The organism is Sinomonas sp. ASV322, assembly GCF_030908245.1.
Lineage (GTDB): Bacteria > Actinomycetota > Actinomycetes > Actinomycetales > Micrococcaceae > Sinomonas.
The window spans coordinates 113917-225550 of sequence record NZ_JAVFJJ010000004.1 but is presented as its reverse complement, the minus strand read 5'-3'; the positions used below and the strand labels follow the sequence as shown (position 1 = coordinate 225550).

Here is a 111634-nt window from a genome sequence, read left to right as displayed (position 1 = left end):
CGCGGACCACGCGCTCGACGCCGTAGGCCGTGTTGACGGAGACCTCGGTGGCAATCTCGTGCGGCGTCCCGGCGCGCAGGGCACCGCCGTTGCCCACATAGGGACCCTCGGTCCCCTCGCGCACGACGACGAAGTCGATCTCGCCGGGGGCCGCGAGCGGGCTGCCGACGCCCGCGTAGAGGCGCGAAGGACGCAGGTTGACGCAGTGGTCGAGGGTGAAGCGGAGCTTGAGGAGCAGCTCGCGCTCAATGAGTCCCGACGGGATGCGCGTGTCGCCGGGGGCCGCACCGACCGCGCCGAACAGGATCGCGTCCCGGCCGCGGAGATCCTCGAGGACATCGTCGGGGAGCGTTTCCCCGGTCTCGAGCCAGTGCCGCGCGCCGAGGCTATAGTGCGTCTCCTTGATCTCGACATCCGCGCCGTCGAGCGCCTTGCGGAGAACCTTGAGCGCCTCGGCCGTCACTTCGGGGCCGATGCCGTCGCCGGGGATCACTGCGAGGTCAAGAGTCTGCGTCATGCGATAACCCTAACCACGGCATCCACATACTGGGCACCTAGTCTCGGCATTCGGACAGGCCTCCCGCCGAGATCGGCCCTCCTGACGCCGAGATCGGCCCCCCTGACGTCGAGATCGGGGGGCACCGCGCCGAGATCGGGGGGCACCACGCCGAGATCGGGGGGCACCGCGCCGAGATCGGGCTCGGGGGGCGGCCGTTCGTCCTCCACAGGCTGGCGCCGTGCCGTTGTTATCCACATACCCCCTCCACGGCGAGCGCTTGCACCCGGCAACACGTCAGACTCCAGGTCATGGACCTGAATCTCGACCCACGCGGCAGGCAACGAGTTGCCGCGATGGCCAGCCAGTCGTCGTCGCCCGTTCCGATGCTCACCTACCACGAGCTGCGGGCAGCCGGCCTGGATACTCCGACAATTCGAAACCTCATCGCAGCCGGGGACCTGACCCGCCGCGGGCGCGGCGTCTACCTTCCGTGGCTCTCCGAAAGGTCCGATCCGATGATCGTGCGGATCTTCGAGCACAACACGGCTTCCTCCGGCAGTGCTCACGTGTACACGCACACCTCGGCCGCCCTTATCTGGGGGCTGTCTGTATGGCGAGCCCGTCCGCTCGTCCATGTCGCGCATTCGAGCCGACGGGGGGACGCCGGACCAGCCGGGGACGTTGTGCGGCACAATCAACGGATTCCGGAGACGGAATTGCGCCTTGTCGACGGCCTTCGAGTGACGTCTCTCGAGCGAACGATCATTGATTGCGCACGGCTGCTGCCCTTCGAGCAGGCCGTCGTCATCGCGGACTCGGGACTCGCTCGAGGCGCACGTCCTGACCTATTGCGAGAGCTTGTAGCAGAGGGAAGGGCGACGCGCGGAATCCGCAACGTGCGCACAGCCCTGCAAGCCGCGGACGGGCGCGCGGAATCGCCGGCGGAAACCCGATTTCGGCTCCTATTGGACGAGTGGAATCTTCCCCAGCCCGAATTACAGGTCTGGATCCAGACTGCGGAAGGTCGCTACCGGGTCGACTTCGCTTGGTCCTCGCGGAGGATCGTCATCGAGGTTCACGGATACGCCAAGTACTTCGACTACGGTCCCATCGACACCAAAGTGGCCGAACAGCGGACCAGAGAGGCGGGACTCCTCACCTCGGGATGGCGGGTGCTGAATGTGTACTGGCCGGAGCTCGACAACGTCGGGGTGCTCCGGCGGAAGGTCTCCGACTTCATCAGGACGCCACATGCTGCGCTCGGCGTCTGATGGCCCCAGCTCGCCTTTACGGCCACTGACCCCGGCGTGGCCCGGCCCGACCTCGGCGGCGCCCGGCCCGACCTCGGCCGCAGCAGGCCTGACCTCGGCGTGGCCCGGCCCGACCTCGGCGTGGCCCGACCCGACCTCGGCGGGTCAGGACCCCGCCGGCTCCTCGTACTTCGGGAAGACGGGCGACGGCGCCGGCAGCTGGGTGCCGGGGGCGAGGCGGGCGCTGAGGGCGGCGAAGAGGCGCGCGTCCCCCTCGGCCTGACCGAGCGCGTCGAGCAGCTTCCCAGCCGAGTCAGGCATGACCGGCTGGACGAGAACCGAGACGATGCGCAGCACCTCGAGCGTCACGTACAGGACGGTCGCCATGCGTGCGGGGTCCGTCTTGCGCAGCACCCACGGCGCCTGGTCCGCGAAGTAGGCGTTCGTGTCCCCGAGTAGGCCCCAGATCGCCTCAAGGCCGCGGCTGAACTCCTGCTTCTCGAAGGCCGCCCGCGCGGCATCGAGGAGGCCGTCGGCGGCGTCGAGCAGCGCGATGTCCGCCGGCGCGAGCTCGCCCGGCTCCGGCACGACGCCGTCGAGGTTCTTCGCGACCATCGAAAGCGACCGCTGCGCGAGGTTGCCGAGGTTGTTCGCGAGGTCCGCGTTCATGCGGCCGACGATCGCGTCGTGGTTGTAGCTCCCGTCGGCCCCGAACGGCACCTCGCGGAGCAGGAAGTAGCGCACCTGGTCTAGGCCGTACTGGCTGATGAAGTCGCGGGGCGCCACGACATTCCCGAGCGACTTGGACATTTTGACGCCGTTGTTCTGGAGGAAGCCGTGGATCATGACGCGCTTGGGCAGGTCGAGCCCCGCGCTCATGAGGAACGCGGGCCAGAAGATGGCGTGGAAGCGCGAGATGTCCTTGCCGATGACGTGCACGTCAGCGGGCCAGAACCTGCGGAACGCCGCAGAGTCGACGTCGGGGAAGCCCACACCCGTGAGGTAGTTCGTGAGCGCGTCGACCCACACGTACATGACGTGGCCCGGCGCGTCGGGCACGGGGATGCCCCAGTCGAATGTGGTGCGCGAGATCGAGAGGTCCTCGAGGCCGCGCTTGACGAACGAGATGACCTCGTTGAATCGGTATTGCGGCGCTCCGAACTCCGGCTGCGATTCGTACAGCGCGATGAGCCTGTCCTGGTACGCGGAAAGCCTGAAGAAGTAGCTCTCCTCGGCCGTCCACGTGACCTCGGTGTCGGTCTCCTTCGTGTACCGCACGCCATCGCGGATCACCGTCTCGTCCTCGGTGTAGTACGCCTCGTCGCGCACTGAGTACCAGCCCTCGTACTTGTCGAGGTAGATGTCCCCGTTGGCCTCCATGCGCTTCCAGATGGCCTGCGCGGCGGCGTAGTGGTCGGCGTCGGTCGTGCGGATGAAGCGGTCGTAGCTCACGCCGAGCTCGGCGTGGGTCTGCTTGTAGATCTCGGCATTCCGGTCGACGAACTCCTGGGGAGTCACGCCTGCCTTCTGGGCGGACTGCGCGATCTTGAGGCCGTGCTCGTCCGTGCCGGTCATGAAGAAGACGTCGTAGCCGTCGAGGCGCTTGAAGCGCGCCATCGCGTCCGTCGCGATGTACTCGTACGCGTGGCCGATGTGCGGCTCGCCGTTCGGGTACGTGATGGCGGTCGTGATGTAGTACGGGGTCTTCTCAGCTGCGGACGTCACCCTAAGAAATTACCGGATCGCCGGGCGCGCGGCGAACGCGAGCGGCGCCGGCGCCCAGAAAAAGACGGACGACGGCGGGGCCTCACCGTGCCCGGGTAAACAACCCGTGGTGGGTCCCCGCCGTCGTCCGTCACTTCCGGGAGCGTGGGGTGAGTCGCCTCGGGTCAGTCCTCGAGGTCGATCTCGCGCACGGCCGTCGCGCCGATCTCGCTCTTGACGGTCTCGAGGACCGTGCTCGGGATCTTCGAGTCGACGGTGAGGAGGGCCATTGCCTCGCCTGCCTCCTCGGCGCGCGCGACCTGCATGCCGGCGATGTTGACGCCGTTCATGCCGAGAATGTGGCCGATCGTGCCGATGACGCCCGGCCGGTCCGTGTAGGTCATGACGACGAGGTGCTCGGAGATCGGGATCTCGAGGTCATAGCCGTTGATCCCCACGAGCTTCTGGACCTGCTTGGGGCCCGTGAGCGTGCCCGCAACGGAGACCTGGGAGCCGTCCGAGAGGAGACCGCGAATCGTGAGGACGTTGCGGTAGTCCTCCGCCTCCGACGTCGTGAGGAGGCGCACCGCGACCCCGCGCTGCTCGGCGAGCACGGGCGCGTTCACGTAGGAGACCTTCTCCGAGACGATGTCGGTGAAGACGCCCTTGAGCGCTGCGAGCTCGAGCGATTTGACGTCGAGGGCGGCGATCTCGCCCGCGACCTCGACGTCGATCTGCGTCACGGGCTCGTGGCTCAGGGCCGTGAAGATGCGGCCGAGCTTCTCGATGAGCGGGATGCCCGGGCGCACGTCCGGGGCGATGACGCCGCCGGCCACGTTGACGGCGTCCGGCACGAGCTCGCCCGCGAGGGCGAGGCGCACCGACTTCGCGACCGAGATGCCCGCCTTCTCCTGCGCCTCGTCCGTCGACGCGCCGAGGTGCGGCGTGACGACGACGTTCTGGTTGTCGAAGAACGGGAGGTTGGTGCTCGGCTCCTTCACGAACACGTCGATGCCCGCGCCGGCGATCTTGCCTGCCTCGAGCGCCTTCGTGAGCGCGTCCTCGTCGACGAGGCCGCCACGGGCCACGTTGACCACGTAGGCGGTGCTCTTCATCTTCTCGAAGGCATCCGCTCCGAGCATGCCGACCGTCTCGGGCGTCTTCGGCATGTGGATCGTGATGAAGTCGCTCTGCGCGAGCAGCTCGTCGAGCGTGACGAGCTTGACGCCGAGCTGAGCGGCACGGGCCGACGTGACGTACGGGTCGAACGCGAGGACGTTCATCTCGAACGCCTGCATGCGCGCCGCGACGAGCGCGCCGATCCGGCCGAGGCCGATCACGCCGAGGGTCTTGTCGAGGAGCTCCGTGCCCGCGTACTTCGAGCGCTTCCACTCGCCGCCCTTGAGCGACGCGTTGGCCGCCGGGATGTTGCGTGCGAGGCTCAGGATGTGGCCGCACGTGAGCTCGGCGGCCGACACGATGTTGGAGGTCGGCGCGTTGACGACCATGACGCCGGCCTGAGTCGCGGACTTGATGTCGACGTTGTCGAGGCCGACGCCCGCGCGGGCGATGACCTTGAGCTTCTTCGCCGCGGCGATCGCCTCGGCGTCGACCTTCGTCGCGGAGCGGACGAGGATCGCGTCGACGTCCGCGATCGCGGCCAGGAGCTGTGAGCGATCGGCGCCGTCGGCGTGGCGGATCTCGAAGTCGGGGCCGAGGGCCTCGACGGTGGCGGGGGAAAGTTCCTCGGCGAGGAGGACGACGGGCTTGTCGGTAGACACTGGCGGAGCCTCCGAGGGCTTGGGCGGGCGGGTTAGGCAGGGGTGAGAACAACTGGGTGAGAAAGCTGGTCGGGGCGCGATGTGGGCGGGGTCACATCACGGTCGGTGACAGCCGAAGCGGGGGGGGGGGGGGGCCCCCCCCCCCCGGGGGGGGGGGGGGGGGCGCGCGGGCGGGGGGGGTGGGGGGGGGCGGGCGGGGCCACCCCGCGGGGTGGTCCCCCCCCCCGGGGGGGGGGGGGCCCCCCCCCCCGCTTCGATAGTAGGTCAGCGGGCCGCGCTGCCTTCGGTGTAGTCGGCGTCCTGCTGCTTCCACGAGAAGTGGGAGCGCAGCGCCCGGCCGGTCGCCTCGATCGGGTGGCCGGCCTCCTTCTCGCGGAGCTCGAGGAACTCGACGGCGCCGTTGTCCTGGTCGTCGATGAAGCGCTTCGCGAACGCGCCGGACTGGATGTCCGCGAGGATCTCCTTCATCGACTCCTTGACAACCGGGGTCACGACGCGCGGGCCGGAGACGTAGTCGCCGTACTCCGCCGTGTCCGAGACGCTCCAGCGCTGCTTGGCGATGCCGCCCTCCCACATGAGGTCAACGATGAGCTTGAGCTCGTGGAGCACCTCGAAGTAGGCGATCTCGGGCTGGTAGCCAGCCTCGGTGAGGGTCTCGAAGCCCGCCTGGACGAGGTGCGAGACGCCGCCGCAGAGAACAGCCTGCTCGCCGAAGAGGTCGGTCTCGGTCTCCTCGGTGAACGTCGTCTTGATGACGCCGGCGCGCGTGCCGCCGATGGCCTTTGCGTAGGACTTCGCGAGGTCCCAGGCCTTGCCGGACGCGTCCTGCTCGACGGCGATGATGTCCGGGATTCCGCGGCCTGCGACGTACTCGCGACGCACGGTGTGGCCCGGGGCCTTCGGCGCGACAAGGATGACGTCAACGCCGGCCGGCGGCTGGATGTAGCCGAAGCGGATGTTGAAGCCGTGGCCGAAGACGAGGGCATCGCCTTCGTTGAGGGCCGGCGCGATGTCCTGGGCGTACAGGTGACGCTGGTTCTGGTCCGGCGCGAGGATGACGACGACGTCGGCCTCCTCCGCGGCGGCGCGCGGCGTCAGGACACGGAGGCCCTCCTCCTCGGCCTTCGGGCGGCTCTTCGAACCCTCGAGCAGGCCGACGCGGACGTCGACGCCCGAGTCGCGCAGGTTGAGCGCGTGCGCGTGGCCCTGGCTGCCGTAGCCGATCACGGCGACCTTGCGGCCCTGGATGAGCGAGAGGTCGGCGTCGTCGTCGTAGTAGAGCTCGGTCATTTGTTCTCCCTTGGATTTCTGTTGAGGTGTGGGAGCGGCGCCCCCCCCCCCCGCGGGCGGACGCCGCGGGAATCAGCTGGCTCGGAGCGCCCGGTCGCTCATCGACCGCGAACCGCGACCGATCGCGAGCGTGCCGGACTGGACGATCTCACGGACGCCGAAGGGCTCGAGCACGGTGAGGAGCGCTTCGAGCTTCTCGGTCGTGCCGGTGGCCTCGACGACGACCGCGTCGGTCGAGACGTCGACGATCGACGCGCGGAACAGCTCGACGGCCTGGGTCACCTGGATGCGGGTCGCGGCGTCCGCGCGGACCTTGACGAGGATGTGGTCGCGGCGGACCGAGTTCTCGGGAAGCAGCTCGACGATCTTGATGACGTTGATGAGCTTGTTGAGCTGCTTCGTCACCTGCTCGAGCAGATCCCCCTCAGCGTCGACGACGACCGTGATCCGGGAGATGCCCTCGACCTCGGTCGGACCGACGGCGAGCGAGTGGATGTTGAACGCGCGGCGGGCGAAGAGGCCCGCGACGCGCGTGAGCACGCCGGGCTTGTCTTCGACCAGCACGGACAGGGTGTGGCGGGCCATGCCTCAGTCCTCCTCTTCCCACACAGGCGTGGAATTGCGGGCCACCTGGATCAGATCATTGCTCACGCCGGACGGGACCATGGGCCAGACCATTGCGTTGGGGCTCACGACGAAGTCGATCACGACCGGCCGGTCGTTGATCTCGAGCGCCTTGGCGATGACCTCGTCGATCTCATCCTCGCGCTCCACGCGGAAGGAAGCACACCCGTACGCTTCGCCGAGCTTCACAAAGTCGGGCACGCGCACCGTTTCGGCACCCGTGTGCAGGTCCGTGTTCGAGTAGCGGCCGTCGTAGAAGAGCGTCTGCCACTGCCGCACCATGCCGAGCGACGAGTTGTTGATGACCGCGACCTTGATCGGGATCTTGTTGAGCGTGCACGTGGCAAGCTCCTGGTTCGTCATCTGGAAGCAGCCGTCCCCATCGATCGCCCACACGACGCGGTCGGGGTTGCCGACCTTGGCGCCCATCGCGGCCGGAACGGAGTAGCCCATCGTGCCGAGGCCGGCCGAGTTGAGCCACGCGCGCGGACGCTCATAGTCGATGAACTGCGCGGCCCACATCTGGTGCTGGCCCACGCCCGCGACGTACACGCCCTCGGGGCCCGTCAGTTCGCCGATCCGCTTGATGATCCTCTGCGGCGCGAGGAGACCATCCTCGGGCTCGGTCCACCCGAGCGGGTAGTCGTCCCGGAGCCGGCTGAGGAACGTCCACCACGCGTCGAGGTCCGGGCCGCCTTCCTTCTCCTGCAGCGCGCGGATCGCTTCCGTGAGCTCGGGGATGATCTCTTTGACCGAGCCGACGATCGGCACGTCGGCCGTGCGGTTCTTGGAGATCTCGGCGGGATCGATGTCCGCATGGATGACCTTTGCGGTCGGCGCGAACGAGCTCAGCACGCCCGTGACGCGGTCGTCGAAGCGCGCGCCGAGGGTGATGAGGAGGTCGGCCTGCTGGAGCGCGGTCACCGCCGAGACGGAACCGTGCATGCCGGGCATGCCGACGTGCTGGGGGTGCGAGTCCGGGAACGCACCGCGTGCGGTGAGCGTCGTGACGACGGGCGCGCCCGTCACCTCGGCGAGGGCGAGGAGCTCGGCCGATGCGTCGGCCTTGACCACGCCGCCGCCCACGTACAGCACGGGCTTGGACGAGGCCGCGATGAGCTTGGCCGCCTCACGGACCTGCTTGCTGTGGCCTCGGGTCACGGGGCGGTAGCCGGGAAGGTCGATCTTGGGCGGCCAGCTGAACGTCATCTTGCCCTGCTGCGCGTCCTTCGTCACGTCCACGAGGACGGGGCCGGGGCGGCCGGTCGAGGCGAGGTGGAAGGCCTCGGCAAGGGTGCGCGGGATGTCTTCCGCGCGCGTCACGAGGAACGAGTGCTTCGTGATCGGCATCGTGATGCCGACGATGTCCGCTTCCTGGAACGCGTCGGTGCCGATGACGCTGCTCGCGACCTGGCCGGTGATTGCAACGAGGGGAACGGAGTCCATGTGCGCGTCGGCGATCGCGGTCACCAGGTTGGTGGCGCCCGGACCCGACGTCGCAATGCAGACCCCGACACGTCCCGTGACCATCGCGTACCCTTGGGCAGCGTGGCCGGCGCCCTGCTCGTGGCGCACCAGGACGTGGTTGATCTTCGAAGCCATCAGAGGGTCGTAGGTCGGCAGGATCGCGCCGCCCGGAAGACCAAAGACATCGTCCACGCCAAGTTCCTCGAGCGAGCGGACGATTGCTTCAGATCCAGTCATCTCTGTGGGCTCAACAACACGGTTGGGCCCCAGGACGGCAGAGGCAGAGTCGACGGTGTCGACGGAATCCGCGGCCTTGGCCGCAGACGGCTTCGAAGCCATCAGCGATGGGCTGATCGGCGTTCCTTTGCTCATCAGTCTCTTCCTTAGGATCTTCGTGGCGAAGGAGCTGTGCCCAGCTCAAATAAAAACAACCCCTCAGCCTTTCGGCTCTCCGAGGGGTTGCGCGTGACAGAACGTTGCCAGTCGGGCTTCAGTAAGCCACGCGCTCGGCAAGGACGACGACATTGAGCACCATGTCGATCGAAACGGTCTGCATGCCCACAGTCTTCACAATGGCCCGCGAGAGTGTCAATCCGCCGACTCGTCGTCTCAATATTCGGACAAGCTTCCACCACGTGAGACTGTGCCAGCGGCGGGGCCCTCGGCCCCGCCGCCGGACTCTTCCCGGGCGTCAGCTCAGGACGGCACCCTCACTCGCCGAGTGGACGAGCTTCGCGTACTTGGCCAGGACGCCCTTCGTGAACTGGGCAGGGATCGGCGCCCAGCCCTCGCGGCGCGAGGCGAGCTCGGCGTCGTCGACAAGGAGCTCGAGCGTGCGGTTCGGGATGTCCACGCGGATGCGGTCGCCGTCGCGCACGAAGGCGATGGGGCCGCCGTCGACCGCTTCGGGGGCGACGTGCCCGATGCACAGGCCCGTCGTGCCGCCCGAGAAGCGGCCGTCCGTGAGCAGGAGGACATCCTTGCCAAGGCCCGCACCCTTGATTGCTCCCGTGATGGCGAGCATCTCGCGCATGCCGGGCCCGCCCTTGGGGCCCTCATAGCGGATGACGACGACGTCGCCCGCCTTGATCTTGCCGTTGTCCAGCGCGTCGAGCGCGCCCTGCTCGCGCTCGAACACGCGGGCGCTGCCTTCGAAGACCTCGGCGTCGAAGCCCGCCGTCTTGACGACCGCGCCCTCGGGAGCGAGCGAGCCGTTGAGGATGGAGACGCCGCCCGTCTTGTGGATCGGGTTGTCCAGCGCGCGGACGATCTTGCCGTCGAGGTCCGGCGGCGCGATCTCGGAGAGGTTCTCGGTGACCGTCTTACCGGTCACCGTGAGCGCGTCGCCGTGCAGGAGGCCCGCGTCGAGGAGCGCGCGCATGACGACGGGGACGCCGCCGACGCGGTCGAGGTCGTTCATGACGTAGCGGCCGAACGGCTTGAGGTCGCCGAGGTGCGGGACCTTGTCACCGATGCGGTTGAAGTCCTCGAGCTCGAGCTCGACCTCGGCCTCGCGCGCGATGGCGAGGAGGTGCAGGACGGCGTTCGTCGAGCCGCCGAATGCCATGACGACGGCGATCGCGTTCTCGAACGCCTCGCGCGTCAGGATGTCGCGCGCGGTGATGCCCTGGCGGAGGAGGTTCACCACGGCCTCGCCCGAGCGGTGCGCGAACATGTCGCGGCGGCGGTCCGCCGAGGGCGGGGCGGCGGAGCCGGGGAGGGACATGCCGAGGGCCTCAGCGGCGCTCGCCATCGTGTTGGCGGTGTACATGCCGCCGCACGCACCCTCGCCTGGGCAGATCGCGCGCTCGATGCGATCAAGGTCGCCCTTCGACATCTTTCCGGCCGCACACGCGCCGACCGCCTCGAAGGCGTCGATGAGCGTGACGTCCTTCTCCGTGCCGTCCTCGAGCTTGACCCAGCCCGGCATGATCGAGCCCGCGTAGAGGAACACGCTCGAGACGTCGAGCCGCGCGGCCGCCATGAGCATGCCCGGCAAGGACTTGTCGCAGCCCGCGAGGAGCACCTGGCCGTCGATCCGCTCGGCCTGCATGACCGTCTCGACCGAGTCCGCGATGATCTCGCGCGAGACAAGCGAGAAGTGCATGCCCTGGTGGCCCATCGAGATGCCGTCGGAGACCGAGATCGTGCCGAACTGCATGGGGAAGCCGCCGGCTGCGTGGACGCCTTCCTTGGCGGCCTTCGCGAGACGGTCCAGCGAAAGATTGCACGGAGTGATCTCGTTCCACGAGCTCGCGATGCCGATCTGCGGCTTGGCGAAGTCATCATCGCCGAAGCCGACGGCGCGCAGCATGCCGCGCGCGGGGGCGGCGTGGATGCCATCCGTGACGACTCGGCTTCGCGGCTTGATATCGACGCCCTCGCGGGGCGCGGTGGAGGTCTGGCTCTGCTCGGTCATGGGCAAAGTCTATGACCGCGGTGGGGCCCGCCCCGTCGCCCGACGACGCGTCGGCGCCAAATATCGGCATTGTGTCGCCCACATCACGGACAGATGTCCACATCGCGGACACGTAGACTGAATCCGCGGCGAAAGGAGCAAGCGTGAGCAGCCAGCACCCGCCCCCGGTCAGTGGCCGAAGCACTGGGGCGTCGGACGCAGCCCTCAAAGCGGCGCTGCACCGGCTCTTCGATGGACAGATCCCGAACTACGCGTCGTACAACCTCATCTGCGCTGCCGAAGCAGGCGGCACCGTCGACGCCGAACCCGGATCGATTCCCGGTCCGCCGATTCCGCTCGGCTTGGTGCTGGGGTACCGGCGGCAGCCCGCCGAGCTCGTCATCGCACCGTTCGACCGGCGCACCCTCACCCCGATCGGGCGCCCCTCGACGATCGATCTGACCAACCTCGCGTACGCCGAAGAGGCCACGCTGGGCGCCTTCGACATTGGGACGAACATGGGCCGCATCTTCTGCTTCACCGTGCGGAGCAGCTGCGCGCTCGACCGTCCAGACGTGCCCGCACCGAGGACGATCGAACAGCACGACGACGCCGAAGACTTCGCCGAGTTCATGCGGGGCCTCACGGCGCTCTGAGGTGGCCACCGCCGCGTGGCCACTGGACACGTACGACGCGGGATCCTTCAATGGTCGAAAGGCATCACGCACTACAGGGACGGGGTGCCGCGGACCGAATGGGGGTCGCCATGGACTGGCTTCCGATCGTCATCTCCTCCCTGGCCCTCGCGGCCGTCGCAGCGTGGACCATCTTCCACAAGGACGCATCGCTCGCGGGCACTGGGCGCCACCGTTCGCGGCCGGGCGGAACTGTGTAGCCCATCCCGGAATTCGCAGCACGACAGCGCGGGGCAACGGCCCCTGAGCGCGCGTGCAGGCCGTTGAGTTGACACGTAAAACGGAGTAGTCTCGCGCCACTGTTGGCCGTGACATTGGGGGCCCTTGTGACACTTCGATCGGCATTGCGCACGCTTGCGGCCGCCGCCCTGATTCTTTCTCTATCCGGCTGCGGCGGGACCGCCCTAGCTCCGTCTCCGACGACCTCGGCGGTTCACACTTCGGCGGCACCGGCCCTCGCGAGCCCTTCGCCACCCCGCGCGACGCCGACAGCCACGCCTTCGCCTACAAGCGCAAGTCCCGTCGCTGCACCGAGTTCGGCTCCTGCACCTCCCCCGGCCGTTGTCGCGCCGCCGCCTCAGGCCCCTCCCGCCCAAGCGCCAGCTCAGACATACATCATTCCAGGTGCCTTCTGCCCGGACGCCATGGTCGGTCAGGCCGGAGTCGCCGCGAACGGGCACACCTACGTGTGCGGCCGCAATGGGCCGGATGCAAGTGGCCACTACCACTGGAACAAATAGGTATGGCAGGCAAAACGAAAACACCCCGCCGCCTCTCGGCGACGGGGTGTTTCCCATCGATGTGCGCCCCCCGGGACTCGAACCCGGAACCCATTGGTTAAGGGCCGGCGACTCCGACGACGCCGTCGTCATCCCCTTCCCCGGGCCGCTGGACGCCCCACAGGAGGCCGGAGAGCACGACGGCGAGGTCATCCTCCTCCCCCAGCCCCGCGAGCGCGGCACGAGCCCTCTCGACCATCCGGGCGACGTCGTCGACCTGGACTCGCGGAGGGCCTGAAATGGGAACAATGGCCGAGCGCGCCAACAGACACCGGAGCGCTGCCGAGGCCGAGGAGCACCTGTGCACCCGCGCGCTCCTGCGCGGCGACCTCGAGGGCGCCCGCTGGCACGCCGAGTATGCGGCGTACGAGCTCCACCTCGAGCGCGAGCTCCGGGACACCGCCGACATCGCATTCAGGGCCCTCCTGGACGCCTACGACGAGCGCCGGGCCACCCGGACCAGCACGGAGGAACCGGCGACCACACACGGAGACCTCAATGGCGCGAGAGCTGAAAACACTGACGTCGAGTGATGCCCACCACCGATCGGCCACGGAGATCCGCGGAATCGGGCACGGATACGCACGCAGGCGTGCCTAGGATCCGCAGCATGACATCACGACCGATGCCGGGGGGCTGGTCGACGGCGGTCTCGAGTTGGCTCAGCTGGCTCAGAGCCTCCGGACGACCAGAGAGCACGATCAAACTCCGCACCACACAGCTCCGACGCCTCGCAGAGGCCCACCCAGACCGAGCGCCATACTCGCTATCCGTCGACGATCTCGCCGAATGGCTAGGAGCCCACGCATGGGCGGCGGAAACGCTCCGCTCGCATCGCGCGGCCGTGCGAGGCTTCTACACCTGGGCTCATGCCACCGGCCGAGCGCACGTGAATCCGGCGGCCTTCCTGCCGACCGTGAAGGCCGCGGAGGGGAAGCCCCGGCCCGCGCCAGATCCCGTGATCCGGTCCTCACGCCTGCGCGCCGATCCGAGGGACGAGCGGATGATCCGCCTCGCCTCGGAGGCGGGCCTGCGAAGCTGCGAGATCTGCAAAGTCCACACCGACGACGTCGAGCCCGACATGCTCGGATGGTCGCTCCGTGTGAAGGGCAAGGGCGGGCGTGTCCGGCTCGTTCCCCTCTCCGACGGTCTGGCGAGCATGCTGCGCAACGCGCCGCCCGGGTACGTGTTCCCCGGACGGATAGAGGGGCACCTGAGCGCCGCATATGTCTCCAAGCGCCTCTCCCGCGCGCTCGACGGCGACTACACCGGCCACCAGCTACGGCACCGTTTCGGCTCCGTTGCCTACAGCGCCGAAAGAGACCTCCGAGCCGTGCAAGAGCTCCTCGGACACACCCGGCCGGAGACCACCGCCCGGTACGTCCTCGTCCCCGACGGCGCCAAACGGACGGCCGTCATGGCCGCTGCATCGTAGTCCGGCACCCATGAACCGATGGGATAGGAGAGCTATCCCCTAGAATCCAGTTCGTCACACACCCACATGAGTCCAAGGGGGACCACGATGACACAGATGCCCGAGGCGCCGCTACACGAATTCACCAGCCACACCGCCGGCAAAAACGCCAAAGTGCGGATCTATTCCGACCGACTTGAGTGGGATCTCGCCCGCGGGGTCTCGGCCGGGAAGCTCGCAGCCGGCGTGCTCACAGGAGGCGTTTCCCTCCTCGCCACCGGAGTGAAGAACGGCAAGGCGGGAACACAGATGATCCCGATCCGCTCGATCAGCTCAGTGCTGACAAAACGCGACGGAATGCTTAACAGCATCGTTAGCGTCATCAGCTCAGGGCACGCGATCGACTTCCGCGTCTCGCACTCCGAAGCCGCCCAGGTCCGGGACACCCTGAACAGGCTGATCGCTGCCGGCTGATCCCTCATACGCGACGATGGCCCCGCCCTCCGTCACGCAGGGCGGGGCCATCGTTTCTGGGCGGCAGGACAGTACGGCACCAATTAGTGCCTCAAAACCGCCCCCTCACCGGAGTTACCGCAGGTCAGCGTGCTGCGCCCCCGGCGGAAAGCGACCAAGTGACCAAACTCAGGCCCTAGCACGCCGCCGCTGCGACGTCCTGTTCGCCATGCTCCGCGACCACCCACTCTACGAGCCGCACCCCAGCGGCTTGACGTAAACCATAGAGGCACCCCCAGTTACTGCCGCACGGGGCTGCCTACCAACACGTTCAGGACTGCTCGCCTTAGACACCCGAACCCGGCGAATTCGCTTCCGTCGCAGATCGCAGCTGCGCCCACTCGCCGAGGATAATTCGATTTGCGCGACTTTCGCTCGCGCCCTCCGTCCACTCAGAGCCGGCCGAATAGATGAGGCGAAGAGCGCGAACAGCGATTTCGACTGAATGATCTGCCGCGGCCCGCCGCTTGGTCTCCGAGACCTCAGTTCCGTGCACAACTTTGCTGCGCGCGTCATAGGTTTCTTTCAGCTTCTTTACTAGCTGTGGCCTTTCTCCAATGTTGGTTTCGAGCAGAATCGCCAGTGCCGTCGTGACTCTGTGAAGCGTCTCCGAAGAGGTACCTACAAGGCTCTCCCAGCAGATAACACCGTCAATTAGCCGATCGTCGACATCGTAGCGTTCGCTGATGGCAGAACCAAGTTTTCGAGCCGCGATGTTCAGACTAGGGGTGTGGTTTGCCTCAATGAGCCGTGCCCATCGCTCAATGCCCGCGATTTGGCCCTCTTCAACCGCGAGGACTTCTCGAGGGTGCCCGAACGTCCTCCGGCCCGCTCCGAATCCGCTGGCAAATGGAACAATTCTCGTTGAGAACGTCAGTCCTGGAGCACCATGCCGGCCCCCGTCGATGCCCAGTACAAAGGCGAGAGGGAGGAGGGTTCGAATGTGTTCTTCGAGGCTTTGGAAATCTGGGGACACCATGGCCTCGGGGGCACCATCACGACTAATCCGGACCGGCGAAGGTTTCTTCCCGATCAATACTGCTGAGGTTGGAGCCGCGCCAGATGAGCTGGCGGATGCCCTTGCTTCTTCGGGTATAGGAATGATGATGCCCCAAGGTGTCCTGATGCAAGCATCCTGGGGCAATGAGATTCCGTTTAGTCCATGGACGGTCGTGATTTCAACGGGCTCCCCCCGCATTGCCCGCTTCAACGATGCGAAGTTCCCGAGAACAAGGTCGCAAAATTCACCCTCAGAATTTACAGGCTGAACCTTTGCCATCCGAATTGCAGGGTATAGGAGTGATAGGGCGAGGATCGATTCCCTCGAGCTCCCTCCGGGGTAGGTGATTATCGGATCAAGCTGACCTTCGGCGGAAGCCAGACCCGCAAGATCTCCATCCTGCGCCAACGCCTCTGTTGCATCACTGAACTCCTTCAACTGCATAATCACTGATGTCGCCAACGTGCTAATTTCGAGCATGGGCTCATCGTAGAAACTTTGGCCGTCCTGGGCGGATAACTGGGGGCTTTGCAAGACGGCAAAGCTGACTTTCGCTAGATTCCGGAGGCTCTCTTCCGAATAAGATCCTGCCATCATTGCTATCCCCTTTTCCCGAGAGTGGACGTATCCACGCACCCAAATTTTCGCTTGCTCGCGAAGGGCTGCGGGGTACCGCAGCCCGCTCGCCGCGCAATGCCACCTTGCGGTCCCCTCCCCGCTGGCTCGGCGTTCCGCAAGGCCACTCGACGAAGGTACCCCCACTCGGCGCCAACAGAGCGCGTCATTCAGACCATGCGCTCACCGAGGTCGAGGGAGAGCGATTGCTGCGCGCAATGCTCGTCGTCGGGGCAAGCCACCTCGCGATGGCCGAGAGCCTCGGGCACCCCGAGGGCACGACGGCTGCCGAAGTCAGCCGGCACGAAGAGATCCTGGACTCAATCATGGGGAACTCGAACTACGTCGCGTAAACGCAGGCGCCCGCGGATTCTGGGTGCTCGACGAAGGAGACGACGAGCACCCACCCACGATCGTCTACGCCGACACCCACGGCACCGGGTGCAGCTTCGGCGACACTCTTCTGAACTAGGCTCTGTCCGTGAAGGTCACTCGCACCATGCGTCCCATCGAAACGAAGACCCTTGAGGCCAGCCAGGCGCGCTTCGAGCCGATCCAGAGCGCGGGCCCCGAACGATGGAAGCCGCTCCAGATGAAGCAGGCATAGGTGGAGATTGCGCTTCAACTCATCGTTGCCCTCCTCGGCGGCGGCATCGTTTCTGCAGCCGTGACATGGTGGACTCACAAGTCGGCCGGAAGGCGAGCGCAGGCGGATTGGGCGCGCGATCTGAGGCTGAAGACCTACTCGGAGTTGGTGGCTTCAATGGACGACCATCACACGCACCTTCTCGAGATCCGAATGATGATCATCGACGAGCGGTGGTACGCGTTCGGCACAACTCCGGGTGTGCGGCTCCCGCCGACCGCGAGCGGTCTATTCGGGATCATGGCTTCCGCGGACGTCAAGAAGGCTCAGTTCACTTGGCTGGCGCAGGCATACCAGTTCGGCGTGGCACTCAACGAGACAGGAACCGTTCGCAAGGCGGTCGCCCGCGATCGACTCGACGACATCATCGAGCCGGATGGGTTCGAGTCTATTAAGGACTGGGGAGACATCGAGCTTCTCAGCCGAATGAGCAGCCTCGACCTCGCCCGCGGCCGGGTGCTGGAAGCAATCCGCGCCAGCCTCGGTGTCGGGGACTTCCTCAAGGCTGAGCGCGATCTAGAGCGGCCTGCTGCGCAAGGGCTTGGAGGGCGACAAGGTGACCACTGAGCGCCGCCCTGCCCCCCTTGGTAAGGCTGGCCCATGTCTTCGGGCGCCCACCCAGCCCGACGGGCTTTCGAAGACCGACGTACCCGGCATCGGCCAGCACTTTGAGGTGCTTGGACAGGACAGAGTCGGCGACGTCGAGCTCGTCTCTCAGCTTGGAGAACTCGAGTTCCTTGACAGCGGCGAGCATCACGCACACGCGCAGCCTCAGAGGTGCGTGGATGGTCTCGTCGAATCCTGCGACCGTGTTCATCGGCCAGCGCGGATCCGTCTGGACAACGCACGGTCATAGGGGAGCATTACTGCGGACACCGAGAGCGCGGCGCCCACAGCGACCAGCCAACCGGACCACGAAGGCAGCGGGCCGAACCGGGCCACCAGCGCCGCGATGCTCGCTGCAAGCATCACGGCTCCTACAACTCCGGCCGTCTGAAGATCGATCCATCTGAATCGCTCGACCGCTCCGAGCCGCTTCTTGCCATCCCGCACGATGACCGAGCCCGTAACGGTGAAAAGCGCGCTCACGGCGATTACGGCCAGCGGCGGAAGCCAGACGATCACCACCAAGTAGACGAAGACGTGCGCGCCGAACAGCCAGAAGTATCAGCTAGGGGCTCGGAGCTCCGAGGCGAGCCGATCTCGAGCCTCCTCGGCGTCGGCGAGCGCCTTCTGGAACCCGTAATCACTTTCCATAACAGAAAACTATTCGAGCACCCGCGTACAAGACACGCTCGCCGCCCCGGTCTCATCGGAGTCCGAACGCGGCATTCGGGTCAGCCCGGACTGGCCTCAATGCCTCGGCCAGCACCCAGCGCTCGACGACGACCGGGTCCGGGGCGCCCTGGACCTCGATGCAATACGAGATCCGCGCCGACCACTTATAGCTGTGTCGCCGCCACTCGATCACCAGCACCTGCCGTGGAGGCGCGCCAAGGCTCAGCGCTGTCTTTAAGCCACGCGTGCCGCGTCAACCGCGGTCGCGGCCACAATCGATCACGCCGCGGCTTGCCCACATCTCGAGAGTAGAACAAACGTATTAGGTATCTGCTTAGCTGAAGTTCCCTCCCAGCATTCCCGATTTCCGACCATGCCGGTGAGCTCCGACTGCGCTGTTCGGTTTCGATAGCCAAGGACAGCAGGCCAAGACCGGCGCCGGTTGGATTTCAGACGCCAGGACCGATGACCGATCTTTTTCTCGACGGAGGTGGCTGCGGCATATCAAGCCGAGGTCGAGAGGATGACCGCTGACACGGGGGAGCAACTCGTACGCCCAAATGGCGATGGCTGAGCGCAGCCCGGCTCCAGCGCAGTCTCGCAAGGCACTCGACGCAGGCCTCCAAGACCCGCGCATGCCAAATCTGCTGTCTCGACCCTGCCCGCGCTAGAGCTCCACCTGTCGCTCGGCGTGCTCTTGCCTCCCGTGCCGCTAGGCCTCAGAATTGGCAACTCACCTGTAGCAGACGGTCAGCACAAACTCGCAACTCGCGAGAGGTCATTGGACGTAGGAGAGCACATGCAGCCAGATGAGAGGTTGCTCGACGGAGTGGCGGAGATCCTCGAACCAAATGCCATGTACTTCAACTCCGGCAAGGATGACAGTACTCGCTATTTCGCCGATGCGAGCGTCCTGCAGTTCCTAGGGCTCCTGCTTACGACCGTAGTCCTGCCAACCCTCAGCAACGTACTGAGCGACGACCTTAAGGAGAGACTCAAGAAATGGCGAGCGAAGCGACAAGCAGCGCCAGCCGATGAACTTGAGGAGGGATTGATGCAAGCCTCAGCAAGCCCTGCCCCTTCTCCCGAAGCGAGCGCGGCAGCGGTAGCCGCAGCGGCAGCCGTGCTGGAACACTATGGATGGCCGGCTGCTGCGGCCGCTAAGGACGCGAGCAAGGTCGTCACCCACATCTCTGTAACAATTTGGACCGAAAAGCAGTGAAGTACGTCGACCGGTCCTTGATTCGCCGACTCCAGGACGCGGAGCTTATCTCTTTGCTAGCATTTTCAGCTGAGGAACTGGCCGAAATTGAAGACGGTACACGCGTTGACACGTCACAACTGCAGGAAATGGCGAAAAACATCCGTTCGGCTACATCCCAACCTTCGGCTCACGAGGTGGTTCGTCAACCCTACCTGTCACCGGAGGGAGGCACTTCAGCTTCCCCCTACAAGTTGAGAAACGAGGGAACATTCGGTGGCTACTGGGAGGCCTGGAAGCGCTTCACCTCACATTGGTTTTCAGCTGCGGAATCCCGGCGTGTCCCGGACTATCCCTTCAATCTCGTTTTCCGGGGCATCCTGGCTCTCGGCGACCTAAATTTCCAGGAGGCGCGCAGCCTGCTGGATCAACTCTGGAACGATCGATGGATCCTGGAATCACTGGAAGCAGGGCGACTGATCGGCGCCCTTGAAACCTCCTTCAATATCCCACAGGACGCTACGCGCCTTTCTCGCCTCACCGAGCAAGTGATGACTCAGGTGAGGGAGTTGAAAGACAATGTCAGTTCCCTGGCCGCATGGTTTCAGGGGGTCCGAGATGTGGCGCCAGACGTCGCGTATGGCTTCCACTTATCTCGTCAACTTAACGACAACAAGGCCAACCGGCTCTTTGACGAGATGCTTGCAGATTTAGGTGGCATTGTGCTGCAGGGCGGTTTGCTCGACGCGCTCACTGGCGCCGTACCCTTCATAGAACACTTAGATGGTAACTCAGCGAGGGATCTGCGCTACAAATTTAATGCTCGCATCATCTACCCTCGGTTCTGGTATGAACGCGCCCTGACCGTACTGGGCTCGAACGTGGATAACCTCCCGCCAGAGATGATTCAATATGACCGATCGGAAGCTGTGGCCTGCGCGGCGGCCGAGTCGATAGACAACAGTCTCTTCAATCTAGGCTGGAGTCTACCAAGATTGGAAGATTAGCAGGCTCAAATCTGGAAGGCCCATGACTCATACCCAAAGGAGGTCGGTATCGGCCCATTCCGCACCTCATTCTGAGTCCACACCCGCCCCGGCTCCGCGGTGACAAATCGACAATGCACCCAGAGCCCACTTCAGCTAAGCAGATACCTAATACAAACGTTCGAATCCCTTGGGCTACGAATGTCGGCGCGGAGAACGGATCAAAAGGCGCGCCCGGGGGTCGCTGTGGGGGACAGCTCCGCTCCGGGCGCGCACCAGGAGGCTACACGACGAATGCGCCCCCACCCGGTGTGGGTGGGGGCGCGTTGCGTGTCAGGTGTGGGGTCCGAGGGCTGTGGTGAGGGCTTCGCCGAGGACCTTGTGGCCGAGGGCGTTGGGGTGTGTGCCGTCGCCTCCGATGGGACCCTTGTCGACGCGCCATTTCCCGGGCTCGGCCGGGTCCTCGACCGCCTGGGCGACCTCGACCACGGCGTGGAGCGGGTGGCCCGACTGCCCCGCCCTGACGGCAGCCGGGTCGGCGGTTCCCACGGCAGCTGGGGTCCCGGAGGCCAGGGGCGCGCCGTCGCGGAGCCACGCGTTCCAGGCCTGCCGGGTCAGGGTGGACGCCACGGGTGTCTGCCCGGCCAGGGTGGTGAACCCGTCCGTGGAGGCCGCCTGCGGCAGGGTGGTGGTCTGCAGCACCCGGGCGGCGCCCGCGGCCTTGCACTGGTTCCAGAACTTGACCGCGGTGGCCTGGAGCGTGGTCAGGCCGGTGCCCATGTCGTTGATCGCGTACTCGGACAGGACCGTGTCGGCGTACTGCAGGGCGGTGGCCATCCTGTGGTCCCAGGCGCCGGGTAGTGGTAGAACCCTTCGCCGCCCATCGCGGCGAGCACGCTGGCGAAGCCGTGGTTCCGTGCCGCCTGCACGAGGTAGCTGTTGGCCTCGGCCGCGATCGAGTCCCCGCACAGCACCCACGACGCCCTGTCGGAGGGCGCCCAGAGCCCGGACGGCCGCAGCGCCCCCGTCCCCGGATGCGCGGGGACCGCGGCGGCGGCCTGCTCCCATGTGCCGGCCGCGCCGCCGGGGTCGTAGCCAGGCACGGGCGGGGTGTTGGAGGAGACGAGGTTCCCGTCCGTGTCGGCGTCCACCCATGTCAGGATGTCGATCGCGTCCCCGGCGCGCAGCCGCACCGGGACCGGGTCACAGGAGACCTGTCCGCCGTCGGCCGGGATGCCCGCGACCGGGTTCCCGGCGAAGGCCACGTCGACTGGGGTGGTGAGGGACCCGCCGCTGATCCTCGCCCGGAACACCCCGGTGCCGGTGGGCGGGCCGCCGAGCCGCTGCCGGCGCACCACCCACGTGAACACCGGGTCCTGGACGTCCACGAGGACCCGGTGCCGGGTGGTCCCGGCCTTGCCCGGGTCCGCGGCCCTGATCTGCCACTGCGCGCTCGCCTGCTCGGCAAGGCTCAGCACGTTCCGCACCGGACCCGTGGGCACGGCGAACGGCGGCTCGGCCGGGGAGGGGCCCGTGCCGGTGCCGGTGAGGAGCAGGAGCGACGCGCCGCCCATCAGGCGGCCCCCGCTGCCTGGGCGAGCTCGAGGATCTGCGCCGCACTCAGGGCGGAGCGGTGGACCGTCGGGGAGTCCACGAGCCCGGTCATCCGCAGGCTCGTTGAGCCCGGCGACCAGCCGCCGACCATCGGCCCCGGGACCGAGCCGTTGACCGCCCCGGAGAGCGCGACGCTGGCGACCTGGGTCCCGTTGACGTACAGGCGGGCCGTCGCCCCGTCGTAGGCCAGAGCCACATGGTAGAGCGTGCCCGGGGCCCACGCCCCGCCGAGGAGCTCCTTGTTCCCGCCCGCGGCGGCCACGACGCCCTGGAACTTGCCGGTCGCCCCGTGGAGTGCGATCCACGAGTTCCCGGCGAAGATCACCTGATGCGTCCCGGCCGCGGCCGTGGAGCGGACCAGGGCCATCATCGTGAACGCCCCGGCCCCGGCGTCCATGGCCGACGCCGTGGCGCCGGTGGCCGTGATCGGCCCGGCCGCGTTGGCGAAGTCGGCTGAGCCGGTGCCGCCGTCCAGTCCCGTCCCCCACGCGAGCCCGGCGGGCGCCGCCCAAGCCAGGGATCGGTCGGAGCCGGCATTGGCGGTGTCGCCGTCGAGCCTGAGCCACGTCGCCGGGTTCGTCGCAGCGAGGGCCTGCTGGTACGTCTGGGCCGCCTGCGTCGAGGCAGTCACGGACGCGGCGGAGCCGCGGTTCCCGGCCGCGTCGAAGGCCCGAACCTCGATCGTGTACGAGGTGTTCGCCGTCAGCCCGGTGACGGTGAACGCCGTCCCCGTCGACCCGGTGGAGACCCATGCCCCGGCGTTGGCCCGGTACTCGTACCCGGCGACCCCCGTGTTGTCCGTCGCGGCGGTCCACGACAGCGGGATCGTGGTCTTCGTCGGCGTCCCCGCGGCGAGGCTTCCCGGTGCTGTCGGCGCAACGCTGTCGACGCCCTCGAACCAGGCGGCGCGGGTGCCGAGCCAGCCCCCGGCCGGGTTCTGGACGAAGGTGAACAGGTCGACCGCGCCCGTCCCGGTGTGGAGGGCCGGCACCGCACCGCCGTCCCACTTGATCCCGGCCGGCCACGCCGCGGTCCCGCCCCCGCCAGGGCCTTGCGCGAGGGCGAGGCCAACCACCGCCCCGGACGGGACCGCGACCGGCTGGTCCGCGGCCGTGAGCACGACGAAGACCACCCCGGCCCCGCCCCCGGTGCCGCCCGCGCCGGGGACGAACCTCCCTGCCTTCGCGTCATACACGGGCACCTGCCCGTCGGTGATCCCGGCCGGGATCCCGACGAACCGCTGCGCGAGGGCGACAGCGGTCTGCGAGCCCACAGTGGCGACGGCCTGGGCGACCTGCGCGTCGGTCGCCCCCGAGGCGGCGAGCGCCGCGGCCAGCGCGGCGGCGACGTTCTCCAGCATCCCCTTGTACGAGGACGCGGTGACGGTCAGCCCGCCGCCGACGAGCTTGACCTGAGGCACCCCCGCGACGAACGGGGGCAGGAACGCGTCCTTGCTAGAGGCCAGCGGGTTCGGCAGGGGAAGCCCGTTGAGGTCCTTCAGCGCCAGCGGGGATGCGTTGGCGGTGTCGGCGACGTCGTACACGGTGACGCTCGCGTTCGCGGCGCGGGCGAAGGTGACGGGGTCGGCGACGAGGGTCGAGTCGAACGGGTAGTCGGTCATGCTCTGTGTCCTTTCGAGGGCGTGAGGTATCCGGCGGCGAGCGCGACGAGGACCGCGGCGGCGCCCGCGACCTCGTCCGGGACCTCGACGCCGAAGAAGACCCGGAGGGCCCAGACGAGGACGGTCACGGCCGCGACGCTGCCGGAGGTGGCGAGGGTGACGGGCCCGATGCCCCGGCCGGTGGGCGGCGCGGTGTGCTCAGCCACGGGAAGCTCCTTCCAGAGCGCGGGTGTAGAGGGTTACGGCGGCGTCGGCGATGAGCGCGAGCACCGCCACGGCAGCCGCAGCGAGGAGGACGGCGGCCGCGGCGACTCCGGCGGCGACGAGCGGCCGGGTCACCTCTGCCGCCCGAGGAACAGGGCGAGCAGCCAGTCGAAGAACCGCCGCAGGACGGTGGCCTCCACCTCGGGCGTCACCCGATCCTGGACCGGTGCGGGTTCGGGCGGGTAGGCGACGTCGTACCGGGCGAGGTCGATCGCGGCCCCGCAGTCCGTGGAGCAGCCGGGCACGTCGCGGTGGCGGATCAGGCCCAGCTTCCGCCCGTACTTCCCGTCGACGGCGAGCAGGAGGGCGCGTGCCGTCAGGACCGTCTCGGGGTCCTGGGCCGGGTCGGTCTCCACCCCGAACCAGCCGTTCCCGGTCGGCCCGGCGTGGTAGGCGCGGTCGGCGAGGGAAACGTGCTGGCGGATCCGCCGGCCGGAGACGGAGAAGTACGCCGAGACGGACGTGCCCGGGGTCTTGAACTGGCTGTCCGTGGAGTCGAACGTGTCCACCCCGGGCGTGCCGAACTGGTGGATCACGGCCTTGTCCGGGCTGGCGCTCCCGGCGCCCTCCTGGAGGTTGCCGCCGTCCGCCGGGGACTTCTCCACCGTCACCACCACTCCGTCCTCGCGCGTCAGGGCGACGAAGTCGAGCGCGAAGTAATACGGGGCCGCGGACGGGGCCGGGGAAGGCGCGGGCGCCGGAGCTGGCACGGGCGTCGGGGACGGGGCGGAGAGGTCGCCGAGGTAGTCCAGGCCGGCGAGGTCGTTCCCTGCCGCGTTGGCCCAGACGAAGAAGCCGCTCACCGTCTTGTACCACGCGTCGTCGGGCGGGGCCTCTCCGTACGGGTTCTCGCCCTTGACGTAGCCGACGACCGCGATCGTCGCGCCGTTGGCGATCCCCTCCGGGTAGCCAGGTGCCGGGGCAGCGTCGGCGGAGGGCGCGACTCGCGCCCACGCGACGTCGTTCGTCACCGTGCGGGTGATCGGCCCCGCGGGAGGCGACGGCGGGTCGGCGGGCGTCGGCTCGGTCCAGTAGCCCGAGCAGACCTGCCGCGGGTCCGTACGGCCGAGCGTGGGCGAGGCCAGGACGTAGCCGGGCAGGAGCGCCTCGAAGTGCAGGTGGGGGCCCGAGGAGTACCCCGTGTTGCCGGTGTAGCCGATGATGTCCCCGCGGCGGACCCGCTCGCCGATGTTCCGGTCCGTGCGGTCGAGGTGGCCGAACACGAACGTCGGCTCCGCGTCGCCGCAGTTCAGCACCACCGAGATGCCCCCGCGCAGCCACAGCAGGTTGTCCTGCCACGTGCCGTCGACCCAGTCGGCCCACTCGATCACCCCGTCGCCCGGGGCGCGCACAGGGGTGCCGATCGGGGCCGCGAAGTCGCGGCCTGTGTGCCCGCCGGCCGGATTGACGCCGTTGCCCGGGTTGGACCCGAACTCCTGCGTCACCGGGTATTCAGGCCCAACGGGCCAGTCGTAGCTCATCGCAGGTTCCTCTCATGGGGCATGGGTGAGGGCCCCAGCCTGTGGCGGGGGCCCTCGGGGCGGGGGTTGGGTCAGTCGGTGAAGGGCTGTTCCTCGCGGAGCGAGGGCGGGGCCGGGGGCGGCGGGGGCTTCTGCTCCCAGATGTGTTGCTGCAGCATGTCGATGTACTTCCGGTCGATGTCCCGGGAAGCCTGAAGGCCCGCGATCGTGCCATGGTCCTTGAGCTGGGCGGTCCGCAGGTCGCGTATCTCGGTCTGCCAGTACTCCATCAGCGCGTTCCAGCCCGCGTTCTCGGCGGTCACCGTCGCCGCGTCCGCGGTGGTCTGGGCCGCCCTCGCGGTAGCGAGCTCCACCCGCGCTTTCCTGTGCGCCCCGTACAGGGCAAGCAGCCCGCCGCCGAAGACGAAGTTCAGCACCAGCGACAGGAGATCAGTCCAGGCCAGGATCCCGTCGTCCACGCGCTCACCATCCGATCGCGAGCCAGTTGATGCGGTGCCACTGGTTGCCCCACAGCCTGATCCCGCCGCCGGGGTTCATAGTCATGAGGCCGTAGACGAAGTCGTTCCTGTCGCCGACGGGCGCCCACCCGCCCGCGATGCCGTAGCTCATCGGGGCGTTCCACCACGCCCGGTCGGTGCTGGTGTCACCGGGGGTGATCTGCACTGTGAGAACCCCGTTCGGGAAGGGGGTCGGATAGGTGAGGCGGGCGTACCCGTTGGGGTCGCTCTGCTGCGCGACCGTTCCCGCCTGCACGAGGAAGTCGGTGCCCTGCGGCGGGACCCCGCCCACGAGGGTGCTGCCCGCCCCGAGCAGGGGGATCCTTCCGAGTCTGGTGCTCTTCGTCCAAGCCATGGTGTCGTTGGCGCCGAGCGTGCACTGCCACACGTCGCCCTCGATCGTCACGGTCGACCCCACGCGGTCGAGGTACGTCAGGACGAGGTCTGACTTGGCGACCATGCCGCCGTTGGCTCCCCAGAGGCGCAGGTCGACGACCGCGGTCGGCTGGGACTGGCCGCCCGTCCACTGCACAAGCGCGAGCGGCTGGTCCTCGACGATCCCGGGGAAGACCTGCCGCTGGGTGTTCGAAAGCGGGGTCGGCGCGACGGCCTTCCCCGGCAGGCCCTTCGCCGAGGTGCCCTTCACCGCGACGAATCGAGACTGGCCGCCGGCCGGCTGCCAGTTGCGGCGCATCGCGATGAGGTCCCATCGAGTCTGGCCGAGGCTGATCGGGTCGCATTGGATGGTCTCGATCGCATTCGAGGTGTCGATCACACCCGGACCCCATCCGACGCCCGGGGCGATGTTCAATGCCTGGGCCGTTGACGGGTGCGGCGTGACTGCCCAGTCGCCCGCCCCGATTACGCCCCACTGCATGCCCCCGCTGTTGGGCAGGAGGGAGGCCAAGCCGGGCTCTGTGATCGGCCCGTCGTAGCCGATGCTCGTGATGGCCATCTATCTGCTCCTCATGTCTCTCAGGGCTGAGGCGGTCCGGCGGACGGCTTTGGCCAGCACTTCGTCGTCGCTGTCGGCGATCTCGCCTATCTTGGGCGTGACCTCGAGTCCGCTTTCGGCCTTCCACGTCAGCTCCGCGGAGCGGAGGATGTCGGTGACGACGAGGTCGGGGCCAACCCGCAGCGACACCCGATCGCCGACGTGGACGCCGTCGCGGCCGTAGCGGAAGTTCTCGGTCTCGGAGAGCCTGATCTTGAGCCCGGTCTTCTCGGCCGTCTCGGCGAACGTTTCGACGGCGCGCTGGGCAAAGACGTCCCCCGCGTTGGTGTCGCGAGCGTCGCGGAACACCTCGATGACGTCGCCCCATTCCGCGGCCCGGGCGGCGTTCTGGAAGAGGGCGAACTGGCGGGCTGTCCCTTCCCCCTGGCCTCCGACGACGATGTCTGTCGCCTCGGGTGCCTCGCTCGCCCATTCCCATTCGGCCACGACGCCCGACTCGTCGTTCAGTTCGCGGGCGTGCACAGTCGGCTCGTAGACGTCGACCATGAGTCCGGACCCGGATTGGCGGACCGTCACGCCGATCCCGGCTGTGTCGAGCGCCGAGAGGAGGATGTCGGCGAGGGGGTGGAAGCGTGCCGAGACGGTGATGTTCGCCCCTCGGCGCCGGTCTGGGGCCACGGTGACGGGCAGGCCTCGACGGTTCACGGCGTTGCGCGTGAGGAGTGTCTTCAGGACGGTCTCCGCAGGCCCGGACACGACGTCGTACTCCGCCGCCCCCTGACCGGTGATCTGCGCCGAGGGCACCGGCCAGCCGAGGACCCGCTGCAGAAGCCGCCAATCGTCCTCGACGGTGAACGTCATGGTGCCCGCCCGCCCGGGTCCTTTCCCGCTGCGGCTCCGGACGGGACCGCTGATCAGGTGCTCGCCGCGATACTGGGCGACGATCCGCGATCCCGGTTCGAGGAGGATCGGGGCCTTCTCGCTGAGGGAAGAGACCGTCACAGTGAGCCCTTGGGGGCCGTTATGGGCTGGCGTGGCGGTCACCTCGATCGGGTCGCCGAGCCATCCCTGCCTTGCGAAGGACTTGTCGTACAGGGTCAGACGGAACGGACTCTCCATCACCAGGCCTTCCTGTGAAGCGGGGTGATCTCTGCGGTCACGCTGCCGCCCCCCGTAATGGCGATGCTCAGCGGGAGGTTCTGGCCCGCAGGGACCGGCGCGAAGTCCGCCGCACCGAGCTCCCTGGTCCTGTCGACGGCGTTCGACAGCGTCCTCGTGGCCTCGTCCCAATCGCCGTACTTCGCCGTCTGGGCGCGCGGGTCGGTGTCGACGACGACGGCCTTGCCGTGCGGGACGGGGAAGGGGATCTCCACGACGCTGCCGCCGACACCGGCCGACACCGACGTGGAGCCCCCCACGACCGTCCACCGCGGCCAGGCCGGGACATCACCCGGATTGGTGATCGACGCGGCGCCAAGCAGCGAGCCGGACGTCACCCAGTACGGCTCCCCCGGCGCGGACGGAAGGAAGGCTCTGGAGGCCGACGCACCCCACGCCTGGCTGATCGGGTCGGAAGCCCAGTACGGCCCGTCCGCGGCCATCGCGATGCCGTAGACCTCCCAGCCCTTCTGGAACGGGTCATGCGAGAAGGCGTGCCCGCCGTCGTCCTCGAACCGGCACGCGAGATGCCGACGGCTTCCTGCCGGGGTCACGACCGTCCATGTCCCCGTCTGCCCGGGCTCGAGAGTGTCGCCGAGGGATGCCCAGAATGCGGCGTCCCTCACAGCCCACGCGTCGCTCGAGGCATCCGCCCAGATGCACAGCGGCCAGAACACCCGGCGGGCCTTCGCCCGGGACCCGCGGTGCCACTGGCCCGCGAGCGCCGGGGACTCCTGGACGATGTGCTGGTAGGCGGGGAAGCTCAGGCCTTCGACGCCTTCGCGGACGATCCCGAGCCCCTCCTGCGGCGCGGTCAGGTCCCACTCCGGGGCATCCTTGCCCGGCCCCCTCCAGAGCAGCTTGAGGCCGCGCAGGAGGGGTACCGGCGGGGCCGGGGGCACGTAGGGGGTCCCATAGGAGATGCCTGCCATTCACACCCCCGCGGCGACTCGGCGCAGCCCGTTGACCCGGACGGCTCGGGACTTCTGGACGTTGAGCTCGTCGACGATGTCCTCGGGGTCGCCGTACACGTTGCCGTACACGTTGATGTCGCCCGCGGCGGAGCCGGCCCCGGTGTCGGGGGCCGCGGGCCGTCCTGCGAGCGCGGTGCCCAGCGTCGGTGTGGCCCATCCTGCCTGTGCGGCTTCGGCGAGCCGTCGGGTTGCGTCCCGGACTCCCTGCTCCTTGCGGCGGACGCCGATCGCGGGGCCTTCGGCGATGTCCTCGCCGTAGCCGATGAATACGCGGCTGGGCGAGTGTATCCCGAGTGCGGCTTTGAAGGGCTCCCGGATGAAGTCGGGGACGATGTTCAGGAAGAAGTTACCGATGTTCGCCAGCAGCGATCCGGCGCCGTCGAGGAGGCCTTGGATCATGTTGCGTCCGATGTCCCAGAGGGACCGGCCGAGTCCGGAGAGGAATCCGACGATCTTGCCGGGCAGGTCGCCGAAGAAGCCGAGCAGGGTGCCGATGAAGCCCGACACGGCTCGGATCTGGGAGTCCCACGCGTCGGCGAACCACCGGCCGATTGCCCCGAGGGCGCCGAGCACGAACTGTCCCACGGCGGTGAGGCCGTTGAGGACGACCGAGCCGATCGTGTTCAGGACGCCGGTGACCACCGCGACGATGGTGTTCCAGATCCCGCGGAAGATGTTGAGCACGCCGGACCAGACTTGGTCCCAGTTCCCTGTGATGATGCCGGTCGCGACCTCGATCACGCCCTGCACGATCTGCATGACGGCGGTGATGATGCCAGCGATCGCGCCGAAGACGGTGCCGACGATCGGCATGAGCGCCTGGATCACGGGGATCAGGATCCCGGCGATGGTGGTGATCAGGGGGGCGATCGCGGAGACGATCAGGCCGATGATCGCGATGACCGGAGGGAGCACCGAGTTCACCAGCTCCGTGATGATCGGGGCCAGGATCGCGGTCAGGGTCGCCACCAGGGGCACGACGGCGGCCACAAGCGAGGCGATCACGGGAGCGAGGTTCGTGAACGCGTCGCCGAGTGTCTGGACCAGCGCGACCAGAGTGGGCAGGATCGCGACGAAGACCCCCGAGAGGGCTTCGACGAGGACTTGGACGATCTGGGTCACCGGCGGAAGGACCTGGCCGAGGACACTGCCGATGGTCGCGCCGAGCTGGAACAGGAGTCCGACGAGGTCCGGCAGGACCGGGGCGAGGGCGCGGAACATGAGCCCGAGCGGGCTGAACGCGCCCGCGAGGTCAACGACCTGCCCGATGAGCGGTGCGAACACGGGCCCGAGGGAGCCGAACATCGTCGAGAAGGCCTGCCCGAGCGTGGCGAGTCCGTCCACGAAGGCCCGAGCCTTGAACCCGAGCGCCTCGAGTGCGCCGGCGAACCCGGAGCTCGTGATGTCGTTCCCGCCGGCGGCGAAGGCGGCGCCGAACGCGGCTACCCCGCCGACGAGGGTCTGGAGCATCGGCAGGAGGGACCCGCCGAGGAACCCCATCGCGGCGGTCGCGGACGGGAGGAAGAGCTCGCCGATGGACGCGCTGAGGTTCTTCCAGCCGGTCGAGGCGACCTGCTGCTTGTGCGCGAACGTGTCGGTCTCCCGCGCGAAGTTCCCCTGTGCGTCCGCGGTCTGCTCCATGATCAGCGCCAGTGTCGCGGCCTGCTGCGCCTGGGCCTCGAACGATCCCCCGACCTTGGCGAAGCCGAGCTCGGCGGCCTTCGCGTCGATCGCGGCCTGAGTGAGCGAGACGCCGTACCGCTCGATCGGGTCCCGCTCGCCCTTCAGGGCAGAGGAGAGCGCCTCGACGGCTTCCTTCGTCGTGCCGCCGAACATCGAGGACAGGTCGGCGCCGAGCCCGATGAGCTGGTTCGTCTTCGGCCCGAGCTGGTCCATGGCCAGCCCGCCGTTCTTGAGCTGGGTTCCGATCAGCGTGCCGAGCTCGTTGTAGTCGTTCTTCGACAGGCCGACCGCGGCCGACGCGTCCCGTGACCACTGGAGCATCTGGGCCGACGAGCCCTTGAACACGGTCTCGATCGCGCCGACCGACTGCTCGAGGCCGCCCGCCTCGGTGATCGCGGACATGAAGCCCGCGCGGAGGCGGTCCAGCGCCACGACGGCGGCGAGCGCCCCCGCGGCCTTCTTGAACCCGCCCGCGAACGCCCCGCCAGCCTTGCTGCCGGCATCGTCGGCCGCCGCCGCGCCCTGCCGGCCGGCGTCCTCCACCGCATCCCGTGCCGCGGACCCGACCTTCGCTCGGATGCCCTGCCAGGCGCGCGCGAACCGGTTTCCGGACCGCTCCCCCGCGCCCGCGGCTTCCTCGGTCGACTCACGGAGCCGGTCCTGTGCGGTGGCGAGCTGCTGGGACGCGACACTGGTCCTGCCCTGGGCCTGCTCGAGTCGGCGCTGCGCCGAGGCGAGGCGCTCCTCCCCTGCGGCGAGCTGGGACACCGACGCGGTCCCCCGGTCTCGGAGCTCCAGAAGCCGGGCCTCGGCAACGCGGACCTTCCCCGACGCGTCGGCCTCGGACAGGCGCGCCTTGGACAGCGCCTGGGAGGCCGAGGCGACAGCGCTCTGGAGGTTCCGGGACACAGCCTGCGCCGCGCCGTCGGCCGAGGCCGAGAACGCCTTCGAGAACGCGGACCCGGACTCCCGGCCCGACCCGGCGACCTCGGCCGAGACCGCGCGCCGGAAACCGGTGAACTTCGGGAAGATCGCGACATGGCCGGAACCGACCTCTTCGGACACGCCGTGGCCTCCCCTCTCAGTCTGGGATCGCGCTCACGCTCCGCAGGCGCGCCCTCAGCCGCTCCCGCTCCTCGTCCGTGACGTCCGCCTGGCCGCGGCCGAGGTCGGAATCCCACGGCCAGTCGGCTGCCCACGGCTTCTCGGACTGGTCCCGGAGGAAGTTCACGACCCGCTGCGCAAGCAGCGCGGCATTCAGGTCAGGGCGCGGCATCGGGAACGCCCACCCGGCGAGCGCGGCATAGAGGTGCGATCCGGGGTCTTCCCTCAAGGCACTGACCAGCGCCACCGCCTCGCCCCAGGAGCAGGTCTCGCCGACGTCGAAGATCGACAGCCCGAACCGGGCGCGGAAGTCGTAGGCGAGTGCGGTGCGTTGCTCCTCGATCAGCTCGAGGAGCGCCGAGATTCCCCCAACGTCGCGTCGACCTTCTCCTGGTACGCCTTGAAGAATGCCTCGACGATGCCGGCGGTCTCGAGCGAGTCGAGCTCGTCGATCAGCTCGGCCGTCTCCTGGCCCGCAGCGTTGTCGATGACCTCGAAGAAGGCATCAAGCTCGTCCATCTTCCGGATCCTGCGCAGGAGCTTGGTCTTGAACCGCAGCGGGATGACGACTTCGCCTTCGCTGGTCTGGAAATGAAGGCTGTCCTCAACGACCTGCGAGGCGGGTTTCGGGGCTGGCGCCTTCGGCATGGTGGTGCTCCGTTCTCGTGATGGGCAGATGGGCGGAATGTGGTGCTGGGGCCCGCGCCCGCCCATCACGGCGCGGGCCCCAGGTCAGGTGGGTCAGGCGCCCCGGGTGTAGCTGAACGGCGCCGAGGACCCGACGGGGTTGGCTACCACCACGTTCACGGCGCCGGCCGAGCCGGACGGCATGACAGCCGTGATCTGGGTGCTGGAGTTGACCGTGTAGTCCGTCGCGGCGGTTGCGCCGAACTTCACCGAGGCGGTCCCGGTGAAGCCCGTGCCGGTGATCACGACGAGCTCGCCGGCCTTGGCCGGGTCGGGCGAGCCCTCGACGGCGGTGACGGCCGGCACGGCGTCCGCCGCGGCCGTGGCCGGAATGAGCCATTCGCCGATGTGCTCGTTCGCGACGGCGGGATGCCGGTCGATCCGGAACGTCGTCTCGTAGCCGAGCACCTCGCCGCGGGTGTTCTTGGCTTCCTTCACGGACAGCACCGAGGCGTTGGGGGCGACGCGTCGGCGGACGACAGCGTTCTTGAAGATCTCCTCGGTCCAGATCACGTACTTCTTGGACGTACCGCCGGCGTCGATCGTGATGTAGCCGTTCGCGTCGGCGGTCTTGCCGCGGATAATCGACCTGACAGTCTCGTCGGTCTGGGCGAAGATGACCTTGAGCTCGCACTTGGCCGCGCCAGACGGGATCGAGTAGCCCTCCTGCCAGAAGACGATCGGGTCGCCGTCGGGCTCCATGGTCCATTCGAAGCCGCCGTCCTCGGTGAGGAGGCCCGGTCGCCTGAATGCCGCCGGGAGGGTGTAGGCGGGCTGCGCGCCCGCGTTGGGAGTCGGGATCGCCGTGCCCTCGGGGGCGATCGCGATAGCCCCGGTGACCGGGATGCCTACGGCCCCGACGTCGTTGCCTCTGGCGTCTGCTGCCATGCTGCTGTGCTCCTTAACAAGGTGAGCCCCGCCTTCGACGGGGCTCGTAGTCGGTTCTTCTGGGCGGTCTACGGGAGCGGGGTGCCCGCGCAGACCATCTCGTGCGTCATGTACTTCCGGGCTCGCCCTGCCGGGTCCGGGACAGAGTACGGGCCGCGGGACGCCCGCACGGCGGCGACGGGGTTGCCTGGCTGGGTCCCCGCCGCGTCGTCGAAGATCGCGCGGACGACGCGGGCGAGATCGCCGGCCTCCTTGGGTGCGTCCCTCGGGCCGGCGACGACGGTCGTGCCGACGTTCCGGGACTCGGTCACGACGGATTCCCGGGGCCCGCCGTCGTCCCGGACGATGACCATCCGCTCGTGCACGACGTCGCCCTGGTCCGGGCCGGGCTCCCTGTTGGAGACGAACACGCCCCGGCAGAACGGCTCGGGGCGCGCGGCCAGCTCGGCGCGGAGCCAACCGGTGAGCCACAGCTCGAGGTCCGCGAACACGACCCTGGGCACTACAGGCCCTTCTTCGCCTCGCGGAGCGCTCGGACGAGATTGCCCGTCCTGGACTCGACGAGCATCGTCTTCCAGTCCCCGCCGACTACGCGGAATGTGACGAGGCGTGGGGTCTCGCGCCGCACCACCTTGATCGCATCCCGGTAGGCGCCCGACTCCACCGGCGCCGTGCTGCGGGCCGTCTCGGCGACCTGCTCGGCGATCCGCTCGCACGTCCCGGCCAGCTTCGGAGACGCGCTAAGGTCGCGGAAGAACGCGTCGTTGAACTGCATGCTCATCCGCTCACCTTCCTCGCCCTCGCCACCGAGCCCATGGGGTCGCCGCTGAACGGGTTCTTCCAGCGTTGGACCTCGCCGTCGACCTCCCACACCGTGCTCGGATCGTCCGGGAACCGGACCCGGTCCATGGGCAGGATGTCCATCCCGTGGGGGCCGAAGACGTCGCGCAGGCCGGTCACCTGCGAGCGCATCGCGTCTTCGGTCTCGGTGGTGCCCGCGGGGGCCCAGAAGGCACCCGGGATGGGGAGCTCGTCGGGGCTGGACCAGTCCCCGCGGGTCTGCTGCGCGCTGTACGGGTCCTCCACGAGGCGCCGTCGGAGCCGGACGATGGCCTCGCCGCCCGCGGCCGGGATCATGTCCCACATGGTCAGATCCCTTCCTCGGGCCAGATGAAGACATGCTCGTACCGGCCCGAGGGCGGAAAGGCGAAAACTGGCCCGACACGCACATCAGGCCTGCCCTCGAAGACTTCCACCATCCAGTCGGCCAGATCGAACAGCTCCCCACCCGCCTCGAGGGTGACCTGCTGCCCGAAGGGGCCCGTCGTCTGGGACCACGAGCGGGCACCCGGGATGGGCCGGGGACCGATCCTGGGCAAAACGAGCTGCACGACGACGTCCTTGACGCGCCCGCGCTCGATGGTGCCCGCGGCAATGCGCTCGTCGACGTCGCGCCACCGGTCCCGGATACCGCGGGAGACGACGCCGAGGTAGTACTCGGCCCGAGTCCGGTCGACGCCTACGAGGGGACGCCAGGCGCCCTCGATGTCCGCGATCGCGGCGAGATCTTCCATGGCGCCCCCTTCCGGCTATTTCTTCGCGGACGAGGTCGCCGGCTTGGCCGCCTCTGCGGCTGGAGGCCTCCCAATCCCCTGGGGGTCTGGCTCGCCTCCCTTGGAGTCCGGTTCGCCTGCCTCGGATCCCGAAGCGGGCTCGGGCTCATCGGCGAGGTCGGCGACGAGGCCTGCGGCCACGAGGCGCTTCCGTTCGGCGGCGGTGACGCCGGCCGGGAGGACGGCGCCCTTGTCGAAGTACCGTTCGGTGTCGTCGACCTTCGCCACGATCAGGGTCGCAGTCACGATGTGCGCCACGTCAGACCCCCGTGTTCGTGATGCGGATAGCGGCGAGAGGCTCGAGCACGACCGGGACGGTCACGCGGCGGGCGCGGAGGTCGTACTTGTCGCGCCGGTCATCGCGGATGGCCTTAGTCTCCACGCCGACGCCGCCGGCGCTGGTGTAGCCGGGGCCGCCGAGGTCCTCGTCGGCCATGCCGCCGAGCTGGGTGTTGTCGACCATCAGCGGGTCCGCGGTGGGGCTGTGGTTGGTCTTCGTCCACGTCAGCCCGAGTGCCTCCGGCCACGTCCCGCTCACGAGCGGGTTCGCCGACTCACGGGGCAGGAGGCCTGCGGCGTTGAGCCGGGCGATCGCCTTGGCCCACTGGATGTCGCTGAGCACGATCACATTCGGGTCATAGCCCTCGTCCAGGCCGGTGACCTTAGCCTTGGCCAGCAAGGCGCCCTCGACGATCGCGTCGCCAGTCGTCCACGCGCCGGGGGCGCCGGCGCCGGTGACGTCGAAGGTCTGGGTGACCTTCGAGGCGATGACCCCGAGCGCCGCGGAATCGACGAACTTCACGGACTGGTTGACCAACTTCGCGAAGGCACGGTCGACCGGGTTGATGCCAAGGCGCGCGATCGCCTCGTCCGTCACGGGGATGTCCTGGCCCCATTTGGTGGTCTTCGCCGCGGCGAGCTGGCCGGTGTCGGCCTGCGTGCTCGGGTACTCCGCACCGGGTGCGACAGCCTCCGGGGCGTCGTCGGCGAAGATCGGCTCGCCCGTCTCGTAGAGGATCGAGCCTCCGACGGCCTTGAACCGGCCGGTGAGGAGGAAGTCCGCGATGTAGCGCTGCTCGAGGAGCGTCCTCAGCCGCCGCGCGACGAGGGACGGGGTCTTCAAGAGGTGGTGGACGTCGACGGTGTCCCCGCCGACGACGGTGGCCGGCGGGGCCGGGTAGGTGTAGCCCATGCTGTGCTCTCCTTAGCGGTCCAGGGCGATCTCGACGGGCACGTCCGTGCCGCCGGTGAGTGCGATGCCGACGACTGCCCGCGTGTCCGCGACGTCGGCAGGGGTCGGCGTGGTGACGGGGGCGAGCGCGGCGACTTTCCCACCGGCGGCCGCGACCACGAGCGTCCCCGCCGCGACCGTGCCGGAGGCGGTGAGGCGCTGGACTCCGCCGCGTAGGACGGCGACCTTCTCGCCCGCCTTGGCGTCGAACGCCGCAGCGCCGATCCATGCAGCGGACTTCGCCGCGGCCGGGGAGACGCTGCGGTTCCCGGCCACGGCCAGGAGCTGTCCCGCGGCGACGTCGGCGGCGGCCGTGAACGTGACCGTCGCGCCGGGGTCGAAGAGATGGATGTGGGTGCTCACGGTCGGGCCTCCTCAGCCGGGTAGAACTTCGAGTAGAGCGCGTCGTGCGCGTCCTCGTCGGAGGACTCGTCGACGCCGCCGGTGATGCCGCGGGCCTCGAGGGGGATCAGGCCCTTCGCCAGGCCCGCGAGGGTGTCCGCGGCGCCGGGGTCGGCGAGCAGGGCGTCGAGCCAGTGGCTGCGGCGGGCCGGGGGGATTCGGCCGTCGCGGACCGCGGCCTCGACGAGCAGCCTGCGCTGGTCCTCGAGCTGCTGGGCCTGGGCGGCGCGGCCGTCGGCGGCGTCATTCCGGAGTTCCTCGTACTGTGCGGCGTCGAGCACGACCGTGCCGGCGGCCGGCTCGGCGGGGGCCGGTGCGGCGCGCTCGGCGAGCGCCTCGTCGACGGCGGAGAGGATTCCGTCGTCGTCGAGCTCCGTGCCGGCGGGGATGCCGAGCCGGTCGCGGAGCCCCTTGATCAATGCCTCGGGCATGTGATCGCTTCCTTCCTTGTTGGGGGTGGTTCCCACCGGCTCGGCCGGAGGTCTGGTTGCTGCCGCGGCGCGCGCCAGTTGCGGGCGCCGTGGCAGGATGGCGGCCGGGTCGGGGGCGTGCTCCCGGCCTGCGTGGGCGAACATGGACAGGTCGAAGCGGTTGGCCGGGGCTGTGTCGACGGCTGGTTCGTCGACGCGGTCTGCGAGGCCGGCGGCGACGGCTTCCTCGGCGTTCATCCACGTCTCGGCGCGCATGACGTCGCGCCATGCCTCGGTGGTGTCCCCGGCCTTGGCCGCGTAGACGGAGGCGATGTTGTCCGAGATCTTGTCGAGCGTGTCTGCCATGGCGTGCATGTCCCCGGCGTTGCCGACGACGAGGCCCCAGGCGTCGTGGACCATAAGCTGGGAGTTGCGGCCCATGACCAGCTCGTCGGCTCCGGCGGCGATGAACGAGGCCGCCGAGGCTGCGAGGCCGTCGACGTAGGCCACGACCTTTGCCCGGTGCCCGCGGAGCTGGTTCAGGATCGCGATGGCCTCGTGGACCTCCCCGCCCGGGGAGTTGATGTGGAGGCGGATCTCCTCGGTGTCGGGCGGCAGGCTGGCGAGGCTCTGGGCGAACTCCTTCGCCGAGACCCCCCAGTACTCGCCCCACGAGTCGATCGGATCGTAGAGGCGCAGGGTCGCGGCCTGCCCGTCGGTCTCGGGTTCGAGGACCGAGGCGCGGATGCCCGGCGCCGGTGCGATATTCCCGCGGAAGCGGTATCGGCTCTCAGCCATGTGTCCCTCCTTGCTGGTTCGTGTGCCAGGGCGGCCGATGGCCTTCCCCTGCCGGGTCGGCGGATGCCGGAGTGGGTCCGGCCGGGGCCGGTGCTGCCGGGGGCTGGCGGGCCGTTGCCGGATCCGCTGGCGGGAGTCCGTGCGCGGTCCTGAGGTGCTGCTCGAGCTTCTCGTCCGGGGTGATGGCCCCGCAGTCGACGAGCATCTTGACTGCCTCGGCGGTGGCGGGGTGCTTCGAGCCGATCTCGTCGAACACCAGCCGCGGGGCCGGTTCGTCGGGACCCCAGTTGAGGTCGACGAGGTCCTCGATGACGTGCTGAGTCGTCGTGTCGGCGACCTGCATCGCGACGGTCTGCAGGGAGAGGGTGAAGAAGTCCGCGAAGGTCGATCCGAGTGCCCACGACCCGGTCTCGGTGCCGAGGTTGAGGAAGTGCGCGAGGACTGCGCGGGCTATCTGCTCGTCGTAGTACCTGATCGGCTTGTCGGCATCCGGCAGAGTCCCGTCGACGCCCTTGAGGCTCAGCTTGGCCCCGTTGGGGACAGCCGCACCAGCGCTGTCGCCGGAACGGAGCCCTCTCGCTAGCGCGAGGCCGTCGCCGAGCTCTTCCTTCTCCTGCTTTGCCCTCTCCGCGCCGACGACGGAGTCGTGGATCTTGGAGCCCTCGTAGACGGGGACGCCCATGCCGTTGCGGTCCACGGTCTGGGCCTGGACCCTTAGGAGGCGGTCTTTGAGCAGCCAGTACTTGTAGGCCGGACGCAGGAGCGACTGGCCCAGCCAGTTCCCGCCCTCGCGGTCGTTCACGTACGCCACGAGCCGGTCCACGCCCATCCGGGGCCGCTTCCCCGCACCGGCGCCGTGCTGCTCGATCGCGACGAGGCCGCCGTCGGCGGCGACGTCGATCTGGGCGATCGTCTTGGGCGGGCGCCACGCAAGCTTGCGCAGCCTGGCCGCGCCAGCGCCGTCGATCCGGTAGACCTGCTCGAAGAAGCTATGCCCGAAGGCGAGCATCAGCAGGGACTGACGCAGGTGCTCCGTCCACGAGAACCGGTCACGGGTCCGCGTCGCAGGCTGGGCTGCTTCCCCCGCGATGTCTAGCCCCAAATCCTCTGCCACGAGCCGGGCGACCTCTGGGCGGGCCCCGTTCGGGTCGATGCGCCATGCCGTGCGCCGGATGGGGAGGGTGACCGCGCGCAGGACCGAGATGACCTGGGCGTCCTGCCTGCGCATCCGGTCGTAGACCTCGACGTTGCGCGGCCAACGGAGCTCCGGTGTCGCCTCTTCGTCCAGATCCGCCCAACCGCTGCGGCCCTCGGCCGCGTAGCCCTTCTCCGTGACCGGAACGCCCACACGCACCCCCATCCCCTCTCGCTCCTCAGAAGCCGACGTGTGCTAGATCGTCCGTCCCGACACTGCCCGGCCCGACATGGGTGGCTTCGACGGCTTCGGGTTTCGGCGGTGGCGGCGGAGCGGGGACCACGCGCCGGTCCATCAGCCACTTCGCGGCGATGAACGCCATCAGCGGCGCCGTCTCCTCGGGAGAGGCCAGCCGGTCAACGATCGAGGCTCCCGCGCTGAAGGTCTTGAGCACCGCGGTGGCCGCAGCGATGTCGAGCACTTCCTGCGGGTTGGTCCGGACCGTGCGATCGCGGACCGAGTCGAAGACGTTCGCCCATCCCGCGGTCAGGTCGCCCCCGGACCACTCGACAACCGGGATCGTGAACTCGGGGTCGCCGTCGAGGTCCTCCAGCAGCGGCGAGACCGGTGCCCCTTTCGACTGCCCGGTAACCGCGGTGATCAGGTCTCGGCGCTTGGGGTCCATGAGCCAGCCCTTGACCCAGTCCGAGTTCTGGCGGGCGGCGACCACCTCGACCTGGGCGACACCGTCGGCCCGGAACCCGGCGAAGGCGACATACGTCTTGTCCCGACTGTGGGACTGGTCGACGCCGACCCATACCGGGCCGACGATCCGGTCTTCCTCGGCGATGTACGGCTTGCCGTCAGGCCCCTGGAGGGGGACGTTCTTGCAGCTGTCCCATGCCCCGGGCGGGAACGGTCCCCCGAGGACGCGCTCCATCCACTGGCAAAGGCACTCGACGCGGAACACCCACTCGGGGTCGGTCCGGCACGCTGCGGCGATCGTGCGCTGGGTGAAGCCCTTGTTCCACCCCACCGAGGGGTTGGCCTGAGCCCACCCGTCCCGGTCCCACTTGTCGCACCCCGGCGGTGCGGACCATTCGAAGAGGCCGAGGGTGTCCTCGTCCTGCTCGAAGTCCTCGAGGTCGTCCTCGTCGAACTCCTCGCCGTCTTCCTGGAGGGCCTCGACGTCGAGCAGCGTCGGCCCGGACGCGGTGTGCTCCTTGCAGATCCCGTCGGGGTCGCCGACGGCCTCGTGGGCCATCTTCCGCAGGTATGCGAGGACGACGCTGGTGAGGTCGCCGGCGTTGGACAGGGCGAGCACCATGGCCTCGAGCTGGGCCATGGTGGTCTTGGTGATCGCTCCCCAGGCTTCCCAGTTCTGGTGCTCGCGGAGCTCGTCGAGGAGGATCAGGTTGCCGGTGAACCCGCGCCCGGCCCGCCGGTTCGCGGCCTTGACCTTGTACCGGGTCCCGTTCGTGAGCTCCAGGGCCTTCTTGCCGTTAACCTTGACGACCCGCTTGAGCAGCTCGGAGAGCTCTGCGTCCTCCTCGACGAGGTCGACGGCGCCCTGCCAGACCTCCTCGGCCGTCTCGAGGTCCTGAGCTGTGCCGAGCACGAGCGGCCAGCCCCAGACGATCATGAACCACAGCGCCAGCACCTGCGAGAGCGTCGACTTGCCGTTCTGACGGGCCACGAGCACCACCACGGTGCGGAACCGCAGACTGCCGTCCTCGAGCAGCTCGAGCATGTGCACGAGCAGCCACTTCCGCCACGGGTACAGCTCGATGTGCAGGACATCCCGGGCGAAGTCTATGACGTCGTACCCGAGCGTGCGCTCCTCGGTCTCCGGCGAGCGCGGCTCCAGCGGGCGGAGCGGCGGCGTGAAGATGCGGGGTGTCTCGCACCCAAACAGCGGGGGGCGGGGCTTGCTGTGCTTGCGGGCGTCTCGGGCCTTGGGGCTAGCCTGCGGCACGGCGTGACCGCGCCCTTTCCTGCATGTCCGTCACCTTCGACGCCGGCGCCTTCGTCTCACCACCACCGGCGGCGCCGACGGCCTTCGCTGGGACCGAGGCCGGGGTGATCTGGAGGTCCGCACACGCCTTCAGATAGGTCGGCACCGTCGTGGCCATGGCCTTCTGCAGCGCCTCCATCCCCTCGCGCTGTGCCTCGTCGATCATCCACGCGAGCGTCTTCACCGCGGCCACCGGGCCCGCGTACTTCCGCTGGGCAAGGTGCGGGGCGTTCGCGATCGAGGCCGCCGTCGCATCCGCCATATACCCGCGTTTCCGGGCCGGCTTTACCAGCGGCGCGAAGCGGTCGCCCCAAGCGCGGATCTGCTCGGCCGTCTGACGCTCGACTGCGAGCGCCGGGTGAGGCACCACGCGGCCACGAGGGTCTTTGACCACCATGCCCTCGTCCTCGACCCGCTGCCGCGCCTCCCGGAGCCTGGCCATCAGCGTGCAGAACGCCTCCAACGCCGCGCGGTCGACGTTCCCCGCAAAGTCGTTCGCCACGACGATTTCCCGCCACGCCTCGACCGCAGAGGCGGGTAGACCTGGGGGCGGCGCAAGCGGCTCTGACTCCTCCGGAGAGGACTTGGCGGTCACAAGGCCACCTCCCCCAAGCTAAGGACACCGAACGAGGCCTCTCCTGCCTTGATGGTGCCGGTCCGGATGCTCTCAGCCGGACGCGCGCTGAGGTTCGGGGCCGCGGTACGGAATTCGGGCCTCAGGCGGGCCACCAGATCGGACAGGGCCCTTCGGGAGCGCCGCCAGTCGACCATGACCGCGATGTCGGAGACCGGCATGCCGGGATAATCGGCCAGGACATCCCGCACCGCAGGCTCGAAGGCCTCAGCGTCCGACGCCCGCCAGTACGAATCCCTCGCCCCGGGCGCCAAGGCCCGCCGGACGGCGTTCCGGGACGCGCCGAGGTCCCGCGCGATTCCTTTCAGCGGCGACCCGGCAACGCGCAGGACACGGATGCGGGGCCGATCGTGCATCTACCCCCCTCAGGGCAGTCCGGGGTCCGTTTTCACTGCCAAAAAGCGCGGAATTCGGCGGATTTCCGGGATCAGGCCGGGGGGAGAGGACGGTGCCGGCGGGAAGAGTCCGGGCTCGGACAGCCCTAGATTTTTCTGGGCCCGCCTTCGGCTCACCAATCGTTCGACGTCAGACCGAGACCCTGCAACGGTTCCAGCCCGGCACCCTTGTTGCAGTCAAGATGTGCTGGCGCCCAGTTCGACGGATCCCACGTCAGCCCGGGATACCGCTTACGCGACTTGATGTGCTGCACACTGCACGACTGCGGATGCGGATACTCGAGCGAGTAGTCGATGCCCTGGTCACAGATGCAGCACGGAGACTTCGCCCGGCGGCCCTTCGCCTTTACCGTGGCGAGCGCCTCCTGCCGGCGACGCCCCGACCAGGGCGGAACATGCAGCCCCTGCACCAGCGCCGGCACCTCCCTGACATGCCAAAGGCCCGGACCAATCGGCCGAGCCTCCCGCGGTGATAGTACACCACCATCAGTTCGTAACTGTACCCCCGTCAAGCACGAGATTCTCGTCAATCGGTCGCGGCGTGGCGTGTCGAGGCGCGCGACTATCCTGATTTTGTGAAGACACCGCTGACTAATGACGAAACCACGGAGGCCCTGAAGGATCATCTCGGTTTCTTGCTGTCCTCATGCCGGGCTTTCGACGACGGAAACGCATCTGAGGCCAAGAGAATCGCCGCGTCCCTTCGGGTATTGCTGCACCAGACTCCCAACTCCCACGCCCTCCTTGGCCAAGTCGGTCTGCTCAATCGCCTTTACGTTCTCGATTCTGCCGGGGAGGTCACGTCAGATCTCAGGCAGCCGCCTTTCACTCTGACCGGCCTCCACATAGAAGTCATCGGGAACCACGAAGCGTTCAAGAACTCCTTCATCCCCAAGCTCGGACAACCGGAACCCCCGCAGCCCGATATTCGATACCAGATACACGAGTTGCTCAATGGCCGTAAAGCGCCCCGATCCCCTGGCATGCATCTTCCGTTCGACCAATGGTGGAATCAGACGGTCATCAACGCTCCCGCGGGACACCAATTCAGCAGGAAGAAACTGATCCTAACGACAGCCAACCAAGAGGGCGCCCACGTGGACCCCGGGGTCGACGACGACTACTACGCTCTAACTCGACTAAACTCTCTTGGGGTCTACGCAGGCGGAGACAAGGAAAATCTCCGACTGATGTGGGCCAGCGCCGACGGGAAGTTTGCGGAGGCACCCGAAATCGAACTCACGTCCGCTGGCTCTCCCGTCCCGGCATCGCTGAGGCAGATCGCGTGGGAACTTACCCAGAGCCTCATCGGCCAGCATCCCGAATTCATGCCCTGAACAACTCCGCCCCGAGCCCCGACGTCTCAAGTGCGTAGCGATGCTTCAAGTGACGCTCCACTGTCGTGTCCTTGTGTCCGCGACACGACGCAATGACGTCTGTGAGAGGGTACTGCTGCGGCCTGGTACCGGCCCTTCTCCACCCGTCGACACTGGCGCGTTTATGCACATAGGGCCTCGTCCAACCCGTGAGCATCATCACTGAATCCACGTCGACCCACACCTCAGGATTGACCACACCGCTCCTTCGCACGATCGATCCAACGATTAATGGGCGGCACCCAAGCAAGCTGGCCCGCGTCGCGTGGGATCGCCAGCCATGCATCCCACACCTCGGGCAGACCGTCCGCTACGAGACTCGAGCTCGGATGCGACGTGATCCACGTCAGATGCCATCGGCCGATCGCTCCGGCGATGGTGCCTGTATTCCGACCCCGGGCGAGTCGTAGGTCCGGCCGATCTTCAAGCAGCTGCGACGCGAGCCCTGAGACTGCGAGTTCGATCTTGGTCGTAACGTCGACGATCGCGAGCTCCACCGGCACGGCCGGATCGACGCTCTTCGACCCGACCTGACCGCCGGATTTCGTCGGGTGGAGCAGGTCCTGGAGCGCCGGCCACGACCGCTCGATGCCGAGGAGAGCCCGCTGGAGGTCGTCGCGGCATCGCCAGCACAGCCAGGAACCGCGCTCTGCTTGCACAGACCCGTCGTCATGGCCGGTGACGCACCAGCCCGAGAACCTGACGACCCGACGGGCCAGAGCATAAGGGACCATGCGGACACGGCCGTCCACCACGACCGGGTACCGCTTGGCGAGCCTCCAGTTGGCAGGCAGCACTCGGCTCTCGGTCATCTGTTCTTCCTCCTCCTAGGTCTCGATCGCTTCGTGGGCATGGGGGCAGGGGGCGAGGCGGGGCTACGCCCCTTCCCTCCCCTGCCCTTCCCGACCCGACCCGTCCCGTCCCGGCTTTTCCGGATTCCGGAGTCAGGCGATTGGTCAGGATTGGTCAGAATTGGCCAATCCTGCTCGATTCCTGCTGAATCGCCGTCCCGGCCGGAGGTGCCGTCGCCGGGGTTGTGCTGGCCGGAGGTGCCGTTGCCAGCGGTCGGGCCGGTGGTGCCGTCGCCGGGGTTGTGCTGGCCGGAGGTGCCGTTGCCAGCGGTCGGGCCGGTGGTGCCGTCGCCCTCGTTCGTGCGGGAGCCGGAGGTGCGGTCGCTCGCCGCCGTTGTTGTGCCCTGCCCGGGCTTGCTTAAGTCGCGTGGGCGGGGTGCGGGCCGGAAGTAGCCGTCGCCCGCGTGGGCACCGGGGCGCAGGGCCTCGGTGGGTTCCGGTACCTCGATGCCGAGGCGCCGGACGTAGTCGTGCTCGCGCAGCCACTGAACCGTCGACACCGCGAAACGGGCCCGGGTCGGCGGCGGCAGAAGTGGGTAGTCGAGATCCGCGTTCGGGTTGTCCTTGCGGCCCGAGTTGCAGGCACGGCAGGCAACGACGACATCCTCGGGCGTCTCCGCGCGGCGCCGGGGCTTCCGGTGGTCGTACGTCGCGCCCTGCGGGCTCTTCTGGTCGCCCCAGCGGACGACGCAGCCGCAGTAGCGGCAGCCGTCGCCGTCGCGGAGCCGGACGGGGACGATCAGCTCCGGGTTCGAGTTATCGCGCTTGCGCTGCCGCTCCCACTCGATCTCCTCCCTCGTGCGGAGGTGGATGAATTCCTCGTCCTCGACTATCCGGTACAGCTTCACGGTCCGGCCGTCGACGACGCCCTCCTCCTCGACCATGTACCCGGCCCACATCGCGAGCCTGAGCAGAGCGTCCGCGCGGGCCATGCTGCCTGCGAGCGCGATCGCGGTTCCGCGGTTTATGACGTAGTCGGTCAGGTGTGCGGCGGACTGGGTTGAGCAGCGGGCGACGAAGCCGAAGAGCTCGTTGACGATTCGGTCGTCTGCGTCCTCGTGTTCGAGGACGGCGAGCACGGTGGGGTGGTTCGCGCTCGTGTCGCCGAATCTGGCCCAGGCCATCCGGGGTTGTCTCCTTCCGTGCCGCCGGCTAGGCCGGTGGGTTCCTTGTCCGTGAGCGCGGCGTCGGCCAGTACGCCGGCGAGATCGACGATGCGCTGGAGGTGGTCTTGGAACGGCTTCGAGTCGTGCTGCAGCTGTTCCGCGATGGGCGCGGCCTGCTGGGCGTGCCACCCAATCAGGACCAGCACCTCGGAATACTTCGCGTTCATTCGCTCAGCCATGCTCCGCGTCCTGGTCGTAGTGCGGGGATCTTGCGAAGCGGAACATCACGCGTTCGAGATCCTCGGCCTCGTCAGCACTCAGCCCGGATCCGGCGCTGCTCCCCATGTCGACGCGATGGCGCCGGTACCCGGCGTCGTCGCGCGCCATCCAATACTCGGCGGCGAGCTCGACGTCCGTGAGGCGCTTGAAACCGTCATGGATGTAGTCGAGCTCAGAGCCGGTGCCCGGGTCACGGTAAATGAAGTCCCACGTTCCCGTGCCGGGGCCCGCGACTCGTTCGTACATGACGAGGTCCAGCGGCCTAGCCATCTTGTTTCCTTTCCTTTCAGTCGTCGCAGAGCTCGCGGATCTGGCTGCACCAGGTGCACGCCGCCGGGACCAAGGCCCGCGAGCGCAGGTAGTGCTCACGGCGCCGGGCGAGCGCGGCTGCTTCGATCAGCATGTTCCGGGTGTTGAGGTCTCCCGTGGCGATCGCGGCGGCCTGATGGGCGGCGTCGGTGTTCTTGTGGAGCTCGACGAGCCAGTCGGTCAGTTCGTCGTCGGTGAGGGGGCTCAATCGGAGCACCTGCATTCGCCGGTCTGCTGGTTGATCACGCTGTCGTAGGAGCCGCAGCGCGAGGGGTCGGGGGTCATGCGACAGCCTCGATCCTGTGCTCCGTCCGGTGGGCGCCAGCGATGGTCCCGCCGAGAGTGATCGCCTCTTCCCGGTCTTTGAACGAGACGCCGGCGTAGATGCCGCTCATGATGTCGGGCTCGAGCCACATGACGAGCTGCCAGTGCCCTTCGGTGTTGCGGCGGACTCCGGCGCGCGGCCAAGTCCGCTCGTGGCTGGCGCTGAACGGCTTCAGGTGCCGGTGCTTCTTGAGCTCGCGCGGCTTGTGCTCGGATATGGCCATGTCAGTGTGCCTCCTGCCGGGCCTTGCCGGCCCCGTGATCTCGGAGCGGGACGAGGCGGTGCAGCCAGCCGTGGCGGGCGATCGCGGTGTCCTGCGCGAGCTCGCTTTCGTCGCCGGAGCGGATGGGCATGAGGATCCCGAGGAAGCTGTCGCCGCAGGAGATCAGGATGCGCCGCTCGTCCGCGGTCGGCTCCAGCATCAGCGGCGCCCGGTAGGCCAGCGCCGCCGTCGTGAACCACTTCACGACGGCGCCGGCGACGGCGAGACGGGCCGGGACCACAGAATCCGCCGTGAGGCATTCCAGGAGCATCCGGGCGAACCCGACCCGGTACTCGTCCCGCGTCTCCCGCGGGACCGTGAACGCCTTCCCGGGGAACAGGCCCGAGACGTCCAGGACACTGACCTTGTCCTCAGTGACGGTGATCCGCCGCAGGCACTCCCCCACCCCGTCTTCGGATGCCGGCGCGCCGCCCGACTTGAACACAGTCAGGAGCTCCTTCGCTGTCGCCGGGGACAGATCGAAGCAGTCCGTGTCCGGGTCCCCGGTCAGGTCACGGTGGTCCCACATCGACACCACCGCGTGACCGAGGCTGATCGTGTTCGCCCCGGTGACGAAGAGATTCTCGTCCGTCGCCACGAAATGCAGCACCGCGAGCGCCGGATACGCCTCCGGGTCCGCGACGTGCGGAAGGCACGCCTGGAGCGCGCGGCGAAGATCGAGGGTATTCACGTGGAGGATCACCTACGCCACCCCCTCGTCGTTATCGGCGACCCGGTCGCACCCGCAGGAGCCGTCCTCAGCCGCCTCCTCATCACAGACCGGGCACCAATCGTCGTCCTCGGCGCCGTCGGCGTCGGCGGCGCGCTCCGCGAGACGCGCGGCCTGGAACGCGATCGCCTCCGCCTCAGCCCGGTGGAAGACATAGCCGAGAACCCCCGTCAGGAAGTCCCGATAGCCCGCAGCCCAGTCCCCGCCTCCCGGGAACGAGGACCCGAACGCCGCCAGAAGGTCATAGCTGGGGGCATTGCCGCCGCCCGCGAGCGCGGCCTCGCTCATGTCGAAACGGCTGCAGACGAGCCGGAGGATGTGGATCGTCTCACCGGGCAGTCCCGCGAGCTGGGCCTTCACGGCGTCGAAATCGGTTCCCTTCGCCGAGAGGCCGAATAGGAACTCGAGCCAAATGCTTCTGACTAGGATCCGCGCGAGATCTTCGATGGCTTTCTCGCGCGCCCATTCCAGGACGGCTGGGCCGGGGCTGAGGAGCTGCTCCCGGAGGAACTCGCGGCGGACCTTCGCGGCAGGGGCTAGCGCAGCGAGGATCCTCACGCGCTCCTCCGCGACCTCGGGGCGCTCGGCCTCGCCGTCGTCATCCTGTTCGGATTTTGGGGTGGGGACGATCCAAACGGGCTCGCCCCCGGACGCGGAATCGACTATGGCCTTGTGGCCAGCGGCGATGTGCTGCTCCTCTGTCCAGTCCCTGTAGACGTCGCGTGCGTCCCACCTGTTGCTGAGAGTGAGCCCTTCCTTGTCGAGAGCGGCGAACGCCAGCCTCTCGACCACGACAGCGCCGGCCTTCTCCAGCCGCGCCTTGGTCTTGGGGGCGAGCGCCTGCGCCTTCCGGATCTGGCGGAGCTGCTCTACCTCGTGCTTCCACGCCCACGGGTTGTAGTGGGTCTTCTCGAGGAGAGCCCCCGTGGCCTCGGGGTCGTCGGCGAACTCCGCCAGGTCGAGGGCCATCTCGATCGTGAGGGTCCGCTTCTCGAGCTTGTCCTTCGCCACGTCTCCGAGGCATGCGATCTTCGCCCGGCCGCGGACGAGCTCGCGGGAGCGGCCGATGTTCTTCGCGATCGTGGCCTCGTCGAGGCCGAGGTCGAAGAGGCCCTGCACGGCCTCGGCCTCCTCGAGGACGGTGAGGTCGCGGCGGTGGACGTTCTCGACGAGCATGAACTCGATCTGCGCGGCCTCGGTCGTGAGGTCGTCACGGATCATGCACGGGACCATGCGAAGCTTGGCGAGCTTCGCGGCCGCGCGGCGCCGGTGGCCGGCCAGCACGAGGTACTTCGTCCGGTGCCCGGGCTTCGGGACCACCGTGAGAGCCTGCTCGATGCCCTTGGCCTGGATCGACATCGCGAGCTCGGCGAGGTCGCCGAGGTCCTTCCGCGGGTTCTTCGGGTGCTCTTCGAGCCTGGCGAGCTCGATCGTCTCGAAAGTGGTCATCTGGCTTGTGCCTCCTGGGCATCGAGAGTCTTCAGGTGTCGGATGTGCGCGAGCAGGAACCGGGCGTGATGGGCCGCGCGGTCGAGCTCGCCGTTCTCCAGCGCGTCGCCGGCCGCGTCGTACGCGTCGTGGACGGCGTCGAACGCCGCGGCGTACTCGGCGTCGCCGCCCTGCGGGGTGTCGTCCAACGGCGTTTCGGGGAACGGGAGAAGGGCGGCGTCGGCCTCCGGATGGCGGCCGGTGGCGAGGTCGAAAACGTCGACCGCTGTGGGCTGGTCTTGCTTCTCGTTCACGGTGGGCTTCTCCAGATCGAGGGCGACGCCGGCGACCGCGGCGGCCATGAGGAACGCGCCGAAGGTCCAGGCCCCGTCCAGGGTCTCGGCCGCGGCGATGGCAATGAATGCGCCCACGGCGAACACGGGGACGTAGACGAGGGCGAGGCGGCGACGTCGCGCGGCCGCGCGGGACTCGGCGCTCACAGGAGCCCCTCCTGCTCTGCCAGCTTCGGGGCGGGATCGTTCAGGAAGTAGTGGGCCCGTTCCACGCCGTCGACGAAGATCGACCCGTCGGCCTTAGCGGTCCCGTTCGCTTCGATGTGCTTGGGCGACGAATCGACGCGGATCTCCGCCGTCGGCCACACGCTCCGGCAATACGCCTTCAGCTGGGTTGCGAGCTCGGCTGGCTTCCCGGACCGGTACGACAGCGCCGCACGGCGGCGCAGCGGGCGCTCCCCGATCGGCTGGATCGTCGCGTCCTTCCGGACCCGGTACGCCCGGCTCACGCGCCCCACCTCGCCCGGAGTGCCCTCGACCGGGCCGCATCTTTGGCCCGCGCGACATCGGCCGGTGACGGCACGCCCGGCACCAGGATCACGCCAGAGATGCGGCCCCCGGCCGCTGAGACGCTCGGTTCAGGCTGCAACGGCACCGAAAGCGGTGCAGGCGCTGGGATCGGCTCCGAGAGGGGCTCTGCGGGCCGCTCACTGGCCACCGCGGAAATCTCATCGACGTATACGACGTTCATCTCCGGGCCGCGAGAAACGCCGCCGTCGCCGCGCAGGCGCTCGTACGCTTCCTCGAGGTCCGAGACCAGCGACTGGATCGCTATGCGCAGCTCGCCGTGGCAGCCCTGCAGATGATTCACCGCGAGGATAGCGTTGCCGGTCCCGTCGAACTGCCGCACCGTGATCAGCGCCGCGCGGGTCCGCTCGGTCGCTTTCACCGCGTTCGACAGGAGCGCTGCACGGCGGGACTCCTCAGCCTTGAGCCTTGACGGCACCGAGGCCGACGACGGCGTGGGCTCGGCGCTCGGCTCGGGATGAAGGTCGTCGCGATCCCAGCACCCGAAGTACAGGTTGCGCATCACGCCGCCGCCTTCTTCTGCCAGTCCGGACCCGGCGTCTCATACGTGTCGCCGTCCGGCCAAACGCTGCCCGCGATCCTCCTGACCGGCGCGGTGACCTCGACCCAGATCCTGTCGCTGACCTCCGCGACCGCGATAACCGGCGCGCTCTCGCCCGTCGGGCGGCAGCCGAGCTCAACGACGTCATCCACCCAGCGGAGCTCAGCCTCGACAAAGAGATCAGCCGTGCCCGCGTCGACGTCGGCCACCTCGTACATGGCCGCGTACACGAGATCCACGGCGCTCATGACGCGGCCCCTGATCCTGCGAGCGCGAAGTCGTCCTGCTCGAGCTCCCCGGCGATCGAGTCACTGACCGCCCCAGCGAGGGACTCAAGGAACCTCGTGAAGCTGGCGAGGGCCGAGCGAACGGCTTCGGCGATCGGGCTGAACGCCGCGACCAGGCCTCCGATGCCGGCACCGGTGCGGAGGACCGCGAGCGCGATCGAGCGGTCGATCCGCTCATAGTCGCTCGCGAGGTCCGCGCGTCGGAGGTAGAGGGCCGCGAGGTTCGGCTGACCGGTCCTAAGCGCGCGCTCGGCCCGCTCGATCAGCTCGCGCGACGTCCGCGCCGGGCGAGGCTCGTCAGGAACCGTGATCCAACGCCCCGGGCGCGGGGCGGTGTTCTGTACGATGGACACAGGACTTTTCCTTTCGTGGGGAGATTTCCTTCGCCCTCAGCCGCTGCAACGGCTGGGGGCATTCTTCGTGGGGATTGAGACAAGGGGGAATCGATGCTGCTCCGGATGAACACCTGGCTCGACCGCGACCGTCTGCGGAGATGGAGCGAGATCCAGCTGATACCGGCGAGCCGGTACCGAGGGAGGTACCACTTCAAGACCCGAGAAGCGCTCGAGAGGTTTGACGACGCGATCCGGAAAGCGTTCGAGCCCTATGGAGTCGAGCACGCGTACACGGGGACGGACCTGATCGGCGGCGTCTTCAGAGGTCCGACGGCGGTCGAGGACATGTTCAACCACACCTCCCGTCCGATCCGGAATCTCCGTGTCCAAGCCGACGCGGCGTCGCTCGAGCTGAACAACAAACACATGGGTCGGTACCTCCTCGTCGCCGGCTCGACTTCTGGCGAACACGTCCTGCGGTACGCGCAGATGCTCCAGGCGATCGCCAAAGACCACATCGAGCCCGTTCCGTGGTGGCAGCGATTCCGGGCGGTTCCGGTCGTCCGCGACGTACCCGAGAAGGAACACCGAGAGAACACGCTCAAGTGGCGGCTGACGCTCTTTGGCTTTGCCGGCGGCCTCGTCAGCGGCGCGCTGGTGAGTCTGCTCGTGCACGTTCTCTTCCCGGCTTCGCAGCACTGACCTGGCCCCCCGTCACAACCCGAAAATCCACTTGACCGCGAGCATCACGACGCCGAACGCGAGTGAGCCGCAGATGCCGCCCACGATCGGGAACACCCATAGCGGGGTCCTACGCACAAGACGATCGAACCTAGACATTCGAGACTCCTTTGAGGGGTGACGCCCGGGCCGCTGCAACGGCCCGGGCGTTCCTTCTTTTTCGTGGGGGTGATGCCCGGCGCGGACCGCGGCCTGGGGGGAAGCTGCACGGGCCGCGCCGGGGGTCTTATGCGACGGCGGGCGCCCGCTCGCCGTACAGGCTCGAGACGGCGATGCCGAGCACCTCGGCGATGCGTTCGACATCAACCGCAAGAAGCTGTGTCGATCCACTCAGCTTCTTCGAGAGGGTGCTCGGCGGCATGCCCAGCTGGTCCGCCAACGACCTTTGAGTCACCCCATATCGAGCGATCTCAGCTCGGATATTGGCAGCTACGCCTTCGGGAGATTTGGCCATGCCCCACACCGTAGGCTCGTTATGCATGAAGATGCAAATTTTGCATCTTCATGGGCGTGTCACATCTCCATGCATCATGTACATGGCTGATGACAGTACGGGAGCATAGTTGCTGATTTGGGTTGAATGTTGCAATTTCTGCAAGTAGTATCGCGTCCATGAGCGCACAGCCAGAGTCTCAGGAGACGTGGAGCCAGGGCATCGCACGCCGGCTCAGGATGCAGTTCGCCGCGCAGCGCGTGACACAGAAGGAAGCGGCGCGCTTGCTCGGGATGAACCCCACTGTCATTTCGAGGCGCATGAACGGCGAGATCGAGTGGAGCTTCGACGAAGTTGATACGCTCCACCGCGCACTCGGCTTCGACCTCATGTGGGTGTTGGGCTTAAACGACAGGACCCCGTCGCAGAATCGCGACGGGGTCCTCCCGATCGATGTGCGCCCCCCGGGACTCGAACCCGGAACCCATTGATTAAGAGTCAATTGCTCTGCCAGTTGAGCTAGAGGCGCGCTTCGTGCGGGACTCTCGCGGACCTTCCGGACCTCGCGGCGTCCCCCGCAACGACATGTAACTCTACACGGTTCCCGCCTAAGAGCGAAATCCACACACACTCCCACGGGAGTGTTCTCCGTCACCGCTCTCACGGCCCCGTCGGCACGCGGCTACGCTGGCGGCATGACCACTTCAGCGGCCCCCTTCCGGCTCGCCTCCGGCGATCCCGCGCCAGACTTCTCGCTTCCGGATTCCGACGGCGGGACGACGGCCCTCGCCGACCTGCGCGGACGCAAGGCGGTCCTCTACTTCTATCCCGAGGCGGACACCCCTGCGTGCACCCAGCAGGCCTGCGACTTCCGCGACAGTCTCGCGTCGCTCGCCGGGGCGGGCTACGCCGTCGTCGGCATCTCGCCCGACCCGGCCAGGGCGGTCGTCAAGTTCGCCGACGAACAGCGTCTCGGCTTCCCGCTCCTCGCCGACGAGGGGCACGCGGTAGCCGACCTCTACGGAACGTGGGGCGAGAAGAAGAACTACGGGCGGACGTATCAGGGCCTCATCCGCAGCACGTTTGTGATCGACGAGGAGGGACGCATAGCACTCGCGCAGTACAACGTGCGGGCCAAGGGCCACGTCGCCAAGCTGCGGCGCGACCTCAGAACGGCTGAGTCGGCCATGGGGCACCACTGAGAGCCCCTCTTCCCGAGGCCACCTCAGTGGCGTCGAGTGCACGTCCGTGGTGAGACTCCCAGTTAGACTGGCGAGGACCCCAGCACGCGGCGCCAACCTGGTCGGCTGCCGGCGCAGGGGCTCGCGCGCGAGTGGTGAAATTGGCAGACACGCAGGATTTAGGTTCCTGTGTCTTCGGACGTGAGGGTTCAAGTCCCTCCTCGCGCACCACCTCCGGCCCGCTTCCACCGGCCGAGCAGGTCGACACCCTCGGATCGGGCGCCGGGCATGCGGCGGGAAAGGCGTTGGCGTGGCGCGCAGCTTCAGGCGAAGGGACCTGCTCCAGGCAGCGGCGGTCGCCGCCCTCCTCAGCGGGTGCACCCCTTCGCCCGGGCCGAAGCCCACCCCGAGCGCCGACAGCACGACGGCGCCCACCGAATCTTTCACGTTCGCGACCCCGGCGGCGCCCATCGGGCTCGACCCCGCGCTCGTGACCGACATCGACTCCCTTCGAATCACCCGCCAAGTGCTCGAGGGTCTCGTGACGACAGATCCCGAGACTGGGGCTCCCGCTCCCGCCCTCGCGACACAGTGGATCCAGAGCGCGGACCAGATGTCGTACACGTTCGCTCTGCGCCAGAACGTGAAATTCCACGACGGAACGCCGTTCACGGCGGCGGCGGTCAAGGCCAACTTCGACCGCTGGTTCTCCTTCTCCCCCGCCTTCCGCGCGGGCCATGCAACGCTGCCGTTCACCGCCGTCTTCAAGGCCCACTCCGACGCCCCGACCCTGTCCGTCTTCAAATCCTGCGAAATCGTCGGGGACTATCAGGTGAGGATCCAACTCACGCAGCCCCTCACGGGCTTCCTGCAGGCACTCACTGCGCCCGGCTTCGCGATCTCCTCCCCCGCCGCGCTCTCGGCGGATGCGGCCGACGTCGAAGACCAGGCATCGGCCGGCACGAAAGTCTCCCGCTACGCGCTCCACCCGATCGGCACGGGACCGTTCCGCTTCAAAGAATGGGGCAAGGACAGGATCCTCCTCGAATCGTCGTCTGACTATTGGGGGACGCGCGGCCAGATCGGCCAGCTCTCGTTCGTCGTCTTCGATCAGACTCAGAGCCGGCTCCAGGCCCTCCTCGAAGGCCGGATCGACGGCTACGACGCGGTCACGATCGACAACATCGAGACGCTCGTCCGCAAGGGCCTCCAAGTCGTGCGCCGGGATCCATTCTCGATCATCTACCTCGGCATGAACCAGGCCGTTCCGATCCTCCAGAACGAGAAGGTGCGGCAGGCCATCTCGATGGCGGTCAACAAGGACGCGATCATCCGACCGTTCTTCCTCGAGGACACGAAGCCCGCTTCGCAGTTCGTCCCCCCGAAGCTCAGCGGATTCAATCAGGCTGGCGGCTTCCCCTCGTATGACCCCGAAAAGGCGAAGCGCTATCTCGCGGAGGCCGGCTACAAGGGCGAAGAGCTCAAGTTCTGCTACCCGCTCAACGTCACGCGCCTCTATCTTCCGTCGCCCGAGAAGGTCTACGCCGAGCTCAGCGCACAGCTCACCCGCGTGGGCCTCAACATCAAGCCCGTGCCGATCGACTGGTCGGACGGCTACCTCCAGAAAGTCACGTCACCGGGGGACCATGCGTTCCACCTCCTCGGCCGCTACGGGACCTACGCGGATCCGGACGACTTCCTCTCGTCGCTGTTCGGCGCGAAGAACGGCGAGTTCGGCTTCTTCGACGCGCAGCTCTTCAGCAAGATCGAACGCGCGCGTGGCCTCGCCGACGGCACCGACCGGACGCAGGCCTACCAGAGCATCAACTCGCAGCTCGGGAGCACCGCGCCCGCCGTGCCGATTGCGTTCCCGATCTCGGCCGTCGCGGTGTCCTCGCGGGTCGAGAGCTACCCGACGTCGCCGGTCTTGAACGAGACCTTCAACCACGTGGTGCTCAAGGCTGCCGCCGTCACCCCATAGCGGAGCGCCGCAAGGAGCACAGCGCAGCAAAAAAGTGGAGGCGGACCCCTTGACTCGGCGGCCCGCGGAGATTTAGAGAAGGGCCCTCGCGAGGGATATTCTGCCTGTGGTCCATTTGCGCAGGGAGAGTCAGTGACCTTCATATCCACCACTCGGTCCGCCGATGTCGTCCTGGTCGGCGGCGGCATCATGAGCGCCACACTCGGGGCGTTCCTCAAGAAGCTTGAACCGGCCTGGAACATCGTGCTCTTCGAGCGCCTCCCGGCGGTCGGGCTCGAGAGCTCGGGGCCGTGGAACAACGCAGGAACGGGCCACGCGGCCTTCTGCGAGCTCAACTACACGCCTCAGGCGGAGGACGGCTCGATCAGCCCGGCAAAGGCGCTGGGCATCAACGAGGGCTTCCAGCTCTCGCGGCAGTTCTGGTCCCACCTTGTGCGCGAGGGGAACATCGGCGACCCCACGCGCTTCATCCACACGGTTCCGCACATGAGCTTCGTCATCGGCGACTCGCATGCGGACTACCTCGCAAAGCGCTTCGAGGCCCTCAAGCCGAACGCGCTGTTCTCCGAGATGGAGTTCAGCGAGGACCCCGAGCAGATCGCAGAATGGGCGCCACTCGTCATGGAGGGGCGCGGCCCCGGCCGCGTTGCGGCGAACCGCGTCGCGTCCGGCACGGACGTCGACTTCGGCACCCTGAGCCGCGAACTCGTCGACTACCTTGCGCGCAGCGGCGTCGAGGTCAACTACGGAACTGACGTGAGCGACGTCAAGCGCTCCCGCGGGGGCTGGGACATCGCGACCAAGCACACGGCGTCCGGCGAACGCGGCAGCATCCACGCGAAGTTCGTCTTCATCGGAGCCGGCGGCGGCGCACTCCATCTCCTCCAGGCCTCGGGCATCCCCGAGAGCAAGGGCTACGGGGGGTTCCCGGTCTCGGGCAAGTTCTTCCGCTGCACGGACGAGGCGCTCGCGGCGAGGCACAACGCGAAGGTCTATGGCCAGGCCTCGGTCGGCGCGCCGCCCATGTCGGTCCCGCACCTCGACACACGCTACGTGGACGGCCAGCGGTCCCTCCTGTTCGGGCCGTACGCGGGGTTCTCGACGAACTTCCTCAAGAACGGCTCGCTCCTCGACCTTCCGCTGTCGATCCGCGCGAGCAACATCGTCCCGATGCTCGCGGTCGCGAAGGACAACATGGACCTCACGGCCTACCTCGTGAAGGAGGTCGCGAAGAGCCACGGCGCCAAAGTCGAGGCGCTGCGCGAATACTTCCCGCTCGCGGACGGCGACAAGTGGGAACTCATCACGGCCGGCCAGCGCGTGCAGATCATCAAGAAGGACCCGCACAAGGGCGGCGTGCTCCAGTTCGGCACCGAGGTCATCACGGCCCGCGACGGCTCCGTCGGAGCGCTGCTCGGCGCGTCGCCGGGCGCCTCGACGGCCGTTCCGATCATGCTTGAGCTCATGCGGCGCTGCTTCCCGAAGCAGTACCGGGGCTGGGAGGACACACTCCGCGAGATGATGCCGGGCTACGGCGTGAAGCTGAACGACAACCCGGAGCTCGCGGCGGAGATCGCGGCCACCACGGCCGAAGCCCTCCAGCTCGCGGCCACCGCCCAGTAGAGCACAGGCCAAGGCGGCCCGCACCGTACGGACGGTGCGGGCCGTCGTCGTCCATAGATCGATATCTCGATATGGGGAAAACAGCACACATGTTCCGGCTTGCGAGCCTCTCGATGTCCAACAAGGCGCTCATTGCGCTCATCACGCTGTTCGCCGCGGTCTTCGGCGTCATCACGGCGGGGAGCCTCAAGCAGGAGCTCATCCCGTCGATCGAGTTCCCCCAGCTCACGGTCGTGACGTCGATGGCCGGGGCGTCGCCCGACGTCGTCGACAAGCAGGTGGGCCAGCCGCTCGAGAAGGCGCTGCAGGCCGTCGAGGGGCTCGAGAGCAGCTCGTCGACATCCCGCACGGGCGTCTCGACCATCCGCCTCTCCTTCGCCTACGGGACAAACCTCGACCGGGCGCGCAACCAGATCGACCGCGCGATCTCGACGGCGAAGCAGCAGCTCCCGTCCGGCGTGCAGCCGAATACACTCGCGGGCAGCATCAGCGACTTCCCGATCGTCTTCATCGCGGCGTCCTCGGACAAGGGCCTGAGCGAGCTCGAGGGCCAGCTCGTCCAGCAGGCTGTCCCGACGCTGTCGAAGATCGAGGGCGTCCGCGGAGTCGACATCACGGGTGGCGCGACACGGCACATTCAGATCCAGCCGGACCCGGCCGCGATGGGAGCTCGGGGCGTCGACGTCGCCGCGATCCGCACCGCGCTCCAGAACAACGGCTCGCTCGTCCCGGTGGGCACGATCACCGACCAGGGCCGCACCCTGTCCCTCCAGGCGGGCAGCCCCATCGATTCGACCGACACGATCAAGGGGCTCCCGGTCGCCGGCGCGAAGCAGCCCACGAAGATCGGCGACGTCGCGTCGGTCGCGATCCAGGACGACACGGCGACGTCGATCACGCGCACGGACGGCAAGCTCACGCTCGCGCTCTCCGTCACGAAGAAGCCCGAAGGCGACACCGTCGCGATTTCGCACGCCGTGCGCGACGCCCTCCCCGGCCTCGAATCCTCTCTCGGGTCGAACGCCAAGCTCACGACCGTGTTCGACCAGGCGCCGTTCATCGAGAAGTCGATCAAGGACCTCACGACCGAGGGCCTCCTGGGCCTCGGCTTCGCCGTCCTGACGATCCTCGTCTTCCTTCTCTCGGTCCGCTCGACGCTCGTGACGGCCGTCTCGATCCCGCTTTCGCTCCTCATCACGTTCATCGGGCTGTTCGCGGCGCACTATTCGCTCAACATCCTCACGCTCGGCGCGCTGACCATCGCCATCGGCCGCGTCGTGGACGACTCGATCGTCGTGATCGAGAACATCAAGCGGCACCTGAGCTACGGCGAGGAGAAGACGACGGCGATCCTCGCGGCGGTGCGCGAGGTCGCCGCCGCGGTCACAGCATCGACGCTCACGACCGTGGCCGTGTTCCTCCCGATCGCCTTCGTCGGGAATCTCGCGGGCGAGCTCTTCCGCCCGTTCGCGCTCACGGTGACGATCGCGCTCCTCGCCTCGCTCGCCGTCGCCCTCACGATCGTTCCCGTGCTCGCCTACTGGTTCCTGGGCCACAAGTCCTCGGGAGCGGCGAACCGCGCCGGCGTCGAAGCGGAGGCCCACGTGAAGGAGAGGAAGTCGGCGCTCCAGCGCGGCTATCTCCCGGTCCTCCGGGCGACCCAGAAACACCCGGTCTGGACGGTCGTCGCAGGCGTCCTGGTCCTCGTCGCGACGTTCGCCATGACGCCGCTCCTCGCGACGAACCTCCTCGGACGCTCGGGCGAGAACAGCTTCACTGTGACGCAGAAGCTGCCGCCGGGCACGAGCCTCGACGCGACCAGCACAGCCGCCGCCAAGGTCGAGGCCGCCCTGCGGGGAACGGAAGGCGTGCAGACGGTCCAGGTGACGATTGGCAACTCGACGACCGGCTTCAGCGCGTTCGTCTCGTCGGGCGCGTCGAATGCGAGCTTCACGGTCATCACCGACGGGTCGGCGGATCAGGCGGCCGTCCAGCAGCGCGCGCGCAACGCCGTCGCCGGCCTGAGCGGGGCCGGCACCGTGACGGTGAGCGACCAGCAGGGCGGCTTCGGGACGTCGTCGACCGTCGACGTCACGGTCAAGGCGCCCGACTCGGCCACGCTCGGACGCGCGAACGACGCCGTCGTCGGCGCGCTCAAAGACGTGCCGGGCGCAACCGGGGTGACGAGCAATCTCGCGGCCGCGCAGCCCATCGTCCAGGTGAGCGTGGACCGCGCGAAGGCTGTTGCGGCCGGGCTCAACGAGCAGCAGGTCGGAGCCCTCCTCGCTGCGACCGTGAGCCCCGTGCCGGCGGGGACGGTCCGGATCGACACGACCGACTATCCGGTGCTCATCGGCAAGGGAACCCAGTTCTCGAGCGTCGACTCCGTGCGCGGCATGCCCCTTCCCGGCCAGCCGGGGCTCACCCTCGGTGCGATCGCGAGCGTGACGGCGGTCGACGTGCCCGTGACGGTCACGAGCACGTCGGGCCAGCGGACGGCGACTGTCTCGGTCATGCCGGGGGACACGAATCTCGGGTCGGTGAGCGCGGAGGTCCAGAAACGCATCGCCGGCCTAGCGCTCGACGGCGGGGCCACGGCATCCGTGGGTGGCGCGGCATCGCAGCAGGCGGAGTCATTCAAGCAGCTCGGCCTCGCGCTGCTCGCGGCGATCGCGATCGTGTATGTCGTCATGGTCGCGGCCTTCAAGAGCCTCCTGCAGCCGCTCGTGCTGCTCGTCTCCATCCCGTTCGCGGCGACGGGCGCGATCGGCCTCCTGCTCGCGACCCGCATCCCGCTCGGCCTCCCGGCCCTCATCGGCCTCCTCATGCTCGTCGGCATCGTCGTGACGAACGCGATCGTGCTCATCGACCTCATCAACCAGTACCGCCGGCCGCGCGGGCGGCGCCCGGCGCTGCCGCTCGAGGACGCGATCGAACAGGGGGCGCGCCAGCGCCTGCGGCCGATCCTCATGACCGCCCTCGCGACGATCTTCGCCCTGACACCGATGGCGCTCGGGCTCACCGGCGGGGGCGGGTTCATCGCGCAGCCGCTCGCCGTCGTCGTCATCGGTGGCCTCGTCTCCTCGACCGTCCTGACGCTCGTCCTCGTCCCGGTGCTCTACCGTCTCGTCGAAGGGCGGCTCGAGCGGCGCCGGCTGCTGCGGGACCTGACCCGGCGGCCGGCGCCGGCGGCCGCGACGAACGACGACGACGACGACGCGGGCGACTGGACGACGGGTGCTGTGCCGAAGGTCACGGGCCGCCGGGCCGCGAAGGATTGACCTGGCGGGAACATTCCAACGGCCTCTCGGGTTCGAGATAGATGCAAATGCATGTATCCTGAATGAACCGAGGAAAGAGGTCATCATGCAGTTCGGAATCTTCAGCGTCGGCGACGTCACCCTTGACCCCACGAACGGCCATATGCCGTCGGAGGGCGAGCGCATCAAGGCCATCGTCGAGATCGCCAAGCACGCGGAGGAGGTCGGCCTCGACGTCTTCGCGACGGGCGAGCACCACAACCCGCCGTTCTACCCGAGCTCCCCCACGACGCTGCTCGGCTACATCGGGGCGCAGACCGAACACCTCATCCTCTCGACCACGACCACGCTCATCACCACGAACGACCCGGTCAAGATCGCCGAGGACTTCGCGACACTCCAGCATCTCGTGGACGGCCGAACTGACCTCGTCCTGGGCCGCGGCAACACCGCGCCCGTGTACCCGTGGTTCGGCAAGAACCCCCAGGACGCGCTCGAGCTCACGATCGAGAACTACGCCCTCCTGCGCCGGCTGTGGGACGAGGACGTCGTCGACTGGAGCGGCAAGTTCCGCACTCCGCTGCACAACTTCACGGCGACCCCGCGCCCGCTCGACGGCGTGGCCCCGTTCGTGTGGCACGGCTCGATCCGCACGCCGCAGATCGCCGAACTCGCCGCGTACTACGGCGACGGCTTCTTCGCGAACAACATCTTCTGGCCCAAGGAGCACTACATCCGGCTCATCAACCTCTACCGCGAGCGGTTTGAGCACTACGGCCACGGCAAGGCGCATCAGGCGGTCGTCGGCCTCGGCGGGCAGTTCTTCATCCGGAGGAACTCGCAGGACGCCGTGCGGGAGTTCCGTCCGTACTTCGACAACGCACCCGTCTACGGCCACGGGCCGTCGCTCGAGGACTTCACGGCCCAGACGCCGCTCACGGTGGGCAGCCCCGACGAGTTCGTCGAGAAGACGCTCGCGTTCCGCGACTACTTCGGCGACTACCAGCGCCAGCTGTTCCTCGTCGACCACGCGGGCCTGCCGCTCAAGACCGTCCTCGAGCAGCTCGACCTCCTTGGCGAGGTGCTCCCCCAGCTGCGGGCCGGATTCGAGGAGCGTCGCCCCGCGGACGTTCCCGAGGGGCCGACGCACGCCGCGCTTGTCGCACAGCGCGCGGCCTCTGCGGCCGCCGAGCCAGCGGAAGCCGAGGCGACGCGGTGACCCCATCCGAGCGCGCAGCGCAGACCGCGCCGGTTCGCGTGACGGCATCAGGGCGCGAGACGGCATCAGTGCGCGAGACGGCCCAGGCGTGGGAATCGCTCTTCCGGGCCCAAGTCGCGGTCATGCGGAGGCTCCAGGCAGACCCCGCCTTCAAGGAGCTCGGCATCAAGGAGTACGACGTCCTCTTCACCCTGACCGGGTGTCCCGAGGGCGGGCTGCGACTCAACGAGCTCAACGATCACGTGCTCCTCGCCCAGTCGAGCCTGAGCCGGCTCGTCGAGCGGCTCGAGCGGAAGGGGCTCGTCACCCGTCGCGCGGCCCCCGACGACGGCCGGGGGACGCTCATCGCGCTCACCGAGGAGGGGTGGGCGACGCAGAAGCGGATCGGCCGCGCTCACGTCCGCGAGATCGCACGGCTCCTGGGCGGGGCGCTCGACGGCGGAGAGCTCGCCGAGCTCACTCGGCTCACCGGGCGGCTGCGCGACCACGTCGTCGAGCACCACCCGCTCTGAGCCAACGCCCCCAAACGGCGCCCCACCCACGGGACGTGACCCCCAAACCGCGCCACACCCACGGGACGTGACCCCCAAACGGCGCCCCACCCACGGGACGTGACCCCCAAACCGCGCCACACCCACGGGACGTGACCCCCAAACGGCGCCACACCCACGGGACGTGACCCCCAAACCGCGCCACACCCACGGGACGTGACCCCCAAACGGCTCAGGCGAGGACGAGGAGCTGCTCGGGATCCTCGCGCGGGAGATCGGCGTCTGCCTCGGCCGAGACGGAAAGCCGGCGGAGTGCGAGGCTCCCGCCGACCGTCGAGAGGAACGCCGTGTCCGACGAATCCCGGCCGGAGGTGATGCGGAGCATCCGGGAGCGTGGCGCGAGGCCCGTGGGGTCGATGACGTGCCATGCGCCCTCGACGTAGGCCTCGGCGACCGCATGGAAGTCCATGGGCTTGAGCCCCGGCGCGTAGACGGCCGTGAGGCGCGCGGGGACGTCTTTGCCGCGCAGGAGGGCGATGGCGAGGTGGGCGTAGTCGCGGCACACGCCGCGACGGTGCAGGAGAGTCTCGACGGCCCCGTCGGTCCCGCGCGACGAGCCCGCCACGTAGGAGAGCTGATCATGCACCCACGTCCGCACGGCAGCGACGAGGTCGGCTCCCCCGAGAGAGCCGAACTGGCCGTAGGAGGTCGGCAGGAGCCGGTCGCTCTCGGCGTAGCGGCTCGGTCGCACGTAGCGGATGAGGGCCATCTCGTCGACGGGCTCGGGCTCGGCGTGCCCTCCGATCGCGGCGCGGTATTCGACCTCGACGTCGGATGGCTCCTCGAGCTCGAAGACGTGGAACCGCCCGCCGTGCCCGTCCACGAGCTCGCGCCACGGGACAGGATCGCCGCCGACCGTGATGGAGAGGTCTTCGTCAAAGGACGTGTAGCCGGGGTTTCGCGCGGCGGCGACGGCCATCGCGACTTTCGTCCGCGCCACGGTGGTGAAGGAGAGGCGGGCGCCGACAGTGCGCAGCATGGTGCTCCAGTGGGGCTAGGAGTTCTTCGTGAACTTCAGCGACATGATCATTCGCTGGGCGTCCGCAAAGTCCCCCGAATCCTCAACATATGCGGATGCCTGAGCAAGCGTATCGAAAGATTGCAGGGGAGCAACCTTGGCCTCCGGCGCGAGCGGAGCGAGCTCGAGCACGTCCGAGAACGAGTACCCGCCGACGCCCGCGGGACCGGGCACGACGTTCCGCAGGCGGCACGCTTTCCCGTCCTGCGCGGCCGTGGGGACACCCACGAGCCCGAACGAGCCGAAGTACTTGTAGCCCTGGATCACCCTGAACACGAAACGCGGCGAGATCGCATCCGGCCCATCTGTGAACGGCACGCTCACGGGCAGGCTGTTGAGCACCGAATAGGCCTTGGCCTGGGCCGGATCGCATGGCGCCTGGCTCGGGATGGGGAGGCCGGTCTGGAGCGCCGCGACGAAGGTTCCGTCCGCCTTCTTGACGTCGAAGTGCAGGGCTCCCGAGGATGACCCCGCGGCCGGGGGGCCGGCTTGGACGATCCATTGGGCCGGCAGCTCGAAGCTGATCGCCTTCCCGGGGTCCGTGAACGTCTTCCATTCGGCGGACGTCGCGCCGGGCGACGGCGTGCCGCTCGCCGAGGCGCGCGCGGAGCCGCCCGCCGTCGGGCCCGCCCCGGCGGAGGAACCGCTCGGACCGACCGGGGTCCACGAGGGAGAGTTCTGGCCGGATCCGCACCCCGCGAGCGTGGAGACGGCACAGGATGCGGCAAGGAAGGTCGCGAGGGCGAATCCCATCACGCGGAGTCGAGACGCCATACAGCCACCCTAGCGAACCCGGCGCGGAGTACTCTGGCGCCATGCGTGACGAGCGAGGCGAAAGCACGGACAGCGAGAACGCGGGCGGCGAGAATACAGCCGCCAACGGCACAGCACAGTGGGAGCAGGACGACGGCGAGGCCGGGCTGTCCATTCCAGCCCACCAGATCGCGGACTGGCGACTGCGGATGTTCGCCGTGTACGCCGCGGTGCGCGCGGCGCCGTCGTCGTCGGAGGCCCACGCGCTGTGGTGCCGCGAGCGGGATGCGCTGTTCGGCGCCCACCCCGCCTCCGCCCTCCTGCCGGCGGACCGCGCGGCGTTCCGCGGCCTGCGCGTGGCACCTTATGACCCTGCCTTCCGTTTCGAGCTCCCGCTCGCGGCCGAAGGCGCCGGGCAGGAGCGACCGGTGCAGACGGGCACCGACGGCGTGGTCCCGTTCGTGCGGCTCGGAACGTTCGAGGTTCCGGGCCTCGGCAGTCTCGCGGCCTGGAAGCATGCGGGCTATGGAGGCGGCGTCTTCGTGCCGTTCCGGGATACGACGGCGGGCCGCCCGGGCGGCTCCTACGGAGCGGGGCGCTATCTCATCGACACGATCAAGGGCGCGTTCCTCGGAGCGCGGGACGCCGATCCGACCGCCGAAGCCTCCGGCGCGGACGAGGGAACCCTCTACGTCCTCGACTTCAACTTCGCGTACAACCCGTCGTGCGCCTACAACGAGGCGTGGGCGTGCCCGCTCCCCGGACCGGAGAACCGCATCAGCGCCGACGTGCCGGTGGGCGAGCTGTACCCGTTCCTGTAAACCTCGTCGGGACGTTCCGGGACGGCCGCACGACGGGGCCCCGTACGCCTACGATGTCCGAATGACTTCGGCTTCCCGCACTCCCCTGCGCATCGCGCGCGTCCGCCCCCTCGATGCACCGGCGGATCGCGAGCCCGAAGCGTTCTTTGTCGCGTGCGACGCCGACAACTTCGAGGCGCCCGAGGGACGCCGCTGGACGGTGACGACCACGCCGTTCCCGGCGTCGCCGTCGAACGCCGCCTCGCCGGGCCGGCCCGGCTGGGAGGAGGGCGACGTCGTCGACCAATCGTCATTCGCCTTCCTCTCCCCCTGTGTGCCGGCCAACGTGCTCGGGATGGCCCACAACACCGGGGCCGCGGGCCGTGCGCTCCCGCCGCAGGCGTTCCACAAGGCCGCGACGAGCGTGATCGGCCAGGGCGATGCGATCGAGGTCCCGGCGGACTCCCGAGTCGAGCCGGAGGCCGAGCTTGCGATCGTCGTCGGCCGGCGCGCCCGCGGCCTCACGCTCGACTCCGCGATGGACGCCGTTCTGGGGTTCACGATCGGCAACGATGTGACCGACCGTGCCGCGCAGGCGACGGACGAGCTGTGGATCAGCGCGAAGAGCGCGGACACGTTCTCGCCGCTCGGCCCGTGGATCGTCACGCGGCGCCCCGGCGCGGACGCCGAGGTGCGGGTCGCGATCGACGGCGAGCCGCTGCCGGCAGGGCGCATCGCCGACCTCGGCTGGGGCCTCGAGGAAATCCTCGTGTACGCGAGCTCGCTCATGACGCTGCACCCGGGCGACGCCATCCTGAGCGGCTTCCCCGGTGCGGCGGCCCCGATCGTGGCGGGCAACGTCGTCGAATGTTCGGTAGGCGGGATCGGCACCCTCCGCAACCGCGTCATCGCGGTGCCGGTGTCATCGCCGTCTGCCTAGCCGATGTCCCGAGCAGGTTGACACCCGAGTGTGATGGGTGCCATAGTCGAGGCGTGAACCTGTCAGACAGCCGGACACTCCGACAGGCGGACGAGCCCTCAGCCGCCGCGGCCGCCCGCCGGCCCCTCGCCCGCATGAGCGCGGCCGAGGCCGTGCTGGCCGAACTGCGCGCCGAGATCGAGTCCGGCGGCGTTCCCGTGGGCGCCAAGCTCCCTTCCGAATCCACCCTCGCGAGCCGCTACGGCGTGAGCCGCTCGGTCGTCCGCGAGGCGCTCCGCTCGTGCGCGGCCCTCGGACTCACCGAAACGCACACGGGCAAGGGCACGTTCGTTGTCTCGGGCCGCGTCTCGGGGGACCTCGTCCTCGGGCGCTATTCGGCCCGCGACCTCACCGAGGCCCGGCCCCACATCGAGGTGCCCGCCGCGGGACTCGCGGCGACCCGCCGGAGCGAGGAGGACCTCGCCACGCTCAAGGGCATCCTCGCGGACATGGCCCTCGAAGACGACCCCGCCACATGGGTCGCCCTCGATGCGACGTTCCACGGACTCATCGCCCGCGCGAGCGGGAACAAGGTCTTCGAAAGCGTCGTCGCGGATCTCCGCGACGCGCTCTCCCACCAATCCGAGACGCTCAACCTCGTCGCGGACCGCAAGAGCGCGTCCGACGTCGAGCACCGCAAGATCCTCGCGGCGATCGAAGCCGGCTCATCCGACGCGGCGAGCACCGCGATGGCCGAACACCTCGCCGCCGTGAACGCCGCCCTCGGCACGCTCGCGAACCGCTAGCCCACCCACACCCGATTGCCCGCCGCCAACCCAGGCCCGCCCTCGATTTCCGAGCCCACCCTCCCAGCCCCCGAAAGAGCCATGCCCTTCGCCTCCGACAGTGCCCCCTCGGTGTCCGACTCGCCCGCGACGCCGGTCTCCACGGTGCATCTCCCGCCCGCCCTCCCGGCACATGCCCCGCTCGCCGTGCAGACCCGCGGCGGCCTTGTCGAGGGCGTCCACTATGGGAGCGTCGCCGCGACCGATGCCGAGGGGCGTCTCATCTGGGAGGCCGGGGACGCGAGCGCGCTGTTCTATCCGCGCTCGGCCCTCAAGCCGCTTCAGGCCGTCGCCCTGGTCCGCGCGGGCCTGAGCGTCCCGTCGGAGCTCCTCGCCCTTGCCGCGGCGAGCCACAGTGGCGCGGCGGAACACCGCAAGGGGACGCTGCGCATCCTCAGCCTGCACGGGCTCGATGTCACCTCGCTCGAGAACACGGCCGACCTGCCGTACGGAGTCGCCGAACGCGAAGCCTGGCTGCGCTCCGGCGGCTACGCGGACCGCGTGTGCCAGAACTGCTCCGGCAAGCACGCCGCGATGGCGGCCGTGTGCACGCTCAACGGCTGGTCGGTCGCGGGCTACCTCGACCCCGAGCACCCGCTCCAGCGGCTCGTCGCGGCCACCGTCGCGGAGCTGACCGGCGAAGACCCCAGCGCGTGGACGACCGACGGCTGCGGGACGCCGCTCCCCGCCGTGAGCCTCGCGGGCATGGCGCGCGCCTACGGAAGGCTCGCCCTCGCGGGGGCGAACGACGACGGCGCCGCTCACCCGGGTGCCGAGGCCGCCGTCGCCCGCGCGATGTCCGCGCACCCCGAGATGGTCGCGGGCGAAGGCCGCGACGTCGCCCGTCTCATGCGGCTCCTTCCCGGCGCCGTGGCCAAGGACGGGTTCGAGGGCGTCCAGCTCGTGGGCCTGCCCGACGGGCACGCCGTCGCGGTCAAGATCTCCGACGGCGGGGACCGCGCCCGCATGCCCGTCGCCGTCCGCACCCTCAAGGCCCTCGGTATCGCCGAGGCCGCCCCCGGCGGAGCCTTGTCCCCGCTCGCCGAGTCCCCCGTGCTGGGCGGCGGCCGGCCCGTCGGCACGTTCGCAGCGCTTGAGAGCGCCTTCTCCCGCGCCTGACCCACCCAATCCTTACCCCACCTCCCACCAGCCACACGTATCGCCACTGCACGAAAGGCCTCCTCATGACCTTCGCGACTGGGACGCTCACCGAAGAGCAGCTCGCAGACCAGAGTCGCGGACGCGGCTACCGCCTCGACCACGACCTGCTCGGCGACCGGGAGATCCCCGCCGACGCCTATTGGGGCGTGCACACGCTGCGCGCCGTCGAGAATTTCCCGATCACGGGCCAGCCGCTCTCGACGAATCCGCACCTCGTGCGCGGACTCGCGGCGGTCAAGCTCGCGGCCGCCCGAGCCAATCAGGAGCTCGGGCTCCTCGACGCCGAGCGTGGGGCCGTGATCGAGGAGGCGTGCTTCGAAGTCCTCGGCGGCAGGCTCGGGGACCAGTTCGTCGTCGACGTCGTGCAGGGCGGGGCCGGCACGTCGTCGAACATGAACGCGAACGAGGTCATCGCGAACCGCGCCCTCGAGCTCCTCGGCCGCGATAAGGGCGACTATGCGGCCCTCCACCCGAACGACCACGTCAACCTGAGCCAGTCCACGAACGACGTGTACCCGACGGCCGTGCGCGTCGCGACGGTCTTCGGGATCGAGGAGCTCCTCGCGGCGCTCACCGAGCTCGAAGATTCGTTTGCGGAAAAAGCCGCCGAGTTCCGCACGGTAGTCAAGATGGGCCGCACCCAGCTCCAGGACGCCGTGCCCATGACGCTCGGACAGGAGTTCGGGACCTACGCCGTGACGATCGGCGAGGATCGCGAGCGGCTGCGGGAGGCCTCGAAACTCGTCCACGAGATCAACCTCGGGGCCACCGCGATCGGCACGGGCCTCAACGCCCCCGCGGGCTACGCGGAGGCCGCGTGCCGTCATCTCGGCGAGGCCACGGGCCTCCCCCTCGTGACCGCGCCCGACCTCATCGAGGCCACCCAGGACATGGGCGCATTCGTGCACCTGTCGGGTGTCCTCAAGCGCGTTGCCGTCAAGCTCTCGAAGATCTGCAACGACCTTCGGCTGCTCTCGTCAGGTCCCCGCGCGGGCCTCGGCGAGATCAATCTGCCGGCCGTCCAGTCGGGGTCGTCGATCATGCCCGGCAAGATCAATCCGGTGATTCCGGAAGTGGTCAGCCAGGTCGCCTACGAGGTGATCGGCAACGACGTGACCATCACGATGGCCGCCGAGGCCGGTCAGCTCCAGCTCAACGCGTTCGAGCCGATCATCGTGCACAGCCTCCACAAGAGCATCACGCACCTCGAGGCCGCGTGCCGCACGCTCACGGCGCGCTGCGTGCGCGGCATCACGGCCAACGACGAGCGGCTGCGCGCGAGCGTCGAGCACTCGATCGGGCTCGTGACGGCCCTCAACCCTTACCTCGGCTACGCCGCCGCGACGTCGATCGCCCAGGAGGCGCTCGCGACCGGTCGCGGCGTGGCGGAGCTCGTGCTCGAGCGCGGGCTCCTCACGGCCGAACGCCTCGAAGAGCTGCTCAAGCCCGAGCGGCTCGCGAACCTCACCGCCTGATTCAGGGCGCCTCACCCACACCTCCCGTACCACCCTCCCCCTCCCGTATCACCTTCCCGAGAAAGGACAGCAATGTCCTCGCTTGACTCTGCCCAGAACCCTGTTCCCGACCATCTCGAGGACGGCGGCCACGCGCATTCGGCCGACCACGTCATCCACGCCGAGGACGCCGGCTACCACAAGGGCCTCAAGGCCCGCCAGATCCAGATGATCGCGATCGGCGGCGCGATCGGCACGGGCCTGTTCCTCGGCGCGGGCGGGCGCCTGGCCGCGGCCGGGCCCTCGCTCGTGCTCTCCTACGCGATCTGCGGCGCGTTTGTGTTCCTGATCCTGCGGGCCCTCGGCGAGCTCGTGCTCCACCGGCCGTCGTCGGGCTCGTTCGTCTCCTACGCCCGCGAGTTCTTCGGCGAGAAGGCCGCCTACGTCTCCGGCTGGTTCTACTGGATCAACTGGGCCATGACCACGATCGTGGACACCACCGCCGCCGCCCTGTACATGAACTTCTTCGGCCGCTACGTGCCGTGGATCGCCGCCGTGCCGCAGTGGGCCTGGGCCCTGATCGCCCTGTGCCTGGTCCTGGCCCTGAACCTGGTCTCGGTCAAGGTCTTCGGTGAGATGGAGTTCTGGTTCGCCCTGATCAAGGTCGCCGCCCTCGTGGGCTTCCTCGTGATCGGAATCTACTTCGTGGCCTTCGGCACCCCCACCGGCTCCCCGACCGGGTTCAGCCTCATCGCCGACCACGGCGGCCTCTTCCCGACCGGCTTGGCGCCGATGATCCTGCTCATGCAGGGCGTCGTGTTCGCCTACGCCTCCGTCGAGCTCGTCGGCACCGCCGCCGGGGAGACGGAGAACCCGGCCAAGGTCATGCCCAAGGCCATCAACTCGGTCGTGGCCCGCATCGCCGTGTTCTACGTCGGCTCCGTCATCCTGCTCTCCCTCCTGCTCCCGTACACGGACTACCAGAAGGGCATCAGCCCGTTCGTGACGTTCTTCGGGCACATCGGCGTCGGCGGCGTCGACGTCATTATGAACCTCGTCGTCCTCACCGCCTCCCTGTCCTCCCTCAACGCCGGCCTCTACTCCACCGGGCGCATCCTGCGCTCCATGGCCGCCGCCGGCTCCGCCCCCAAGTTCGCGCTCCGGATGAACAAGGCCGGCGTGCCCTACGGCGGCATCGCGATCACCGCCGTAGTCTCGCTGCTGGGCGTGCCGCTGAACTACCTCGTGCCCTCCGACGCGTTCGAGATCGTCCTGAACGTGGCCTCGGTCGGGATCATCAGCACCTGGGCCACCATCGTCCTCTGCCAGATCGCCCTCCAGCGCTGGGCCAAGAAGGGATGGACCACCCGCCCCGCGTTCCGGATGCCCGGCGCCCCCTACACGGGCTACGTCACGCTCGCGTTCCTCGTCGTCGTCCTCGTCATGATCCTCGCCGACTCCCCCTGGACCCTCCTCACCACCGGCATCGCCGTCGTCCTCATGGTCATCGGCTGGTACGCGAGCCGCGACCGCATCCGCGCCATCGCTGCCGCCCGCGACGGCTACACCGGAACCGCCCCCGTCATCGCCAACCGGCCGTCCCCGAAGCAGCGATAATCACTTCTCCGGCACAGGCCAACCACAGCTGGCCGTGAGAAGGTAGACGCATGGATCAGCCGTGGACTTCGCGAGAGGCCCCTTCGGCACCAGCGCGCACCGCGCTGGCCCCGAAGGGGCTTCGGCGTGTCCCGGGAAGCCTGCTCGAGGCCGCCTGGCGGCGCCCCCTGATCCGCCAGCTCACGCGTTTCACGGGCGTCGGGATCGTGTGCACCGTGACCTCGCTCGCCCTGTACGCACTGTGCCGCCCTTGGCTCGGCCCTCAGCTGGCGAATGCCGTGGCCCTCATCGCGACATCCGTCATGAACACGGCGCTCAACCGGCGCTTCACGTTCAAGATCACGGAGCGGCGGGGCCTCGCGCAGGATCACATCCATGGCCTAGTCGCGATGGGCGTCGCACTCCTGCTCACGAGCGGGAGCCTGTGGGCCCTCCTCTGGCTCAATCCGGTGGCCGGCGTTGCGGTCGAGCTATGGACGACGACGATCGCCGGCTGGGTCGCGACCGCGGTCCGGTTCACGCTCTTGCGGCACTGGATTTTCCGCCGCGCGCGGAACGCCTGACGTTGCATATACCGCGCGGCGCTCTCCGCGCGTGGTTTTATCGCGCGGCGCTCACCGCGCGTCGTCATTATCGCGCGGCCCTTATCGCGCGGCGCTCACCGCGCGTCGTCATTATCGCGCGGCCCTCACCGGGCGTCGTTTTATCGCGCGGCGTTTCATCGCGCAGCGCTCACCGCGCGTCGTCCCACCATGCGAGGGCCCGGGTCGCGTAGAACGTGAGCCACGGCGAGGGCTGCCCCGGAGGAACGTCGACGTCGAACCACGCGCGCCCGGGGAGCCGTTCCTCCTGGAGCCACGTTCCGTCATCCCGGCGGGCCGAGCGGACGAGCTCGACGGCTTCGCTTGCACGAAGATCGGGCCCGGTGCCGTCATGGAGGGATGCGGAGCGGAAGTAGTCGATGGCCTTGAGCGCGCTGTACCTCCAGCGGAACGGGTAGGCGAACGTCGAGACCCAGGGGGCGACGATCTCGCCCGTCGATTTCCGGTGCAGGAGCCTCCGTTCGAGCAAATACTCCTCGCCGGCCTTGCGCGCAGCGCGGAGGCCGTCGCTTCGGCCCGCGGCCCGCTCGTATTCGAGAAGGCCACTAAGCGTGTTGAGCGTCGAGTGGAAGGACGAACGCACAGACCCCTCGACCCACTCGCAATTCCACCCGCCGTCGTCGAGCTGGTGATCCACGAACCACGTGGCAAGGCCTGAAACGTCCGCTCCGAGCCACGCGCCGTTCGCGAGCGTGTAGGCGTTGATGCAGCAGTCCACCTCGCCGGCCCAATACGGCATTCCGTTGTACTCCCACCGGCTGTTGGCGGCGAGGCGTTCGGCGGTCCCCGCAAGCGTGGCGGGATCGAGCCCCCATTCGCGCAGGGCGTTGAGCGTCCACGTCGTGGCCGTCCACGGCTGCCCAGCCCCTTCGGCCGCCTCGGGCCCGTGAAAATCGAAGTTCCCCGGGAAGAAGGCGCCGCCGTCCCACTGGCCGTCGGAATCTTGGAGCGCGAGGAGGCGGGCGCCGAACCCCTCCGTCGCGACGCGCTGGCGGGTCGGCTCCCAGACGGAAGGCGACGCCCCGAGGAGGTCGCGTTCGACCTGCCAGCGAAGCGCGGGATCAGTTTCGAGGAGCCACTTCATGGAGCGTGCCACGACCATTTCCTCAGGCTACTCTTCACGTCCGCCCCGCCCCGAGCTTCAGGGTCCTTGCTGAAGCTTCAGGGTGCTTGCTGAAAATGTCGGTCCCCTGGTGGAGACTCAAGTCATGGCTTTCGGGGGGCGTGATCAGCAGACGGTCTCGTCGGCCGACCCGCTGGGGACGGACGGCTGGGACTTCCGCGCGGACCCCTTTGCCCATCTCGTCGATCCGCCCTTGGCGGACCCCGCGCTCTTCGAATCGCCCGAGGAGGACGACGGCGAGGCCGATGCACTCTGGGAGGCTGCCCTTTCGCCAACGGCGCTCATGGCTCGGGCGCGTTCACAGCGAGCCGACGCGCTCGTCGCAGAGCTGTTGATGATCGATGCCGAGCAGGCCAGGCTTGACACTCGCAAGGCCGTGGTGCTTGCAGCGCTCACGGCTGCAGTGGGCGGATCGTCCGAGAACCCTGTTCACCGGCTCGAGGCGCCCAACGTCGCCGCGTCAGAGCTCGCCGCGGCCTTCCGGGTCTCCCAGCGAACAGCCTCCGCTTCGGTCGCTGAGGCCCTCGCCATCACGGGTCCAGTCTGGAGACCCGTCCTCGACGCCATGGCGGCCGGTGATCTCCCCCGCCGTCGCGCCACGGTGATCCTCGATGCGGCCGCGCCCGTTCCTCGCGAACGCCTCGAAGAGTTCGCGGCGAGGGCGATCGGAATCGCCTGCCCTTCCGATCCCGAACAGATCCCCAGCCAGGGCGCGTTGAAGCGCCGTCTGCGTCGTCTGGCTGACATGTGCGCGGGCGAGCCGCTCTCTGTGCGAAAGGAACGAGTCGCGTCCCATCGCCGTGTCGATCTCGAACCGGCCCAGGACGGCATGTGTTGGCTCTCGGCTTACCTGCCCCTGGAAATGGGGGCGGCGATCGATACTCGGCTGGAGGCCATCGCCCGCTCGCTCCAAGGCCCCGAGGAGCAACGCACGGTCAACCAGCTGCGCGCCGACGTCTTCGCGGATCTCCTCGCCGGCGGTGCGCTTGCCGGCGGTGCGCTTGCCGGCGGGGCGACGACGACCGAGGCTCCCTCGGCATCGCCGCCAGCAGGCGGCGTGCGCACCGAGCTCATCGTGACCGTTCCGGCGCGCACGCTCTCCGGCGACTCTGACTCGCCCGGCGAGATCGTGGGCTATGGGGCCATTGATCCGAACGCCGCGAGGCTTCTCGCGTCCGAGGCAACAACCTGGACGCGGCTATTCGTCGATCCAGAAGACGGCGCCCCGCTTGCCTTGGGTCGACGACGTTATGCGCCGACGCTCGCCATGCGGCGTTTCCTCGGGGCGCGGGACAGGACCTGCCGATTCCCGGGCTGCGACAAGCCGGCGGCGGCGACGGAAGCGGACCACACCTGGGAATGGTCCGAGGGAGGCACGACAGACACCAGCAACATGGCTCTCCTTTGCCCACAGCATCACAGGCTCAAGACGATCGGGCAGTGGTGCGTGCGGCAGGTCGACTCCAGTTCCCCGCCGGGAACCCTGGAATGGAGGGCACCTTCCGGCCGCAGGTACATCACGTATCCAGAAGGAGATCTGCCGCCTCCGTTCTAACGGCAACCAGCACCGCGGAGATCAGCACCGCGCAGGCAGGATCAGCACCGCGCAGGATCAGCACCGCGCAGGACCAGCACCGCGCAGCAGGACCAGCACCGCGCAGCAGGATCAGCACCGCGCAGGACGGCAGTGGCGGTACCGCTCTACGTGCGGGCGATGCCGACGACGGCGGCGTACGCGCCGGCGAGGGCGAGCGCGGATTCGGCCAGCTCGCCGTCGGTGATCGTCGTGGGCAGGGTGAGGCGCACGGCGGTCTGAGCGGTCTCGGCATCGAGGCCGAGCGCGAGCAGGACGTGCGATGGGTCGCTCGAGCCCGCCGCGCAGGCCGAGCCCGATGAGCAGACGATGCCCCGGCGTTCGAGCTCGAGCAGCACCGACTCGCCGCTCACGCGCGGGAAGCAGAAGGACGCACTGCCCGGCAGCCGATTCTCGGCGTCGCCCGTCAGGAGCGCGTCCGGGACGAGCTCGAGGACGCGTCCGACAAAGTCGCTGCGCAGCGCGGCAAGGCGGGGCGCCGTCGTCGCCCGTTCCTGCTCGGCGAGCCGCAGCGCTGTGGCCAGCGCGACGGCGCCCGCGACGTTCTCCGTGCCCGAACGCAGGCCGCGCTCCTGGCCGCCGCCATCGACGAGGGGCTCGACACTCACGCGGCCCGCGACGTAGAGCGCTCCGACTCCCTTGGGGGCACCTACTTTGTGCCCCGAGATGCTGAGCGAGTCGACGCCGAGCTCGCGCACGTCCAGCGGAAGGGCACCCGCGGCCTGGACGGCGTCGGTGTGGAACGGCACGCGCGCCGCGCGCGCGATCTCGGCGAGCTCGGCGATGGGCTGGACTGTCCCGACCTCGTTGTTCGCGTACATGATCGAGGCGACGGCCGTCTCGGGGCCGATCGCGCCCGCGAACGTCTCGGGCGTCACCCGGCCCGCAGAGTCGACGGGCACGACATCGACGGCGAAGCCATGCAGCCGGGCAAGGCTCCGCGCCGATTCGAGGACGGCGGGATGCTCGACGGCGCTCACCGTCACGCGCGTGCGGCGCGGATCAGCGGCGCGGCGGGCCAGCGCGATGCCCTTGACGGCGAGATTGTCCGCCTCGGTCCCGCCGGACGTGAACGTCACCTCGCCGGCGCGGCAGCCGAGCACGCGGGCGACGTCGGCGCGGGCCGCCTCGAGTGCGGTGCGGGCGCGCTCGCCGAGTTCGTGGTGGCTCGACGCGTTGCCGAAGTCGCCCGTGAGGTATGGCCACATGGCCTCAAGCGCCTCACGGCGCACGGGGGTCGTCGCGGCGGCGTCGAGGTAGATCATGACCGGAGGCCCTCCGCTCCCACGCCCGCGGCGTCGAGCACGACGTCGAGCCCAAGATCGAGGTTCACGACGGAATGGGTGAGCGCCCCGACCGAAATGACGTCGACGCCGGTCGCCGCGATCTCCGCGACCGTGTCGAGGTTGACGCCGCCGCTTGCCTCGACGATGGCACGGCCCGCGACGCGCGCGACGCCCTCACGGAGCATCGCCGGCGTGAAATTGTCCAGCATGATCGTGTCCACCCCCGCGGCGAGCACCGGTTCGATCTGCTCGATGGCGTCGACCTCGACCTCGAAATGCGTCGTGTGCCCGAGCCGCTCGCGCGCGGCGCGCAGGACGTCGGTGAGGCGGGCGGGGTCGCCGCCGGTCAGGACGGCAAGGTGGTTGTCCTTGGCCATGACGGCGTCGGAGAGGCTGAAGCGGTGGTTCCGGCCGCCGCCGCAGCGCACTGCGTAGCGCTCGATCTCGCGCAGCCCCGGCGTCGTCTTGCGCGTGTCCACGATGCGGGCCCGCGTGCCCGCAGTGAGCGCGACATAGCGCGCCGTCAGCGCCGCGATCGCGCTCATGCGCTGGACGAGGTTGAGCACGACGCGCTCGGCCGTGAGGACCGGCTGTGCACGCCCCGAGACTCGTGCGAGGACCGCGCCAGCCTCGAACGCCTCGCCCTCCGCAACGAGCAGCTCGATGCGGGCCTCGGGATCGTGGAAACGGAAGCCGGCCTCGATGACGGGACCGCCGGAGAAGACTCCTGGGACCCGGGCACGAAGCTCCGCCGTCGCGCGGGCCGCCTCGGGGATGAGGGCCAGCGACGTCACGTCGCCGTGCGGGGCGTCCTCGGCGTAGGCGAGCTCGAGCACGGAGCGCAGGGCAAGCGCGGGCAGCGGCATGGGCGGCAGCGGCAGGGACGGCAGCGGCAGGGACGGCAGCGGTGCGCGCGTCGTCTCAGGCATGCGGGCGTCCGGGAGGGTGTGGTGCTGGGCGTTCACGCAAGGCTCCTTCCCGCGAGCGCGGTCTCGCGGACGACGTCGATTCCGGCTTCCGTGGCGCCGTCACGAGGGCGGCGCCCGGGAAAGTCGAGGCGGTAATGGGCGCCGACGGACTCGTCGCGGGCCCCGGCCGCGGCCACGAGGAGTCGGCCCGCGACGAGGAGGTTCGCGGTCTCGGGGTCGTCGGAGCGCCATCCGGCGAGCGTGGTGGCGGCTCGGGCGAGGCCTTCGGCGTCGCGCAAAACGCTCGCGTCCGCCTCCATGACGGCGGCCAGCTCGGCGCGGCCCTCGGGCCCGACGAGCTCGCGCGCGTCGGCGTCTGGCTCAGCGTCGAGCGCGAGGAGGGATGCGGCCCGTGGCTCCGGCCTGCGCCACGCGCCGCCGGCCGCGGCGACGAAGCGCTCGACGGCCCGGGCGGCGAACACGACCCCCTCAAGCAGGGAGTTCGATGCGAGGCGATTCGCCCCGTGCACTCCGGTGCAGGCGACCTCGCCCGCGGCGTAGAGGCCGGGGACGCTCGTCGCGCCGTCGAGATCGGTGGCGACGCCGCCCATCCAGTAGTGCGCGGCCGGGCCGATCGGGAGGAGGTCGCGGCGCCAGTCGTAGCCCGCGGCGCGGGTCATCGCGTCAAGACCGGGGAAGCGCTGCGCGAGGAAGCCCCGGCCGCGGGCTGCTTCGAGCCCGGTCGCGTCGAGATACGCCTGCCCGCCGCCAGCGCGTCGGTGAAGGGCCAGGGCCCGCGAGACGGCGTCGCGGGGCGCTAGCTCGCCGAGCGGGTGGTAGTCCGCGACGAAGCGCCGTCCAGACGCGTCGCGGATCACGGCTCCCTCGCCGCGCACGGCCTCGGACACGAGCGAGGAGCGAAGGACCCCATCCGGGCCCGCGATCTGAAGGGCGGTGGGGTGGAACTGATAGAACTCGAGGTCACGCAGTGTCGCGCCCGCGCGGAAGGAGAGCGCCACGCCGTCGCCCGTCGCGACCGCGGGGTTCGTGGTCTGCGAGAAGAGCTGGCCCGCTCCCCCGGTGGCGAGGAGCACGGCGTCGGCCGCCACGCGCCGTCGTGCGCCGGGGCCGTTTGCACCCGCCTTGCTCTCACCCGCCGCGGCGAACTCGACGCCGGCGACCGCGCCGCACTCGATCATCACATCCGTAACCTTGGCACCCTCGATCACGCGCACGCGGCCAGCGGCCTCGAGCCCGCGGAGCCGCGCGATGAGCGCGCGCGTGATCCCCGCGCCGCTCGCGTCGCCGCCAGCGTGCAGGACGCGCGGAAACGAGTGGGCCGCCTCGAGTCCGAGGGCGAGCCGCCCGTCCGCGTCGCGGTCGAACACGACGCCGTGGGCGAGGAGCGCGTCCACCGCGCGGGAAGCGCGGGCGCACATGGCTTCGACGGCGCTGCGAGTCCCGAGCGCGGCACCCGCCGCGATGGTGTCCGCGACGTGGCTCTCGACGCTGTCGCCGGGTGCGTGCTGGCCCTCCGGCAGGACGGCCGCGAAGCCGCCTTGGGCGAACATGCTGTTGCTGTCGCCGAGGCGCGCCTTCGTGAGCAGGACGACGTCGGCCCCCGCCTCGGCGGCGGAAATGGCGCCGAAGAGTCCCGCGACGCCGCTTCCGACGATGGCCAATCTGCGTCCGATGGCGAGCGTGCGCCCGGTCGCGAGCCTCGTCACGGCCGGGCCGCCAGCATGCGCTCTAGCGCGACGCGCGCCGTCTCGGCGACCCCCGCGGGCACCTCGATGCGGTTGCGGATCTCCCCATCGACGAGGCCTTCGAGGACCCACGCGAGGTAGCCCGGGTGGATGCGGTACATCGTCGAGCACGGGCAGATGACCGGATCGAGGCAGAAGATCGTGTGCTGCGGGTACTCGGCCGCGAGGCGATTGACGAGGTTGACCTCGGTGCCGATTGCGAAGACTGTCGGCTCGGTCGCCGCGGCGATGGCCTTGCGGATGTGGTCGGTCGAGCCGTACTCGTCGGCGGCGTCGACAACCTCCATGGGGCACTCGGGGTGCACGATGACCCGCACGCCCGGGTACTCGGCGCGGGCCTTCTCGATCTGCGCGACATTGAACCGGCGATGCACGGAGCAGAAGCCGTGCCACAGGATCACGCGGGAATCGCGCAGCGTCTCGGGGTCGGTGCCGCCCCACGGCTTGCGCGAGCTCCACATGGGCATCTGCTCGAGCGGGACGCCCATGGCCTTGGCCGTGTTGCGGCCGAGGTGCTGGTCCGGGAAGAACAGGACGCGCTGGCCTCGCTCGAACGCCCACTCGAGCACCGTCGCGGCGTTCGACGACGTGCACACGATCCCGCCGTGCTCGCCGCAGAAGCCCTTGAGGGCCGCGGACGAGTTCATGTACGTGACCGGGATGATGGGGACGCGGCCGTCGACGTCCGGCTCGGTGCCGAAGAGCTCCTCGAGCTGGTCCCAGCACTGCTGGACGGAGTCGATATCCGCCATGTCCGCCATCGAGCAGCCCGCGGCGAGGTTCGGGAGGATCACGGCCTGGTCGTCGCGGGAGAGAATGTCGGCGGTCTCGGCCATGAAGTGCACGCCGCAGAACACGATCGCCTCGGCGTCCGGGCGCGTGAGGGCCGCGTTCGCGAGTTGGAAGGAGTCGCCCACGAAGTCGGCGTGCTCGACGACCTCGTCGCGCTGATAGAAGTGGCCGAGCACCACGACGCGCTCCCCGAGGGTCTCCTTGGCGGCGAGGATGCGCGCGTGGAGTTCGTCGTCGCTCGCGTCCTTGTACTCCTGCGGGAGCTGGCCCTGACGCGGGGTCGACGCCGGGGCGATGTCCGCGCTTGATGCGCCCGGCCCGTAGGCGGGCAGGCCGCGAAGGGCCTCGGCGGCGTCGAACTCCCACGGGCCCTTCGCAAGGTCGGTGCCGCACGTGCTTACGCCACCCGTGGCGGACCGGCGCTCTGCCTCGACGCGCGTGATGAGGCTGATGGCGGTGGCGACGGACGTCATGGGGTGCTCCTTGAGGTGGACGGGTGCGGATGGTCTGATGCGGGATACGGCGTCGGCGGCCCGACGTATCGGTAGAGGCGGGGTGGCCGGTGCCGCCCGCCCTCGAGAAACTCGTCGGTCGCCTCGATCTGCGGAGTCGACGTGAGCTGGCGACGGAAGTTCGCGGGGTCAAGGGTCCGGCCGAGGATCGCCTCGTAGACCTCGCGGAGCTGCGCGAGCGTGAACCTCTCGCCGAGGAAGTGATAGGCAATCTGCGCGTATTCGATCTTGTTGCGCAGGCGCCACAGCGCGTAGTCGACGATCTCGCGGTGATCGAACGCGAGGCCGCCCTCGCCCTGCCCCGCCGTATCGGCACGGTGCCACGCGACGTTGTCGGTCTCGCTGTCGACGAGGAGCACCGCCTCGGTCGGGCGGACGAGCGCCCAGTACACGATCGAGACGACGCGCTGCGCCCCGCGCTCGGGGCGGCTCGAGCGGTCAAGGCCACCGAACGCGTAGAGCTGTTCGAGATACTCCGGGGCCAGGCCGGTCGTCTCGAGCAGGTTCCGCCGAGCGGCGTCCTCAAGCGATTCCGTCGATGTCAAGGGGCCGCCCGGCAACGCCCACTGGCCCTTGAACGGCTCCTTCACGCGCCGCACAAGCGGAAGCCACAGCGTCGGCTTGCCGGACGCCCGACTCGGCCTGAGCGCGAAGATCACCGTCGAGATGGCGAGCGTCGGCGGGAGCTGAGCGCGCTCGGAGACGTTCGCCCCGAACGGGCTCGGGTAGGTCGTGCTCATGGTGCCCCCTTCCGTTCGCCGGTCTTGTTCATCGGAGCTTCCGTTCACCGACTGTTAAAGTCAGCGTGACTCTAAGTGATGATACGCCGGCGCGAGGCCGCAGGCAAAAGGTGACGCCCCGGCGTCGGCCGCGGGCCCCGCGAGCCCCGCTAGCCGCGCGCCGCCGCCTCGAGGAGCGGAAGGGTGCGGCCCTCGAAATGGGTGTTGAGGACGATCACGCTCGAAGACCGCACGATCGCCTTGGTGGCCATCATGATGTCGAGAACGCGCTGCAGATCCGAGTTGGAGCGAGCCGCGATGCGCGCCATGAGGTCGCTGTCGCCCGAGACCGTGTGGACCTCGATCACCTCGGGAATGTCCGCGAGGGCCCGCGAGACGGCATCGTGACCGAGGTCCTGGCTGATGGTCAGGAAGCAAAAGGCGACGACGGGGAAACCGAACGCTCGCGGCTCGGGCTGCGGCACCCAACGCCCGATGACGCCGCTCGCGCTCATGCGGTCGAGCCGCGCCTGGACGGTCGCCCGCGCGACCTTGAGAATCCGCGACGCCTCGAGCACCGACATGCGCTGCTCCTCGGAGAAAAGACGCACGATCTTCGCGTCGAGCTCATCAACCCGCATGGCCACCTCTCGTGTCCGACTACCCCGCCGGACCCCTTCGAGGCGATGCTACAGATTGATGCCAGCTCCGGTACAGACTGCGCATTCTGCTCAGCGTCACATGGCAGACGCCTCGGTAACAAAGCAGTCTGCGCAGCGGCGTGATACGCGCCACACAAGCGCGGAAATACGCGCTATTCTCGACTCCGTCCCCGGCTCAGCGCACACCCCAGCGCGGCCACCCAAGAACTGAAGAGAGTCAATAACTCTATGCAGACTGCAGATGCGACAGGGCGCACCGACCAAGCGAAATTGACGACGACGTCGACGCTTGGGGCAGCACTCAAGCCCAGGCAGCTCACGATGATGGGCCTCGGAAGCGCGATCGGCGCTGGCCTGTTCATCGGATCGGGGGCTGGCATCCAAGCCGCCGGCCCCGCCGTCCTCCTCTCCTACCTCGTCGCGGGCACGCTCATCATCCTCGTGATGTGGGCCCTCGGCGAGATGGCCGCCGCAAACCCCAACAGCGGCGCGTTCTCCGTCTACACCTCGCGCGCACTCGGCCCCGTGGCCGGCGCGACGGTCGGCTGGCTCTGGTGGATCCAGCTCGTGGTCGTCATCGCGGCGGAGGCCCTCGGCGCGGCGGGGCTCCTCGCGACCGTGTTCCCAGCGCTCCCCGTATGGCTCATGGCCCTCGTTTTCGTTGCGGCGCTCACGGCGGTCAACCTCACCCGGGTCAAGAACTTTGGCGAGTTCGAGTTCTGGTTCGCCCTTCTCAAGGTCGCCGCGATCGTGGGCTTCCTCGTGATCGGCGCCGCGCTCCTGTTCGGCTGGGTCCCGGGCATCCCCTCGCCCGGCGTCGCGCACTTCGGCGGGGACTCGTTCGCACCGCACGGCTTCGCCGGCATCGCCACCGCCCTCTTCGTCGTGGCGTTCGCGTTCGGCGGGACCGAGATCGTCTCGGTCGCCGCGGCCGAGACCCGCGATCCGGCACGCAGCGTCGGCAAGGCCGTCCGCACCGTCGTGTGGCGCATCCTCGTGTTCTACGTGGGCTCGATCTTCATCATCGCGGCCGTCGTCCCGGTCGGCTCGGCGGGGCTCAAGAGCCCGTTCGCGGCCGTTCTCGACGCCGCGGGCATGCCCGGCGCTGCGACAGCGATCACACTCGTCGCCGTCGTCGCGCTTCTCTCGGCCCTCAACGCCAACCTCTACGGCGCGTCTCGCATGGTGTACTCGCTCGCCGAGCGCGGCGAGGCACCCCGTGCCCTCGCCTCGCTCACGACGTCGCGGGTTCCCGCGGCGGCGGTCCTCGCGAGCGTCGCGTTCGGGGTCGTGGCGACGGTGCTCGAGATTGCCTTCCCGGACAAGGTCCTGCCCGTGCTGCTCAACATCGTCGGCTCGACATGCCTCATGGTGTGGGGCTCGGCCCTGCTCTCGCAGCTAGTGCTGCGGCACCGAGCGGACCGCGACGGCGTCAAGCTGCCGCTGCGCATGGCGGGCTTCCCGTGGCTCACGGTCGTGGGCCTGACGATCCTCGCGGCGATCTTCGCGGTCGGCCTCGTGGGCGAGGACTCGCGCCCGCAGCTTCTCAGCACGTTCGCCCTCGTGGCAGCCATCGCGGCAGGCTGCGGGCTGCGGCGGCGGGCGGTGGCCGCTAAAGTCTGACGGGCCCCGGCCCGCCAAACGGCGATGCTCCGGGTTTCGGGCTTCGCCCTTGCGCTCCGGCGCGGGGCAGAGTCCGAAAACCCGGAGCTTTTCCTTTGGCTAGGCACTATGCAGCGTGACCCGGGCCACATTCCAGGCATGGGAGACAGCTTGTATAGAAAAAACAATAGATGTTGCACATCTTGCGCGGCGATCGTACCGTCGAGCTATGCAGACTTTAGGAACACGACCGACGACGGCGGGCCGCGCCGGCCTCGCCGGCGCACCTCGGGAGCCACTCCCCGAGCTCCCCGCGGTGGAAGCTGCCACGGGAGCCGAGCTCGCCGAGCTCTATCGGCTCATGACCGCCGTCCGCCAGCTCGACGTCGCAGCCATCTCGTGGCAGCGCCAGGGCATCCTCCCCGCGTACGCGCCCGAGCTCGGCCAGGAGGCCGCGCAGGTCGGCTCGGCTCTCGCGCTCGACCCCGCCCGCGACTTCGCCTTCCCGACGTACCGCGAGCTCGGCGTGGCCCGGGCGTTCGGCGTCGACATGGTCGAGTACATGTCCACCCACAAGGCCACGTGGCACGGCGGCCTGTGGGACGCAGCCGCAACGCATCTCGCGCCCATCCAGGCCGTTGTCGCGGGCTCGGTGCTGCACGCGGTCGGCTGGGCCCATGGGCAGACTCTTGAGGCGCGCAGCGCGGCCAACGGCCCGGCCAACAGCGCCGCCGGCAGCGCGGACGGCCTCCCCGTCGCCATCACCTACCTCGGCGACGGCGCCTCGAGCCAGGGCGACGTCCACGAGGCCATGAACTTCGCCGCCGTGTTCAAGGCCCCTGTGGTGTTCTTCGTGCAGAACAACGGCTGGGCGATCTCGGTCCCGACCGAGAAGCAGGTTGCCGGCGGGAGCGTCGCGGCGCGTGGGGCGGGCTACGGCATCCCCGCAGTCCAGGTGGACGGCAACGACGCCGCCGCGGTCCTCGAGGCGACCCGGCGCGCCGTCGCCCATGCCCGCGCCGGCCACGGCCCCGCGATCGTCGAGGCGATGACGTACCGCCGCGGACCGCACGCGACCTCGGACGATCCGGGCCGCTACCGCTCACTCGACGAGGAGCGCGAGGACGCCGGCGCCGACCCGATCGCACGGCTCCGCGAGCGGATCCTCGCCGAGGGCGTCGCGACGGAGGCGGCCCTCGCCGAGGCGGACGCAGCCGCCGCCGCGGAAGCGGAGGCGTTGCGCCTCGGCGTCATCGCACTGGGGCCCCGCCCGGGCGCCGAGATGTTCGACCTGGTCTTCCAGGAGCCCACCGACGAGCTGAAGCGCCAGAAGGCTGCTTGGCGTGAGGAGTCCGAGCATGAGTGAGACGCTGACGGTGTCCAACAACGGCGTGGCCCCCGGGGCCTCCGCAACCCTCGAGCTCTCCCTCCAGGGCGCGCTCAACCTCGCGCTCGACGAGCTCCTCGCGGAGGACCCCAAGGCGCTCGTGCTCGGCGAGGACGTCGGCACGCTCGGCGGCGTGTTCCGCGTGACGTCGGGCCTCGCCGCGAAGCACGGCGCGGAGCGGGTCTTCGACACGCCGCTCGCGGAGTCGGGGATCCTCGGCATGTCGATCGGCCTCGCGATGGCAGGGTTCCATCCCGTCCCCGAGGTCCAGTTCGACGGCTTCGCGTATCCGGCCGTCAACCAGATCGTGTGCCAGCTCGCCCGCATGAACTACCGCAGCCGTGGAGCCGTCCCGATGCCGGTGACGCTCCGCGTGCCGAGCTTCGGCGGCATCCGCGCCCCCGAGCACCACGGCGAGAGCCTCGAGGCGCTCTTCGCGCACGTCCCCGGCCTCAAGGTCGTCTCCCCCGCCGACCCGCAGCAGGGCTACTCGCTCCTCAAGGCCGCAGTGCGCATGCCGGACCCAGTCATCTTCATGGAGCCCAAGTCCCGCTACTGGCAGAAGGGCCTGGTCGTCACGGAGGCGGCCGCGAACCTGGGCACAGCAGACGACGGCGGGGACGCGCCGTCGTCCGCCGAGATCACCGGCGCTGGCCTCACCGACGCTGGCCTCACGGGCGCGCGCATCGCACGACCCGGTCGGCACCTCACGCTCGTCGCGTGGGGCGCGATGGTGGCCCGCTGCCTCCAGGTCGCCGAGCTCGCGGCGGAGGACGGCATCGACGTCGAGGTCCTCGACCTTCGCTGGCTCAAGCCCATCGACGCCGACGCCTTGGCGACGTCCGTCGGGAAGACGCGGCGCGCCGTCGTCGTCCATGAGGCCCCGCGCACGTCCGGCCTCGGCGCCGAGGTGGCCCAAATCATCACCGAGCGCTGCTTCGGAACCCTCAAGGCACCCGTTGAGCGCGTCACAGGCTTCGACGTACCGTATCCCTCAGGTGACCTGGAGGACGAGTACATTCCGAACATCGACCGGATCCTGTTCGGCATCCAACGAGTATTGGAGTACAAGCGTGGCTGAGCTTCCCTTCCCCCTTCCCGACCTCGGCGAAGGCCTCATCGAGGCGACCGTCCTCGACTGGCTCGTCGCCGAGGGCGACCAGGTCGAGCGGAATCAGCCGCTCGTCGAGGTCGAGACCACGAAGTCCTCACTCGAGCTCCCGTCGCCGCAGTCCGGCAAGGTGCTCAAGCTCTACGGCGCCCCCGGCGACGTCATCAAGGTCGGCGAGCCGCTCATCGTGTTCGAGGTCCCGGACGATACGGCCGGGATCGTCGGAACGGTCCCGAGCGAGGAGGCGCCGAAGCGGCGCGTCCGGCTGAGCGCCAACCTCGACGAAGACTGATCGAACAAGAACACCAGAACGAGGGATGGGCGGGACCATGACGATGATGACCGGACGCCACGAGGGACCCGCGACACACCACACGGTCGAGGGGACCGATCCGGGCCTGAATGTGCAGGTCTTCGAGCCGGAAAGCCCCGCGGAGCTCCCGCCCGTCCTGCTCATCCACGGGTTCGCCTCGTCTGTTGCACTCAACTGGGAGCAGAGTGGATGGATCGCGGCGCTCCTCGACGCGGGGCGGAGGGTCATCGCCGTCGACCTTCCGGGGCACGGGCTCAGCACCGCGCCCGAGGATGTGGACTCGTACTCGCCGAGCCGCATCCGCGCTGACCTCCTGCAGATCGCCTCGGACGCGGGTGCCCGGCCGATCGCGGCCGGGCACCCGTCGAGCGGCCTCGACGTGATCGGCTATTCGCTGGGTTCGCGGCTCGCCTGGGAGTTCGGCGCGACCCAGCCCGCGATCGTGCGGCGGATCGTGCTCGGCGGGCCGAGCCCACGCGATCCCCTCGCGGAATTCGACCTCGTGGCTGCCCAGCGGTTCCTCGCCGACGGCACTCCCATCGAGGACGAGTCGACCGCAACGCTCGTGACCATGGCGCAGGCCTCGCCAGGATCGGACATGTACGCCCTCCTCTCCCTCGTCGAGGCCGTCAAGGAGGAGCCCTTCGACGCGGCCGAGGCCGTGCCGAGGCAGCCCGTCCTCGTGGTTGCGGGCGAGAAGGACGAGCGCATCGAGGGGCTCGAGGCGCTCCACGCGCTCGTACCGCAGGCGCAGGTCCTCGTGCTCCCGGGGCGCAACCACGTCAATGCGGTCACCGCCCGCGCCTTCAAGCAGGCGGCGATCGCGTTCCTCGCCGAAGGCTAATCCGTCCAAAGGTCACCTAACGCGGGTCCCAGCACGTTCAGAGGTCACTTTCGGTGGGTCCAACCCACGGGAGCTGACCCTCAAACGGACCGCCACCCACGGAAGGTGACCCTTGAACGATGGGGGGTTGACGCGCCGCCCGCGGACGGGCAGACTGGATCGTATACGATGATCGTATACGATCCAGTTCCACTTGACCGGGAATCGCCCGGGCTTGGCGGAACTGCCGACTCGAGGGAGAGGGATCCGTGGAACGACCGGAGCAGCTTGGCCAGGAAACGCTCGACGCCGCCGGCAAGGTCATCGCCGTCCACCTCAACTACCCGAGCCGCGCCGCACAGCGCGGCCGCATGCCCGCTGTCCCGTCCTACTTCCTCAAGCCCGCGACGTCGCTCGCGCTCCACCGCGCCGACCTCCACCGGCCGCAGGGCGTCGAGCTCCTGACGGTCGAGGGCGAAGTCGCACTCGTGATCGGCAGCCGCGCACACCGCATCGCCCCGGAAGACGCGTGGCAGCACGTCGGTGCAGTCACCGCGGCGAACGACGCCGGCCTCGCCGACCTCCGCTGGCCGGACAAGGGCTCCAACCTCCGGTCGAAGGGCGTCGACGGCATCGCGCCCGTCGGCCCGGCCCTCCTCCCGGCCCAGGAGCTCGACCCGGCGGCCCTGCGCGTGCGCATGTGGATCAACGGCGACCTCGCGCAAGAGGACTCCACGTCGACGCTCCTGTTCCCGTTTGCGCAGCTCATGGCGGACCTCTCGCGCCTCATGACCCTCGAGCCGGGCGACATCATCCTCACCGGCACGCCCGCGGGCGCAACGGTCGCCCAGCCCGGCGACCTCGTCGAGATCGAGGTCGACGGCGCAACGTCCGACGGCGCGACCCTCACCACGGGGCGGCTCGCCAACCGCGTGGTCGAGTCGCCGCGCGGGCTCGAGCCGTACGGCGCGATGCCCAAGCTCACGGACGCGGACCGCATCGACGCGTGGGGCTCCGCTGAAGCGGCGGGCCTCTCCCCCGAGCCCGCGCAGGATCCGCGCCCCGCGAGCGTCCTCACCCCGGAGCTCACCGAGAAGCTCCACTCGGTCGGCACGGCCACGCTGAGCGTCCAGCTCCGCAAGCGCGGCATGCAGAACTGCCACATCGAGGGCCTCATCCCGACGAAGCCGGGTGCGAAAGTCGTCGGCACGGCCCGGACTCTCCGCTATATCCCGGCCCGCGAGGACCTCTTCAAGACCCACGGCGGCGGCTACAACGCCCAGAAGCGCGCCGTCGACTCGCTGCGACCCGGCGACATCCTCGTCATGGACGCGCGGGGAGAGAAGGGCTCGGGCACGCTCGGCGACGTCCTCGCGCTCCGCGCCCAAGTCCTCGGAGCGGCGGCGATCATCACCGATGGCGGCATCCGCGACTTCGGCCCGGTCTCGGGCATGGACATCCCGGCGTGGGGCGCGAACGCGCACCCCGCCGTCCTCGGACGCAAGCACGTGCCGTGGGCTGTCGACGAGACGGTGGCGTGCGGCGGCGCGGCCGTGCAGCCCGGCGACGTCATCGTGGGCGACGAGGACGGGATCGTCGTCATCCCGCCGCAGCTCGTCGAGGAGGTAGCGGACGACGCCGTTGCCCAGGAGCGCGAAGAGGCCTGGGTCGCGGAGCGGGTCGCCGAGGGCAACCCCGTGGACGGCCTGTTCCCGATGAACGCTGTGTGGCGAGCAAAGTACGACGCTGACGCCTCGGGTGAAGCAGGCCCGCAAGCATGAGCGCGCCGACCCGTACGGTGGCGGCAACGGCCACGACTCCCAGCCTCAGCAAGTCACAGCTCGCCTACGAGTGGCTCCACGCCCGCATCGTCGCCGGTGCCCTCGCGCCGGGCGCGCGCCTCGTCCTGGCGCAAGTCGCAGCGGAGCTCGACGTCTCGGTCGTGCCGGTGCGTGAGGCCGTGCGCCGCCTCGAAGCTGAGGGGCTCGTGACGTTCGAGAAGAACATCGGTGCGACCGTCTCGGGGATCGATCCGGTCGAGTACCTCTACACGATGCAGACCCTGAGCCTCGTCGAAGGCGCCGCGACCGCGCTCTCGGCCCCCGCCGTCGGGCCCTCCGACCTCGCGGCCGCCCGCGAGATCAACGCTCGCATGCGCACCATGCTCGTCGACTTCCCCGAAAAGTTCGACCCTGTGCAGTTCACGCGCCTCAACCACGAGTTCCACAGCGTCCTGTTCGAGCACTGCCCGAATCCGCACATCCTCGACCTCGTCCACCGCGGCTGGAACAGGCTCACGGCGCTGCGCGGCTCGACGTTCAGCTTCGTGCCAGAGCGCGCGGGCGAATCCGTGGAGGAGCACGAGCGCATTCTGAAGCTCATCGAATCCGGTGCCGGCTCCGAGCAGATCGAGAAGGTCGCCCGCGAGCACCGCGCCGCCACCCTGAACGCCTACCTCGAGTACAGCCGCTCGTCCGCGCCCGACGGCGGCCCCCTCGCCTCCTTCGTGACCCTCTAACCGTCCATCACTCTCAGGAGCAGAACATGAGCAAGCATTTCGTCCCGGAGAATCTGCCCACGCACCTCCAGCACTACATCGACGGCGAGTTCGTTGACTCCATCAGCGGGAAGACCTTCGACGTGCTGGATCCGGTGTCCAACCAGAACTACGCCACGGCCGCCGCCGGCCAGCCAGAAGACGTCGACCTCGCCGTCGCCGCAGCCAAGCGCGCCTTCAAGAAGGGCCCGTGGTCGAAAATGCTGCCGCGTGAACGCTCACGCGTGCTGCACAAGATCGCGGATATCGTCGAATCGCGCGACGACGAACTGGCCCTCCTCGAGAGCTTCGACTCCGGGCTGCCGATCACGCAGGCCAAGGGCCAGGCCCTCCGCGCCGCCGAGAACTTCCGCTTCTTCGCCGACCTGATCGTCGCGCAGGAGGACAACGCGTTCAAGGTGCCCGGTCGCCAGCTCAACTACGTGAACCGCAAGCCGATCGGCGTCGCCGCACTGATCACCCCGTGGAACGTCCCGTTCATGCAGGAGTCGTGGAAGCTCGCCCCGGCCATCGCGACGGGCAACACCGTCGTCATGAAGCCGGCCAGCTACACCCCGCTCTCCGCCGTGCTGTGGCCCGAGATCTTCCGCGAGGCGGGCCTGCCCGACGGAGTCTTCAACCTGATCTTCGGATCCGGCAGCGTCGCGGGCGACTACCTGGTGAAGCACCCGGACGTGCCGCTCGTCTCCTTCACGGGTGACAGCTCGACGGGCGCCACCATCTCGACCGCAGCCGCCCCCCAGTTCAAGAGCCTCTCGCTCGAGCTCGGCGGAAAGAGCCCGGCCGTCGTCTTCGCCGACGCCGACATCGACGCGGCCCTCGACGCCACGGTCTTCGGTGTCTTCAGCCTGAACGGCGAGCGTTGCACCGCCGGCAGCCGCGTGCTCGTGCAGCGCGACATCTACGACGACTTCATCGAACGCTTCGCCGAGCGCGCCAAGAACATCGTCGTGGGCCTCCCGAGCGATCCCGCAACTGAGGTCGGCTCGCTCGTGCACCCGAACCACTTCGACAAGGTCATGAGCTACATCGAGATCGGCAAGACCGAGGGCCGGCTCCTGGCCGGCGGCGGCCGTCCGGACGGCCTGCCGGACGGCAACTACGTTGCCCCGACGGTTTTCGCCGACGTCAAGCCGGACGCGCGGATCTTCCAGGAGGAGATCTTCGGGCCGGTCGTCGCGATCACACCGTTCGACGACGACGCCGAGGCGCTCGATCTCGCGAACGACACCAAGTACGGCCTCGCTGCCTACGTCTGGACCTCGAACCTCAAGCGTGCGCACAACTTCGCGCACGCCATCGAGTCGGGCATGGTGTGGCTGAACTCCAACAACGTCCGTGACCTGCGCACCCCGTTCGGCGGCGTGAAGGCCTCCGGCCTCGGACGTGAGGGCGGCTACCGCTCGATCGACTTCTACACCACCCAGCAGTCAGTTCAGATCACGCTCAACGAGGCCCACTCGCCCAAGTTCGGCAGCGTCGCAGACGCCGCCGATTCGGCCGACAGCTGACCCTTCCCGCGATTTTCACCAGGCGACTTTCGAAGAAGAGAGCACAACCATGACCAGCCACCCTGATTTCACCCGCCCACCCGTCCCGACCACGCCCTCCGTCCCCGCACCAGACATCGTCCGCTGCGCCTACCTCGACCTCGTGGTCACGGACCTCGCGAAGTCCCGCGCGTTCTACGTGGACCTCCTGGGCCTGCACGTGACCTACGAGGACGACGAGGCCATCTACCTCCGCTCGTTCGAGGAGTTCATCCACCACAACCTCGTGCTGCGCAAGGGCCCGGTCGCGGCCGCTGCTGCCTTCGCGTTCCGCGTGCGCACGCCCGAGGACGTGGACAAGGCCGAGGCGTACTTTCAAGAGCTCGGCTGCCGGACCGAGCGCCGCCGCGAGGGCTTCGTGCGCGGCATCGGCGACGCCGTGCGCGTCGAGGATCCGCTGGGCTTCCCGTACGAGTTCTTCTACGACGTCGAGCACGTCGAGCGCCTCCACATGCGGTACGACCTGTACTCGGCCGGCGAGCTCGTGCGCCTCGACCACTTCAACCAGGTCACGCCGGACGTCCCGCGGGGCCGCGCCTACCTCGAGGGCCTCGGCTTCCGCGTATCGGAGGACATCAAGGACTCCGAGGGCACGACGTACGCCGCGTGGCTCCACCGCAAGCAGACCGTCCACGACACCGCGCTCACCGGCGGTGACGGTCCGCGCCTGCACCACATCGCGTTCTCGACGCACGAGAAGCACAACATCATCCAGATCTGCGACAAGATGGGCGCCCTGCGCATGTCGGACCGGATCGAGCGCGGCCCGGGCCGCCACGGCGTCTCGAACGCGTTCTACCTCTACATCCTCGACCCGGACGGGCACCGCGTGGAGATCTACACGCAGGACTACTACACGGGCGACCCGGACAACCCCACGATCACGTGGGACGTCCACGACAACCAGCGCCGCGACTGGTGGGGCAACCCCGTCGTCCCGTCCTGGTACACGGAGGCCTCGCTCGTGCTCGACCTCGACGGCAACCCGCAGGAGGTCGTCAAGCGCGAGGAGAAGTCGGAGATGGCCGTGACCATCGGCGCCGACGGCTTCTCGTACACCCGTGCGGGCGACGAGTCCGGCTCGTACCACGGCGAGGCGTCGAAGGGCTTCAAGCTCGGAAGCCAGGTCTAGCGGATGCTCGACGAGACGACGATCCAGGCCATCGCGGACGAACTCGTCGACGCGGGGAAGACTCGCACGCCTGTCCCGCTCCTCCACACGCGCTACGAGGGCATGGACATCGAGGATTCGTACGCCGTGCAGAAGCTCTGGGCCTCGCGGCTCGAGGCCCAGGGCAAGCGCGCCGTGGGGCGCAAGATCGGGCTCACGTCGAAGGCCATGCAGGCCGCGACCGGCATCACCGAGCCGGACTACGGCGTCATCTTCGACGACATGGTGTTCGAGAACGGCGCGGTCGTGGAGTGGAAGCGCTACACGCACCCGCGCATCGAAGTCGAGCTCGCCTTCCGCCTCAAACAGGACCTCAAGGGCCCGGGGATCACGCTCTTCGATGTCCTCGACGCGACGGACTACGTGGTCCCGGCCCTTGAGATCCTCGACTCGCGGATCGAGATGCAGGGCCGCACGATCGTGGACACGATCTCGGACAACGCGGCGATGGGCGCGATGGTCGTGGGAGGCCGCCCGGTGCGGCCGCACGACGTCGACCTCCGCTGGGTCTCCGCGCTCCTGTACCAGAATCAGGAGATCATCGAGACGGGCGTCGCGGCGGGCGTGCTCAACCACCCGGCCAAGGGCGTCGCGTGGCTAGCGGACAAGCTCGCCCAGCACGGCCAGTTCCTGCGCGCCGGAGACCTCGTCCTCGCGGGGTCGTTCACGCGCCCCATGTGGGTCTACGAGGGAGACACGGTGTACGCGGACTACGGGCCCTTGGGGACGGTGACATGTCGTTTCGTCTAGAGCCCGAACGCACGTTCCGGCACGCGCTCGCCGACGGCGCGGCGAACGCCGGCCAGGGGCGCGGCGCGAAGATCGGCCTGTGGGTCTGCTCGGGCAGCGCCCTCGTGGCCGAGATCATGGCCGGCTCGGGCGCGGACTGGCTGCTCATCGACGCCGAGCACAGCCCCAACTCGCTCGAGTCCGTCCTCGCCCAGCTCCAGGCCGTGTACGGGTACTCCGTCCTGCCGATGGTGCGCCTGCCGTGGAACGACGCGGTACTCATCAAGCAGTACCTCGACCTCGGCGCGCAGAACCTGCTCATTCCGATGGTCAACGACGCCGAGCAGGCCCGCGCGGCCGTCGCCGCTGTGCGGTACCCGCCGCACGGCGTGCGCGGGGTCGGCTCGGCGCTCGCCCGCGCGGCGCGGTGGAACCGGATCCCGGACTACCTCGCGCGGGCCAACGAGACCATCTCGCTCGCGGTGCAGATCGAGACGGCCGAGGCGGTCGCGAACGTCGAGGAGATCCTCGCCGTCGACGGCATCGACGCAATCTTCATTGGACCCTCCGATCTCGCCGCGTCGATGGGCTATCTGGGCCAGCAGGAGCATCCCGAGGTGATCTCCGCCGTCGAACGCTGCCTTGCCGCCGCCCACGGGGCAGGCAAGCCCGCGGGCGTCAACGCCTTCGTCGAGGCGACAGCACGGCGTTACATCGATGCCGGGGCTCGTTTCGTGCTCGTGGGCGCCGACGTGTCGATCCTCGCGCGATCGAGCGAGGAACTCGCGGCGCGGTTCACGCGCGTCCAGGCGGCTGACGGTGGAAAAGTCACGGAGGCCGACGACGGCGAGCGGCCGCCGAGCTACTGACGCGCCGCGCGGTGCAGGTGGCGTGGGCGGGCATCAGCCCCGCCCACGCCCCAGCCGCTGCCACCACGTCCGTGCGCCATCGCGTCGCGGATGAGGTGCTCCGCGCGCATACTGAAGCCATGGCGTGGCCGTACGGAGACGCAGAACACGGACCGTACGCCGACCGGGCCGCCGCGGGCCGGGTGCTCGCCGCTGAGCTCGGCGACTACGCTGCCTCCCCCGATGCCGGTGCCGGTGGCACCACGGCGCCGGCCCTCGTTCTCGGCCTGAGCCGCGGGGGCGTTGCGGTCGCGGCCGAAGTCGCCCGCGTCCTCAGCCTCCCGCTCGACGTCGTACCGGCCCGCAAGCTCGGGATCCCCGGCCACGAAGAGGTTGCCTTCGGCGCGATCGCCGCGTGCGACGGCGTGCGCCGGTCCGACGTCGACCGCCCGCTCATGCGAAGGCTCCTCGCCTCGGGCTTCACGGAGTCGGGCCTCGACCGCGTACGCGAGCGCGAGGCCGCCGAACTCGAGCGCCAGGAAAGGCTCTACCTCGCGGGGCGGTCCCAGAACGTGCTCGGTCGCATCGTGGTCGTGTGCGACGACGGCGCGGCGACCGGCGACACAGCCCGCGCGGCGATCGCCGCCGTGCGCGCGGCGGGGGCCTCCGCCGTCGTCCTCGCCCTCCCGGTCGCACCGCCTTCCGTGGTGAGGGACCTTGCCGCGCTCGTCGACCGCGTTGTGTGCCCCCGCCAGCCGCATGGGTTCCGCTCGGTGGGGGGCGCCTACATCTCGTTCCCCCAATGCAGCGACGAGGAGGTCATGGGCCTCCTCGCCGCGCGCGGTTGACTCGGTCGGGGCTACTCCTCCCCGAGGTGATGAGCGAGCGATCCCTCCTCGCCGTGGCCGATTCGGCGGTAGAGCTCCGGGGCCGTGGCCCGCAGGCGCAGCGCCCACACGATGCCCGCGATCCCCGGCACGATGATGAGCGCGGGAAGGACGAAGCTCACGGGCGTCGTTTCGGTCTGGCCGAGCAGGACGTCGAAATTCGCGACGATGAGCGCGAAGACCGCGGCGAGCGCGACGGCGCCGATGACCGGCGCGACGAGCGCCGACCACGCGCCGCCCGCGAGGGCACGACGACGGCGGAAGAAGCCCACCACGGAGACCGACACGATGGCCATGAGAAGCACGAGGCCCATCGCACCGGCGTTGGTGAGCCAGGTGAAGAGGGTCAGGACCGGGTACAGCGGCCCGAGGTCGGAACCGATGCCGACGACGGCGAATCCCACCACGACGACGACGGCGATGCCCGTCTGCACGAGCGAGCCCGCCTTGGGCGCGCCGTGGCGGCTCCGCCGTTCGAGCCAGGCGGGGAGCACCCGCTCGCGCCCGAGGGAGAAGAAGTAGCGGGCGACGGCGTTGTGGAAGCTCACGAGGGCCGCGAAGAGGCTCGTGCAGAACAGGAGCTGCGCGATGTCGGCGACGATCGTTCCGACGTGCGAGCCGAGGAAGGAGAACATGAGGTCCGGGCCCTGCTTGCCCGCGACGTCGACGAGCTGCGACGGGCCCGTGCCGACGGCCATGGCCCACGAGGAGACCGCGTAGAAGACCGCGATGATGGCCACCGCGGTGTAGGTCGCGCGCGGAATCGTGAGGCGCGGATCTTTGGCTTCCTCGCCGTAGATCGCGGCCGACTCGAAGCCCATGAACGCCGCGATGCCGAACGAGAGCACCGCCCCGACGCCAGGCACGAAGAGGCTCTCGGGTGAGAGCGGCGCGGCGGTGACTCCCTCGGGCGCGACCGCGAACGAGACCACGTCGTAGACGATCACGACGAGGAATTCGAGCGCAACGAGGGCTCCGAGAACCTTGGCCGAGAGGTCGACTCGATTGACGCCCAGGACGGCGACGATGGCGACGCACACGAGCACGGGAATCCACCACGGGACGTCGACACCGAAGCGCTGCGAGAGGAGCGAGGACACCGTGAAGCCGAAAAGCCCGTAGATGCCGACCTGCATGAGGTTGTAGGACATGAGGGCGACGAGGGAGGCCCCGACTCCGGCGGGTCGCGAGATGCCCTGCGCAACGTACGCGTAGAACGCGCCCGCGTTCGTCACGTGCCGGCTCATGGCGGCGTAGCCGACGGCGAAGACCGCGAGCACGCCGCCCAGGAGGAGGAACGAGAGTGGGACCCCGAGGAGCCCCGTGACGGCGAACGTCGTCGTCACGCCGCCCGCGAGGACCGTGAGCGGCGCGGAGGCGGCGATGATCATCATCGTCACGGATGCGACGCCGAGGCGGCGGTGGGGTGCGCTCGTCGACGTGTCTGCGCTGCGTGAATCAGCGCTGCGTGAATCAGCTCTGCGTGAGTCTGCGCTGTGTGAGCTTGTCTCGATGCTCATGGCTCCTCCAATCTCCCGCGCAGCGGGAAGGTCGTTCGAATTTGTTGGGGGGAACGGCGCGGCGGCCACAGCACCATGGTGCTGCGGCCGCCTAGCGCGTGACTTGTCTCACAGCGAACGCTTCTTGTCCCCTAACGAGACAACCGAACGGCCGGTCAGGAATGGCAGTGGCCGCCCTCGCTGGCCGTGCCTGAGTGCGCGGGGGAAGCCGGGACGTCGAGGACGGGGCTGCGGTCGAAGAATCCCTCGGGCCGGAGGCGGAAGCCCACGTGGTCCACGGGCATGATGGGCCAGTCCTCGGGGCGCGGGAAGTGCGTGAGGCCGAACGTGTGCCACACCACGAGCTCGGTCCCGTCGAGCTCGCGGTCCTTGGCCTGGTACGCGGGCAGGCCGGCACCACCGGGGTGCTGGTTGACGAAGTCGCCGGTCGGGTAGCGCTCGGCCTCGTCGTATGCGGTGACCCACAGATCCTTCGTCGCGAACGCCGCACGGGCCGCGACCGAGGAGCCCGGGTCCGCCAGCAGGGTCGGCTGGCCGTGCGGGTGCAGCTTGTAGCCGACGGGCTCGCCGAGGCGGTTGCGCGACTCCGGATTGGAGACGATCCACGTACGACCGGCAGCCATGTCCGCGCTGCGGGCCGCCTCAGACTCTCGGGCGATGACGGTACGGCGGCGGGTGAACGCGTTGCCGCGCTCGTTCCCGGGCCCCATGGCGACGCGCACGACGTCCTCCTCCTCGACGCGGTTCGGCCCGCCGTCGAGCGCGAAGTCGAGGCGCGCGCTGAAGAGGTGCTGGTGGAACGGCGCCCCCAGGCCGGGGGCGAGCTCCGACGCGTACGGGTATTCCTTGTCCGGCAGCGCGCTCGTGAACACGACGCCGGTGGCCTTGGCCTCGAACTCGATCGTGCCGTCGAGGTAGAGGTACCAGTAGAAGCCGTAGTCGTAGTTGCCGACGGTCGTGAAGAAGCTGATGACGAGGCGCCGGTTGCGGCGCACGTAGTTCACTCCGCTCCAGAGGTCCGAGTGCTTCGCGAGGATCGACCAGTCCTCCTCGTGCATGCACACGGCGTTGCGGATGGTCCGCGGGTTGCCGAACGCGTCGCTCACGGTCGGGCTCAGGTAGGTGATCTCGCCGAGGCAGTCGCAGCCGAGCTCAAGCTCGTTCGCGAACTGGCCCACGAGGTACTCGCCCGTGTCGAAGTAGTTCTGCCACGACCGCACGGGCGAGGGGTCCCCGTACGGGACGACCATCTCGGCGATCGAGGCCCGATCCAGGATCCGGCGGCGGCGGGTGGCCGCCCGCTCGCCGGGATTGGCAGCGCTGGCCCCTCCTGCGGACGTGTCGTCGAACGAGATGTTGTGCAGCACGAGGCCCTCGCGCACGTCGAAGCCGACGTCCAGGCTCCACCGCTCCCACTCGACGTGGTTGCCGCCCGTGACCGTGAAGCTCGGCCCCTCGGGCTGGGTGATCTCGATGGGCTTCTGGCTCGTGCGGGTGGGGCCTGTGAGCTCGGGGTCGGTGTAGTTGCCGTGCTCGGCCGGGACCGGCACGGGCCCGAAGTCCAGGATCTTGTCGACCGAACGGCTCACGACGTCGACGTAGGCGACGAGGCCGTCCACCGGATGCGCCCACGGGAGGTCCTCGGGGAACTCCTGGACGAACGCGAGCCCCCGCAGGATCCGGCGCCCCTTCTCCTCGGGGTACTCGAACACGCCCGCCGAGAGGGGCGCCACCCGCACCTTCGCCGCGTCGAGGTTGCGGTCCGCGAGCGCCTTGAGCCAGCGCTCGTCCGCGTTGAGGATCTGCTCGACCGCCTCGAACTCCTCCTCGAGGACCGGCAGCTCACCGGTGACAGCCGTGTCGAGTTCGACGTCTCGAAGCACCTCGCCGCGCGTCACCGAGACGGTCACGTCATGCGGCCGCGCGCCGGCGGTGTCGTGCAGGAACACCCGGAAGCGCCGGTCGACGTCCGCGTCGGCCTCTGCTCGGGCGCCCCGCGGCGGGTCAACGAGACCAAGGTAGGCGATGCGTGTCGTCTCCTGCCAGAGGCCCGCGCCGTGCAGGATCTCGCGCACCGACGTGATCTCGTCGGCCGCCGGGAGGGCGAAGGCGCCGTTGCCATCGCGAGTGGGGGTTTCGCCGGAATGCGCTTCGTGCGCGCAATGTCCGTCGCCGTGTGTCATGGTCTCGGTGCTCATTGGTCCCTCCGGAAGTGGGTCGGAACAGTTTTTTTCTATGGACGTAGAGAATAACGCCCTGTAAGCTGAATCACAACGGCTGTAGAAAAAAGACCTGCAGCGCAATCCGAGCAAGAGGCGGAGACCGGGTGCCGAAGATCGTCGATCACGACCAGCGCCGCATCGAGCTCGTCGATGCGACCTGGCGGATCATCGCCGAGCGAGGGCTCGACGGGGCGACGATGCGGGACATCGCGGCCGAGGCGGGCTTCGCCAACGGCGCCCTCAAGCCCTACTTCCCAACGAAGGACCGCCTGCTCGATTTCGCATTCGAGCACATCTTCGCGCAGACGAACCGCCGCATGGCGGCCGCGACGTCAGGACTGGCCGGCCGCGCCGCCCTGCGCGCGTACTGCCACGAGATCCTCCCGCTCGACGACGAACGGCTCAGTGAGGCGCGCGTCGCGATCGCCTTCTGGCAGAAGGCCCTCCGCGACCCGGCGAAGGCGGCCGTCCACGAACGGTCCATGGAACAGTGGCGCGCGATGCTCGCCGAGCTCATCCGTGGCGCCGGCCTCCGGAACGGCGCGGTCGACGTCGACTCCGCCGTGGGCGCCGTCATGAACCTCGTGCTCGGGGCTCAGATCACGGCAACCCTCTCCCCCGACCATCACTCACCCGCCCAGCTCGTAGCGCAGCTCGACTGTCTCCTCGACGCCCTCGTGAAAGGCGACCTCGCATGAACACCGCACTCACCACCGGATTGAAGCCGACGACGAAGTCGGCCGTGGCATCCACCCCCGGCCTCGACATCGCCGTCGCCCGGGACATCGACACGTGGCGGCGCGCAACCTCCGAATCCTTCGTCCCGCTCAAGGTCACGGCCGACCGCCATGCCGCGTTCCGCGGCACGATGCGCGGCAAGCGCCTCGCGCGCGAAGACCTGAGCATGATCGAAGTGGCAGCGAGCAGCCACGCCGTGCACCGCACCGACGACCTCATCGCGGCCTCCGAACGGAAATACTTCAAGCTCGGCATCCAGCTCCAAGGCACGGGGCTTCTGCTCCAGGACGGGCGCGAGGCCGTCATGCGCCCGGGCGACCTGGCCGTCTATTCAACGGACCGCCCGTACACAATCGCGTTCGACGGCGACTTCCGCACCCTGGTGTTCATGTTCCCCCATTCAGCCCTGGACCTCCCCGCCGAAGCGATGGCCCAAATCACGGCGACCTCGATCAGCGGCACGAGCGGCCTCGGACTGCTCGTGAGCCCGTTCCTGATCCGACTCGCCGAAAGCCTTGATTCGATCGCGGGGCCGAACGGGACACGCCTCGTGCACAACGCACTGGATCTCGTCACGACGCTCTTCAACGGAGAGCTCGACGAGCACATCGCGCGCAATCGGGACCCGCATCAGGTTCTCCTCTCGCGAATTCATGACTACATCGAGGCCAATCTCGCGGACCCCGATCTCTCCCCCGGCTCCATCGCCTCGGCGCATTACATCTCGACGCGACACCTCCACGACCTGTTCAAGGAGGTCGGAACCACCGTCGCCGCCTCCGTCCGCGAGCGCCGGCTCGAGCGCTGCCGCCGCGACCTGCGGGACCCCGTGCTCGCCGACCGCCCCGTGACGGCCATCGCGGCGCGCTGGGGATTCCTTGACTCGGCCCACTTCAGCCGGATCTTCCGGGCGGCGTTCGGCGAATCCCCCACGGGCTACCGCGCGAGCTGACGGCAGCGGGGCCTCAGCCGGCCGCGACGTCGACGTCCTTCGCTCGTCAGGCAGTCGGCTGCTGGATCTTGCCGAGAACCCCGGCCAGAAAGACGAGTTCTTCGTCGCTCAGCTGGGCTGCGAACCGCTCCTCGATGGCGCGAAGGTAGGCCGGAGCGGCGCGGCGGAACTCGGACATCCCGGCCTTCGTGATCACAGCGAAGGACGAGCGTCGGTCGTCGGGATGATCCTCCTTGCCAACGAGGCCGCGAGCGACCAGCACGTCGACCAGGCGGCTGACCCGCGACCGGCTCAGAACGACCCGTTCGGCGAGATCGCTCATTCTCAACCGTCCCCCGGGCTCGGCGGCCAGCTCGAGCAGCACGTCATACCAGGACAGTGGCAGGCCGGTCTTGCGTTGGATTTCCTGGTCGAGGGCGGGGACGAGCGCGGCGTGCACGTGGAGCAGCGCGCCCCAGGCGTCGGCGGCGAGCTTCCTGCGGGAGGGCATGACATTCAGCCTACTTGCGATTGCGTGCGCACACACGCAAAAATATAGTTGCGTGCGCACGCACTTATAAGATCGCGAAGGGAAGGTATCCTCATGACCGAACTCATCAGCCGCGACGAGCTCAAGGCGGCAATCGACTCCGGAGCCGTGACCGTGGTCGACGCGCTGGGAGGCATGTACTACGAGCAGCAGCACCTCCCAGGTGCGCTGCCGCTTGTCGAAGCCGACGTCGCGGCGCAGGCGCCGAGCCTCCTGCCCGACAAGGCCGCGGCGATCGTGACGTACTGCTCGAACGAGGCCTGCCCGAACAGCCAGGCCGTCGCGGCCCTGCTCACAGCGGCCGGATACAGCAACGTCCGAAAGTACCGAGAAGGCATCCAGGGGTGGGTGGAAGCCGGACTCCCGATCGAATCCGGCGTGTTCGCGCGCGCCTGACGACCTCGGGCATTCCGGACCGGGCCTCGTCGCGAGACACCGCACTCGCGGCCGGGGCCCGGTCCTTCCTCATTCGGGGCCGCACACCGTCCGCCCTACGAGTTCTCCTCGAGGAACGGCACGAGCTCGGCGAGAACGGGTCCGGCGGGGAAGAGCGTCGAGGCGTGCGTCCGCCCCGGAAGCTCGACGAGCCGGGCGTGCGGCATGAGGGCAGCAGCCCGCCGGGACTCCTCGAGCCGCGGCGCGTCGAGCGTTCCGACCATGAGCAGCCCGGGCATGCCGAGGCGCGCGAGGACGTCCTCGGGAACCCCCTCATCGGCCTCGGTCGCCTCGAAATACGCGGCGAGGGCCCCGGCGTCGTTCGCCAGGAAGGCTGCGCGCGTCGCGGGATCGAGCGTCTTGCCTGCCGCTGCATAGCCGTCCGCGAACGCGGCCATGCCACCCGCCCTGATCGCCTCGAGATACCCCGGGAAGAACACCTTCTCGACCTGGCCGCCTTGGGCGCCGTACGCGCCGCCGAGCGTGACGAGGCTCGCGACGCGCTCGGGAGCCCGCGCGGCAAGCGCGAACGCGACGCGCGAGCCGAAGGAATACCCCACCACGTGGGCGACAGGCGCCGAAGCCGCATCCAGCACGGCAAGCACGTCCTCGACGACGCGCGGCATCCGGTACGCCTCGGCCGCGTGCGGCTTCCCGCTGCGGCCATGTCCGCGTAGGTCCATGCGGACCACCGTGAAGCCTTCGAGCCCCCGCACATAGCCCAAGCCTCGCCAGATCGCACGAGAGAGCGCGGAGCCGTGGAGAAGGAGGACGGCGGGCCCCTCGCCCGAGACGTCGAACGCGAGAGGGGTGCCATCGGTGGGATTCAGCGCTTCTGCCACGAGGACACCCTAGCGTCAGCCCGGCTCACTCAGAGCGTCGTGCCCCGTCCCTCCTGAGCCAGCCCGCGGCGAGCAGCGCCGACCCGAGATCGGCCGCGACGATCGCGAGCGCCTGCCCGTCGTGGCCCACCTGCTCCGATGACGGGGCAATGCGCGAGCCGCCGCCGTGCGCAGCATGCCCGCCCGGCACACCCGCGAGCCCGAGCACGAGCGCCGCGTGCGCGAGGGCCATCGCAAGGGACATCCCGACAAGCACCCGCGCGGCGTGCGCCGACGGCCGGCGCCACATGGCCCACACACACGGCGCGCATGCCGAGGCCATCGCGAGCGCGAAGATGGCCATCCACCCGCCGTCGAGCGCCATCGCGAGGTGGGCCGTGACCCCGACCGCAGCCACCGCGGCGACCCAGCGCGCATGGCGGACGACGGCGCGTGCCCGCCTCCCGCCGTCGTCCGTCGGGGAACGACGCGGACCTGACGACGGCGACACTCGCCGCACGTCGGCCCCGGCCGGCCGCCGTGGCGGCGCCTCGAGAACGGAAGCTGTCATGCGTCCACCCTCCCGCACGAGCCGTCGGAGGCGCCGCGACGCGGGCGCACGGCGCTTGTCGGGGAGCGAACGGCCGCCCACGGGCGCGAACCAGTCGCCTTCCCAATCATCTGTCAGGCATATATCCTATAGGATGTAGCTCGATCACTCGATGAGGAGACCCCGTGACGCGACTCTGGAACGAACCCGCCGACTTCGCCGACGAAATGGTGGACGGCTTCGCCCGCGCGAACGCCCGGTGGGTCCGCAAGGTCCACGGCGGAGTCTCCCGCTCGACGGTCGCGGCGGAGCCCGAGGTCGCGGTCGTGATCGGCGGCGGAAGCGGCCACTATCCCGCGTTCGCTGGCCTCGTCGGCCCGGGCCTCGCCCACGGCGCCGCGATGGGCAATCTCTTCGCGTCCCCATCCGCCCACCAGGTCGAGTCAGTCGCGCGCGCGAGCCATCGCGGCCGCGGCGTGCTGCTCAGCTACGGGAACTACGCGGGCGACGTCCTCCATTTCACGGAAGCCCAAGAGGCGCTCCGAGCCGACGGCATCGAGTGCCGAACGGTGACGGTCACCGACGACATCTTCTCCGCGAGCCCGCACGAAGCCGAGAAACGCCGCGGCATCGCGGGCGACCTCACCGTGTTCAAGATCGCCGGCGCGGCGGCGTCGCGCGGCTGGAGCCTCGACGACGTCGAGCGCGTCGCGCGGCGTGCCAACGCGAGGACCCGCTCGATGGGTGTCGCGTTCAGCGGCTGCACGATGCCCGGGGCTGCCGAGCCGCTGTTCTCCGTCCCCGATGGGCGCATGGCGATCGGCCTCGGCATCCACGGCGAGCCCGGCCTCGCCGAGACCGCCATTCCGACCGCGGACGGCCTCGCCGAGCTCTTCCTCGAACACCTCCTCGCCGACGCGGAGGTGCCCGTCGCGGACGCGACCGGCGCGCGCGTCGTTCCCATCCTCAACGGGCTCGGCTCCGTCAAATCCGAAGAGCTGTTCGTCGTCTACCGGCGCGTGGCAGAGCTTTCCGAGGCACGCGGCATCACGCTCGTCGATCCGCAGGTCGGCGAGTTCTGCACGAGCTTCGACATGGCAGGGGTCTCCTTGACCTTCCTGTGGCTCGACGACGAGCTCGAGGAGCTCTGGGGCGCCCCCGCGGACACGCCCGCGTTCCGCACGGGAGCCTTCGACCAGAGCGGGCTCGCCCCGGCCCACGACGCCCCGCACGTCGACGCCGAGGCCGCCGTGCGTGCGATTCCCGCCGCGAGCACGGAGTCGCGACAGGCCGCCCGCCGCATCGCGGGGCTTCTCGCGGCCGTGCGCGAGACCATCGACGCGCATGCCGACGAGCTCGGGCGCCTCGATGCCATCGCGGGCGACGGCGACCACGGCATCGGCATGCAGCGCGGGGCACGCGCTGCGGCCGCCGAGGCTGCGGACCTCGCCGCCCGCGGGGCCGGCGCGCGAACGCTTCTCGTGGGGGTCGGCGACGCGTGGGCGGACCGTGCGGGCGGCACCTCGGGCGCGCTGTGGGGCGTCATCCTCCGCACGCTCGGCTCCCGTGCGAACGACGGCGAATCCCTCACCCGCGAGCGCGTCGCGGCCGGCCTGAGCGAGGCCGCCGAGTCGGTCATGGCGTACGGGAAGGCGCGCGTGGGAGACAAGACCCTCGTCGACGCGCTCGTGCCGTTCGCAGCGACCCTCGCGGCCGGCGTCGCGGATGGCGAAGACCTCGCGACCGCGTGGGAGGCCGCCGCGAAGGCCGCGACGAAGGCCGCCCAGGACACGGCCGATCTGCTCCCCGGCATGGGCCGCGCGCGCTCGCACGGCGACAAGGCGCTCGGGGTGCCGGATCCCGGCGCCGTCTCGCTCGCCCTCATCGCGACGGCGGTCGTTGAACTTCTCGCCGCCGACTGACGGCGACTCCCTTTCATCCGCAACCCACGTTCCCACCCACCCCAGGAGGCACCCATGGCACAGCAGTGGCGCATCGTCGTCGGCTCGGACGACGCGGGCTTCGAGTACAAAGAGGCCATCAAGAAGGACCTCGAGGCGAGCGGCCTGGTCGCGTCCGTGACCGATGTCGGCGTCGCCGCCGGCGCGCACACGAACTATCCGGCCATCGCAACGAGCGCTGCGGAGCTCGTCGCGCGCGGCCAGGCCGACCGCGCGATCCTCATCTGCGGGACGGGCCTCGGCGTCGCGATCGCGGCCAACAAGGTCCCGGGCATCCGCGCCGTCACGGCGCATGATGCCTTCTCCGTCGAGCGATCCGTGCTCTCCAACAACGCGCAGGTGCTGTGCATGGGCCAGCGGGTCATCGGCCTCGAGCTCGCGCGCCGCAACGTCCGCGAATGGCTCACGTACGAGTTCGACGAGACGAGCCACTCGCAGGAGAAGGTTCAGGAGATCTGCGCGTACGAGGGCGTGTGATGCCGCGCTTCCTCCTCGGCGTGAGCCTCAAGATGTACTTCGGCCACGCCCAGACGGTCGAGTGGTGCCGGGCGGTCGCCGAGCTTGGGCGGTCGCACGCGGCCGTGCGCGAAGGCCATGCCGAGCTCTTCGTGATCCCGACGTATCTCTCGGTGCCCGCCGCCCTCGGCATCCTCGACGGCGTGGCACGCGTGGGCGCGCAGGATCTCGCGGCAGCAGATTCGGGTGCCTTCACGGGCGAGGTGAGCGGGGCGGAGATCGCCGAGCTCGGCTGCGGCGTCGTCGAGGTCGGCCATGCCGAGCGGCGAAGCCTTTTCGGCGAGACGGACGACGTCGTGCGAGCCAAGGCGCTCGCCGCGCTGCGCAACGGGCTCTCTCCCGTGCTGTGCGTCGGCGAGGCGGCGCGGCTCGCGCACGCCGACGCCGCGCGCGAATGCATCCGCCAGATCGACGACGCGCTCGCCTCGGCGCGCGCGGCGGGCCGCTCCGGGCGCGTCATCGTCGCCTATGAGCCACATTGGGCGATCGGCGCGAGCGAGCCCGCCGAGCCGGCGTACATCCGCGCCGTGTGCTCGCTTGTGCGCGAGCATGTTCAGGGCCTGACGGACTTCCGCGATTCGGCCGTGATCTACGGCGGGAGCGCCCGGCCCGGCCTCCTCACGGAAATTGCCGACGACGTCGACGGGCTTTTCCTCGGCCGCTTCGCTCACCGGCCCGCGTCGCTCGAGGCGATCCTCGACGAAGCCCTCGCGCTCGCAACGGCGGGCGCGCGCTACTGGACGTAGTTCACAAGGTCGTCGAGCGTCTGCGTCATGTGGGCGTCCATCGCGTCGCTCGCGGCCTTCGGGTCCCGCGATTCGAGGGCCGCGAGCACGGCCGCGTGCATCCCGAGGGCGTGCTCCTGGATGTCCGGCACCCTCGATGTTTCCTTGCGTCGCGCCTCGAGCACGCGGTGGAGGGGCTGGAAGACGGCCGTCAGGAAGACGTTGCCGGACGCCTCGAGGATGACGTCGTGGAACGCGAGGTCGGCGGCAACAAACTCGTCCACGTTCCCCCGGTCATGGGCGTCTCTCATCGTGTCGAGGAACCCACGCAGTCGCGCAAGCTCGCCATCGGCGATCCGCGGGGCCGCGAGCGCGCACGCACCGGTTTCGAGCATGCGGCGCAGCTCGATGAGCTGGATGCCGGCCGCCTCGTTTCCCACGTGCGCCGATGCCGCGCGCAGGAGCGCTTCGAGGGAGTTCCATTGGTCGACGGCGTTGACGAACGTCCCGCGTCCTCGCTGGACGCTCAGGATCCGCTGCGCCTCGAGGGTCTTCATGGCCTCTCGGACGGTCATGCGGCTCACCTCGTGCCGGGCCGAGAGCTCGAGCTCCCCGGGGACAAGCGCCCCCGGGGGGAACTCCCCCGCCACAATTCGATCCAGAAGATCGTCGGCGACCTCGCCGACGAGCGACTTTCGAGCCATCGTCCTCCGTCCGTGTTCTCACTCGTAGTCTAGGGGCGTCGCGTGTCCTGGACGGCGGCTTGCCCACCGGCGTCGGCGCGGAGCGCGCCCGCCGATGCGAAGCCCCTCCCCTTGACAGATGCGCGTGCCCATGGAGACTTGATGTCAGACATCTTACAAATAGAGCTGGGCAAGAGTTCTGCTCGATCGGCTGTCCGGATGACCATATATCCTATAGGATCTTTGCTATAGAATCTGAAGGACCTCAGGACCTCGACTTTGCAACGGAGCATCATGCCGGAGACCCCTCCATACACCGCCGAAACCTGGCCCATCGCCACGTGTCTGCACGCGTTCCCCGCGAAGGACGCACTCGGCGTCAGCATGCACGACGCCGATCCACAGGTCTGGGACGACATGTTCGCGCAGATCGCCGACGTCGGCTTCACGCTCGCCGAACTCGCGGACAGCCACGTGCGGCCCGCGGACCTTGAGCCCTCGCGTCGCGACGAGTTCCTCGCAGTCGCCGCGTCCTACGGCGTCGGCATCCCGTCCGTGCACCTCCAGCGCCAGAGCATCATCATGCCCGGCCAGGACGAACGCAACCTCGAGTACGCCCACCGCACGATCGACGCGGCCGCCGAATGGGGCATGAAGGTCTTCTCGACCGGCCTGCACCAGCCCTTCAGCGACGCCCAGCGCAAGGCCCTCTGGTTCTGGACGGCGGAGGGCCCCAAGGACCCTGCCGACCCCGAGATGTGGGACCTCGCCGTCCGCCGCATCCGCGAGCTCGGCAAGCACGCCGCCGAGCTGGGCCTGCCCGTCTCCCTCGAGCTCTACGAGGACACGTACCTCGGAACGGCCGACAGCGCGGTGCGCTTCGTCGAAGAGGTGGGGCTCGACAACGTCGGCCTCAACCCCGACGTCGCCAACCTCATCCGCCTGCACCGGCCCGTCGAGGACTGGCGCGAGCTCTTCGCCAAGACGCTCCCCTACGCCAACTACTGGCACGTCAAGAACTACACGCGGGACGAGGCCGCTGACCGCAGCTGGGCGACGTCCGCGCCGTCGACCATGGAAGCCGGCCTCATCAACTACCGCCAGGTGTTCCGCGACGCGATCGCCCTCGGCTTCTCCGGCATCATCCTCGCCGAGCATTACGGGGGCGACAGCCTGGGCATGTGCGCGACCAACCAGAAGTACATCCGCTCTCTGCTGCCCAAGGCCTGACAGCCCTCAAGCAGCCCGGTCCAAAGGAGGACTCAATGACTCTCCGCAGAATCGCCGTCGTCGGCTCCGGCTATATGGGAGGCGGCATCGCACAGTCGCTCGCCCTTGCCGGCGCCACCGTCAAGATCGCCGACGTGACCGCGGAGGTCGCGGCGTCGAACCGCGAGCGTCTGCTCCGCGAGGCCGCCGAATTCGCGGCCGAGGGGCTCTTCCCCGCCGACGCCGTGGAGCGCATCGAGGCGAACCTGACGGCTGCTGCCTCGATCGAGGACGCGGTTGCGGACGCCGACTTCATCGAGGAGGCCGTCCCGGAGAAGATCGAGATCAAGCACGCGACGCTCCGCCGCATCAGCACCGCCGCGCGCCCCGACGCGATCATCGGCTCGAACACGTCGACGATTCTCATCGGCAGCCTCGCCGAGGCGGTCACGGGGCCCGAGCGGTTCCTCGGCGTGCACTTCTCGAACCCCGCTCCGTTCATCCCCGGCGTCGAGCTCATCCCGCACGCAGGGACGGACGAGGCGATCCTACCCTTCGTCGAGGAACTCGTCGCGGCAACCGGGAAGGAGACCGCGCGGATCAAGGACGCGACCGGCTTCGTGCTCAACCGGCTCCAGTACGCGCTCTTCCACGAGGCAACCCAGATCGTCGAGGAGGGCATCGCGACCCCGAACGACATCGACACGATCGTCCGCACGACGTTCGGCTTCCGGCTCCCGGCGTTCGGCCCGTTCGCGATCGCGGACATGGCCGGGCTCGACGTCTACTCGTTCTGCTATGCGTCGCTCCAGACCCGCTGGCCTGAGCGATTTGCGACGCCCGAGTCGCTGCGCGAGCTCGTCGACGCCGGCAAGTTCGGCACGAAGTCCGGCGCGGGCTACCTCGATGTGCCCGCCGAGCGGATCCCAGAGCTCGTCGCCTACCGGAACAAGGCCTACGTGGCCATCAAGAAGCTCATGGACGAGCTCGGCCCCGCGCCCATCAACTGATCACCCCAAGGAGAGAAACCCTATGACCACCCCTGTCTTTCCCGAACAGCGCAGCGTCATCCTGACCGGCGCCGCCTCGCCGCGCGGCATCGGCCGATACACCGCGCACTACCTCGCCGAGCACGGCTGGAACGTCGGCATCCTCGACCTCGACGCCGAGGCCTCGAAGGCCGTCGCGGCCGAGGTCGCCGAGCAGCACGGCGTCGTCGCCGCGGGCGCGGGCGCCAACGTGGCCGACGAGGACCAGGTCCGCGCCGCGTTCGACGAGCTCGAGGCCGCCCTTCCCCAGGTCGTCGCCGTCGTCAATCTTGCGGGAGTCTCGTCCCCCGTCGACTACCTCGAGGTCACTCCGCAGGAATGGCATCGCGTCATCGACATCAACCTCCACGGCGTCCACCACACGACCAAGCGCGCCGTCGAGACCATGGTGCGGCACGGCGTCGGCCGCGTGGTGAGCCTCTCGTCGGTCTCGGCCCAGCGCGGCGGCGGCACGTTCAGCAAGACCGTCTACTCGACCGCGAAGGCCGGCGTCATCGGCTTCACGCGGAGCCTCGCCCGCGAGCTCGGCCCTCGGGGCATCACTGTCAATGCGGTCTCCCCGGGCCCGATCGACACCGACATCATGGGCGGCACGCTCACCGATGACCGCAAGGAGAAGATGGCGGCCGACGGCGTGCTGCCGCGCATCGGCACTCCGCGCGACATCGCCGCGGCGATCGCCTACCTCATCAGCGAGGACGCGGGCTTCGTGACGGGCCAGACCCTGAACGTCGACGGCGGCCTGTATATGCACTGATTCCACGAAAGGCCCAGCCATGAGCTCGATCTTCTCGAACTGGTCGAAAGCCCGCCTCGCGTACCTTGCCATCGGCGTCGTCCTCGTCGTCGTCGGCATCGTCTCGATCGTCGGGCATCCCGCCTGATACCCAGCTTGACCCGATCTGCCCGTACCCACCCAACCCGCCCTCAATCCCCGTTCGCACCCGGACAAGAACCATCTCAAAGGAGAGACGTGTCCACCTCAACTGGCAATCCGCTGACCGCCGAGGTCGGCAGCGCGGCCCTCAAGTCCGCCATCTCCAAGGCCGCGCGGCACCTCATGCCGATGCTCGTGATCCTCTATTTCGTGGCGTTCCTCGACCGCACGAACGTCGGCTTCGCCGAGGCCGCGCTCCGCACCGACCGCGGGGTCAGCGCCGGGGCCTTCGCCCTCGGCGCCGGCATCTTCTTCATCGGCTACGCGCTCTTCGAGGTCCCGAGCAACCTGCTCCTCAAGCGCTTCGGGGCGCGATTCTGGCTCGCCCGGATCGCGATCACGTGGGGCATCGTCGCCGCGGCCTTCGCGTTCACGACGAACGACGTCATGTTCAACGTGCTCCGCTTCCTCCTCGGCGTGACCGAGGCCGGGCTCTTCCCGGGCGTCATCATGTTCCTCTCGGAGTGGTTCCCGAACAAGGTCCGCGTGCAGATGTTCGCGATCTTCTACCTCGCGCAGCCGTTCTCGCAGATGATCGGCGCCCCGCTCAGCGGCGGCCTCATCAGCTTCGGCGACTCGCTCGGCTTCGCGCGCGGCTGGCAGGTCATGTTCTTCGTCGAGGGCCTGCTCGCGGTCATCGCGGGCATCGCCGCGCTCTTCTTCCTCACGAACAGCCCCGCCAAGGCGAAGTTCCTCGACGAGGACGAGAAGGCCGCGCTCATCGACGTCATGGCCCTCGAGGACCGCGTTCGCACCGAGGACGGCCCCACGGGCATCTGGCGTGCGATGGGCAACTGGAAGGTCTGGTACTTCACCGTCATCTACTTCGCACTCCAGATCGCGGTGTACGGGACGACGTTCTACCTCCCCCAGCAGGTCGCCTCCCTCATCGGGAAGAAGGTCGGCTGGGAGGTCGGCGTCATCTCGGCCCTCCCGTGGCTCGTGGGCCTCTTCGCGTGCTACTTCTTCGGCAAGGCCGCGAACACTATTGTCCGCCGCCGCGCGTGGGGCACCGCCTGCTACGTCCTCACCGGCCTCACGATCGTCGGCTCGGGCTGGGCCGGAGCGAACCACCAGCCCGTCCTCGGCATCCTGTTCATCACGCTCGCCGTCGCGAGCTTCCTCACGGTCGGCCCGATCACGTGGGCCTACCCGACCTCGTTCCTCACGGGGGCAGCCGCCGCGGCCGGCATCGGCCTCATCAACTCCCTGGGCAACCTCGGTGGCTTCGTCGCCCCGCTCATGCGCACCAGCATCAACGACGCCGTCCCGACCCCAAGCGGCGTCTGGGGCGTCGTCTCGCTCGGCGTGTTCGCGTTTGTCGCAGCCGCCATGGTCTTCGGGACAAAGTACTTCCGCACCGCCAAGTCGGACGAGCTGCTCGAACCCGTCGCCCACCACTAGCAAGGCGCCCCGCCCGGGGCACGCAGCACACTCATGCGGGCCGCCAGACCAGCTGGCGGCCCGCATGTGCTGACCTACGCTTCCGCCCTCATATAGGATTTTCTTCCATGCCCGCCCTCTCAGGTGGCCCCCGGCCCGCCAACCGCCAGCTCCTGGCCGACTACGTCTACCAGGAGCTCTTGGCATCCCTCATGGACGGGCGGCTCGAGCCCGGTTCCGGCATAGGGATCGACCGCATGGCCCAGGAGCTCGAGGTCTCCCAGACCCCCATCCGCGAAGCGCTCGCGCGCCTCGAGGCCACGGGCCTCGTGCGGCGCGAGGCCCTCAAGGGCTACCGCGTCGCTCCCCTCTTCACGGCCGAAGAGCTCGCCGAGCTCATGGACGCGCGCGCGGTCATCGAGCCTGCCATCGCCGAACGGGCGTGCGCCCACGTGGCGCCGGAGTTCCGCGCCGAGCTCGAGAAGGCCGTCGACGATCTCCGCGGGGCACCCACCGGCCCCACGTTCGCGGAGTACGGCGCCTACTGGGAGGCCGACGAGCGCTTCCACCGCATCATCGCCGCGAACGCCCACAACCGATTCCTGCTCAACGCCTACAACGCCCTCGGCGGCCAGGTGCAGCGCTTCCGCTTCTTCGGGAACCTCGGAGTGACGGACGCCGAGCACGCGATCGCCGAGCACACCGACATCCTCACCGCGTTCGCGTCAGGTGACCCCGAACGCGCGCGCGGGGCCATGGCCGCGCACATTGCCCACGTGCGGGACCGGGCCCTCAAGGACGCGAAGGCCTCGCCCCGGTCCTGACAACGCTCGGCGGCCCCTCCCGCATCTGGGGGGGCCGCCGTCGTGCGGTCGGTTTGGCGGGTCTCGTGTGGAGTACCGCTCAGTCCGCCGTCTCGCCGCTGTGTTGCCCGACAAAGTCGGCGCGGGCCTCGGCGACGTGCAGGTCGACGCCCTTGGTCTCCTTGACGAGGGAGACGCCTACGAGCGAGACGATCGCCGCGACCCCGATGTAGACCCCGATCGTCCACGATGCCTTGAACCCGTTCATGAGCATTTCCGCGATCATCGGTGCGAACGCCCCGCCCAGGATCGCGCCGATCGCGTAGCCGATCGAGACGCCGGAGTAACGAACCTTGGCGGGGAACATCTCGGCGTAGAGAGCGGACTGGGGACCGTAGCTCAGGCCGAGGCCGATCGTCATGAGGAACAGCGCCACGAAATACCACACGATGTTGCGCGTATCGATGAGGAACCACATCGGCACCGCCCAGGCCGCGAGGAACGCGTAGCCGAGCTGGAACGTGCGCACCCGGCCGAGCCGGTCCGAGATCGCTCCGCCCCACAGGGTGAAGACGAGCCAGCCGAAGGAGGCGAGCGTCGTCGTCAGGAGCACCGTCGGCTGGTCCATCTTGAGTGCCTTGACCGCATATGTCGCGAAATAGGCGATGAGGAGGTAGCCCGCCGCGTTGTTCGCGATGAAGATGACCGCGGTGAGGACCACCTCCTTCGCGTTGTGGCGGAAGAGCTGGCCGAGGGGTGCGGACGATTCCCTGCGGCGCTCCTGGAGCTCCTTGAAGACGGGGCTCTCCTCGACGGCGCGCCGGATGAAGTAGCCGACGAGGATGAGGACGATCGAGAGCAAGAACGGGATCCGCCAGCCCCACACGGCGAACGCGGGTCCCAGGGCCGCGGTGAGGGCCCACAGCGTGAAGGTCGCGAGGATCATGCCGACCGGGACGCCGATCTGCGGGTAGGCGCCGAAGTAGCCCCGTCGGCTGCTGGGCGCGTGCTCGACGGCCATGAGCGCCGCGCCACCCCATTCGCCGCCCGCGGAGAATCCCTGCAGGATCCGCAGCAGGATGAGCAGGACCGGGGCCACGAACCCCGCCTGCGCGTACGTGGGCAGCAGACCGATGAGCGAGGTGGAGAGGCCCATGAGCACGAGGGTGAACACGAGCATCTTCTTGCGGCCGAGCCGGTCCCCGAGGTGGCCCGCGACGATCGCCCCGAGCGGACGGAACAGGAACGAGATGCCGATCGTCGCGAAGGAGAGGATCTGGGCCAGGCCCGGATTGTCCTTCGCGACGGGCGCGAGGAACAGGGACGCGAGCACGCCGCCCGCGGCCTGCGCGTAGATGAAGAAGTCGTACCACTCGATGGTCGTGCCGACCAGGGTGCCGGCCAGCACCCGTCGCGCCTCCTTCGACACGCCCGGCGCGGGCTTGGCGCTGTTGATTGCCTGGGTCATGCGAACTCCATTGTCCGTAGCGCCGGCAGCAGGAGCCGGAGCGGGCCGAATTAGTGACCGATTGGTCGGTCACTAATTCGAGAGGATACAGGAAGTGTGGCGTGCCGCACACCCCCGGGCGGCGGTACTCAGTCCTCGCGGTGGAGGAGCTCGCGGATCCGCCCGCGCAAGGGCGCGCGGTCGTAGCTGTTCACGAGGGCGCCCGCCATGCGCACAGGGTCGCCGAA

Annotated in this window: 121 protein-coding genes and 2 tRNA genes (2 of these 123 running past the window's edge); 53 read left to right on the top strand and 70 right to left on the bottom strand. The window is 69.0% G+C overall.

What is annotated here, in order from left to right; translation table 11 throughout:
* Positions 1-517, bottom strand: partial view of a 3-isopropylmalate dehydrogenase gene (locus RBS12_RS07790; protein ID WP_307965508.1) — the start only. 536 nt of this gene lie to the left of the window's left edge; the window shows 517 of its 1053 coding nt (coding positions 1-517); the start codon lies at positions 515-517; its stop codon lies off the left edge, out of view.
* A 290-nt stretch (positions 518-807) separates the two neighbouring features.
* Between RBS12_RS07790 and RBS12_RS07785 the strand changes: the two genes are divergently transcribed.
* On the top strand, positions 808-1770 hold the full coding sequence (locus RBS12_RS07785) for a type IV toxin-antitoxin system AbiEi family antitoxin domain-containing protein (protein ID WP_307965507.1): 963 nt from the start codon (positions 808-810) through the stop codon (positions 1768-1770).
* A 144-nt stretch (positions 1771-1914) separates the two neighbouring features.
* On the opposite strand, the gene metG is transcribed toward RBS12_RS07785, so the two are convergent.
* The 6 genes from metG to ilvD all read right to left on the bottom strand — a co-directional run bounded on the left by metG (position 1915) and on the right by ilvD (position 11034).
* A complete protein-coding gene (metG, locus tag RBS12_RS07780; RefSeq protein ID WP_307965506.1) occupies positions 1915-3474 on the bottom strand; it encodes a methionine--tRNA ligase in 1560 nt (519 codons plus the stop codon).
* Positions 3475-3638: 164 nt separating this feature from the next.
* Positions 3639-5234 carry a phosphoglycerate dehydrogenase gene (serA, locus tag RBS12_RS07775; RefSeq protein WP_307965505.1) on the bottom strand — a complete coding sequence of 532 codons (1596 nt, stop codon included), beginning with the start codon at positions 5232-5234 and terminating at the stop codon, positions 3639-3641.
* Positions 5235-5498: 264 nt separating this feature from the next.
* On the bottom strand, positions 5499-6524 hold the full coding sequence (gene ilvC, locus RBS12_RS07770) for a ketol-acid reductoisomerase (protein WP_307965504.1): 1026 nt from the start codon (positions 6522-6524) through the stop codon (positions 5499-5501).
* Between the two features lie 72 nt (positions 6525-6596).
* Positions 6597-7109: an acetolactate synthase small subunit gene (ilvN, locus tag RBS12_RS07765; protein WP_307965503.1), complete on the bottom strand. Its 513-nt coding sequence runs from the start codon at positions 7107-7109 to the stop codon at positions 6597-6599.
* A 3-nt stretch (positions 7110-7112) separates the two neighbouring features.
* Positions 7113-8987, bottom strand: a complete 1875-nt coding sequence (locus RBS12_RS07760; RefSeq protein WP_307965502.1) for an acetolactate synthase large subunit — start codon at positions 8985-8987, stop codon at positions 7113-7115.
* Positions 8988-9306: 319 nt separating this feature from the next.
* Positions 9307-11034, bottom strand: a complete 1728-nt coding sequence (ilvD, locus tag RBS12_RS07755) for a dihydroxy-acid dehydratase (RefSeq protein WP_307965501.1) — start codon at positions 11032-11034, stop codon at positions 9307-9309.
* A 143-nt stretch (positions 11035-11177) separates the two neighbouring features.
* On the opposite strand from ilvD, the gene RBS12_RS07750 reads away from it, so the two are divergent.
* The 6 genes from RBS12_RS07750 (at position 11178) to RBS12_RS07725 (ending at position 14375) form a co-directional block, all read left to right on the top strand.
* Positions 11178-11669 (top strand): hypothetical protein, encoded by a 492-nt coding sequence (locus tag RBS12_RS07750; protein WP_307965500.1) that lies wholly within the window; start codon positions 11178-11180, stop codon positions 11667-11669.
* A gap of 110 nt (positions 11670-11779) precedes the next feature.
* Entirely contained in the window at positions 11780-11908 is a 129-nt protein-coding gene (locus RBS12_RS07745; protein ID WP_307965499.1) for a hypothetical protein, read from the top strand.
* Positions 11909-12494: 586 nt separating this feature from the next.
* A complete protein-coding gene (locus tag RBS12_RS07740; protein WP_307965498.1) occupies positions 12495-12725 on the top strand; it encodes a hypothetical protein in 231 nt (76 codons plus the stop codon).
* A gap of 1 nt (position 12726) precedes the next feature.
* Entirely contained in the window at positions 12727-13020 is a 294-nt protein-coding gene (locus RBS12_RS07735; RefSeq protein ID WP_307965497.1) for a hypothetical protein, read from the top strand.
* 77 nt (positions 13021-13097) lie between these two features.
* Positions 13098-13922, top strand: coding sequence for a tyrosine-type recombinase/integrase (locus RBS12_RS07730; RefSeq protein ID WP_307965496.1), 825 nt, complete (start codon positions 13098-13100; stop codon positions 13920-13922).
* An 87-nt stretch (positions 13923-14009) separates the two neighbouring features.
* A complete protein-coding gene (locus tag RBS12_RS07725) occupies positions 14010-14375 on the top strand; it encodes a hypothetical protein (protein WP_307965495.1) in 366 nt (121 codons plus the stop codon).
* 325 nt (positions 14376-14700) lie between these two features.
* Here the strand turns inward: RBS12_RS07725 and RBS12_RS07720 are convergent, their stop codons facing one another.
* A complete protein-coding gene (locus RBS12_RS07720) occupies positions 14701-15894 on the bottom strand; it encodes a HEPN domain-containing protein (RefSeq protein WP_307965494.1) in 1194 nt (397 codons plus the stop codon).
* A gap of 341 nt (positions 15895-16235) precedes the next feature.
* Between RBS12_RS07720 and RBS12_RS07715 the strand changes: the two genes are divergently transcribed.
* The 3 genes from RBS12_RS07715 to RBS12_RS07705 all read left to right on the top strand — a co-directional run bounded on the left by RBS12_RS07715 (position 16236) and on the right by RBS12_RS07705 (position 17242).
* Complete coding sequence (locus tag RBS12_RS07715; protein WP_307965493.1) at positions 16236-16382, top strand: hypothetical protein; 147 nt, start codon at positions 16236-16238, stop codon at positions 16380-16382.
* 128 nt (positions 16383-16510) lie between these two features.
* Positions 16511-16636, top strand: coding sequence for a hypothetical protein (locus tag RBS12_RS07710; RefSeq protein ID WP_307965492.1), 126 nt, complete (start codon positions 16511-16513; stop codon positions 16634-16636).
* Positions 16637-17242, top strand: coding sequence for a hypothetical protein (locus tag RBS12_RS07705; RefSeq protein ID WP_307965491.1), 606 nt, complete (start codon positions 16637-16639; stop codon positions 17240-17242).
* Here the strand turns inward: RBS12_RS07705 and RBS12_RS07700 are convergent.
* The 3 genes from RBS12_RS07700 to RBS12_RS07690 all read right to left on the bottom strand — a co-directional run bounded on the left by RBS12_RS07700 (position 17175) and on the right by RBS12_RS07690 (position 18146).
* Positions 17175-17492: a transcriptional regulator gene (locus RBS12_RS07700; RefSeq protein ID WP_307965490.1), complete on the bottom strand. Its 318-nt coding sequence runs from the start codon at positions 17490-17492 to the stop codon at positions 17175-17177. The two genes, RBS12_RS07705 and RBS12_RS07700, sit on opposite strands and share 68 nt — an antisense overlap.
* A complete protein-coding gene (locus RBS12_RS07695; RefSeq protein ID WP_307965489.1) occupies positions 17489-17806 on the bottom strand; it encodes a hypothetical protein in 318 nt (105 codons plus the stop codon). The genes RBS12_RS07700 and RBS12_RS07695 overlap by 4 nt, the downstream gene beginning before the upstream one ends.
* A 178-nt stretch (positions 17807-17984) precedes the next feature.
* Positions 17985-18146: a hypothetical protein gene (locus RBS12_RS07690; protein ID WP_307965488.1), complete on the bottom strand. Its 162-nt coding sequence runs from the start codon at positions 18144-18146 to the stop codon at positions 17985-17987.
* Between the two features lie 606 nt (positions 18147-18752).
* Here RBS12_RS07690 and RBS12_RS07685 point away from each other — a divergent pair.
* Together RBS12_RS07685 and RBS12_RS07680 are read left to right on the top strand one after the other, a co-directional pair.
* A complete protein-coding gene (locus RBS12_RS07685; RefSeq protein ID WP_307965487.1) occupies positions 18753-19175 on the top strand; it encodes a hypothetical protein in 423 nt (140 codons plus the stop codon).
* A complete protein-coding gene (locus tag RBS12_RS07680) occupies positions 19172-20161 on the top strand; it encodes a hypothetical protein (RefSeq protein WP_307965486.1) in 990 nt (329 codons plus the stop codon). The genes RBS12_RS07685 and RBS12_RS07680 overlap by 4 nt, the downstream gene beginning before the upstream one ends.
* A gap of 312 nt (positions 20162-20473) precedes the next feature.
* On the opposite strand, the gene RBS12_RS07675 is transcribed toward RBS12_RS07680, so the two are convergent.
* From RBS12_RS07675 to RBS12_RS20225, 27 genes are all read right to left on the bottom strand, one after another.
* Positions 20474-20977, bottom strand: a complete 504-nt coding sequence (locus tag RBS12_RS07675; protein WP_307965485.1) for a hypothetical protein — start codon at positions 20975-20977, stop codon at positions 20474-20476.
* Positions 20905-21714, bottom strand: a complete 810-nt coding sequence (locus tag RBS12_RS07670; RefSeq protein ID WP_307965484.1) for a hypothetical protein — start codon at positions 21712-21714, stop codon at positions 20905-20907. Before RBS12_RS07670 ends, RBS12_RS07675 begins: the two co-directional genes overlap by 73 nt.
* Positions 21714-23375 (bottom strand): LamG-like jellyroll fold domain-containing protein, encoded by a 1662-nt coding sequence (locus RBS12_RS07665; protein WP_307965483.1) that lies wholly within the window; start codon positions 23373-23375, stop codon positions 21714-21716. Before RBS12_RS07665 ends, RBS12_RS07670 begins: the two co-directional genes overlap by 1 nt.
* On the bottom strand, positions 23372-23581 hold the full coding sequence (locus RBS12_RS07660) for a hypothetical protein (protein WP_307965482.1): 210 nt from the start codon (positions 23579-23581) through the stop codon (positions 23372-23374). Before RBS12_RS07660 ends, RBS12_RS07665 begins: the two co-directional genes overlap by 4 nt.
* Positions 23574-23714 (bottom strand): hypothetical protein, encoded by a 141-nt coding sequence (locus tag RBS12_RS07655; protein ID WP_307965481.1) that lies wholly within the window; start codon positions 23712-23714, stop codon positions 23574-23576. Before RBS12_RS07655 ends, RBS12_RS07660 begins: the two co-directional genes overlap by 8 nt.
* Positions 23711-25120 carry a peptidoglycan DD-metalloendopeptidase family protein gene (locus RBS12_RS07650; RefSeq protein WP_307965480.1) on the bottom strand — a complete coding sequence of 470 codons (1410 nt, stop codon included), beginning with the start codon at positions 25118-25120 and terminating at the stop codon, positions 23711-23713. Before RBS12_RS07650 ends, RBS12_RS07655 begins: the two co-directional genes overlap by 4 nt.
* Positions 25121-25191: 71 nt before the next feature.
* A complete protein-coding gene (locus tag RBS12_RS07645) occupies positions 25192-25578 on the bottom strand; it encodes a hypothetical protein (protein WP_307965479.1) in 387 nt (128 codons plus the stop codon).
* A gap of 4 nt (positions 25579-25582) precedes the next feature.
* Positions 25583-26572, bottom strand: coding sequence for a hypothetical protein (locus tag RBS12_RS07640; protein WP_307965478.1), 990 nt, complete (start codon positions 26570-26572; stop codon positions 25583-25585).
* Positions 26573-27691, bottom strand: coding sequence for a hypothetical protein (locus RBS12_RS07635; RefSeq protein WP_307965477.1), 1119 nt, complete (start codon positions 27689-27691; stop codon positions 26573-26575). It lies immediately after the preceding gene.
* Complete coding sequence (locus RBS12_RS07630; RefSeq protein WP_307965476.1) at positions 27691-28662, bottom strand: hypothetical protein; 972 nt, start codon at positions 28660-28662, stop codon at positions 27691-27693. Before RBS12_RS07630 ends, RBS12_RS07635 begins: the two co-directional genes overlap by 1 nt.
* A complete protein-coding gene (locus RBS12_RS07625) occupies positions 28663-31452 on the bottom strand; it encodes a hypothetical protein (RefSeq protein ID WP_307965475.1) in 2790 nt (929 codons plus the stop codon).
* A gap of 16 nt (positions 31453-31468) precedes the next feature.
* Positions 31469-31738, bottom strand: a complete 270-nt coding sequence (locus RBS12_RS07620; RefSeq protein WP_307965474.1) for a hypothetical protein — start codon at positions 31736-31738, stop codon at positions 31469-31471.
* Between the two features lie 95 nt (positions 31739-31833).
* Positions 31834-32139, bottom strand: a complete 306-nt coding sequence (locus RBS12_RS07615) for a hypothetical protein (RefSeq protein ID WP_307965473.1) — start codon at positions 32137-32139, stop codon at positions 31834-31836.
* A gap of 93 nt (positions 32140-32232) precedes the next feature.
* Positions 32233-33066: an IPT/TIG domain-containing protein gene (locus tag RBS12_RS07610; RefSeq protein ID WP_307965472.1), complete on the bottom strand. Its 834-nt coding sequence runs from the start codon at positions 33064-33066 to the stop codon at positions 32233-32235.
* Between the two features lie 68 nt (positions 33067-33134).
* Positions 33135-33569 carry a hypothetical protein gene (locus tag RBS12_RS07605; RefSeq protein ID WP_307965471.1) on the bottom strand — a complete coding sequence of 145 codons (435 nt, stop codon included), beginning with the start codon at positions 33567-33569 and terminating at the stop codon, positions 33135-33137.
* A complete protein-coding gene (locus tag RBS12_RS07600) occupies positions 33569-33847 on the bottom strand; it encodes a hypothetical protein (protein ID WP_307965470.1) in 279 nt (92 codons plus the stop codon). Before RBS12_RS07600 ends, RBS12_RS07605 begins: the two co-directional genes overlap by 1 nt.
* On the bottom strand, positions 33844-34212 hold the full coding sequence (locus tag RBS12_RS07595; RefSeq protein WP_307965469.1) for a hypothetical protein: 369 nt from the start codon (positions 34210-34212) through the stop codon (positions 33844-33846). The genes RBS12_RS07600 and RBS12_RS07595 overlap by 4 nt, the downstream gene beginning before the upstream one ends.
* Positions 34213-34214: 2 nt before the next feature.
* Positions 34215-34640: a Gp19/Gp15/Gp42 family protein gene (locus RBS12_RS07590; protein WP_307965468.1), complete on the bottom strand. Its 426-nt coding sequence runs from the start codon at positions 34638-34640 to the stop codon at positions 34215-34217.
* Positions 34641-34655: 15 nt separating this feature from the next.
* On the bottom strand, positions 34656-34925 hold the full coding sequence (locus RBS12_RS07585; protein WP_307965467.1) for a hypothetical protein: 270 nt from the start codon (positions 34923-34925) through the stop codon (positions 34656-34658).
* Between the two features lie 13 nt (positions 34926-34938).
* Complete coding sequence (locus RBS12_RS07580; RefSeq protein ID WP_307965466.1) at positions 34939-35871, bottom strand: hypothetical protein; 933 nt, start codon at positions 35869-35871, stop codon at positions 34939-34941.
* 12 nt (positions 35872-35883) lie between these two features.
* On the bottom strand, positions 35884-36273 hold the full coding sequence (locus RBS12_RS07575) for a capsid cement protein (RefSeq protein ID WP_307965465.1): 390 nt from the start codon (positions 36271-36273) through the stop codon (positions 35884-35886).
* Positions 36270-37520, bottom strand: a complete 1251-nt coding sequence (locus RBS12_RS07570) for a head maturation protease, ClpP-related (RefSeq protein ID WP_307965464.1) — start codon at positions 37518-37520, stop codon at positions 36270-36272. Before RBS12_RS07570 ends, RBS12_RS07575 begins: the two co-directional genes overlap by 4 nt.
* A complete protein-coding gene (locus tag RBS12_RS07565) occupies positions 37513-38880 on the bottom strand; it encodes a DUF935 family protein (RefSeq protein ID WP_307965463.1) in 1368 nt (455 codons plus the stop codon). The genes RBS12_RS07570 and RBS12_RS07565 overlap by 8 nt, the downstream gene beginning before the upstream one ends.
* Positions 38881-38893: 13 nt before the next feature.
* Positions 38894-40630, bottom strand: coding sequence for a hypothetical protein (locus tag RBS12_RS07560; protein WP_307965462.1), 1737 nt, complete (start codon positions 40628-40630; stop codon positions 38894-38896).
* A complete protein-coding gene (locus RBS12_RS07555; RefSeq protein ID WP_307965461.1) occupies positions 40617-41264 on the bottom strand; it encodes a P27 family phage terminase small subunit in 648 nt (215 codons plus the stop codon). The genes RBS12_RS07560 and RBS12_RS07555 overlap by 14 nt, the downstream gene beginning before the upstream one ends.
* Positions 41261-41659: a hypothetical protein gene (locus RBS12_RS07550; RefSeq protein WP_307965460.1), complete on the bottom strand. Its 399-nt coding sequence runs from the start codon at positions 41657-41659 to the stop codon at positions 41261-41263. The genes RBS12_RS07555 and RBS12_RS07550 overlap by 4 nt, the downstream gene beginning before the upstream one ends.
* A 152-nt stretch (positions 41660-41811) precedes the next feature.
* The gene (locus RBS12_RS20225) at positions 41812-42324 is read right to left on the bottom strand and encodes an HNH endonuclease (RefSeq protein WP_373886493.1); all 513 of its coding nucleotides are present in this window, start codon (positions 42322-42324) and stop codon (positions 41812-41814) included.
* Between RBS12_RS20225 and RBS12_RS07545 the strand changes: the two genes are divergently transcribed.
* Complete coding sequence (locus RBS12_RS07545; RefSeq protein WP_307965458.1) at positions 42274-43035, top strand: hypothetical protein; 762 nt, start codon at positions 42274-42276, stop codon at positions 43033-43035. The two genes, RBS12_RS20225 and RBS12_RS07545, sit on opposite strands and share 51 nt — an antisense overlap.
* 224 nt (positions 43036-43259) lie before the next feature.
* On the opposite strand, the gene RBS12_RS07540 is transcribed toward RBS12_RS07545, so the two are convergent.
* The 12 genes from RBS12_RS07540 to RBS12_RS07485 form a co-directional block, all read right to left on the bottom strand.
* Positions 43260-43886, bottom strand: coding sequence for a hypothetical protein (locus RBS12_RS07540; protein WP_307965457.1), 627 nt, complete (start codon positions 43884-43886; stop codon positions 43260-43262).
* Complete coding sequence (locus RBS12_RS07535; protein ID WP_307965456.1) at positions 43883-45049, bottom strand: hypothetical protein; 1167 nt, start codon at positions 45047-45049, stop codon at positions 43883-43885. Before RBS12_RS07535 ends, RBS12_RS07540 begins: the two co-directional genes overlap by 4 nt.
* A gap of 213 nt (positions 45050-45262) precedes the next feature.
* Positions 45263-45580 carry a hypothetical protein gene (locus RBS12_RS07530; RefSeq protein ID WP_307965455.1) on the bottom strand — a complete coding sequence of 106 codons (318 nt, stop codon included), beginning with the start codon at positions 45578-45580 and terminating at the stop codon, positions 45263-45265.
* Positions 45581-45596: 16 nt separating this feature from the next.
* Complete coding sequence (locus RBS12_RS07525; protein WP_307965454.1) at positions 45597-45827, bottom strand: hypothetical protein; 231 nt, start codon at positions 45825-45827, stop codon at positions 45597-45599.
* A 73-nt stretch (positions 45828-45900) separates the two neighbouring features.
* Positions 45901-46167: a hypothetical protein gene (locus RBS12_RS07520; RefSeq protein ID WP_307965453.1), complete on the bottom strand. Its 267-nt coding sequence runs from the start codon at positions 46165-46167 to the stop codon at positions 45901-45903.
* Between the two features lies 1 nt (position 46168).
* On the bottom strand, positions 46169-46897 hold the full coding sequence (locus RBS12_RS07515) for a hypothetical protein (protein ID WP_307965452.1): 729 nt from the start codon (positions 46895-46897) through the stop codon (positions 46169-46171).
* Positions 46898-46909: 12 nt separating this feature from the next.
* Complete coding sequence (locus RBS12_RS07510) at positions 46910-48385, bottom strand: ParB/RepB/Spo0J family partition protein (protein ID WP_307965451.1); 1476 nt, start codon at positions 48383-48385, stop codon at positions 46910-46912.
* Entirely contained in the window at positions 48382-48864 is a 483-nt protein-coding gene (locus tag RBS12_RS07505; protein WP_307965450.1) for a hypothetical protein, read from the bottom strand. Before RBS12_RS07505 ends, RBS12_RS07510 begins: the two co-directional genes overlap by 4 nt.
* Positions 48861-49166, bottom strand: a complete 306-nt coding sequence (locus tag RBS12_RS07500) for a hypothetical protein (protein WP_307965449.1) — start codon at positions 49164-49166, stop codon at positions 48861-48863. The genes RBS12_RS07505 and RBS12_RS07500 overlap by 4 nt, the downstream gene beginning before the upstream one ends.
* Positions 49163-49750, bottom strand: a complete 588-nt coding sequence (locus RBS12_RS07495; RefSeq protein WP_307965448.1) for a hypothetical protein — start codon at positions 49748-49750, stop codon at positions 49163-49165. Before RBS12_RS07495 ends, RBS12_RS07500 begins: the two co-directional genes overlap by 4 nt.
* Positions 49747-50034, bottom strand: a complete 288-nt coding sequence (locus RBS12_RS07490) for a hypothetical protein (protein ID WP_307965447.1) — start codon at positions 50032-50034, stop codon at positions 49747-49749. Before RBS12_RS07490 ends, RBS12_RS07495 begins: the two co-directional genes overlap by 4 nt.
* A complete protein-coding gene (locus RBS12_RS07485; RefSeq protein ID WP_307965446.1) occupies positions 50031-50426 on the bottom strand; it encodes a hypothetical protein in 396 nt (131 codons plus the stop codon). Before RBS12_RS07485 ends, RBS12_RS07490 begins: the two co-directional genes overlap by 4 nt.
* 93 nt (positions 50427-50519) lie before the next feature.
* Here RBS12_RS07485 and RBS12_RS07480 point away from each other — a divergent pair, with 93 nt between their 5' ends.
* A complete protein-coding gene (locus RBS12_RS07480) occupies positions 50520-51110 on the top strand; it encodes a hypothetical protein (protein ID WP_307965445.1) in 591 nt (196 codons plus the stop codon).
* 12 nt (positions 51111-51122) lie between these two features.
* Here the strand turns inward: RBS12_RS07480 and RBS12_RS07475 are convergent, their stop codons facing one another.
* A complete protein-coding gene (locus RBS12_RS07475) occupies positions 51123-51248 on the bottom strand; it encodes a hypothetical protein (RefSeq protein ID WP_307965444.1) in 126 nt (41 codons plus the stop codon).
* Positions 51249-51375: 127 nt separating this feature from the next.
* Positions 51376-51603, bottom strand: coding sequence for a helix-turn-helix transcriptional regulator (locus RBS12_RS07470; protein WP_307965443.1), 228 nt, complete (start codon positions 51601-51603; stop codon positions 51376-51378).
* A 158-nt stretch (positions 51604-51761) separates the two neighbouring features.
* On the opposite strand from RBS12_RS07470, the gene RBS12_RS07465 reads away from it, so the two are divergent.
* Positions 51762-52073 (top strand): helix-turn-helix transcriptional regulator, encoded by a 312-nt coding sequence (locus RBS12_RS07465; RefSeq protein ID WP_307965442.1) that lies wholly within the window; start codon positions 51762-51764, stop codon positions 52071-52073.
* Here RBS12_RS07465 and RBS12_RS07460 read toward each other — a convergent pair.
* Positions 52039-52111: transfer RNA gene (locus RBS12_RS07460), tRNA-Lys, on the bottom strand. The two genes, RBS12_RS07465 and RBS12_RS07460, sit on opposite strands and share 35 nt — an antisense overlap.
* A 166-nt stretch (positions 52112-52277) precedes the next feature.
* Here RBS12_RS07460 and bcp point away from each other — a divergent pair.
* The 7 genes from bcp to RBS12_RS07425 all read left to right on the top strand — a co-directional run bounded on the left by bcp (position 52278) and on the right by RBS12_RS07425 (position 61358).
* Positions 52278-52784 (top strand): thioredoxin-dependent thiol peroxidase, encoded by a 507-nt coding sequence (bcp, locus tag RBS12_RS07455; RefSeq protein ID WP_307965441.1) that lies wholly within the window; start codon positions 52278-52280, stop codon positions 52782-52784.
* 125 nt (positions 52785-52909) lie between these two features.
* Positions 52910-52994 (top strand) — tRNA-Leu (locus RBS12_RS07450).
* Between the two features lie 79 nt (positions 52995-53073).
* Positions 53074-54744, top strand: coding sequence for an ABC transporter substrate-binding protein (locus RBS12_RS07445; protein WP_307965440.1), 1671 nt, complete (start codon positions 53074-53076; stop codon positions 54742-54744).
* 132 nt (positions 54745-54876) lie between these two features.
* The gene (locus RBS12_RS07440; protein ID WP_307965439.1) at positions 54877-56367 is read left to right on the top strand and encodes a malate:quinone oxidoreductase; all 1491 of its coding nucleotides are present in this window, start codon (positions 54877-54879) and stop codon (positions 56365-56367) included.
* 89 nt (positions 56368-56456) lie between these two features.
* Positions 56457-59648, top strand: coding sequence for an efflux RND transporter permease subunit (locus RBS12_RS07435; protein ID WP_307965438.1), 3192 nt, complete (start codon positions 56457-56459; stop codon positions 59646-59648).
* Between the two features lie 85 nt (positions 59649-59733).
* Positions 59734-60846: an LLM class flavin-dependent oxidoreductase gene (locus tag RBS12_RS07430; protein WP_307965437.1), complete on the top strand. Its 1113-nt coding sequence runs from the start codon at positions 59734-59736 to the stop codon at positions 60844-60846.
* 38 nt (positions 60847-60884) lie between these two features.
* Positions 60885-61358 carry a MarR family winged helix-turn-helix transcriptional regulator gene (locus RBS12_RS07425; protein WP_307965660.1) on the top strand — a complete coding sequence of 158 codons (474 nt, stop codon included), beginning with the start codon at positions 60885-60887 and terminating at the stop codon, positions 61356-61358.
* A gap of 211 nt (positions 61359-61569) precedes the next feature.
* Here RBS12_RS07425 and RBS12_RS07420 read toward each other — a convergent pair whose 3' ends face one another.
* Together RBS12_RS07420 and RBS12_RS07415 are read right to left on the bottom strand one after the other, a co-directional pair.
* Entirely contained in the window at positions 61570-62376 is an 807-nt protein-coding gene (locus RBS12_RS07420; protein WP_307965436.1) for a transglutaminase family protein, read from the bottom strand.
* 15 nt (positions 62377-62391) lie between these two features.
* The gene (locus RBS12_RS07415; RefSeq protein WP_307965435.1) at positions 62392-63189 is read right to left on the bottom strand and encodes a hypothetical protein; all 798 of its coding nucleotides are present in this window, start codon (positions 63187-63189) and stop codon (positions 62392-62394) included.
* A 188-nt stretch (positions 63190-63377) separates the two neighbouring features.
* Here RBS12_RS07415 and RBS12_RS07410 point away from each other — a divergent pair, with 188 nt between their 5' ends.
* The 7 genes from RBS12_RS07410 to RBS12_RS07380 all read left to right on the top strand — a co-directional run bounded on the left by RBS12_RS07410 (position 63378) and on the right by RBS12_RS07380 (position 70527).
* Positions 63378-63989 carry a DUF1684 domain-containing protein gene (locus tag RBS12_RS07410; protein WP_307965659.1) on the top strand — a complete coding sequence of 204 codons (612 nt, stop codon included), beginning with the start codon at positions 63378-63380 and terminating at the stop codon, positions 63987-63989.
* A gap of 61 nt (positions 63990-64050) precedes the next feature.
* Positions 64051-64908 carry a fumarylacetoacetate hydrolase family protein gene (locus RBS12_RS07405; protein WP_307965434.1) on the top strand — a complete coding sequence of 286 codons (858 nt, stop codon included), beginning with the start codon at positions 64051-64053 and terminating at the stop codon, positions 64906-64908.
* Positions 64909-64961: 53 nt separating this feature from the next.
* Entirely contained in the window at positions 64962-65693 is a 732-nt protein-coding gene (locus RBS12_RS07400; RefSeq protein WP_373886492.1) for a FadR/GntR family transcriptional regulator, read from the top strand.
* An 81-nt stretch (positions 65694-65774) separates the two neighbouring features.
* Positions 65775-66851 (top strand): asparaginase, encoded by a 1077-nt coding sequence (locus RBS12_RS07395; protein WP_307965433.1) that lies wholly within the window; start codon positions 65775-65777, stop codon positions 66849-66851.
* 65 nt (positions 66852-66916) lie between these two features.
* Positions 66917-68368, top strand: coding sequence for an aspartate ammonia-lyase (locus RBS12_RS07390; RefSeq protein WP_307965432.1), 1452 nt, complete (start codon positions 66917-66919; stop codon positions 68366-68368).
* A gap of 72 nt (positions 68369-68440) precedes the next feature.
* Positions 68441-69964, top strand: a complete 1524-nt coding sequence (locus tag RBS12_RS07385) for an amino acid permease (RefSeq protein ID WP_307965431.1) — start codon at positions 68441-68443, stop codon at positions 69962-69964.
* 50 nt (positions 69965-70014) lie between these two features.
* Positions 70015-70527, top strand: a complete 513-nt coding sequence (locus tag RBS12_RS07380; protein WP_307965430.1) for a GtrA family protein — start codon at positions 70015-70017, stop codon at positions 70525-70527.
* A gap of 169 nt (positions 70528-70696) precedes the next feature.
* Here the strand turns inward: RBS12_RS07380 and RBS12_RS07375 are convergent, their stop codons facing one another.
* Complete coding sequence (locus tag RBS12_RS07375) at positions 70697-71668, bottom strand: squalene cyclase (protein WP_307965429.1); 972 nt, start codon at positions 71666-71668, stop codon at positions 70697-70699.
* 106 nt (positions 71669-71774) lie between these two features.
* On the opposite strand from RBS12_RS07375, the gene RBS12_RS07370 reads away from it, so the two are divergent.
* Positions 71775-73244: a DUF222 domain-containing protein gene (locus RBS12_RS07370; RefSeq protein WP_307965428.1), complete on the top strand. Its 1470-nt coding sequence runs from the start codon at positions 71775-71777 to the stop codon at positions 73242-73244.
* A 146-nt stretch (positions 73245-73390) separates the two neighbouring features.
* Here the strand turns inward: RBS12_RS07370 and RBS12_RS07365 are convergent, their stop codons facing one another.
* The 6 genes from RBS12_RS07365 to RBS12_RS07340 form a co-directional block, all read right to left on the bottom strand.
* On the bottom strand, positions 73391-74548 hold the full coding sequence (locus RBS12_RS07365; protein ID WP_307965427.1) for a cysteine desulfurase family protein: 1158 nt from the start codon (positions 74546-74548) through the stop codon (positions 73391-73393).
* Entirely contained in the window at positions 74545-75444 is a 900-nt protein-coding gene (gene nadC, locus RBS12_RS07360; RefSeq protein WP_307965657.1) for a carboxylating nicotinate-nucleotide diphosphorylase, read from the bottom strand. The genes RBS12_RS07365 and nadC overlap by 4 nt, the downstream gene beginning before the upstream one ends.
* Positions 75445-75530: 86 nt before the next feature.
* Positions 75531-77204: an L-aspartate oxidase gene (nadB, locus tag RBS12_RS07355; RefSeq protein ID WP_307965426.1), complete on the bottom strand. Its 1674-nt coding sequence runs from the start codon at positions 77202-77204 to the stop codon at positions 75531-75533.
* On the bottom strand, positions 77201-78508 hold the full coding sequence (gene nadA / locus RBS12_RS07350) for a quinolinate synthase NadA (RefSeq protein WP_307965425.1): 1308 nt from the start codon (positions 78506-78508) through the stop codon (positions 77201-77203). Before nadA ends, nadB begins: the two co-directional genes overlap by 4 nt.
* Positions 78505-79287 carry an NUDIX domain-containing protein gene (locus RBS12_RS07345; protein WP_307965424.1) on the bottom strand — a complete coding sequence of 261 codons (783 nt, stop codon included), beginning with the start codon at positions 79285-79287 and terminating at the stop codon, positions 78505-78507. Before RBS12_RS07345 ends, nadA begins: the two co-directional genes overlap by 4 nt.
* Before the next feature lie 149 nt (positions 79288-79436).
* Positions 79437-79907, bottom strand: a complete 471-nt coding sequence (locus RBS12_RS07340; protein ID WP_307965423.1) for an Lrp/AsnC family transcriptional regulator — start codon at positions 79905-79907, stop codon at positions 79437-79439.
* 249 nt (positions 79908-80156) lie between these two features.
* Between RBS12_RS07340 and RBS12_RS07335 the strand changes: the two genes are divergently transcribed.
* From RBS12_RS07335 to RBS12_RS07280, 12 genes are all read left to right on the top strand, one after another.
* Positions 80157-81551 carry an amino acid permease gene (locus tag RBS12_RS07335; protein WP_307965421.1) on the top strand — a complete coding sequence of 465 codons (1395 nt, stop codon included), beginning with the start codon at positions 80157-80159 and terminating at the stop codon, positions 81549-81551.
* A 340-nt stretch (positions 81552-81891) separates the two neighbouring features.
* Positions 81892-82896, top strand: a complete 1005-nt coding sequence (locus RBS12_RS07330) for a thiamine pyrophosphate-dependent enzyme (protein WP_307965656.1) — start codon at positions 81892-81894, stop codon at positions 82894-82896.
* Positions 82889-83998 carry an alpha-ketoacid dehydrogenase subunit beta gene (locus RBS12_RS07325; RefSeq protein ID WP_307965419.1) on the top strand — a complete coding sequence of 370 codons (1110 nt, stop codon included), beginning with the start codon at positions 82889-82891 and terminating at the stop codon, positions 83996-83998. The genes RBS12_RS07330 and RBS12_RS07325 overlap by 8 nt, the downstream gene beginning before the upstream one ends.
* Positions 83991-84320 carry a biotin/lipoyl-containing protein gene (locus RBS12_RS07320; protein WP_307965418.1) on the top strand — a complete coding sequence of 110 codons (330 nt, stop codon included), beginning with the start codon at positions 83991-83993 and terminating at the stop codon, positions 84318-84320. The genes RBS12_RS07325 and RBS12_RS07320 overlap by 8 nt, the downstream gene beginning before the upstream one ends.
* A gap of 46 nt (positions 84321-84366) precedes the next feature.
* On the top strand, positions 84367-85185 hold the full coding sequence (locus RBS12_RS07315; protein WP_307965655.1) for an alpha/beta hydrolase: 819 nt from the start codon (positions 84367-84369) through the stop codon (positions 85183-85185).
* A 248-nt stretch (positions 85186-85433) separates the two neighbouring features.
* Positions 85434-86945, top strand: a complete 1512-nt coding sequence (locus tag RBS12_RS07310) for a fumarylacetoacetate hydrolase family protein (RefSeq protein WP_307965417.1) — start codon at positions 85434-85436, stop codon at positions 86943-86945.
* Positions 86942-87682: a GntR family transcriptional regulator gene (locus tag RBS12_RS07305; RefSeq protein ID WP_307965416.1), complete on the top strand. Its 741-nt coding sequence runs from the start codon at positions 86942-86944 to the stop codon at positions 87680-87682. The genes RBS12_RS07310 and RBS12_RS07305 overlap by 4 nt, the downstream gene beginning before the upstream one ends.
* Positions 87683-87708: 26 nt before the next feature.
* Positions 87709-89232 (top strand): 5-carboxymethyl-2-hydroxymuconate semialdehyde dehydrogenase, encoded by a 1524-nt coding sequence (gene hpaE / locus RBS12_RS07300; protein WP_307965415.1) that lies wholly within the window; start codon positions 87709-87711, stop codon positions 89230-89232.
* A gap of 49 nt (positions 89233-89281) precedes the next feature.
* On the top strand, positions 89282-90403 hold the full coding sequence (gene hpaD / locus RBS12_RS07295) for a 3,4-dihydroxyphenylacetate 2,3-dioxygenase (protein ID WP_307965414.1): 1122 nt from the start codon (positions 89282-89284) through the stop codon (positions 90401-90403).
* Positions 90404-90406: 3 nt separating this feature from the next.
* Entirely contained in the window at positions 90407-91192 is a 786-nt protein-coding gene (hpaH, locus tag RBS12_RS07290) for a 2-oxo-hept-4-ene-1,7-dioate hydratase (RefSeq protein WP_307965413.1), read from the top strand.
* Positions 91177-92040, top strand: a complete 864-nt coding sequence (locus RBS12_RS07285; RefSeq protein WP_307965411.1) for an HpcH/HpaI aldolase/citrate lyase family protein — start codon at positions 91177-91179, stop codon at positions 92038-92040. The genes hpaH and RBS12_RS07285 overlap by 16 nt, the downstream gene beginning before the upstream one ends.
* A gap of 119 nt (positions 92041-92159) precedes the next feature.
* Positions 92160-92867 carry a phosphoribosyltransferase family protein gene (locus tag RBS12_RS07280; RefSeq protein WP_307965410.1) on the top strand — a complete coding sequence of 236 codons (708 nt, stop codon included), beginning with the start codon at positions 92160-92162 and terminating at the stop codon, positions 92865-92867.
* Between the two features lie 11 nt (positions 92868-92878).
* On the opposite strand, the gene RBS12_RS07275 is transcribed toward RBS12_RS07280, so the two are convergent.
* Both RBS12_RS07275 and RBS12_RS07270 read right to left on the bottom strand, forming a co-directional pair.
* Positions 92879-94297 (bottom strand): APC family permease, encoded by a 1419-nt coding sequence (locus RBS12_RS07275; protein WP_373886498.1) that lies wholly within the window; start codon positions 94295-94297, stop codon positions 92879-92881.
* 284 nt (positions 94298-94581) lie between these two features.
* Positions 94582-96624 carry a primary-amine oxidase gene (locus RBS12_RS07270; protein WP_307965408.1) on the bottom strand — a complete coding sequence of 681 codons (2043 nt, stop codon included), beginning with the start codon at positions 96622-96624 and terminating at the stop codon, positions 94582-94584.
* Between the two features lie 128 nt (positions 96625-96752).
* On the opposite strand from RBS12_RS07270, the gene RBS12_RS07265 reads away from it, so the two are divergent.
* On the top strand, positions 96753-97346 hold the full coding sequence (locus RBS12_RS07265) for a TetR/AcrR family transcriptional regulator (protein ID WP_307965407.1): 594 nt from the start codon (positions 96753-96755) through the stop codon (positions 97344-97346).
* Entirely contained in the window at positions 97343-98338 is a 996-nt protein-coding gene (locus RBS12_RS07260) for a helix-turn-helix domain-containing protein (protein ID WP_307965406.1), read from the top strand. Before RBS12_RS07265 ends, RBS12_RS07260 begins: the two co-directional genes overlap by 4 nt.
* Positions 98339-98384: 46 nt before the next feature.
* On the opposite strand, the gene RBS12_RS07255 is transcribed toward RBS12_RS07260, so the two are convergent.
* Complete coding sequence (locus RBS12_RS07255; protein ID WP_307965405.1) at positions 98385-98828, bottom strand: MarR family transcriptional regulator; 444 nt, start codon at positions 98826-98828, stop codon at positions 98385-98387.
* A 93-nt stretch (positions 98829-98921) separates the two neighbouring features.
* Between RBS12_RS07255 and RBS12_RS07250 the strand changes: the two genes are divergently transcribed.
* Positions 98922-99263, top strand: coding sequence for a rhodanese-like domain-containing protein (locus RBS12_RS07250; protein WP_307965404.1), 342 nt, complete (start codon positions 98922-98924; stop codon positions 99261-99263).
* Between the two features lie 95 nt (positions 99264-99358).
* Here the strand turns inward: RBS12_RS07250 and RBS12_RS07245 are convergent, their stop codons facing one another.
* Together RBS12_RS07245 and RBS12_RS07240 are read right to left on the bottom strand one after the other, a co-directional pair.
* Complete coding sequence (locus RBS12_RS07245) at positions 99359-100144, bottom strand: alpha/beta hydrolase (RefSeq protein WP_307965403.1); 786 nt, start codon at positions 100142-100144, stop codon at positions 99359-99361.
* Between the two features lie 25 nt (positions 100145-100169).
* Positions 100170-100694 (bottom strand): hypothetical protein, encoded by a 525-nt coding sequence (locus tag RBS12_RS07240; RefSeq protein WP_307965402.1) that lies wholly within the window; start codon positions 100692-100694, stop codon positions 100170-100172.
* Positions 100695-100858: 164 nt separating this feature from the next.
* On the opposite strand from RBS12_RS07240, the gene RBS12_RS07235 reads away from it, so the two are divergent.
* The 3 genes from RBS12_RS07235 to RBS12_RS07225 are packed head-to-tail and all read left to right on the top strand — an operon-like array spanning position 100859 to position 103896.
* Positions 100859-102595, top strand: coding sequence for a dihydroxyacetone kinase family protein (locus RBS12_RS07235; protein ID WP_307965401.1), 1737 nt, complete (start codon positions 100859-100861; stop codon positions 102593-102595).
* 54 nt (positions 102596-102649) lie between these two features.
* Complete coding sequence (locus RBS12_RS07230; RefSeq protein ID WP_307965400.1) at positions 102650-103111, top strand: ribose-5-phosphate isomerase; 462 nt, start codon at positions 102650-102652, stop codon at positions 103109-103111.
* Complete coding sequence (locus RBS12_RS07225) at positions 103111-103896, top strand: triose-phosphate isomerase family protein (protein ID WP_307965399.1); 786 nt, start codon at positions 103111-103113, stop codon at positions 103894-103896. The genes RBS12_RS07230 and RBS12_RS07225 overlap by 1 nt, the downstream gene beginning before the upstream one ends.
* Here RBS12_RS07225 and RBS12_RS07220 read toward each other — a convergent pair.
* On the bottom strand, positions 103884-104579 hold the full coding sequence (locus RBS12_RS07220) for a FadR/GntR family transcriptional regulator (protein ID WP_307965398.1): 696 nt from the start codon (positions 104577-104579) through the stop codon (positions 103884-103886). The genes RBS12_RS07225 and RBS12_RS07220 overlap by 13 nt on opposite strands.
* A gap of 273 nt (positions 104580-104852) precedes the next feature.
* Between RBS12_RS07220 and RBS12_RS07215 the strand changes: the two genes are divergently transcribed.
* The 5 genes from RBS12_RS07215 (at position 104853) to RBS12_RS07195 (ending at position 109960) form a co-directional block, all read left to right on the top strand.
* Positions 104853-105788: a sugar phosphate isomerase/epimerase family protein gene (locus RBS12_RS07215; RefSeq protein WP_307965397.1), complete on the top strand. Its 936-nt coding sequence runs from the start codon at positions 104853-104855 to the stop codon at positions 105786-105788.
* Between the two features lie 35 nt (positions 105789-105823).
* The gene (locus tag RBS12_RS07210) at positions 105824-106777 is read left to right on the top strand and encodes a 3-hydroxyacyl-CoA dehydrogenase family protein (RefSeq protein ID WP_307965396.1); all 954 of its coding nucleotides are present in this window, start codon (positions 105824-105826) and stop codon (positions 106775-106777) included.
* A 22-nt stretch (positions 106778-106799) separates the two neighbouring features.
* Positions 106800-107573 (top strand): SDR family oxidoreductase, encoded by a 774-nt coding sequence (locus RBS12_RS07205; RefSeq protein WP_307965395.1) that lies wholly within the window; start codon positions 106800-106802, stop codon positions 107571-107573.
* Between the two features lie 216 nt (positions 107574-107789).
* Positions 107790-109157, top strand: a complete 1368-nt coding sequence (locus RBS12_RS07200) for an MFS transporter (RefSeq protein ID WP_307965394.1) — start codon at positions 107790-107792, stop codon at positions 109155-109157.
* A 107-nt stretch (positions 109158-109264) separates the two neighbouring features.
* Entirely contained in the window at positions 109265-109960 is a 696-nt protein-coding gene (locus tag RBS12_RS07195) for a GntR family transcriptional regulator (RefSeq protein WP_307965393.1), read from the top strand.
* Positions 109961-110039: 79 nt separating this feature from the next.
* On the opposite strand, the gene RBS12_RS07190 is transcribed toward RBS12_RS07195, so the two are convergent.
* On the bottom strand, positions 110040-111407 hold the full coding sequence (locus RBS12_RS07190) for an MFS transporter (RefSeq protein ID WP_307965392.1): 1368 nt from the start codon (positions 111405-111407) through the stop codon (positions 110040-110042).
* 128 nt (positions 111408-111535) lie between these two features.
* Positions 111536-111634 carry the end of a 4-hydroxyphenylacetate 3-monooxygenase, oxygenase component gene (gene hpaB / locus RBS12_RS07185; RefSeq protein WP_307965391.1) on the bottom strand. Its footprint extends 1353 nt past the window's final position, so only the last 99 of its 1452 coding nucleotides appear in the window; its start codon lies beyond the right edge, outside the window; its stop codon occupies positions 111536-111538.

Bases quoted from the DNA above. Each gene is read 5' to 3' on its own strand.
- RBS12_RS07785 (WP_307965507.1), top strand. From the start codon at position 808: ATGGACCTGAATCTCGACCCACGCGGCAGGCAACGAGTTGCCGCGATG.
- ilvC (WP_307965504.1), bottom strand. From the start codon at position 6,524: ATGACCGAGCTCTACTACGACGACGACGCCGACCTCTCGCTCATCCAG.
- ilvN (WP_307965503.1), bottom strand. From the start codon at position 7,109: ATGGCCCGCCACACCCTGTCCGTGCTGGTCGAAGACAAGCCCGGCGTG.
- RBS12_RS07760 (WP_307965502.1), bottom strand. From the start codon at position 8,987: ATGAGCAAAGGAACGCCGATCAGCCCATCGCTGATGGCTTCGAAGCCG.
- ilvD (WP_307965501.1), bottom strand. From the start codon at position 11,034: ATGACCGAGCAGAGCCAGACCTCCACCGCGCCCCGCGAGGGCGTCGAT.
- RBS12_RS07745 (WP_307965499.1), top strand. From the start codon at position 11,780: ATGGACTGGCTTCCGATCGTCATCTCCTCCCTGGCCCTCGCGGCCGTC.
- RBS12_RS07735 (WP_307965497.1), top strand. From the start codon at position 12,727: ATGGGAACAATGGCCGAGCGCGCCAACAGACACCGGAGCGCTGCCGAG.
- RBS12_RS07730 (WP_307965496.1), top strand. From the start codon at position 13,098: ATGACATCACGACCGATGCCGGGGGGCTGGTCGACGGCGGTCTCGAGT.
- RBS12_RS07725 (WP_307965495.1), top strand. From the start codon at position 14,010: ATGACACAGATGCCCGAGGCGCCGCTACACGAATTCACCAGCCACACC.
- RBS12_RS07720 (WP_307965494.1), bottom strand. From the start codon at position 15,894: ATGCTCGAAATTAGCACGTTGGCGACATCAGTGATTATGCAGTTGAAG.
- RBS12_RS07700 (WP_307965490.1), bottom strand. From the start codon at position 17,492: ATGAACACGGTCGCAGGATTCGACGAGACCATCCACGCACCTCTGAGG.
- RBS12_RS07685 (WP_307965487.1), top strand. From the start codon at position 18,753: ATGCAGCCAGATGAGAGGTTGCTCGACGGAGTGGCGGAGATCCTCGAA.
- RBS12_RS07675 (WP_307965485.1), bottom strand. From the start codon at position 20,977: ATGGCCACCGCCCTGCAGTACGCCGACACGGTCCTGTCCGAGTACGCG.
- RBS12_RS07670 (WP_307965484.1), bottom strand. From the start codon at position 21,714: ATGGGCGGCGCGTCGCTCCTGCTCCTCACCGGCACCGGCACGGGCCCC.
- RBS12_RS07665 (WP_307965483.1), bottom strand. From the start codon at position 23,375: ATGACCGACTACCCGTTCGACTCGACCCTCGTCGCCGACCCCGTCACC.
- RBS12_RS07650 (WP_307965480.1), bottom strand. From the start codon at position 25,120: ATGAGCTACGACTGGCCCGTTGGGCCTGAATACCCGGTGACGCAGGAG.
- RBS12_RS07640 (WP_307965478.1), bottom strand. From the start codon at position 26,572: ATGGCCATCACGAGCATCGGCTACGACGGGCCGATCACAGAGCCCGGC.
- RBS12_RS07635 (WP_307965477.1), bottom strand. From the start codon at position 27,691: ATGGAGAGTCCGTTCCGTCTGACCCTGTACGACAAGTCCTTCGCAAGG.
- RBS12_RS07630 (WP_307965476.1), bottom strand. From the start codon at position 28,662: ATGGCAGGCATCTCCTATGGGACCCCCTACGTGCCCCCGGCCCCGCCG.
- RBS12_RS07615 (WP_307965473.1), bottom strand. From the start codon at position 32,139: ATGCCGAAGGCGCCAGCCCCGAAACCCGCCTCGCAGGTCGTTGAGGAC.
- RBS12_RS07610 (WP_307965472.1), bottom strand. From the start codon at position 33,066: ATGGCAGCAGACGCCAGAGGCAACGACGTCGGGGCCGTAGGCATCCCG.
- RBS12_RS07600 (WP_307965470.1), bottom strand. From the start codon at position 33,847: ATGAGCATGCAGTTCAACGACGCGTTCTTCCGCGACCTTAGCGCGTCT.
- RBS12_RS07595 (WP_307965469.1), bottom strand. From the start codon at position 34,212: ATGTGGGACATGATCCCGGCCGCGGGCGGCGAGGCCATCGTCCGGCTC.
- RBS12_RS07590 (WP_307965468.1), bottom strand. From the start codon at position 34,640: ATGGAAGATCTCGCCGCGATCGCGGACATCGAGGGCGCCTGGCGTCCC.
- RBS12_RS07580 (WP_307965466.1), bottom strand. From the start codon at position 35,871: ATGGGCTACACCTACCCGGCCCCGCCGGCCACCGTCGTCGGCGGGGAC.
- RBS12_RS07570 (WP_307965464.1), bottom strand. From the start codon at position 37,520: ATGGCTGAGAGCCGATACCGCTTCCGCGGGAATATCGCACCGGCGCCG.
- RBS12_RS07565 (WP_307965463.1), bottom strand. From the start codon at position 38,880: ATGGGGGTGCGTGTGGGCGTTCCGGTCACGGAGAAGGGCTACGCGGCC.
- RBS12_RS07550 (WP_307965460.1), bottom strand. From the start codon at position 41,659: ATGCACGATCGGCCCCGCATCCGTGTCCTGCGCGTTGCCGGGTCGCCG.
- RBS12_RS20225 (WP_373886493.1), bottom strand. From the start codon at position 42,324: ATGATCCTTCAGGGCCTCCGTGGTTTCGTCATTAGTCAGCGGTGTCTT.
- RBS12_RS07540 (WP_307965457.1), bottom strand. From the start codon at position 43,886: ATGACCGAGAGCCGAGTGCTGCCTGCCAACTGGAGGCTCGCCAAGCGG.
- RBS12_RS07535 (WP_307965456.1), bottom strand. From the start codon at position 45,049: ATGGCCTGGGCCAGATTCGGCGACACGAGCGCGAACCACCCCACCGTG.
- RBS12_RS07530 (WP_307965455.1), bottom strand. From the start codon at position 45,580: ATGGCTAGGCCGCTGGACCTCGTCATGTACGAACGAGTCGCGGGCCCC.
- RBS12_RS07520 (WP_307965453.1), bottom strand. From the start codon at position 46,167: ATGGCCATATCCGAGCACAAGCCGCGCGAGCTCAAGAAGCACCGGCAC.
- RBS12_RS07510 (WP_307965451.1), bottom strand. From the start codon at position 48,385: ATGACCACTTTCGAGACGATCGAGCTCGCCAGGCTCGAAGAGCACCCG.
- RBS12_RS07490 (WP_307965447.1), bottom strand. From the start codon at position 50,034: ATGAGCGCCGTGGATCTCGTGTACGCGGCCATGTACGAGGTGGCCGAC.
- RBS12_RS07480 (WP_307965445.1), top strand. From the start codon at position 50,520: ATGCTGCTCCGGATGAACACCTGGCTCGACCGCGACCGTCTGCGGAGA.
- RBS12_RS07475 (WP_307965444.1), bottom strand. From the start codon at position 51,248: ATGTCTAGGTTCGATCGTCTTGTGCGTAGGACCCCGCTATGGGTGTTC.
- RBS12_RS07470 (WP_307965443.1), bottom strand. From the start codon at position 51,603: ATGGCCAAATCTCCCGAAGGCGTAGCTGCCAATATCCGAGCTGAGATC.
- RBS12_RS07465 (WP_307965442.1), top strand. From the start codon at position 51,762: ATGAGCGCACAGCCAGAGTCTCAGGAGACGTGGAGCCAGGGCATCGCA.
- bcp (WP_307965441.1), top strand. From the start codon at position 52,278: ATGACCACTTCAGCGGCCCCCTTCCGGCTCGCCTCCGGCGATCCCGCG.
- RBS12_RS07435 (WP_307965438.1), top strand. From the start codon at position 56,457: ATGTTCCGGCTTGCGAGCCTCTCGATGTCCAACAAGGCGCTCATTGCG.
- RBS12_RS07430 (WP_307965437.1), top strand. From the start codon at position 59,734: ATGCAGTTCGGAATCTTCAGCGTCGGCGACGTCACCCTTGACCCCACG.
- RBS12_RS07420 (WP_307965436.1), bottom strand. From the start codon at position 62,376: ATGCTGCGCACTGTCGGCGCCCGCCTCTCCTTCACCACCGTGGCGCGG.
- RBS12_RS07415 (WP_307965435.1), bottom strand. From the start codon at position 63,189: ATGGCGTCTCGACTCCGCGTGATGGGATTCGCCCTCGCGACCTTCCTT.
- RBS12_RS07410 (WP_307965659.1), top strand. From the start codon at position 63,378: ATGTTCGCCGTGTACGCCGCGGTGCGCGCGGCGCCGTCGTCGTCGGAG.
- RBS12_RS07405 (WP_307965434.1), top strand. From the start codon at position 64,051: ATGACTTCGGCTTCCCGCACTCCCCTGCGCATCGCGCGCGTCCGCCCC.
- RBS12_RS07395 (WP_307965433.1), top strand. From the start codon at position 65,775: ATGCCCTTCGCCTCCGACAGTGCCCCCTCGGTGTCCGACTCGCCCGCG.
- RBS12_RS07390 (WP_307965432.1), top strand. From the start codon at position 66,917: ATGACCTTCGCGACTGGGACGCTCACCGAAGAGCAGCTCGCAGACCAG.
- RBS12_RS07385 (WP_307965431.1), top strand. From the start codon at position 68,441: ATGTCCTCGCTTGACTCTGCCCAGAACCCTGTTCCCGACCATCTCGAG.
- RBS12_RS07380 (WP_307965430.1), top strand. From the start codon at position 70,015: ATGGATCAGCCGTGGACTTCGCGAGAGGCCCCTTCGGCACCAGCGCGC.
- RBS12_RS07375 (WP_307965429.1), bottom strand. From the start codon at position 71,668: ATGGTCGTGGCACGCTCCATGAAGTGGCTCCTCGAAACTGATCCCGCG.
- RBS12_RS07370 (WP_307965428.1), top strand. From the start codon at position 71,775: ATGGCTTTCGGGGGGCGTGATCAGCAGACGGTCTCGTCGGCCGACCCG.
- RBS12_RS07365 (WP_307965427.1), bottom strand. From the start codon at position 74,548: ATGATCTACCTCGACGCCGCCGCGACGACCCCCGTGCGCCGTGAGGCG.
- nadA (WP_307965425.1), bottom strand. From the start codon at position 78,508: ATGACGTCCGTCGCCACCGCCATCAGCCTCATCACGCGCGTCGAGGCA.
- RBS12_RS07345 (WP_307965424.1), bottom strand. From the start codon at position 79,287: ATGAGCACGACCTACCCGAGCCCGTTCGGGGCGAACGTCTCCGAGCGC.
- RBS12_RS07340 (WP_307965423.1), bottom strand. From the start codon at position 79,907: ATGCGGGTTGATGAGCTCGACGCGAAGATCGTGCGTCTTTTCTCCGAG.
- RBS12_RS07335 (WP_307965421.1), top strand. From the start codon at position 80,157: ATGCAGACTGCAGATGCGACAGGGCGCACCGACCAAGCGAAATTGACG.
- RBS12_RS07330 (WP_307965656.1), top strand. From the start codon at position 81,892: ATGACCGCCGTCCGCCAGCTCGACGTCGCAGCCATCTCGTGGCAGCGC.
- RBS12_RS07325 (WP_307965419.1), top strand. From the start codon at position 82,889: ATGAGTGAGACGCTGACGGTGTCCAACAACGGCGTGGCCCCCGGGGCC.
- RBS12_RS07315 (WP_307965655.1), top strand. From the start codon at position 84,367: ATGACCGGACGCCACGAGGGACCCGCGACACACCACACGGTCGAGGGG.
- RBS12_RS07305 (WP_307965416.1), top strand. From the start codon at position 86,942: ATGAGCGCGCCGACCCGTACGGTGGCGGCAACGGCCACGACTCCCAGC.
- hpaE (WP_307965415.1), top strand. From the start codon at position 87,709: ATGAGCAAGCATTTCGTCCCGGAGAATCTGCCCACGCACCTCCAGCAC.
- hpaD (WP_307965414.1), top strand. From the start codon at position 89,282: ATGACCAGCCACCCTGATTTCACCCGCCCACCCGTCCCGACCACGCCC.
- hpaH (WP_307965413.1), top strand. From the start codon at position 90,407: ATGCTCGACGAGACGACGATCCAGGCCATCGCGGACGAACTCGTCGAC.
- RBS12_RS07285 (WP_307965411.1), top strand. From the start codon at position 91,177: ATGTCGTTTCGTCTAGAGCCCGAACGCACGTTCCGGCACGCGCTCGCC.
- RBS12_RS07280 (WP_307965410.1), top strand. From the start codon at position 92,160: ATGGCGTGGCCGTACGGAGACGCAGAACACGGACCGTACGCCGACCGG.
- RBS12_RS07275 (WP_373886498.1), bottom strand. From the start codon at position 94,297: ATGATCATCGCCGCCTCCGCGCCGCTCACGGTCCTCGCGGGCGGCGTG.
- RBS12_RS07270 (WP_307965408.1), bottom strand. From the start codon at position 96,624: ATGAGCACCGAGACCATGACACACGGCGACGGACATTGCGCGCACGAA.
- RBS12_RS07260 (WP_307965406.1), top strand. From the start codon at position 97,343: ATGAACACCGCACTCACCACCGGATTGAAGCCGACGACGAAGTCGGCC.
- RBS12_RS07255 (WP_307965405.1), bottom strand. From the start codon at position 98,828: ATGCCCTCCCGCAGGAAGCTCGCCGCCGACGCCTGGGGCGCGCTGCTC.
- RBS12_RS07250 (WP_307965404.1), top strand. From the start codon at position 98,922: ATGACCGAACTCATCAGCCGCGACGAGCTCAAGGCGGCAATCGACTCC.
- RBS12_RS07240 (WP_307965402.1), bottom strand. From the start codon at position 100,694: ATGACAGCTTCCGTTCTCGAGGCGCCGCCACGGCGGCCGGCCGGGGCC.
- RBS12_RS07230 (WP_307965400.1), top strand. From the start codon at position 102,650: ATGGCACAGCAGTGGCGCATCGTCGTCGGCTCGGACGACGCGGGCTTC.
- RBS12_RS07225 (WP_307965399.1), top strand. From the start codon at position 103,111: ATGCCGCGCTTCCTCCTCGGCGTGAGCCTCAAGATGTACTTCGGCCAC.
- RBS12_RS07220 (WP_307965398.1), bottom strand. From the start codon at position 104,579: ATGGCTCGAAAGTCGCTCGTCGGCGAGGTCGCCGACGATCTTCTGGAT.
- RBS12_RS07215 (WP_307965397.1), top strand. From the start codon at position 104,853: ATGCCGGAGACCCCTCCATACACCGCCGAAACCTGGCCCATCGCCACG.
- RBS12_RS07210 (WP_307965396.1), top strand. From the start codon at position 105,824: ATGACTCTCCGCAGAATCGCCGTCGTCGGCTCCGGCTATATGGGAGGC.
- RBS12_RS07205 (WP_307965395.1), top strand. From the start codon at position 106,800: ATGACCACCCCTGTCTTTCCCGAACAGCGCAGCGTCATCCTGACCGGC.
- RBS12_RS07195 (WP_307965393.1), top strand. From the start codon at position 109,265: ATGCCCGCCCTCTCAGGTGGCCCCCGGCCCGCCAACCGCCAGCTCCTG.
- RBS12_RS07190 (WP_307965392.1), bottom strand. From the start codon at position 111,407: ATGACCCAGGCAATCAACAGCGCCAAGCCCGCGCCGGGCGTGTCGAAG.